Annotated in this window: 109 protein-coding genes; 50 read left to right on the forward strand and 59 right to left on the reverse strand. The window is 72.7% G+C overall.

The window, feature by feature from the left end; genetic code table 11:
• Positions 1-41 precede the first annotated feature (41 nt).
• The gene (locus V6V47_RS11855) at positions 42-1100 is read right to left on the reverse strand and encodes an aldo/keto reductase (RefSeq protein WP_334628190.1); all 1059 of its coding nucleotides are present in this window, start codon (positions 1098-1100) and stop codon (positions 42-44) included.
• A gap of 98 nt (positions 1101-1198) precedes the next feature.
• Between V6V47_RS11855 and V6V47_RS11860 the strand changes: the two genes are divergently transcribed.
• Positions 1199-1681, forward strand: a complete 483-nt coding sequence (locus V6V47_RS11860; protein ID WP_334628192.1) for a hypothetical protein — start codon at positions 1199-1201, stop codon at positions 1679-1681.
• Between the two features lie 37 nt (positions 1682-1718).
• On the opposite strand, the gene V6V47_RS11865 is transcribed toward V6V47_RS11860, so the two are convergent.
• Positions 1719-2231 carry an HIT family protein gene (locus V6V47_RS11865; protein ID WP_334628364.1) on the reverse strand — a complete coding sequence of 171 codons (513 nt, stop codon included), beginning with the start codon at positions 2229-2231 and terminating at the stop codon, positions 1719-1721.
• A gap of 177 nt (positions 2232-2408) precedes the next feature.
• On the opposite strand from V6V47_RS11865, the gene V6V47_RS11870 reads away from it, so the two are divergent.
• Positions 2409-3137 carry a D-Ala-D-Ala carboxypeptidase family metallohydrolase gene (locus V6V47_RS11870; RefSeq protein WP_334628193.1) on the forward strand — a complete coding sequence of 243 codons (729 nt, stop codon included), beginning with the start codon at positions 2409-2411 and terminating at the stop codon, positions 3135-3137.
• A 48-nt stretch (positions 3138-3185) separates the two neighbouring features.
• On the opposite strand, the gene thrS is transcribed toward V6V47_RS11870, so the two are convergent.
• A complete protein-coding gene (gene thrS / locus V6V47_RS11875; RefSeq protein WP_334628194.1) occupies positions 3186-5195 on the reverse strand; it encodes a threonine--tRNA ligase in 2010 nt (669 codons plus the stop codon).
• 153 nt (positions 5196-5348) lie between these two features.
• Between thrS and V6V47_RS11880 the strand changes: the two genes are divergently transcribed.
• A complete protein-coding gene (locus tag V6V47_RS11880; RefSeq protein WP_334628195.1) occupies positions 5349-6359 on the forward strand; it encodes a DUF1775 domain-containing protein in 1011 nt (336 codons plus the stop codon).
• A 234-nt stretch (positions 6360-6593) separates the two neighbouring features.
• Here V6V47_RS11880 and V6V47_RS11885 read toward each other — a convergent pair whose 3' ends face one another.
• Entirely contained in the window at positions 6594-7505 is a 912-nt protein-coding gene (locus tag V6V47_RS11885) for an ADP-ribosylglycohydrolase family protein (RefSeq protein WP_334628197.1), read from the reverse strand.
• A 73-nt stretch (positions 7506-7578) separates the two neighbouring features.
• Here V6V47_RS11885 and V6V47_RS11890 point away from each other — a divergent pair, with 73 nt between their 5' ends.
• Positions 7579-8268 carry a response regulator transcription factor gene (locus tag V6V47_RS11890; protein WP_007458139.1) on the forward strand — a complete coding sequence of 230 codons (690 nt, stop codon included), beginning with the start codon at positions 7579-7581 and terminating at the stop codon, positions 8266-8268.
• Positions 8269-8297: 29 nt separating this feature from the next.
• A complete protein-coding gene (locus V6V47_RS11895; protein WP_334628198.1) occupies positions 8298-9701 on the forward strand; it encodes a HAMP domain-containing sensor histidine kinase in 1404 nt (467 codons plus the stop codon).
• Positions 9702-9918: 217 nt separating this feature from the next.
• Here V6V47_RS11895 and V6V47_RS11900 read toward each other — a convergent pair whose 3' ends face one another.
• Together V6V47_RS11900 and V6V47_RS11905 are read right to left on the reverse strand one after the other, a co-directional pair.
• Complete coding sequence (locus V6V47_RS11900) at positions 9919-10941, reverse strand: adenosine deaminase (protein WP_334628199.1); 1023 nt, start codon at positions 10939-10941, stop codon at positions 9919-9921.
• A complete protein-coding gene (locus V6V47_RS11905; RefSeq protein ID WP_334628200.1) occupies positions 10938-11732 on the reverse strand; it encodes a trans-aconitate 2-methyltransferase in 795 nt (264 codons plus the stop codon). The genes V6V47_RS11900 and V6V47_RS11905 overlap by 4 nt, the downstream gene beginning before the upstream one ends.
• Before the next feature lie 83 nt (positions 11733-11815).
• Here V6V47_RS11905 and V6V47_RS11910 point away from each other — a divergent pair, with 83 nt between their 5' ends.
• On the forward strand, positions 11816-12799 hold the full coding sequence (locus V6V47_RS11910; protein WP_334628201.1) for an aldo/keto reductase: 984 nt from the start codon (positions 11816-11818) through the stop codon (positions 12797-12799).
• Positions 12800-12890: 91 nt separating this feature from the next.
• A complete protein-coding gene (locus V6V47_RS11915; RefSeq protein WP_334628202.1) occupies positions 12891-13085 on the forward strand; it encodes a hypothetical protein in 195 nt (64 codons plus the stop codon).
• Between the two features lie 120 nt (positions 13086-13205).
• On the opposite strand, the gene V6V47_RS11920 is transcribed toward V6V47_RS11915, so the two are convergent.
• From V6V47_RS11920 to V6V47_RS11950, 7 genes are all read right to left on the reverse strand, one after another.
• Positions 13206-13409 (reverse strand): cold-shock protein, encoded by a 204-nt coding sequence (locus V6V47_RS11920; protein WP_011905669.1) that lies wholly within the window; start codon positions 13407-13409, stop codon positions 13206-13208.
• 288 nt (positions 13410-13697) lie between these two features.
• On the reverse strand, positions 13698-13970 hold the full coding sequence (locus V6V47_RS11925; RefSeq protein WP_334628203.1) for a DUF4235 domain-containing protein: 273 nt from the start codon (positions 13968-13970) through the stop codon (positions 13698-13700).
• Positions 13967-14374 carry a DUF3618 domain-containing protein gene (locus V6V47_RS11930; RefSeq protein ID WP_334628204.1) on the reverse strand — a complete coding sequence of 136 codons (408 nt, stop codon included), beginning with the start codon at positions 14372-14374 and terminating at the stop codon, positions 13967-13969. Before V6V47_RS11930 ends, V6V47_RS11925 begins: the two co-directional genes overlap by 4 nt.
• Complete coding sequence (locus V6V47_RS11935; protein WP_334628205.1) at positions 14371-14805, reverse strand: phage holin family protein; 435 nt, start codon at positions 14803-14805, stop codon at positions 14371-14373. Before V6V47_RS11935 ends, V6V47_RS11930 begins: the two co-directional genes overlap by 4 nt.
• 260 nt (positions 14806-15065) lie before the next feature.
• A complete protein-coding gene (locus tag V6V47_RS11940) occupies positions 15066-16262 on the reverse strand; it encodes a mechanosensitive ion channel family protein (protein ID WP_334628206.1) in 1197 nt (398 codons plus the stop codon).
• A gap of 83 nt (positions 16263-16345) precedes the next feature.
• On the reverse strand, positions 16346-17167 hold the full coding sequence (locus tag V6V47_RS11945) for a DUF1206 domain-containing protein (protein WP_334628207.1): 822 nt from the start codon (positions 17165-17167) through the stop codon (positions 16346-16348).
• Between the two features lie 61 nt (positions 17168-17228).
• On the reverse strand, positions 17229-17594 hold the full coding sequence (locus V6V47_RS11950; RefSeq protein ID WP_334628208.1) for a hypothetical protein: 366 nt from the start codon (positions 17592-17594) through the stop codon (positions 17229-17231).
• Positions 17595-17678: 84 nt separating this feature from the next.
• On the opposite strand from V6V47_RS11950, the gene V6V47_RS11955 reads away from it, so the two are divergent.
• Positions 17679-18905, forward strand: a complete 1227-nt coding sequence (locus V6V47_RS11955) for a cysteine desulfurase-like protein (protein ID WP_334628209.1) — start codon at positions 17679-17681, stop codon at positions 18903-18905.
• On the forward strand, positions 18902-19192 hold the full coding sequence (locus V6V47_RS11960) for a GNAT family N-acetyltransferase (RefSeq protein WP_334628210.1): 291 nt from the start codon (positions 18902-18904) through the stop codon (positions 19190-19192). Before V6V47_RS11955 ends, V6V47_RS11960 begins: the two co-directional genes overlap by 4 nt.
• 11 nt (positions 19193-19203) lie before the next feature.
• Here the strand turns inward: V6V47_RS11960 and V6V47_RS11965 are convergent, their stop codons facing one another.
• Positions 19204-20691 (reverse strand): glycoside hydrolase family 3 protein, encoded by a 1488-nt coding sequence (locus V6V47_RS11965; protein ID WP_334628211.1) that lies wholly within the window; start codon positions 20689-20691, stop codon positions 19204-19206.
• A gap of 215 nt (positions 20692-20906) precedes the next feature.
• On the opposite strand from V6V47_RS11965, the gene V6V47_RS11970 reads away from it, so the two are divergent.
• The 4 genes from V6V47_RS11970 to V6V47_RS11985 all read left to right on the forward strand — a co-directional run bounded on the left by V6V47_RS11970 (position 20907) and on the right by V6V47_RS11985 (position 24351).
• Positions 20907-21032 (forward strand): hypothetical protein, encoded by a 126-nt coding sequence (locus V6V47_RS11970; RefSeq protein WP_334628212.1) that lies wholly within the window; start codon positions 20907-20909, stop codon positions 21030-21032.
• 98 nt (positions 21033-21130) lie between these two features.
• On the forward strand, positions 21131-22081 hold the full coding sequence (locus tag V6V47_RS11975) for a TIGR03557 family F420-dependent LLM class oxidoreductase (protein ID WP_334628213.1): 951 nt from the start codon (positions 21131-21133) through the stop codon (positions 22079-22081).
• Positions 22082-22148: 67 nt separating this feature from the next.
• A complete protein-coding gene (locus tag V6V47_RS11980) occupies positions 22149-23780 on the forward strand; it encodes a RecQ family ATP-dependent DNA helicase (protein ID WP_334628215.1) in 1632 nt (543 codons plus the stop codon).
• Positions 23781-23847: 67 nt separating this feature from the next.
• Positions 23848-24351 (forward strand): hypothetical protein, encoded by a 504-nt coding sequence (locus tag V6V47_RS11985; RefSeq protein ID WP_334628216.1) that lies wholly within the window; start codon positions 23848-23850, stop codon positions 24349-24351.
• Here the strand turns inward: V6V47_RS11985 and V6V47_RS11990 are convergent.
• On the reverse strand, positions 24341-25912 hold the full coding sequence (locus V6V47_RS11990) for an MFS transporter (RefSeq protein WP_334628218.1): 1572 nt from the start codon (positions 25910-25912) through the stop codon (positions 24341-24343). The genes V6V47_RS11985 and V6V47_RS11990 overlap by 11 nt on opposite strands.
• A gap of 81 nt (positions 25913-25993) precedes the next feature.
• Here V6V47_RS11990 and V6V47_RS11995 point away from each other — a divergent pair, with 81 nt between their 5' ends.
• Positions 25994-26755, forward strand: coding sequence for a TetR/AcrR family transcriptional regulator (locus V6V47_RS11995; protein WP_334628219.1), 762 nt, complete (start codon positions 25994-25996; stop codon positions 26753-26755).
• 8 nt (positions 26756-26763) lie between these two features.
• Positions 26764-27798 (forward strand): helix-turn-helix domain-containing protein, encoded by a 1035-nt coding sequence (locus V6V47_RS12000; protein ID WP_334628220.1) that lies wholly within the window; start codon positions 26764-26766, stop codon positions 27796-27798.
• Positions 27799-27966: 168 nt separating this feature from the next.
• Here V6V47_RS12000 and V6V47_RS12005 read toward each other — a convergent pair whose 3' ends face one another.
• The 8 genes from V6V47_RS12005 to V6V47_RS12040 are packed head-to-tail and all read right to left on the reverse strand — an operon-like array spanning position 27967 to position 36625.
• Complete coding sequence (locus V6V47_RS12005) at positions 27967-28950, reverse strand: DNA topoisomerase IB (protein ID WP_334628221.1); 984 nt, start codon at positions 28948-28950, stop codon at positions 27967-27969.
• Positions 28934-29887, reverse strand: a complete 954-nt coding sequence (locus V6V47_RS12010) for a glycosyltransferase family 9 protein (RefSeq protein ID WP_334628222.1) — start codon at positions 29885-29887, stop codon at positions 28934-28936. The genes V6V47_RS12005 and V6V47_RS12010 overlap by 17 nt, the downstream gene beginning before the upstream one ends.
• Positions 29884-30585, reverse strand: a complete 702-nt coding sequence (locus V6V47_RS12015) for an SDR family oxidoreductase (RefSeq protein ID WP_334628223.1) — start codon at positions 30583-30585, stop codon at positions 29884-29886. Before V6V47_RS12015 ends, V6V47_RS12010 begins: the two co-directional genes overlap by 4 nt.
• Entirely contained in the window at positions 30582-32012 is a 1431-nt protein-coding gene (locus V6V47_RS12020) for a PfkB family carbohydrate kinase (protein ID WP_334628224.1), read from the reverse strand. Before V6V47_RS12020 ends, V6V47_RS12015 begins: the two co-directional genes overlap by 4 nt.
• Positions 32009-32773, reverse strand: a complete 765-nt coding sequence (locus V6V47_RS12025) for a D-sedoheptulose-7-phosphate isomerase (protein WP_442934220.1) — start codon at positions 32771-32773, stop codon at positions 32009-32011. The genes V6V47_RS12020 and V6V47_RS12025 overlap by 4 nt, the downstream gene beginning before the upstream one ends.
• Entirely contained in the window at positions 32773-33990 is a 1218-nt protein-coding gene (locus V6V47_RS12030; protein WP_334628226.1) for a glycosyltransferase, read from the reverse strand. The genes V6V47_RS12025 and V6V47_RS12030 overlap by 1 nt, the downstream gene beginning before the upstream one ends.
• A complete protein-coding gene (locus tag V6V47_RS12035) occupies positions 33975-34949 on the reverse strand; it encodes a glycosyltransferase (protein WP_334628228.1) in 975 nt (324 codons plus the stop codon). Before V6V47_RS12035 ends, V6V47_RS12030 begins: the two co-directional genes overlap by 16 nt.
• Entirely contained in the window at positions 34946-36625 is a 1680-nt protein-coding gene (locus tag V6V47_RS12040; RefSeq protein ID WP_442934221.1) for an HAD-IIIA family hydrolase, read from the reverse strand. The genes V6V47_RS12035 and V6V47_RS12040 overlap by 4 nt, the downstream gene beginning before the upstream one ends.
• Positions 36626-36881: 256 nt before the next feature.
• Here V6V47_RS12040 and V6V47_RS12045 point away from each other — a divergent pair, with 256 nt between their 5' ends.
• Positions 36882-37649: a polyprenol monophosphomannose synthase gene (locus V6V47_RS12045; protein WP_334628229.1), complete on the forward strand. Its 768-nt coding sequence runs from the start codon at positions 36882-36884 to the stop codon at positions 37647-37649.
• 42 nt (positions 37650-37691) lie between these two features.
• Here the strand turns inward: V6V47_RS12045 and V6V47_RS12050 are convergent, their stop codons facing one another.
• Entirely contained in the window at positions 37692-39299 is a 1608-nt protein-coding gene (locus V6V47_RS12050) for a phytoene desaturase family protein (RefSeq protein WP_334628230.1), read from the reverse strand.
• A 72-nt stretch (positions 39300-39371) separates the two neighbouring features.
• Between V6V47_RS12050 and V6V47_RS12055 the strand changes: the two genes are divergently transcribed.
• Complete coding sequence (locus V6V47_RS12055) at positions 39372-40805, forward strand: aldehyde dehydrogenase family protein (RefSeq protein ID WP_334628231.1); 1434 nt, start codon at positions 39372-39374, stop codon at positions 40803-40805.
• 58 nt (positions 40806-40863) lie between these two features.
• On the opposite strand, the gene V6V47_RS12060 is transcribed toward V6V47_RS12055, so the two are convergent.
• Positions 40864-41265 carry a ChaB family protein gene (locus tag V6V47_RS12060; RefSeq protein WP_334628233.1) on the reverse strand — a complete coding sequence of 134 codons (402 nt, stop codon included), beginning with the start codon at positions 41263-41265 and terminating at the stop codon, positions 40864-40866.
• A gap of 167 nt (positions 41266-41432) precedes the next feature.
• Here V6V47_RS12060 and V6V47_RS12065 point away from each other — a divergent pair, with 167 nt between their 5' ends.
• The 4 genes from V6V47_RS12065 (at position 41433) to V6V47_RS12080 (ending at position 43792) form a co-directional block, all read left to right on the forward strand.
• Positions 41433-42413: a YihY/virulence factor BrkB family protein gene (locus tag V6V47_RS12065; protein WP_334628234.1), complete on the forward strand. Its 981-nt coding sequence runs from the start codon at positions 41433-41435 to the stop codon at positions 42411-42413.
• 101 nt (positions 42414-42514) lie between these two features.
• A complete protein-coding gene (locus V6V47_RS12070; protein WP_334628235.1) occupies positions 42515-42931 on the forward strand; it encodes a DUF2795 domain-containing protein in 417 nt (138 codons plus the stop codon).
• Between the two features lie 52 nt (positions 42932-42983).
• Positions 42984-43445, forward strand: coding sequence for an SRPBCC family protein (locus V6V47_RS12075; RefSeq protein ID WP_334628236.1), 462 nt, complete (start codon positions 42984-42986; stop codon positions 43443-43445).
• A 95-nt stretch (positions 43446-43540) separates the two neighbouring features.
• Positions 43541-43792, forward strand: coding sequence for a hypothetical protein (locus V6V47_RS12080; protein WP_334628367.1), 252 nt, complete (start codon positions 43541-43543; stop codon positions 43790-43792).
• Here V6V47_RS12080 and V6V47_RS12085 read toward each other — a convergent pair.
• Positions 43750-45018 (reverse strand): MFS transporter, encoded by a 1269-nt coding sequence (locus V6V47_RS12085; protein ID WP_334628237.1) that lies wholly within the window; start codon positions 45016-45018, stop codon positions 43750-43752. The two genes, V6V47_RS12080 and V6V47_RS12085, sit on opposite strands and share 43 nt — an antisense overlap.
• A gap of 158 nt (positions 45019-45176) precedes the next feature.
• Between V6V47_RS12085 and V6V47_RS12090 the strand changes: the two genes are divergently transcribed.
• Positions 45177-45386, forward strand: a complete 210-nt coding sequence (locus tag V6V47_RS12090; protein ID WP_334628238.1) for a hypothetical protein — start codon at positions 45177-45179, stop codon at positions 45384-45386.
• On the opposite strand, the gene V6V47_RS12095 is transcribed toward V6V47_RS12090, so the two are convergent.
• Entirely contained in the window at positions 45383-45832 is a 450-nt protein-coding gene (locus tag V6V47_RS12095; RefSeq protein WP_334628239.1) for a hypothetical protein, read from the reverse strand. The genes V6V47_RS12090 and V6V47_RS12095 overlap by 4 nt on opposite strands.
• 176 nt (positions 45833-46008) lie before the next feature.
• Between V6V47_RS12095 and V6V47_RS12100 the strand changes: the two genes are divergently transcribed.
• Positions 46009-46362 carry a DUF6401 family natural product biosynthesis protein gene (locus V6V47_RS12100; protein ID WP_334628240.1) on the forward strand — a complete coding sequence of 118 codons (354 nt, stop codon included), beginning with the start codon at positions 46009-46011 and terminating at the stop codon, positions 46360-46362.
• A 74-nt stretch (positions 46363-46436) separates the two neighbouring features.
• Here the strand turns inward: V6V47_RS12100 and V6V47_RS12105 are convergent, their stop codons facing one another.
• On the reverse strand, positions 46437-47246 hold the full coding sequence (locus V6V47_RS12105) for a mechanosensitive ion channel family protein (RefSeq protein ID WP_334628241.1): 810 nt from the start codon (positions 47244-47246) through the stop codon (positions 46437-46439).
• A gap of 198 nt (positions 47247-47444) precedes the next feature.
• On the opposite strand from V6V47_RS12105, the gene V6V47_RS12110 reads away from it, so the two are divergent.
• The 3 genes from V6V47_RS12110 to V6V47_RS12120 all read left to right on the forward strand — a co-directional run bounded on the left by V6V47_RS12110 (position 47445) and on the right by V6V47_RS12120 (position 51675).
• Complete coding sequence (locus V6V47_RS12110; RefSeq protein ID WP_334628242.1) at positions 47445-49583, forward strand: ATP-binding SpoIIE family protein phosphatase; 2139 nt, start codon at positions 47445-47447, stop codon at positions 49581-49583.
• Positions 49584-49595: 12 nt separating this feature from the next.
• Positions 49596-50273, forward strand: coding sequence for an HAD family hydrolase (locus V6V47_RS12115; protein WP_334628243.1), 678 nt, complete (start codon positions 49596-49598; stop codon positions 50271-50273).
• A gap of 106 nt (positions 50274-50379) precedes the next feature.
• Positions 50380-51675 (forward strand): cation:proton antiporter domain-containing protein, encoded by a 1296-nt coding sequence (locus V6V47_RS12120; RefSeq protein ID WP_334628244.1) that lies wholly within the window; start codon positions 50380-50382, stop codon positions 51673-51675.
• Positions 51676-51745: 70 nt separating this feature from the next.
• Here the strand turns inward: V6V47_RS12120 and V6V47_RS12125 are convergent, their stop codons facing one another.
• On the reverse strand, positions 51746-52684 hold the full coding sequence (locus tag V6V47_RS12125; RefSeq protein WP_442934225.1) for an NAD(P)/FAD-dependent oxidoreductase: 939 nt from the start codon (positions 52682-52684) through the stop codon (positions 51746-51748).
• A gap of 77 nt (positions 52685-52761) precedes the next feature.
• Between V6V47_RS12125 and V6V47_RS12130 the strand changes: the two genes are divergently transcribed.
• The gene (locus V6V47_RS12130; RefSeq protein WP_334628246.1) at positions 52762-53058 is read left to right on the forward strand and encodes a DUF3072 domain-containing protein; all 297 of its coding nucleotides are present in this window, start codon (positions 52762-52764) and stop codon (positions 53056-53058) included.
• Between the two features lie 191 nt (positions 53059-53249).
• Here the strand turns inward: V6V47_RS12130 and V6V47_RS12135 are convergent, their stop codons facing one another.
• From V6V47_RS12135 to V6V47_RS12145, 3 genes are all read right to left on the reverse strand, one after another.
• Positions 53250-53750, reverse strand: coding sequence for a metallophosphoesterase family protein (locus V6V47_RS12135; RefSeq protein WP_334628247.1), 501 nt, complete (start codon positions 53748-53750; stop codon positions 53250-53252).
• 140 nt (positions 53751-53890) lie between these two features.
• A complete protein-coding gene (locus V6V47_RS12140) occupies positions 53891-56779 on the reverse strand; it encodes a carbohydrate-binding protein (RefSeq protein WP_334628248.1) in 2889 nt (962 codons plus the stop codon).
• Between the two features lie 159 nt (positions 56780-56938).
• The gene (locus V6V47_RS12145) at positions 56939-58768 is read right to left on the reverse strand and encodes a glycoside hydrolase family 15 protein (protein ID WP_334628249.1); all 1830 of its coding nucleotides are present in this window, start codon (positions 58766-58768) and stop codon (positions 56939-56941) included.
• A 120-nt stretch (positions 58769-58888) separates the two neighbouring features.
• Here V6V47_RS12145 and V6V47_RS12150 point away from each other — a divergent pair, with 120 nt between their 5' ends.
• Positions 58889-59455, forward strand: a complete 567-nt coding sequence (locus V6V47_RS12150) for a general stress protein (protein ID WP_334628250.1) — start codon at positions 58889-58891, stop codon at positions 59453-59455.
• 45 nt (positions 59456-59500) lie between these two features.
• On the opposite strand, the gene V6V47_RS12155 is transcribed toward V6V47_RS12150, so the two are convergent.
• Together V6V47_RS12155 and V6V47_RS12160 are read right to left on the reverse strand one after the other, a co-directional pair.
• Positions 59501-60088 carry a DUF1684 domain-containing protein gene (locus tag V6V47_RS12155; RefSeq protein ID WP_334628251.1) on the reverse strand — a complete coding sequence of 196 codons (588 nt, stop codon included), beginning with the start codon at positions 60086-60088 and terminating at the stop codon, positions 59501-59503.
• Positions 60089-60106: 18 nt separating this feature from the next.
• Positions 60107-60691, reverse strand: coding sequence for a TetR/AcrR family transcriptional regulator (locus tag V6V47_RS12160; RefSeq protein WP_334628252.1), 585 nt, complete (start codon positions 60689-60691; stop codon positions 60107-60109).
• A gap of 60 nt (positions 60692-60751) precedes the next feature.
• Here V6V47_RS12160 and V6V47_RS12165 point away from each other — a divergent pair, with 60 nt between their 5' ends.
• Entirely contained in the window at positions 60752-61240 is a 489-nt protein-coding gene (locus V6V47_RS12165; protein WP_334628253.1) for an FBP domain-containing protein, read from the forward strand.
• A gap of 18 nt (positions 61241-61258) precedes the next feature.
• Here the strand turns inward: V6V47_RS12165 and V6V47_RS12170 are convergent, their stop codons facing one another.
• Positions 61259-61792, reverse strand: coding sequence for a GNAT family N-acetyltransferase (locus V6V47_RS12170; RefSeq protein WP_334628254.1), 534 nt, complete (start codon positions 61790-61792; stop codon positions 61259-61261).
• 158 nt (positions 61793-61950) lie between these two features.
• Here V6V47_RS12170 and V6V47_RS12175 point away from each other — a divergent pair, with 158 nt between their 5' ends.
• Positions 61951-62433 carry a MarR family winged helix-turn-helix transcriptional regulator gene (locus V6V47_RS12175; RefSeq protein WP_334628255.1) on the forward strand — a complete coding sequence of 161 codons (483 nt, stop codon included), beginning with the start codon at positions 61951-61953 and terminating at the stop codon, positions 62431-62433.
• Between the two features lie 9 nt (positions 62434-62442).
• Positions 62443-63429, forward strand: coding sequence for a pirin family protein (locus V6V47_RS12180; protein ID WP_334628256.1), 987 nt, complete (start codon positions 62443-62445; stop codon positions 63427-63429).
• Between the two features lie 64 nt (positions 63430-63493).
• On the opposite strand, the gene V6V47_RS12185 is transcribed toward V6V47_RS12180, so the two are convergent.
• Positions 63494-63622 (reverse strand): hypothetical protein, encoded by a 129-nt coding sequence (locus V6V47_RS12185; protein WP_255421212.1) that lies wholly within the window; start codon positions 63620-63622, stop codon positions 63494-63496.
• Between the two features lie 129 nt (positions 63623-63751).
• Here V6V47_RS12185 and V6V47_RS12190 point away from each other — a divergent pair, with 129 nt between their 5' ends.
• Positions 63752-65341, forward strand: a complete 1590-nt coding sequence (locus V6V47_RS12190) for a phospholipase D family protein (RefSeq protein ID WP_334628257.1) — start codon at positions 63752-63754, stop codon at positions 65339-65341.
• Here V6V47_RS12190 and V6V47_RS12195 read toward each other — a convergent pair.
• A complete protein-coding gene (locus V6V47_RS12195; RefSeq protein WP_334628258.1) occupies positions 65290-66042 on the reverse strand; it encodes a hypothetical protein in 753 nt (250 codons plus the stop codon). The two genes, V6V47_RS12190 and V6V47_RS12195, sit on opposite strands and share 52 nt — an antisense overlap.
• A gap of 356 nt (positions 66043-66398) precedes the next feature.
• Between V6V47_RS12195 and V6V47_RS12200 the strand changes: the two genes are divergently transcribed.
• The gene (locus V6V47_RS12200) at positions 66399-67223 is read left to right on the forward strand and encodes a SigB/SigF/SigG family RNA polymerase sigma factor (RefSeq protein ID WP_334628259.1); all 825 of its coding nucleotides are present in this window, start codon (positions 66399-66401) and stop codon (positions 67221-67223) included.
• Between the two features lie 137 nt (positions 67224-67360).
• Here V6V47_RS12200 and V6V47_RS12205 read toward each other — a convergent pair whose 3' ends face one another.
• Genes V6V47_RS12205 through V6V47_RS12215 form a run of 3 tightly spaced genes read right to left on the reverse strand, consistent with a single transcriptional unit; the run spans position 67361 to position 70152 of the window.
• Positions 67361-67951, reverse strand: coding sequence for a GNAT family N-acetyltransferase (locus V6V47_RS12205; RefSeq protein WP_334628260.1), 591 nt, complete (start codon positions 67949-67951; stop codon positions 67361-67363).
• Positions 67948-69465 carry an APC family permease gene (locus V6V47_RS12210; RefSeq protein ID WP_334628261.1) on the reverse strand — a complete coding sequence of 506 codons (1518 nt, stop codon included), beginning with the start codon at positions 69463-69465 and terminating at the stop codon, positions 67948-67950. Before V6V47_RS12210 ends, V6V47_RS12205 begins: the two co-directional genes overlap by 4 nt.
• Before the next feature lie 45 nt (positions 69466-69510).
• Positions 69511-70152, reverse strand: a complete 642-nt coding sequence (locus V6V47_RS12215; RefSeq protein WP_334628262.1) for a GOLPH3/VPS74 family protein — start codon at positions 70150-70152, stop codon at positions 69511-69513.
• A 129-nt stretch (positions 70153-70281) separates the two neighbouring features.
• On the opposite strand from V6V47_RS12215, the gene V6V47_RS12220 reads away from it, so the two are divergent.
• Genes V6V47_RS12220 through hrpB form a run of 3 tightly spaced genes read left to right on the forward strand, consistent with a single transcriptional unit; the run spans position 70282 to position 74058 of the window.
• Positions 70282-71148: a helix-turn-helix domain-containing protein gene (locus V6V47_RS12220; protein ID WP_334628263.1), complete on the forward strand. Its 867-nt coding sequence runs from the start codon at positions 70282-70284 to the stop codon at positions 71146-71148.
• A 41-nt stretch (positions 71149-71189) separates the two neighbouring features.
• Positions 71190-71390: a DUF397 domain-containing protein gene (locus V6V47_RS12225; protein WP_334628264.1), complete on the forward strand. Its 201-nt coding sequence runs from the start codon at positions 71190-71192 to the stop codon at positions 71388-71390.
• Between the two features lie 28 nt (positions 71391-71418).
• A complete protein-coding gene (gene hrpB / locus V6V47_RS12230) occupies positions 71419-74058 on the forward strand; it encodes an ATP-dependent helicase HrpB (RefSeq protein ID WP_334628265.1) in 2640 nt (879 codons plus the stop codon).
• Between the two features lie 7 nt (positions 74059-74065).
• On the opposite strand, the gene V6V47_RS12235 is transcribed toward hrpB, so the two are convergent.
• The gene (locus V6V47_RS12235) at positions 74066-74791 is read right to left on the reverse strand and encodes a PP2C family protein-serine/threonine phosphatase (protein ID WP_334628266.1); all 726 of its coding nucleotides are present in this window, start codon (positions 74789-74791) and stop codon (positions 74066-74068) included.
• Between the two features lie 274 nt (positions 74792-75065).
• Between V6V47_RS12235 and V6V47_RS12240 the strand changes: the two genes are divergently transcribed.
• Together V6V47_RS12240 and V6V47_RS12245 are read left to right on the forward strand one after the other, a co-directional pair.
• Positions 75066-77675 carry a glycoside hydrolase family 9 protein gene (locus V6V47_RS12240; protein WP_334628267.1) on the forward strand — a complete coding sequence of 870 codons (2610 nt, stop codon included), beginning with the start codon at positions 75066-75068 and terminating at the stop codon, positions 77673-77675.
• A gap of 196 nt (positions 77676-77871) precedes the next feature.
• Complete coding sequence (locus V6V47_RS12245) at positions 77872-79083, forward strand: MFS transporter (protein ID WP_334628268.1); 1212 nt, start codon at positions 77872-77874, stop codon at positions 79081-79083.
• A gap of 14 nt (positions 79084-79097) precedes the next feature.
• On the opposite strand, the gene V6V47_RS12250 is transcribed toward V6V47_RS12245, so the two are convergent.
• From V6V47_RS12250 to V6V47_RS12270, 5 genes are read right to left on the reverse strand one after another with little or no spacing between them, the layout of a single operon-like run.
• The gene (locus tag V6V47_RS12250; RefSeq protein WP_334628269.1) at positions 79098-79355 is read right to left on the reverse strand and encodes a UBP-type zinc finger domain-containing protein; all 258 of its coding nucleotides are present in this window, start codon (positions 79353-79355) and stop codon (positions 79098-79100) included.
• Positions 79352-80926 (reverse strand): Na+/H+ antiporter, encoded by a 1575-nt coding sequence (locus V6V47_RS12255; RefSeq protein ID WP_334628270.1) that lies wholly within the window; start codon positions 80924-80926, stop codon positions 79352-79354. Before V6V47_RS12255 ends, V6V47_RS12250 begins: the two co-directional genes overlap by 4 nt.
• A gap of 37 nt (positions 80927-80963) precedes the next feature.
• Positions 80964-81929: a TIGR03885 family FMN-dependent LLM class oxidoreductase gene (locus tag V6V47_RS12260; protein ID WP_334628271.1), complete on the reverse strand. Its 966-nt coding sequence runs from the start codon at positions 81927-81929 to the stop codon at positions 80964-80966.
• A gap of 51 nt (positions 81930-81980) precedes the next feature.
• On the reverse strand, positions 81981-83393 hold the full coding sequence (locus V6V47_RS12265; protein ID WP_334628272.1) for an NADP-dependent succinic semialdehyde dehydrogenase: 1413 nt from the start codon (positions 83391-83393) through the stop codon (positions 81981-81983).
• A gap of 12 nt (positions 83394-83405) precedes the next feature.
• Positions 83406-83669 (reverse strand): DUF6343 family protein, encoded by a 264-nt coding sequence (locus V6V47_RS12270; protein ID WP_334628273.1) that lies wholly within the window; start codon positions 83667-83669, stop codon positions 83406-83408.
• Positions 83670-83855: 186 nt separating this feature from the next.
• Here V6V47_RS12270 and V6V47_RS12275 point away from each other — a divergent pair, with 186 nt between their 5' ends.
• Complete coding sequence (locus V6V47_RS12275; protein ID WP_334628274.1) at positions 83856-84707, forward strand: GDSL-type esterase/lipase family protein; 852 nt, start codon at positions 83856-83858, stop codon at positions 84705-84707.
• A 25-nt stretch (positions 84708-84732) separates the two neighbouring features.
• Here the strand turns inward: V6V47_RS12275 and V6V47_RS12280 are convergent, their stop codons facing one another.
• The 3 genes from V6V47_RS12280 to V6V47_RS12290 form a co-directional block, all read right to left on the reverse strand.
• On the reverse strand, positions 84733-85488 hold the full coding sequence (locus V6V47_RS12280) for an EcsC family protein (RefSeq protein WP_442934222.1): 756 nt from the start codon (positions 85486-85488) through the stop codon (positions 84733-84735).
• 49 nt (positions 85489-85537) lie between these two features.
• Positions 85538-85684, reverse strand: a complete 147-nt coding sequence (locus V6V47_RS12285; RefSeq protein ID WP_334628275.1) for a hypothetical protein — start codon at positions 85682-85684, stop codon at positions 85538-85540.
• A gap of 106 nt (positions 85685-85790) precedes the next feature.
• Positions 85791-86669 (reverse strand): peptidase M23, encoded by an 879-nt coding sequence (locus tag V6V47_RS12290; protein ID WP_334628276.1) that lies wholly within the window; start codon positions 86667-86669, stop codon positions 85791-85793.
• A 422-nt stretch (positions 86670-87091) separates the two neighbouring features.
• On the opposite strand from V6V47_RS12290, the gene V6V47_RS12295 reads away from it, so the two are divergent.
• Genes V6V47_RS12295 through V6V47_RS12305 form a run of 3 tightly spaced genes read left to right on the forward strand, consistent with a single transcriptional unit; the run spans position 87092 to position 89193 of the window.
• Entirely contained in the window at positions 87092-88012 is a 921-nt protein-coding gene (locus tag V6V47_RS12295) for a proteasome assembly chaperone family protein (RefSeq protein WP_334628277.1), read from the forward strand.
• A 37-nt stretch (positions 88013-88049) separates the two neighbouring features.
• Complete coding sequence (locus V6V47_RS12300; RefSeq protein ID WP_334628278.1) at positions 88050-88847, forward strand: exodeoxyribonuclease III; 798 nt, start codon at positions 88050-88052, stop codon at positions 88845-88847.
• 28 nt (positions 88848-88875) lie between these two features.
• On the forward strand, positions 88876-89193 hold the full coding sequence (locus tag V6V47_RS12305) for an antibiotic biosynthesis monooxygenase family protein (protein WP_334628280.1): 318 nt from the start codon (positions 88876-88878) through the stop codon (positions 89191-89193).
• 133 nt (positions 89194-89326) lie between these two features.
• Here the strand turns inward: V6V47_RS12305 and V6V47_RS12310 are convergent, their stop codons facing one another.
• The gene (locus V6V47_RS12310) at positions 89327-90037 is read right to left on the reverse strand and encodes a class F sortase (RefSeq protein ID WP_334628281.1); all 711 of its coding nucleotides are present in this window, start codon (positions 90035-90037) and stop codon (positions 89327-89329) included.
• Between the two features lie 7 nt (positions 90038-90044).
• On the reverse strand, positions 90045-90740 hold the full coding sequence (locus V6V47_RS12315; protein WP_334628369.1) for a hypothetical protein: 696 nt from the start codon (positions 90738-90740) through the stop codon (positions 90045-90047).
• Between the two features lie 130 nt (positions 90741-90870).
• Here V6V47_RS12315 and trmB point away from each other — a divergent pair, with 130 nt between their 5' ends.
• The 6 genes from trmB (at position 90871) to V6V47_RS12345 (ending at position 96781) form a co-directional block, all read left to right on the forward strand.
• Complete coding sequence (gene trmB, locus V6V47_RS12320) at positions 90871-91569, forward strand: tRNA (guanosine(46)-N7)-methyltransferase TrmB (RefSeq protein ID WP_442934223.1); 699 nt, start codon at positions 90871-90873, stop codon at positions 91567-91569.
• A 76-nt stretch (positions 91570-91645) separates the two neighbouring features.
• Complete coding sequence (locus V6V47_RS12325; RefSeq protein WP_334628282.1) at positions 91646-94159, forward strand: DEAD/DEAH box helicase; 2514 nt, start codon at positions 91646-91648, stop codon at positions 94157-94159.
• Positions 94160-94280: 121 nt separating this feature from the next.
• The gene (locus tag V6V47_RS12330) at positions 94281-94514 is read left to right on the forward strand and encodes a hypothetical protein (RefSeq protein ID WP_334628284.1); all 234 of its coding nucleotides are present in this window, start codon (positions 94281-94283) and stop codon (positions 94512-94514) included.
• Entirely contained in the window at positions 94472-94936 is a 465-nt protein-coding gene (locus tag V6V47_RS12335; protein WP_334628285.1) for a SigE family RNA polymerase sigma factor, read from the forward strand. Before V6V47_RS12330 ends, V6V47_RS12335 begins: the two co-directional genes overlap by 43 nt.
• 105 nt (positions 94937-95041) lie before the next feature.
• Positions 95042-95686: a hypothetical protein gene (locus V6V47_RS12340; protein ID WP_334628286.1), complete on the forward strand. Its 645-nt coding sequence runs from the start codon at positions 95042-95044 to the stop codon at positions 95684-95686.
• A gap of 192 nt (positions 95687-95878) precedes the next feature.
• On the forward strand, positions 95879-96781 hold the full coding sequence (locus tag V6V47_RS12345) for a hypothetical protein (RefSeq protein WP_334628287.1): 903 nt from the start codon (positions 95879-95881) through the stop codon (positions 96779-96781).
• Between the two features lie 230 nt (positions 96782-97011).
• On the opposite strand, the gene V6V47_RS12350 is transcribed toward V6V47_RS12345, so the two are convergent.
• From V6V47_RS12350 to V6V47_RS12370, 5 genes are all read right to left on the reverse strand, one after another.
• Positions 97012-97959, reverse strand: coding sequence for an ABC transporter substrate-binding protein (locus V6V47_RS12350; protein WP_334628288.1), 948 nt, complete (start codon positions 97957-97959; stop codon positions 97012-97014).
• A complete protein-coding gene (locus tag V6V47_RS12355; RefSeq protein ID WP_334628289.1) occupies positions 97959-98879 on the reverse strand; it encodes an ABC transporter ATP-binding protein in 921 nt (306 codons plus the stop codon). Before V6V47_RS12355 ends, V6V47_RS12350 begins: the two co-directional genes overlap by 1 nt.
• Positions 98880-98898: 19 nt before the next feature.
• Positions 98899-99975 carry a FecCD family ABC transporter permease gene (locus V6V47_RS12360; RefSeq protein WP_334628371.1) on the reverse strand — a complete coding sequence of 359 codons (1077 nt, stop codon included), beginning with the start codon at positions 99973-99975 and terminating at the stop codon, positions 98899-98901.
• Between the two features lie 94 nt (positions 99976-100069).
• Entirely contained in the window at positions 100070-101116 is a 1047-nt protein-coding gene (locus tag V6V47_RS12365; RefSeq protein WP_334628290.1) for a FecCD family ABC transporter permease, read from the reverse strand.
• Between the two features lie 60 nt (positions 101117-101176).
• Positions 101177-103168, reverse strand: coding sequence for a multicopper oxidase family protein (locus tag V6V47_RS12370; RefSeq protein ID WP_334628291.1), 1992 nt, complete (start codon positions 103166-103168; stop codon positions 101177-101179).
• Positions 103169-103311: 143 nt separating this feature from the next.
• Between V6V47_RS12370 and V6V47_RS12375 the strand changes: the two genes are divergently transcribed.
• Positions 103312-103671, forward strand: a complete 360-nt coding sequence (locus tag V6V47_RS12375) for a YciI family protein (RefSeq protein ID WP_334628292.1) — start codon at positions 103312-103314, stop codon at positions 103669-103671.
• A 12-nt stretch (positions 103672-103683) separates the two neighbouring features.
• Here V6V47_RS12375 and V6V47_RS12380 read toward each other — a convergent pair whose 3' ends face one another.
• Positions 103684-104076 (reverse strand): cytidine deaminase, encoded by a 393-nt coding sequence (locus tag V6V47_RS12380; protein WP_334628293.1) that lies wholly within the window; start codon positions 104074-104076, stop codon positions 103684-103686.
• Positions 104077-104196: 120 nt separating this feature from the next.
• On the opposite strand from V6V47_RS12380, the gene hrpA reads away from it, so the two are divergent.
• Positions 104197-108264, forward strand: coding sequence for an ATP-dependent RNA helicase HrpA (hrpA, locus tag V6V47_RS12385; RefSeq protein ID WP_334628294.1), 4068 nt, complete (start codon positions 104197-104199; stop codon positions 108262-108264).
• Positions 108265-108558: 294 nt separating this feature from the next.
• On the opposite strand, the gene rfbB is transcribed toward hrpA, so the two are convergent.
• Together rfbB and V6V47_RS12395 are read right to left on the reverse strand one after the other, a co-directional pair.
• Positions 108559-109599: a dTDP-glucose 4,6-dehydratase gene (rfbB, locus tag V6V47_RS12390; protein WP_334628295.1), complete on the reverse strand. Its 1041-nt coding sequence runs from the start codon at positions 109597-109599 to the stop codon at positions 108559-108561.
• Positions 109600-109764: 165 nt separating this feature from the next.
• Complete coding sequence (locus tag V6V47_RS12395; protein WP_334628372.1) at positions 109765-110700, reverse strand: LysR family transcriptional regulator; 936 nt, start codon at positions 110698-110700, stop codon at positions 109765-109767.
• Between the last annotated feature and the right edge of the window lie 11 nt (positions 110701-110711).

Genomic DNA, 110711 nt, shown 5'->3' on the forward strand with positions numbered 1-110711 from the left:
GGGGAAGCGCGGGGGTGGGGGAAGCGCGGGGTGGGTGGGGGTTACGGGTGGGTGGTGGTGTGGGTGGGGCGGGGCCAGTGGGGGCGGTCGGCGTCGCGTAGGGCGGCCGTGCGCAGGGCGGCGAGCTGGCGTTCCACCTCGGCGAACTGGTCCGCCGGCAGCGCGCCCCGGTGCAGGGCTGCGGCGTTCTCCTCGACCTGGGCGACCGTACGGCAGCCGGGGATCGGAATGGTGCGCCCGCTGCGAGCCCAGATCCAGCCCAGCGCGCCCTGCGCCAGGGTGCGGCCGTCGGCGGTGAGCGCGGCGCGGACCGCGCCGACCCGGCGCAGCCACTCCGGTGCCGGCCGGCCGCCCCGGAACCACTCCAGCCAGCCTGGTGTCAGCCCGCGCACGTCGTCTCGGGGCAGTGTGGAGGTGGCCGAGTACTTGCCGGTGAGCAACCCCATTCCGAGCGGCCCCCGGTTGACGCTGGCCAGGTCGTACTTCTCGCAGACGGCCAGCAGCTCGGGAGCGTCGTGCAGCACCGACAGGGTGTGCTGCACGGCGGTCGCGCCCGCGGCGGCGTTGCCGAACGCGGTGGCCCGGTCGAGGCGGTCGGTGCTCCAGCCGTACGCCCGGATCAGGCCCTCGCTGAGCAGGTCCTCGCAGGTGCCGATCAGGGCCTCCGCCCGAGGCACCGCCAGGTCGGCCAGGTGCAGCTGGTAGAGGTCGATCCGGTCGGTGCCCAACCGGCGTAGCGAGTCGGTCACCGCGCGACGCAGGTACGCCGGCGACGCGTCCTCTCCGGTCGCCTGCCGGCTCGCCTCGTCGAACGTGTAGCCCCACTTGGTGGCGATCACGGCCTCGTCGCGACGACCGGCGAGCGCCCGGCCGAGCACCCGTTCACCGTGCCCGGCGCCGTACGTGTCGGCGGTGTCGAAGAGGGTGACGCCCTTCTCGAGCGCCCGGCGTACCGCCCGGACCGACTCGTCGTCGTCGACCGCGCCCCAGCCCAGCGGCTGGGTGCCCTCCGCCCAGGGGCCACCGATCGCCCAGCACCCCATGCCGAGGGCGCTGACCTCGATCCCGCTGCGCCCCAACGTCCGTGTCGTGACTGCCATCGAACGATCGTGCCACCTCCGTCGGGCCGGGGCGTAGCAGTTCCCGGGCCGGGCTCGCGGGTACCCGCCGGACGGCGCGGTACGGCATGATCGACTCCATGCGGCGACTGGGCGTGGACGTCGGCGGCGTGCTCATCGAGCCGGCCGACGACGACGCCGACACCTCGTTCTTCGGCGCGCACTACCTGCGCACGCCAATGGTGGCCGGGGCGTTCGACGCGCTCGGTGAGCTGGGGTCGGCATTCGACGAGGTGCACCTGGTCTCCAAGTGCGGCGAGGCCACCGAGCGGCGGACCCGGGAGTGGCTGGCCCACCATGACCTCGAGGGCCGCACGGGCATCCCCGTCGAGCGGCTGCACTTCTGCCGGACCCGGCCGGCCAAGGCGCCGATCGCGCGGCGGCTCGGGCTGACCCACTTCGTGGACGACAAGCTGGAGGTGCTCGGCTACCTCGCATCGGTGCCGCACCGCTACCTGTTCCGACCCCGCCCCGCGCAGGTCGCCGCGTACGCCGCGCTGCTGCCCTCCGTACACCGGGTGGAGAGCTGGCCGGAGCTGGTCGACCTGCTGCGCGTCGGCTAGCCGGCCAAGCGCGCGGGTCGCGCGGCCGGCCGGCGGGTCAGGACGGCCAGGCGCGGGCGAACAGGTCCCGGGTGTCGCTGAGCAGCTGCGGCAGGACCTTGGTGCGGCCGATGACCGGCATGAAGTTCGCGTCGCCGCCCCAGCGCGGCACCACGTGCTGGTGCAGGTGCGCGGCGATGCCGGCGCCGGCCACCCCGCCCTGGTTCATGCCCAGGTTGAAGCCGTGCGCGCTGCTCACCTTGCGGATCACCCGCATCGCGGTCTGGGTGAACGCCGCCAGCTCGGCGGTCTCCGGCCCGTCCAGGTCGGTGTAGTCGGCGACGTGCCGGTACGGGCACACCAGCAGGTGCCCCGGGTTGTACGGGTAGAGGTTGAGCACCGCGAACACGACCTCGCCGCGGGCCACCACCAGGCTCTCCTCGGGCGGCAGCCCGGGGGCCCGGCAGAACGGGCAGCCGGTCGGCTTCTCGTAGCCCTCGGCCGGGCGGTCCTCGCCGGAGATGTAGGTCATCCGGTGCGGTGTCCAGAGCCGCTCCAGGCCGTCGGCCATGCCGTCACTGTCCGTGTGCCGTTCCGCCCCTGTCACGAGCCGATCCTACGGAGCCACCCGGGCGGGCCGCGACACCCGCCGTTGGGAAAGTCGACGGCTGGAAGTTGTTGACGGATCGAGGCCCACGCTTGAAGATTCTATGCATCCAGATACTTCTATTTACCGATGGAGCTTTCGATGATCCAACGGCTCGGCAGGTTCCTCGCGGCACTCGCGCTCACGGCCGCCACCACGGTGGCCGGCGTAACCTTCACCGCCGGTGCGGCGCACGCCGACGGCTGCTACACGTGGGGCCGCAGCCTGGCCCAGGGGACGTCCGGCGAGGACGTCCGGCAACTCCAGATCCGGGTCTCCGGCTACCCGGGCTACGGCGCCCAGATCGGCCTCGACGGCGTCTTCGGCCCGGCCACGCGGTCCGCGGTGATCCGCTTCCAGCAGGCGTACGGCCTGGGCGCCGACGGCATCGCCGGGCCGCAGACCTTCAACAAGCTCTACGCGTTGCAGGACGACGACTGCACCCCGGCCAACTTCAGCTACGCCGAGCTGAACAAGTGCAACAGCACCTGGGCGGGCGGCGCGGTCTCGGCGGCCACCGCACGGGCCAACGCGCTCGTCTCGATGTGGAAACTCCAGGCCCTGCGGCACGCCCTCGGTGACGTGCCCATCTCGATCAGCAGCAGCTTCCGCAGCTACGCCTGCAACAGCGCGGTCGGCGGCGCCTCCAACAGCCGGCACCTGTACGGCGACGGGGTGGACCTGACCGGGTCCCCGTCGTTCTGCCGGCTGGCCCAGCAGGCCCGCTACCACGGCTTCGCGCAGATCCTCGGCCCCGGCTACCCGGACCACAACGACCACACCCACGTGGCGGCGGTCGGCGGCTGGTCAGCGCCCAACTGCGGCATCTGACGCCTGACTGTCCGGGCCGCTCGGCGGCCCGGACAGCGTCGCGTGCTGCTACTCGGCGGCGGCGGAGGGGCCGATGTTGGTTCGCGAGCTGACCACGTCCAGCACGTGGGTCACCGCCTCGGCGATCGGCACCCCGTTGCGCTGGGAGCCGTCGCGGTAGCGGAAGGAGACCGTGCCGGCGGCCACGTCGTCGTCGCCGGCGATCACCATGAACGGGATCTTCTGCTGCTGGGCGGTACGGATCTTCTTCTGCATTCGGTCGTCACCCGCGTCCACCTGGGCGCGGATCCCCTCGGCGCGCAGCGCCGCGACGAAGCCGTGCAGGTAGTCGGTGTGGTCCTCGCGGATCGGGATGCCGACCACCTGCACCGGGGCCAGCCAGGCCGGGAACGCCCCCGCGTAGTGCTCGGTGAGCACCCCGAAGAACCGCTCGATCGACCCGAACAGCGCTCGGTGGATCATCACCGGCTGCTGCCGGGTGCCGTCGGCGGCCTGATACTCCAGCCCGAAGCGCTCCGGCTGGTTGAAGTCGACCTGAAGGGTGGACAACTGCCACGTCCGGCCGATCGCGTCCCGCGCCTGCACCGAGATCTTCGGCCCGTAGAACGCCGCGCCACCCGGGTCGGGCACCAGGTCCAGGCCGGAGGTCTCGGCAGCGGTCCGCAGCGCCTCGGTGGCCTCGGCCCAGTCCTCGTCGGCGCCAATGAACTTGGGCGAGTCGTCCCGGGTGGACAGCTCCAGGTAGAAGTCGTCCAGCCCGTAGTCGCGCAGCAGGTCCAGCACGAAGCTGAGCAGCGTGGTCAGCTCGCCGGCCATCTGCTCGCGGGTGCAGTAGATGTGCGAGTCGTCCTGGGTCAGGCCCCGCACCCGGGTCAGGCCGTGCACCACGCCGGACTTCTCGTACCGGTAGACGGTGCCGAACTCGAACAGCCGCAGCGGCAGCTCCCGGTACGACCGCCCGCGCGCCCTGAAGATCAGGTTGTGCATCGGGCAGTTCATCGCCTTGAGGTAGTACTCCGCGCCCTCGAGCTGCATGGGCGGGAACATCGTGTCCGCGTAGTAGGGCAGGTGACCCGAGGTCTGGAACAGCTGCGCCTTGGTGATGTGCGGGGTGTTGACGAACTCGTACCCCGCCTCCTCGTGGCGACGCCGCGAGTAGTGCTCCATCTCCCGACGGATGATGCCGCCCTTGGGGTGGAAGACGGCCAGGCCGGACCCGATCTCGTCGGGGAAGCTGAAGAGGTCCAGGTCCGCGCCGAGCTTGCGGTGGTCGCGCCGGGCGGCCTCCTCCAACAGCTTGAGGTACGCCTTCAGCTCGTCGCGGGTCGGCCACGCGGTGCCGTACACCCGCTGTAGTTGGGGGTTCTTCTCCGACCCGCGCCAGTAGGCGGCGGCCGAGCGCATCAGCTTGAACGCGCCGATCAGTCGGGTGGTCGGCAGGTGCGGGCCCCGGCACAGGTCCGACCAGCAGACCTTGTCCTCCTTGGCGTCGAGGTTGTCGTAGATGGTCAGCTCGCCGCCGCCGACCTCCATCACCTCGTCGGTGTCCAGGCCCTCGCCCTTGACCTCGATCAGCTCCAGCTTGAACGGCTCGTCGGCCAGCTCCGCGCGGGCCTCGTCGAGGCTGCCGAAGCGGCGCCGACGGAACCGCTGCCCGGACTTGATGATCTCCTGCATGCGCTTCTCGAGCTTGCTGAGGTCGTCGGGCTGGAACGGCTTGTCGACGTCGAAGTCGTAGTAGAAGCCGTTCTCGATCGGCGGGCCGATGCCCAGCTTCGCCTCGGGGAAGACGTCCTGCACGGCCTGGGCGAGCACGTGCGCGGTGGAGTGACGCAGCACGTTGAGCCCGTCGGGCGAGTCCAGGCTGACCGGCTCGACGGTGGTCTCCTCGGCCGGCGTCCAGTCGAGGTCGCGCAGCTGGCCCTCCGGGTCGCGGACCACCACGATCGCCTTGGGGCCGTTCGCGGGCAGTCCGGCCGCGGCCACCGCGTCGGCCGCCGTGGTCCCGGCGGCGACGACGACGGGGTCGGCCACGGCGGGGGTACGGGGTGCGGACACGGTGACTCCTCCAAAGGTACGAAACGGCGCCGAAGCTCGGCACCTGCCGATGCTATCGGTCCAGCCAGCGTTGAACCTTTCGGCCCTCGGAGCCGAACTAGGAGGTGGGGCCGGAACCGGAGCCGGTCGCGTCGACACGGATGGGGGCACGAGATGGCGAGCACGTACGGCGGTGGCCACCCGCGGCGGATCGCGGCGGCGACCGCGCTGACCGCCGCCGGGCTGCTGCTCTGGCCCGGTCTGGCGCACGCGGGGGACGTGTCGACCACCCCGACGTCGGCCCGACAGGGCGACGCGGTACGGCTGGAGTTCACCGTGCCGGAGGAGCGGGCGGGCACGAAGACCAAGCAGATCGAGGTCCGGTTGCCGGCTGACGCGCCGGTGGCCGAGGTCTACCCGATGTCGGTCGACGGCTGGGCGCCCCGGATCAGTTCCCGCACCCTCGACCAGCCGGTGGCCGGCATCCACTCCTCCGGGGTGAGCACGGTGACCACCGCGGTGACCTGGGTCCGGGTCGGCGATGTCGGGCCGGGCCCGGCCCGGTTGGCGCTGTCCATGGGCCCACTGCCGCAGGCCGAGAAGCTCACCTTCGAGGTCCTCCAGACGTACGCCGACGGCACGGTGGTCCGCTGGGCCGACGCGACCGGTGCGCACCGGGCCCCCGTCCTCACCCTGCTGCCGGCGGTGCCGGGCGCGACCGGGCACGGCGGGCACGGCGGGCACGGCGGCCCGGCAGCCGGCGCGGCGACCGGACGTGGCGCCGGGCCCACTGCCGACGCCGGGTCGGCGGACGGTGCAGCCGACGCCGGGTCGGCGGACGGTGCAGCCGACGCCGGGTCGGCGGACGGTGCAGCCGACGCCGACGAGGGGCCGGGCAGCGCGGACGCGATGCTGGCCGCCGGGCTGCTGGCCGGGCTCGGCGGCGGCGCGGCGATCGGCTGGCTGGTCAGCCGGTGGCGCCGCCGCGACCCGGCCGAGCACGCCGCGCTGGCCGAGGTGATCGGCGACGAGGACGACGCACCCGAGCCGGCGCGCGCCGATCGGGCACCGGAGGCTCGGCCACCCACCGTGCCCGACCCGGTCGATACGGGACGCGGAACCGACGCGGAACGGACAACCGACGCGGAGCCGGCCTCGGTCGGCACCCCGGTCCGCACCGGCTGACCGACTCGGGCCAGAGGCCGACCAACAACCGCCATTCGTCCTTTGCTCTGCTTCAACCGGCGCAACAGTCACGGCCCGAATCCGTTGCGTGGGTTGAAGCAGAGCAAAGGGAGGGGAGCGCACAGGGCCAGGGCCGCCGCGCGGGGTCACAACAGGGCGAACTCGGCGGAGCGGCGCGAACGGAACAGGCCGGGTCGCATTCCTCGGTCGGTTGTCCGGCGCGCGGCGGACCGGTCAGGGCGCCCAGGTGGGCAGCGCTTCGCGGGCGGCCAGCCACGGCTCGGGCACCCCACCCGGTGTGCCGACGCCGGTGTGGGCCGCCACCACCGCGCCGACGATGGCCGCCGTGGTGTCCACATCCCCGCCGGCCTCCAGGCAGACCCGGATCGCCGCCGGATAGTCGTCCAGGTGGGTGGCGGCTACCCAGAGGGTGAAACCGACGGTGTCCTGGGCGGTCACCCGGGAGCCGTTGCCGAGCTCCGCCACCACGCGGGGCAGCGGCCGACCGAGTAGCCCGGCCGCCCGGAGCAAGCTCCGGTGCACCTCGGTGCCCGGGTCGAGCGCGGCGGCGATCCCGGCGAGCAGCCGGTCCGGAGCCGGCCGGTGCCCGTCGAGTCGGGCCCGGGTGGCCAGGGCCGCGGCGACGGCCACCGCGACCGCACCGGCGATCCCCTCGGGGTGCGCGTGGGTCACCTCCGCGGAGGCGCGGGCCTGCGCCGCGGCATGGGCGGTCGAGTCGGCGAAGTACGCGCCCAGCGGCCCCACCCGCATCGCCGCGCCGTTGCCGCAGGAGCCCTGGCCGTCGAAGGCGGAGGCGGCGGCCACGGGCCACGGCGTACCCGCACGGATCAGCCGCAGGATCAGCAGCGCGCCCGCACCGTAGCCCCGCCGGAGGGTGCAGCGCTCGGCGAACGCCAGGGCCAGCCGATCCCGGTCGACGGCACCGGACTCGGCCAACTCGGCGAGGACCGAACAGGCCATCTCGGTGTCGTCGGTCCACTCCCAGGGCGCGGGCGGCAGGGGGCCGCCCGGCGTGCGGGCCCCCGGCACGAAGTACTGCGCGCCGAGCGCGTCGCCGGTGGAGAGACCGGCGAGACTGTCCCGGGCGAGTGCCAGCCTTGCGTCGGCAAACAGGGTGAACGACATCGTCTTACCAGCTTGCCCGCTCGCCAGGTACGTCGCAACGCGATCAACTTGCCAGGCAAAGTACGGTCTGTGGGTGGCCTCCGTGCTCCTGGTCGAAGACGATCACGTCGTACGCGGCGCGATGCTGCGGTCCCTCGCCGACCGGGGGCACGCCGTGCACGCCGTGGGCACCGCTCTGGACGCCCTGCGCCGGGTCGCCGCGGAGACACCCGACCTGGTGGTACTGGACCTCGGCCTACCCGACCTGGACGGCTCGGACGCGCTGCGCATGCTGCGGGGCATCACCGACGTCCCGATCATCATCGCCACTGCCCGGGACGACGAGCAGTCGGTCGTGAAGCTGCTGCGGGCCGGCGCCGACGACTACATGGTGAAGCCGTTCACGGGCGCGCACCTGGACGCGCGGATCACCACCGTGCTGCGCCGGGCCGGGCGGGCCAGCCGGACCGTGCAGCCCGCGGTGCACACCGTCGGCGGGCTGCGGGTCGACGTCGGCGAACGCAGCGCCCAGCTCGACGGTGAGCCTCTGGCGCTGACCCGTAAGGAATTTGACCTGCTGGCGTATCTCGCCGCACGACCCGGGCGGGTAGTGTCCCGCCGGGAACTCTTGGAGGAGGTATGGCGGCAGCCATCGGTCGGCGAGGATCAGACCATCGACGTTCACCTGTACTGGCTCCGCCGAAAGATGGGCGAGTCCGCGGCGAAGCCGCGCTACCTGCGCACCGTGCGGGGGGTCGGATTCCGGCTGGTGGCACCGGACTGAGGACGGCGCTGGCCCTGCTCACGGCCGGCATGTGCAGTCTCGTCGCGCTCGCGTTCCTGATCCCGCTCGGCCTGAGCCTGCGCTCGCAGAACCGCGAGGAGGTCATCGCCGACGCCGCCCGGCGCAGCGCGCTGGTGACCGGCGCGCTGGCGGTGAGCACCGACCCGGCGGTCGTCGAGCGGGCCGTCGCGGCCAGCGGTGAGGGTGCGCCGACCCGGCCCGTCGTGTACGGGCTCGGGCTGAACGAGTCCGCCGGCCGCGCCACCAACGCCGACCTGGACCGGGCTCGCGCCGACCGGCGCTCCCTGGTCGTCGACGTCGACGGCGGCGTGGTCCGGCTCGACCCGGTGGTCCTCGGCGACCGTACCGCCGTGGTCGAGGTGTTCGTGCCGGACTCGACGCTGGACGAGGGCGGCGGCGGCCGCTGGCTGCTGCTGTTCGCGGTCGGCGCGGCGATGGCCGGCGCGGCGGTGCTGGTGGTCGATCGGGTCGCCGCTCGCGCGGTGGACTCGACCCAGGGCCTGGTCAAGGCCGCGCTCTCGATCGGTGACGGCGACCTGGGGGTCCGCGTCGAGCCGACCGGCCCGCGCGAGCTGGCCGAGGCCGGGTACGCCTTCAACCGCATGGCCGACCGTCTGGACGCGGCCCGCACCGACGAGCGGGAGTTGGTGGCCGACCTGTCGCACCGGCTGCGCACCCCGCTGACCGTGCTCCGGCTGGACGCGGAGGCGTTGGAGTCCGACGACACCAGCGTGGGTTCCTTCAGCCCGGCCGAGCTGGACCGGCTGCGCGGCATCCGGCGCATCCGGCAGGCGATCGTCACCCTGGAGGGTGAGATCGACGTGCTGATCAAGACCACCCGTAAGGCCGTGGCGCACGAGGCCGGGCCGTCGATGTGTGACGTCAGCGAGGTCGTCCGGGACCGGATGGTGTTCTGGGCGGCGTTGGCCGGCGACCAGAACCGGCCGCACCGGGTGACCGGGGCGCAGCTGCGCATTCCGGCCCCCGTGCCGCGCGCCGAGCTGGCCGCCGCGCTGGACGCGGTGATCGGCAACGTCTTCCGCTACACCCCGCAGGGCACCGCGTTCGAGGTGGCGGTCTCCCGGCGGGACGGCTACGTGGCGATCCGGGTCGACGACGCCGGCCCCGGCATCGCCAACCCGGACCGGGCGCTGCGCCGGGGCACCAGCGACCAGGGCTCGACGGGGCTCGGTCTGGACATCGCCAAGCGGGTGTCGTTGCAGGCCAACGGATCGGTGAGCATCGACCGGGCCCGGCTCGGCGGTGCCAGCGTGGTGATGCTGCTCGCCGACCCGGAGGCGACGCCCCGGCAGGTCAGCCGGTTCGGTCTCGTCGGCCGGATGGCCCGCGACGCCCGAGATCAGAAGACCAGCGGCCGCCGCTGGCCGCGCCAGCGCCCCACGGACGACTGACCGGGCCGGTTTGTGGGCCGGCGCAAGTCTTCCTTAGATCGCGATTAACGACGCCGGTGCAGCGCTCTCGGGCTGACAGGATCAGAGCACGAACCCACCAGTTCCACCGGCCAGCGCACCGCGCACCCATCGGCCGGTGGGGCCGCGCGCGCGGCGGGAGTGCCAGGTCCCCCCACACCGAAACTCCCGCCGCGCGCCCTCCTCCACCCCGACCGGATCAGCCGGCGGTGGCGAGGTGGGCGTCGATCTCGGCGGTGATCCGCTGCTTGCCGGCCGGGTCGAGGAAGGACGCGGTCACCGCGTTGCGGGCCAGCCCGGCCAACCCCTGCGCGCCGACGCCGAGCAGCTTGGCGGCCACCGCGTACTCGTCGTTGAGGGTGGTGCCGAACATCGGCGGGTCGTCGGAGTTGATGGTGACCAGCAGCCCGGCCTCGACGAGTCGGGGCAGCGGGTGCTCGTCGAGGTTGGCCACCGCCCGGGTCCGGACGTTCGACGTCGGGCAGATCTCCATCCCGATCTGGTGCTCCGCCAGGTACGCGAGCAGCTCCGGGTCCTGCGCGGCGGAGATGCCGTGCCCGATCCGCTCGGCGCCCAGCTCGCGCAGCGCGTCCCAGACCGTCTGCGGGCCGGTGGTCTCCCCGGCGTGCGGCACCGAGCGCAGCCCGGCCGCACGGGCCTGGTCGAAGTAGGGGCGGAACTGCGGTCGGGGTACGCCGATCTCGGGGCCACCCAGGCCGAAGCTGACCAGCCCGTCCGGCCGCTCCTCCAGCGCGATGCGCAGCGTCTCCTCGGCGGCCGGCAGACCAGCCTCACCGGGGATGTCGAAGCACCACCGCAGGTCGAGGCCGAAGTCGGCCGAGGCACGCTTGCGGGCGTCCTCGATGGCCTCGCAGAACGCCGGCGCGGGGATGCCCCGGCGCACGTGCGAGTACGGGGTGATGGTCAACTCCGCGTACCGGACCTGCTGGCGGGCCAACTCCCGGGCCACCTCGTGGGTGAGGATCCAGACGTCCTCCGGGTCGCGGATGAGGTCCACGACGCTCAGGTAGACCTCGATGAAGTGCGCGAAGTCGCGGAACTCGAAGTAGTCGGCGAGCGCCGCCGGGTCGGCCGGCACCGGGGTGTTGCCCTCGTGGCGAGCGGCCAGCTCGGCGACGATTCGGGGCGAGGCGGAGCCGACGTGGTGCACGTGCAGCTCCACCTTGGGCAGTCCGGCGATGAAGGTGGGCAGGTCGGTCACAGATTCTCCTCGGCACGGTCGCCGGTGCGGGCGACGACGAAGACGCGGCGGAACGGGAAGTACACCTGACCCTGCCGCACCGGGTAGGCGGCGGTGAGACGTACCCCCAGCTCGGCCCGGAAGTCGGACCAGGCGGCAGCGTCCAGGGCCGCCCGGACCGGGCGCAGCGCGGTGCCGTCCATCCAGGTCAGCACCGGGTGGTCGGCGGCGGGATCGGCCGGCAGCAGGTGCACGTAGGTAGTCTCCCAGGCGTCCACCGCGCAGCCGGCATCGGTCAGCGACGCCGCGTAGTCGGCGGGATCGTCGACCGGGTCGGCACGCAGGAGCGGGGCCAGCTCGGCCCGCCAGGCCGGGTGGCTGGCGACGTCGCGCAGCGCCTGGTGCGAGGGTGCCGCGAAGTTGCCCGGCACCTGCATGGCGAGCCACGCGCCGGCGGGCAGGTCGACGGCCCAGCGCCGCAGCAGCTCCTGGTGCCCGGGGACCCACTGGAGCGCGGCGTTGGTGACCACCACGTCCTCGTCGCCGGTTGGCCGCCAGTCACGCACGTCGGCGATGGTGAACTCGACCGGGGCGTCCAGGGCCCGCGCCCGGTCGATCATCTCCGGCGAGGAGTCGAGGCCGAGCACGCGGCTCGCCGGCCATCGCCCGGCGAGGGTGGCGGTGAGATGGCCGGGGCCGCAGCCGAGGTCGACCACCGTCCGGGGGTGCTCGGCGGGGATCCGGGCGACCAGGTCGTGGAACGGTCGGGACCGCTCGTCGCCGTAGCGCAGGTACGTCGTCGGATCCCACATCGCCGCCCCCCAAACCGTACGTCCGTCTTGTTTACCGTACGACCCGTGCGGCCGGCCGGCAAGCCGATCACTAGGCTCGAGGGATGGAGCAGCGCAGCTTTCCCCGGCTCGGCCGGACCGTCGGAGTGGTCGGCCTGGGCGCCTGGCAGCTCGGCGCCGACTGGGGCACCGTCAGCGAGGACGACGCGCTGGCCGTGCTGGCCGCCGCCGTCGACTCCGGGGTCACCTTCGTCGACACCGCCGACGTGTACGGCGACGGCCGCAGCGAGCAGCTGATCGGCCGGTTCCTGCGCTCCCGGCCCGATGCCGGACTGACCGTGGCGACCAAGATGGGCCGCCGGGTCGAGCAGCGACCCGAGGCGTACACCCTGGCGCACTTCCGCGAATGGACCGACCGCTCCCGGGCGAACCTCGGGATGGACACCCTCGACCTGGTCCAGCTGCACTGTCCGCCCACCGCCGTCTTCGCCGACGACGCGGTCTTCGACGCCCTGGACACCCTCGTCGCCGAGCAGGCCATCGCCGGGTACGGGGTCAGCGTGGAGACCTGCGACCAGGCGCTCACCGCGATCGCGCGGCCCGGGGTGGCCAGCGTCCAGATCATCCTCAACGCCGTGCGACACAAGCCGCTGGAGCGGGTGCTGCCGGCCGCCGCGACCGCCGGTGTCGGCATCATCGCCCGGGTGCCGCTGGCCAGTGGCCTGCTCTCCGGCCGGTACGACGAGCACACCGAGTTCCCGGCCGACGACCACCGCACCTACAACCGGCACGGCGAGGCGTTCGACGTCGGCGAGACGTTCTCCGGGGTCGACTTCGAGCGCGGTCTGGCCGCCGTGCGGCGGCTGGCGCCGCTGGTCGACGCCGACCGCACGATGGCGCAGTTCGCGCTGCGCTGGGTGCTGGACCAGGCCGGCGTCACCGTCGTCATCCCCGGCGCCCGCGACGCGGACCAGGCCCGGCGCAACGCGGCCGCCGCCGGTTTGCCGCCGCTCTCGGCGGGGCAGTTGGCCGGGGTACGCGATGTCTACGACGAGTTGATCCGCCCGCAGGTGCACGACCGGTGGTGACCCGCGCACCCCGGGTGCTCGCGCCGTGTCGCCCGGCCGGCGATGCTGAAGACCCGGGGCGGCACGGGGCCTGGCCCGGAGAGGGGTTGCGATGAGAGGTTGGCTTCCGCTCACCCTCGGCCTGCTGGCGGTCGTGGTCGGTGCGGTGTGGACGGTGCAGGGCCTCGGCTACGTCAGCGGGAGCGTGATGACCGACCAGCGGATCTGGGCGGTGCTCGGCCCGGTCGTGACCCTGGCCGGGCTGGTGGTGCTCTGGTTCAGCCTGCGGGCCCGCCGCCGAGGCTGACCTGGCGTCCGCAGCCGCGTCCGTACGTGCAAAGCCCCGCATCCCGGAGCGGGATACGGGGCTCCACAACGACCCCTGGCCGGATCGTCCCACTGGGCCGGCGGGGGCCGGCCCTGTTACTCAGAGGGGACGGACCTGCTCGGCCTGCGGGCCCTTCTGACCCTGAGCGATCTCGAACTCCACCCGCTGGTTCTCCTCCAGCGTGCGGTAGCCGCTGGTCTGGATGGCCGAGAAGTGGACGAACACGTCAGCACCCCCGCCGTCGACGGTGATGAAGCCGAAGCCCTTGTCAGCGTTGAACCACTTCACGGTTCCCTGCGCCATGTGAATCTCCTTCTAAAACTGGCGGCCGTGCACGCCGTGCGGCCGATTGGCCGATTTCGAGCAGCGGCGTCTGAGGCGGCCTCCACGAAGGAGACTTCTCTCAACCCACGCCATCTCCCAACGGCGTGGAACAGCAAATCACGTACGCAAAAAGTCCGCAGTACCTCTCCGACGAATTTCTCCGACATGTGACCTGACGGATGCCTCGGCTCGTCAGGTGGCGTGGGACACCATGCGAAAGGCCCCCTTCCCGTCGATGCGGGAAGGGGGCCGACGTCGATGCGCTGGTCAGTCTGGCCACTCGCCGGTCATCCGGCGGACGCCGACCGCGCCACCCCGGTCGACCGCGGCTCGGACCACCGCGAAGATGGCCCCCTGCAGCGCCGCGGCGGCCAGGATCTCGCCCCAGCCACGGTCCTCGTCGGTCGCGTTGGGCGCCTCGCCGTCACCCGCCGTGGCCTTCCAGACCTGCCGGAAGATCGAGCCGGCGACCGCACCGGCGGCGATACCCAACAGCACGCCGACCGGTCGGTACGCGACCCTGCTGATGCTCTTGCTCACCTGCGCCTCCCCCGCACGATCAACACAACCACCACCGCCGCCACCGCGGAGGCGGCCACAGCCGCCCACGGCACCGGATTGCGCCGAACCAGTTCGCCCTTTTCGTGCGCCTGCGCGCGCACGAGGCCGCCCTTCTCGTACGCCTGCGCGCGCACGAGGCCACCCTTCTCGTACGCCTGCGCCCGCGCCATCTCGGCACCGCGCGCGGCCTGCCCGCGGACTTTGGCCACGGTCTGCGCCGCCTGCTCGCGCACCCGCTCCCGCGCCTGCCCAGCGGACTCCTTCAGCCGGGCCTTGACGTCCGCCTTGGCCGCGAGGGCCTCCATCGTCTCGCCGAGTTCGACGCGGGTGCGGCGGATCTCCTCGCGCAGCGCCTCCGTGTCGCCGGTTCCGTTGCCGGTCATGGCCGCCCCCTGTCCTTCACCGCAGCGGCGACGGTGTCCATGTCTGCCTTGAGGCTGCGGACGGTGGCCGCGGGAACCGGCGGGACCGCCCGACTGACCTGCTTCTTGCCCACCAGGGCGAAGATGCCGGCCAGCAGGAAGGCGGCCACCGCCACGATCAGCGCGGCGGCCCAGGCGGGCAGCACCAGGTCGAGCAGCAGGATCGCCGTGGCGACCAGCGCGCCCAGGCCGAAGAACGCCAGCGCGCCTCCGCCGCCGAAGAGGCCGAGCCCGATGCCGGCGTGCTTGCCTTTCTGGGTCAGTTCCGCACGGGCCAGCGCCAACTCGTCCCGCACCAGTCGGGAGACCTGCTCGGTGGCTCGCTGCACCAGCTCGGCAGTGGAGGGCTCGCTCCCATTCTGGGATGTGCGGGCGTTCGCCACGTCAGCCATGCTGTCCTCCTTTCCTCATCACCGCGCTGTATGCCCGGAGCAAGCACGCACCAATCCTAAAAAGCGCACCAACCCACTACCCGGCCGTGCACGTCCCGGTCGAGCAGGAAACGTCCGGCAGGCACGTCCCCCTCTGAGCCCGGATCAAACCTCTCACCCCACCCCACCCCACACCCCCGCCACGGTTGATCATGGAGTTATCGCCGCGACACGCCGACGCGGCCGTCGCCAACCTCATGATCAACGGCGCCGGGGCGGGGTCACGGGCGGATGGGGGCCGGCTCCTCGGGGCCCACGAAGGCTTCGCTGCGGGTGTTGCCGTCGTCGCTGCCGCCGAAGACCCGGGCGTCGTCGGGGACGTCGGTGTCGGTTGGTCGGCGGGTCGGACGCCTCGGCTGCACCCACTGCCAGGGCAGGTTGCTGTCGGCGTCGCCCAGCTCGGTACGCACCCGGGGCATCGCGGTCGGGCGGTTGTCGCGGATCCAGCCGACCAGGTGCTCACGGACGAGGCAGCGCAGATCCCACAGACTGCCCGCGTCGGCGGCACTGACCAGCGCGCGCACCCGCACCGTTCCGCCGGTGGCGTCGGTCAACTGCAGGACGCAGACCCGACCGTCCCACAGCTCGGTGCTCTCGACCAGCCGACGGAGCTCCTCCCGCATGGCCTGCACCGGCACCGCCCAGTCGACGTCGAACTCGGCGGTGCCGAGCACCGCGGACTCCGTCCTGGTCCAGTTCTGGAACGGCTTGCTGGTGAAGTACGAGGTGGGCAGGATCAGCCGACGGTCGTCCCAGATCTGCACCACCACGTAGCTGAGGGTCAGCTCCTCGATCCGGCCCCACTCCCCCTCGACGACCACGACGTCGTCGAGCCGGACCGCGTCGCTGAAGGCGAGTTGGAGGCCGGCGAAGACGTTGCCGAGCAGGCTCTGGGCGGCCAGCGCGGCCACCACACCGAACACCCCGGCGGAGGTCAGCACGCCGGCGCCGATGCCCCGCACGCTCGGGAAGGTCATCAGCATCACGCCGACGGTCAGGATGACGATCACCGCGATGGTGACCCGGCGCAGCATCACCACCTGCGTACGCACCCGCCGGGCGTGCCGGTTGTCGGGCACGTCGACCCGGAACCGGGCCAGGGCGGTGTCCTCCATCACCACCAGCAGCGAGGCGACCAGCCAGGCCGTGGCGGCGATGACGCAGAGGATGAGCAGGTGCAGCAGTTGCTTGCGCCAACTCTCGCCCACCGCGTATGCGGTGCTCCACCGGGCGGCGAACTGCACCGCGAGCACCGTGGCGGCGACCTGGAACGGGCGGTGCGAGTGGTCGGTCAGCTCGGTCATCAAGAGTGACCGGCGGCCGAACCTCCGGGTGACCCGGTGAACGATTTCAACAAGGAAAAGAGCGACCGCCGCCGCGGCGAGCGAGGCGACGGCCGTCTCGAGGTAACTCTGCACAGGTTTGTTGCTTCCCTTCGACCAGACGGCGGGACTTCGGGCAAAAGCCCAATAGTGCCCGCCGCCCGTGGAATCGACCAGTCTCAGACCTTGCGGTACCGGGACTGGAGGAAGCAGAACAGGCCGAAGGCCGCGATGCCCAGGGCGACCAGGCTGAGCAGCAGCGTCCCGTACGACTGGTCGCGCAGCGTACGCAGCGCCGCGTCCAGACCACGGGCCTTCTCCGGGTCGTAGTTCACCGCCGCCACGATGACCAGCAGGCCGGCGATGCCGTACGCGACGCCCTTGGCGACGTACCCGGCGATGCCCAGTCGGCGAGCCAGCGTGTGGGTCTTGGGGCTCATCTCACCGGTCTTCAGGTGCTTCTCGAAGCGCTTCGTGATCCCGTAGATCACCAGGCCGATACCGATCGCGGCGACCACGAGGCCGGCCAGGCCGACCAGCCAGCGCCCGCCGCTGGAGGTCATCAGCTTGCCGGTCAGCGCCTCCTGCTTGTCGGCGCTGTTGGATCCGGCGTCGGAGAAGACCTTGAACGCGGTCCACGCGAAGTAGAGGTAGACGATGGTGCGGCCGGCCGAGGCGAGCCGCTCGACGACCCGTTGCTTGCCCCGCTCGGCGCGGTGTCCCGCCGCCGCCTCCAGCGCCTGCCAGATCGCCATGGCGAGCAGGCCGACCGCGGTGGCGATCACCAGGAACTTGCCCAGCGGCTGCTCGGAGAGGGTACGGAGAGCGCCGGACTGGTCGCCGTCGTCGCTCGACGTGCCGAACGCGATCTGCAGCGCCAACCAGGCGAAGAGGAGGTGCACGATGCCGTAGCCGATGAAGCCGGCCCGGGCGAGGAATTCCAGCCACCGGCTGTCCGCCGTACGGGAGGCGGTGGCTTGCGCGCTACGGGTGAGTGACATGGCGCCACAATTTCCGATTTCGGAGATCCCCAAACGTCAGCCACCGCCACCCGCGCGGAGGTCAGCTACCCGGGTTACGCGAAACGCGGATCTTGACCTGCTGGTCGGTGACGCTGTCCAGGGTGACCGCGAAACCACCGGCCTCGGTGGCCTGCTGCCCGGTGGTCAGGGTGAGCTGCTCGCCGGCGACCTCGACGGTCACCTGGTCACCCTGAGCGCCGACCAGCTTGGCCTCGACGCCGAAGATGGTGGCGTTCGCCTCGACCCCCCGCTCGAAGGTGACGGTGCAAGCGTCCAGCCCGCAGTCGGTGGAGGCGCCCTGCGAGCTGCAGCCAGCCAGCACGGCGAGGCCGAGCGCCAGGCCGGCGAACAGGCCGGCGGTGCGGCGAATAGGGACAGACGGGATGGTGGCGGGTCGTTTCGTCACCTCGCCAAGGGTACGAGACGCCCGCGAGGTCCGCCGAACAGTGCACCGGGCCTCGCGCGCACGGCACCGGCTAGGGTCCGACACATGCCGTTCGACATCGCCCGTACCCGGGCCGCCTATCCCGCCCTGAGCGAGGGCTTCGTCCACTTCGACGGGGCCGGAGGCACCCAGACCGCGGCCGGTGTGATCGACGCGGTCACCGAGGCCATGCGCGCCGCGGTCGGCAACCGCAGCACCGCCAACGTGCCGGGTCGCCGGTCGCTGGACCTGGTGACGGAGGCCCGCTCGGCGGTGGCCGACCTGCTCGGCGCCGACCCGGCCGGTGTGGTGCTGGGCCCGAGTGCCACCGCGCTGACGTACACCCTGGCCCGTACGCTCGGCGCGGGCTGGCGCCCGGGCGACGAGGTGGTGGTGTCCCGGCTCGACCACGACGCGAACGTGCGGCCGTGGGTGCAGGCCGCCGAGGCGGCCGGTGCGACGGTGCGCTGGGCCGAGTTCGACCGGAACACCGGCGAGCTGCCCGCCGGCCAGTACGCCGAACTGGTCACCGAACGGACCCGGCTGGTCGCGGTGACCGCCGGCAGCAACGCCATCGGCACCGTGCCGGACGTGCCGACGATCGCCAAGACCGCCCACGCGGTCGGCGCGCTGGTCTGCGTCGACGGGGTGCACTCGGTGCCGCACGGGCCCACCGATCTGGCCTCGCTCGGCGCGGACGTGCTGGTCACGAGCGCCTACAAGTGGTCCGGGCCGCACCTGGCGGCGATGGTCGCCGACCCGGCCCGGTGGGCGGCGCTGCGCCCGGCGAAGTTGGTGCCGTCCTCCGACGCGGTGCCGGACCGGTTCGAGTACGGCACGCCGAGCTTCCCGCTGCTGGCGGGCGTGACCGCCGCGGTCGACCACCTGGCCGGGCTCGACCCGGACGCGGCCGGGGACCGGCGGGCGCGGCTGCGGGCAGGGCTGGCCGCCGCCCAGGCGCACGAGGAGGCGCTGCTGGACCGGCTGCTCGCCGGGCTGGCCGAGCGGTCCGCGATCACCGTCTACGGCTCGCCGGCCCGGCGCTGCCCGACGGTCTCCTTCCGGGTCGCCGGGTTGTCACCGGCGGCCACGCAGGAGGCGTTGGGGGCCGCCGGGTTCTGTCTCTCCTCCGGCGACTACTACGCCTACGAGTACTTCCAGTCGATGGGGCTGCGGGACAGCGGCGGCGCGGTCCGGGCCAGCATCTACCACTACAACACTGCCGACGAGGTGGACCGGTTGCTGGCCGAACTGGACGCGCTGACCGACCGGTCGGGGAGAATGGCCCGGTGAGCACCCTGGTCGAGGACAACCCCGCGAAGCACCGCTTCGAGATCCTGGTGGACGACGCGCTGGCCGGCTTCGCCGCGTACCTGCCCCGGAGCCCGGAGGTGCTGGTCTTCACCCACACCGAGGTCAACCCGGGCTTCCAGGGCAAGGGCGTGGGCGGCACGCTGATCCGGAACACGCTGGACCAGGTGCGCGCCCGCGGCGGCCAAGTGGTGCCGCAGTGCCCGTTCATGGCCGCGTTCATCAACAAGCACCCGGAGTACGCCGACCTGGTCGCCGAGCACCCGTAACGCCGGCAGCCTCAGCGGGCGCCGGTCAACACCTCGGCGGCGGCCTGCCCGCTGGCCCGGGTGGCGCCGTGGGTGGCCAGGTGCACCGCGCCGGTGACCAGTTCGGGCACGCCCAGCTCGACCACGACCGCGTCCGGCCGGGCGGCCAGCGCCCGGTGGACCGCGGCGCGCATCCAGTCGTGTCGGTGCAGGTCGCGCACCACCAGCACCAGCGGACGGTCGCCCGCCTCGGCCCCCGGGTCGGCCGGCACCTCGGGCTCGGCGTAACGGATCGTGCTCGTGCCGGGCAGCAGCTCGCCCAGCGGCACGCCGATGCCCCACGGCGTCTCCGCGCCGATGGCGATGTTGCGGGGCGGCTCGAACTCGACCACGTACGCCGCGCGGGTCAGCGGCAGCGCCGTCGCTCCGTCGGTTCCGGCCGTGACCCGGACGGCGCGGCGGGCGGCGACCAGCCCGACGTCGGTGCCGGGCACCATGGCCGGGTTCACGGCACGGGCCGCCACGGTCCAGGCGGCGAGCTGCCCGACGCGCTTGGCCGCCTCGGCGAGGCGCTCCTCGGGCAGGTCACCGGCGACGACCGCGGCCACGATGGCGTCGCGGAGCTCCCGGGCATCCGACTCGTCGGCCCGTTCACCGCCCACGCAGATCGCGTCGGCGCCGGCGGCGAGCGCGCGGACCGCCGCCCCGGCGAAGCCGTACCGGTCGGCGACCGCGCGCATCTCCACCGCGTCGGTCACCACGACGCCGGAGAAGCCCAACTCGTCGCGGAGCAGGCCGCTCAGGATGCGCCGGCTCAGCGTGGCCGGCAGGTGCGGGTCCAGCGCGGGCACCAGCAGGTGACCGGTCATCACGGCCTGCACCCCGGCGGCCACGGCCGCCCGGAACGGGGCCAGCTCGACGGCGTCCAGCCGGGCCCGGTCGGCGGTGATCAGGGGCAGGTCGTGGTGCGAGTCGACCCGGGTGTCGCCGTGCCCGGGGAAGTGCTTGGCGCAGGCGGCGACGCCGCCGGCCTGCAGGCCGCGGACCCAGGCGGCGGTGTGCTGTGCGACCAGCGTCGGGTCGGCGCCGAACGAGCGGACGCCGATCACCGGGTTCGCCGGGTTGGAGTTGACGTCGGCGTCCGGCGCGTAGTCCAGGGTGATCCCGGCCGCGGCCAGCTCGACGCCGAGGTCCCGGGCGACCGCCGCGGTCAGCTCCGGGTCGTCGACCGCACCGAGGGCGAAGTTGCCGGGTCGGGAGCTGCCCCGGGCGGACTCGATCCGGGTGACGTCGCCGGCCTCCTCGTCGATCGCCACGATGACGTCCGGCCGCTCGGCGCGCAGGTGAGCGGTGAGCACGGCCACCTGGGCGGGGTCCACGACGTTGCGGGCGAAGAGCACCACCGACCCGAGCCCCTCGCCGAGCCAGCGGCACACCCACGGTGGCGGGGTGGTGCCGACGAAGCCGGGTTGCAGGACGGCGGCGGCCAGCGCCGGGAGGTGCCCGGTGGGCGCGGTCACGCGACCCCCTCGTGGCGGTCGCCGTCGGTCCCCGGCATCGACACGCCCGCGCCGACCCGCTGGTTGCGCTCGCTCATGCGGCCCCCGTACCCCATCTCTCGCGCGCCCTCGGCGCACCGCCACGGCAGGCGGTGCTGCCATGGTCACACCGAGCGATTCAATAGTCAATAAACCTTACAGTTGCCTCGGAGCACGCTCACCGGGAGAGTGCGGGAATGGACCCAGCACTGTTGGCCGACGCCACGAGCCCGGCCGACATCCCCGGCGTACGCCTGCTCGGCCTCGTGGTCGGCGCCCTGCTGCTGCTGGCCGCGATCCGGGCGATGTTCGGAAAACGCTGAGCCGCGAGCCGCCGAGCGAGACCCGGTGGACCGGGTGTGGCCGGCGGTGGTCGGGGTACCGCCTCCTCAGCGCGCGGTGCGCGTACGGAGGAGGAACGATGAAGATCGGTTATTTTCTGTCGACTGAGGAGTACACCCCGGCCGAGCTGCTGGCGCAGGCGCGCGGCGCAGAGCAGGCCGGCTTCGAGGCGCTGTGGATCTCCGACCACTACCACCCGTGGCTGGACGCGCAGGGGCAGAGCCCGTTCGTCTGGTCGATGATCGGTGCCCTCAGCCAGACCTGTTCGCTGCCGGTGACGACCGCGGTGACCTGCCCGACCACGCGGATCCACCCGGCCGTGATCGCGCAGGCGGCGGCGACCAGCGCGGTGCTGCACGACGGGCGGTTCGTGCTCGGCGTCGGCACCGGCGAGGCGCTCAACGAACACATCCTCGGCGACGCCTGGCCACAGACCGACGTCCGGCTCGAGATGCTCGAGGAGTCCATCGAGGTGCTGCGTGAGCTGTGGCGCGGCCACTTCGTCAACCACCACGGCAAGCACTACACCGTCGAGCACGCCCGCATCTACACGCTGCCCGACACTCCCCCGCCGATCTACATCTCCGGCTTCGGCCCGAAGTCCATCGACCTGGCCGCCCGGATCGGCGACGGCTACGTGAGCACCATGCCCGACGCCGAGATGGTCCGCCGCTTCCGGGAGAACGGTGGCGGCGACAAGCCGTGCCAGGCCGGCTTCAAGGCGGCGTACGCCGACAGCGAGGACGAGGGCATGCGGATCGCGTACGAGCGCTGGCCGAACGCCGGGGTGCCGGGTGAGCTGTCCCAGGTGCTCCCCTCGCCGCGCCACTTCGAGCAGGCCGCCGAACTGGTCAAGCCGGAGATGATGAAGGAGGCGTTCGTCTGCGGCAACAGCGCCGAGGCGCACCTGGAAATGATCGACCGGTACGCCAAGGCCGGCTTCGACGAGGTCTACGTGGCCAACACCGGCCCGAACCACCAGGGTCTGCTCGACCTGTACCAGCGCGAGGTGCTGCCTCGCCTGCGCTGAGCCAATCGAGATCAAGTCCATTGCGGACGGTTTTACCGGTCGGCGGGTCGGGTACCTCCGGCCTTCGATGAAACTGTCCACGCATTCGATGACGTTGCGCCGCGCGGCGCGAAGCCTCTTTGGCTGGAGCGCCCTGCGGCCCAACCAACTGGCCGCCATGCGCGCGGTGATGAAACGACGCGACGCCCTGGTGGTGCTGCCCACCGGCGCCGGCAAGTCGGCCATCTACCAGATCCCGGCCAGCCTGATCCCCGGCCCCACCGTGGTCATCTCCCCGCTGCTGGCCCTTCAACAGGACCAGATCGCGGCCCTCAACGAACGCCAGCGTCCGGAACTGCGGGCGGTGCGGATCAGCTCGAACGAGTCAGCCGCCCAGCAGGCCCAGGCGATCACCGAGATCCGCGAGGGCCGGGCGGAGTTCCTGTTCATCACGCCGGAGCAGCTGAGCAACCCCGACCGGATGGCCGAGGTCGCCTCACTCAAGCCCGCCCTGGTCGCGATCGACGAGGCACACTGCATCTCGGCCTGGGGGCACGACTTCCGCCCGGACTACCTGGCGCTCGGGCACCTGATCGAGGGCATCGGCCGGCCGCCGGTGGTCGCACTGACCGCCACCGCGTCCCCGCCGGTACGCGACGACATCATCGCCCGGCTGCGGCTGCGCAAGCCGGAGGTGGTGATCTCCGGACTGGACCGGGCCAACCTGTTCCTGGAGGTGGCGCACTGCCCCACCGAGGACTACCGGTGGCGGCGCCTGGTCGCGCTGCTGAGCGACGACGAGCGGCCGGGAATCATCTACGTGCCGACCCGCCGCGCCGCCGAGGAGCTGGCGGCCCGACTGACCGACGCGGGTTACCCGGCGCAGTTCTACCACGGCGGGATGCCGGCCGGCGCGCGCGCCGAGTTGCACGAGGCGTTCCTCGCCGACGAGGTGCCCATCATGGTGGCCACCTCGGCGTTCGGGATGGGCATCGACAAGCCGAACATCGCCTGGGTGGCGCACATGGCGCTGCCCGACTCGCCGGACAGCTACTTCCAGGAGATCGGCCGGGCCGGGCGCAACGGGCAGCCGGCGCGGGTGCTGCTGCTCTGGCAGGCCGAGGACGTCGGCCTGCAACGGTTCTTCAGCGGCGGCCTGCCGGACGAGACCGAGCTGCGCGACCTCGCCGCGCTGCTGCGCCGCAAGCCGGCCACCAAGACCGAGCTGCGCGAGGTCACCGGCCTCGGTCCGCGCAAGCTGGGCCAGTACCTCTCGCTGCTGGAGCAGGTTGGCGCGGCGGAGCCGCGCGCCCGACAGCGCATCGGCGCCCCCCGCTACTCCCCCGCGCCGGTGGACGCCGCCGCAGCGGCGCTGGCCGAGGCGGAGCGACAGCAGACGGTGACCCGTTCCCGGACGGACATGATGCGAGCGTTCGCCGAGACCACCGCCTGTCGGGGGCAGACCCTGCTGGCCTACTTCGGCGAGCAGATGACCAAGGTCTGCGGGCACTGCGACAACTGCCACGCCGGCACCAGCGTCGCGGATCAGGGCGCGGTCGGGCCGTTCCCGGTGCACAGCCAGGTGCGTCACCCGGAGTGGGGGCGCGGCATGGTGCTCAGCTACGAGGAGGACAAGATGACGGTTCTCTTCGACGAGGTGGGGTACAAGACGCTGTCGGTGCGCGTGGTGTCCGAACAGGGCCTGTTGACCCTGGACTAGCCTGAGCCGGGCACCGGCGTGGGGCCGACGGATCGACCAGACAGAGCAGGGTGGAAGGGGCGTTGCCGTGATCGAGCAGCCGGCGTACACCGGTTTCGGTTTCTCCGACGGGGAGTGGGGGCTGCTCGTCGGCCTGCCGCAGTCGGTGCTGACCGCGGCGAGCGCCGCCGAGTCCGACGGCACCCGCCGGACCATGGCGGAGAACGCGGCCGGGCTGGAGACCATCGCCAACGGGCGGGAGTCGGCCAGTCCGTTGGTCGCCGCCGTGGCCGGCGAGATCGTGACCCGGGTCGGCGACCCGGAGGCCGGCGAGGAGTTGCCGGTCATCGCGCCGGCCGACCCGCAGGCGATGATCGACGACGTGCTGCACCGGGCCGGCGAGGCCGCCGCGCTGCTGGCCGCGCGGGTCGACGAGGGTGCGGCCGGGGCGTACAAGCACTGGCTCGTGAAGATCGCCGAGCAGGTGGTGGGCGCCGCGTCCACCGGTGGGCTGCTCGGCATCGGCGGTGAGGCGGTCAGCGACTCGGAGCGGCGTTTCCGCGACCGGCTCGCACACGTGCTCACCGACTGACCGCGGCCACGTCCGCCGGCTCCGCCACCACGGCGGGGTCGGCGGGGCGGACGCCGCGCAGCGTGACCAGCGCGGTCACCACGCCCACCAGCATCGCCACCGCGGCGGCGAGCGCGGCGAGGTGCATCCCGTCGGTGAAAGCGAGCCGGGCGGCGTGCAGCACCGCGTCGCCCAGGTCCGCCGGCAGCCCCTGGGCCACCGCGAGCGCACCGCCCAGCGTCTCCCGGGCCGCGTCGTGGGCCTCCGCCGGCAGGCCGGCGGGCAGGCCGTCGACCACCTCACGCCGGTAGACGGCGGCACCCACGCTGCCCAGGATCGCCATCCCGAGCGCGCCGCCGAGCTCACTGCTCGATTCGGTGAGCGCCGAGGCGACACCGGCCTGCTCGGGCGGCGCCGCACCGAGGACCAGCTCGGTGACGAGCGACATCACCATCACCAGCCCGGCCGCGTAGACGCTGGCACCGACCAGCAGCAGCCACAGTGGTGACTCCGGGGTGACCCGGGTGAGCACCACGAAGCCGACCACAGCGATCCCGAAGCCCGTCCCGATGAGGTACGCCCGCTCGATCCGCTGGGCGAGCGCGGCGGCGGCCGGGGCGACTCCACCCACCGCCAGCGACGGCACCAGGCTCCAGAGTGCCGCGCGCAGCGGGCTCAGGCCGAGCACCGACTGGAGGTGCTGGGTGGTGAAGATGGCGAAGCCGACCAGGGCGAACATCGCCAGCAGGTTGACCGCGAGCGACCCGCCGAAGCCGCGGTGGCGGAACAGCGCCAGGTCGAGCATCGGGTACGCCCGGGTCCGCTGCCGGTGCAGGAACAGCGCCCCGACCAGCAGGCCGGCGACGATGGCCAGCACCCGTACCGGAGTGAAGCCGTCGCGGGCCAACTCCTTGATGCCGTAGATCACCGGCAACAGCGTGCCGAGGGACAGCACCGCGCTGAGCAGGTCGAACCGCCCCGCGATCGGGTTGCGGAACTCCGGCACCAGGGCCGGGGCGAGCAGGAGCAGCAGCACCATCGCCGGGATGTTGATCAGGAAGATCGAGCCCCACCAGAAGTGCTCCAGCAGGATGCCGCTGAGCACCGGGCCGATCGCGATCCCGCCGGTGAGCGCGGCCGTCCAGATGCCGATCGCGGTGCCGCGCTGCTTGGCGTCGAGGAACATGTTCCGCACCAGCGCGAGCGTGGAGGGCATCAGGGTGGCCCCGCCCACGCCGAGCAGGGCACGCGCGGCGATCAGCGTCGCGGCGCTCTCGGCGTACGCGGCCAGCAGGGACGCCGCACCGAACGCGGCAGCGCCGAAGAGCAGCAGCCGACGCCGGCCGATCCGGTCACCCAGGGCGCCCATGGTGATCAGCAGACCGGCCAGCACGAAGCCGTAGATGTCGAAGATCCAGAGCTGCTGGGTGCTGGTGGGGCGCAGCTCCTCGCTGATGAACGGGACGGCGAAGTAGAGCACCGACACGTCCATCGAGACCAGGAGCAGGGGCAGCATCAGCACCGCGAACCCGATCCACTCCCGCCGGCCCGCTCGTGGTGCCGGTGCGCTCGTCATTGTCATGGAACGACTCCTTCTGCGTATGGCGTACGCTCTAATGCGTAGACCATACGCAGAACTAGGATGACAAGGCAAGGAGGGAATGTGGCGACGACGGAAGACGACAGCGGCCCGGCGATCCCGCCGGCCATCGAGAGCGCCTGGGGGCTGCGCGAGCGGCCTCCCAAGGGGCCCCGGCCCGGGCTGACCGTGAGCGGCATCGTGGACGCCGCCGTGCGCGTGGCCGACGCCGACGGGCTGGCGGCCGTCTCGATGAGCCGGGTGGCCAAGGAGCTGGGTGCGGCCACGATGGGCCTGTACCGGTACGTCGGCTCCAAGGACGAGCTGCTGATGCTCATGGTGGACACCGGGTACGGCCCGTCCCCCGGCCCGCCCGCTCCGGACGACGACTGGCGCGCCGGCCTGATCCGGTGGGCCTGGGCCGAACACGAGGTGCTGCGGCAACGGTCCTGGCTGCTGCACGTGCCGATCACCGGTCCGCCGATCACCCCTCAGCAGCTCGGCTGGCTCGAGGACGGGCTGCGCTGCCTCGACGGCACCTCACTCGCCGAGGGCGAGAAGATGTCGGCGCTGCTGCTGATCACCGGGTACGTCCGCAACGAGGCCACCCTCACGTCGCAGATCGCCGAGGGCAGCCGGGCGGCCGGCGTCGCGCCCAGCGAGATGATGCCGGCGTACGGCCGGATGGTGGCCCAACTCATCGACCCGGCCCGCTTCCCCGCGCTGCACCGGGTGCTGGCCGCCGGCATCATGAACCAGGACGACGACCCGGACGACGAGTTCACCTTCGGCCTGGACCGGATCCTCGACGGCATCGAGACGCTGATCCATCGACGAACGACCTGAGGGACCGAATGCTGCAACGGGACTCCATCGACACGACCGTCCTGCCGCCGGGTGAGCGGTTCGGGATGTGGCTCGACCTGGTCGCGCGCACCTCGGCGCCACTGCGGATCACGTCCGCGCACGCCGACGACTTCGCCGCCCGGGCCGACTTCATCGACCTCGGCCCCATCCAGATCGTCGAGTACGAGTACCCGTCGCTGGACGCCACCCGGACCCGCAAGCTGATCCGCCAGTCCGACCCGGAGCTGTACATTCTCGCGCTCACCACCGGCGGCATCGGCACGTCCAGCCAGGACGGTCAACACAGCGAGATCCAGGCCGGTGAGTTCACCTTCTACGACGGGTCGCGACCGCACGACGTCTGCCACCACTCGACCGAGGCGGAACGCGACGACGCCACGTCGATCATCACGCTCATCCCGCACGCCGCGCTGCCCCTGCCACCGCAGCGGATGGCCGCCCTGTACGGCGGCCGGATGTCCGGCAGCGAGGGGATCGGGGCGCTGCTGGCACAGTTCCTGCGCCAGGTGACCGGGCATCCCGAGCAGTACCACGCCGCCGACGCCAACCGGCTCGGCGCGGTGGGACTCGACCTGGCCACCACCATGCTCGGTCGGCACCTGGTCGCCGAGGACGCGGTGCCGACCGAGGTGCGGCGGCGGGCGCTGCTCACCCAGGTGCAGTCGTACGTCCACCGCCACCTCGGCGACACGACGCTCAACCCGCAGTCCGTCGCGGACGCCCACCACATCTCACTGCGCTCTCTGCACCGCCTGTTCGAGGCCGAACAGTCCACGGTGGCGTCCTACATCCGTGACCTTCGGCTGGCCCGCTGCCAGCGCGACCTGGCCGACCCGGCGCTGCGGAGCCAGCCCGCGCAGATGATCGCCGCGCGCTGGGGGTTCCCCGACAAGGCCCACTTCAGCCGGGTGTTCCGGGCGGCGTTCGGGCTGAGCCCACAGGCGTACCGGGACGGCCAGCCGGATCCGGCGCGGATCGTCAACCGCTCGGCGTCCATGGTCAACTCGTCCCGGGCAGACTGACAACCAACGCGGCCGACCCGCCGCCCGGCATCGCCGGGCCCCGGTGGGCCGCCAACGGGGGCCGTGGCGAGGCGCCCGCCGTCGAAGGACGGCGGGCGGCCGCCCGGTGCCGATCCGACCGGGATTTCGGCCCCGTCACTCTCCCCCCAGGGTCGTCGACGGGGCCGGTCAGGCCTCCTCGAGCAGCTCCAACACCACTCGTTCGGCCACCTCGCGCGGCGCCTGCGGGTCCACCGACACCACCACCCCGTCGTGGTAGAGGTCGACCACCCTCGGGTCCACGTACGACGCGCGGGCCACCGTCGGCGTATTGCCCAGCAGCTCGGCGACCTCGCGCATCACGGCGACCACCGCCTTGCGACGGGCGGTCACCGACCGCGCCGGCCCGAGGGTGGCCAGCTCGGTCGCGGCGAGCACGGTGGCATGCCAGGTCCGGAAGTCCTTGGCGGTCATCTCCCCGCCGCTGGCGTCGCGCAGGTAGCCGTTGACCTCGTCGCTGCGCACGTCGCGCCACTCCCGCCCGTCCCAGTAACCGAACAGCCGCTCGGCCCGGCGGCGGCGGCGACGCAGGTTGAGCAGCACCTGGCACAGCTCCGGGTCCTCGATCCGGCGTACCTGCTCGATGCCGCCCTTCGCAGGGAACGCGAAGACCACGCAGCCGTTCCGGGAACGGGCGTGCTCGGGCCGCAGGGTGGACACCCCGAACGTCGGTTCCTCCCCCGCCGCGTACTGGTCGCTGCCGACCCGGAACATCCCCATGTCCAACAGCCGGGCCACCGTGGCCAGCACCCGATCCCGGCCCAGGCCCCGACGGCTCAGATCCCGATCGACCCGCTCGCGGAGCACCGGCAACCGCCGGGCCACCTCCAGCACGTGGTCGAACTTCGCCTCGTCCTGCTTCTCCCGCCACATCGGGTGGTAGACGTACTGCTTCCGTCCCGCCGCGTCGACGCCGGTCGCCTGGATGTGCCCGTTCGGGTGCGGCGAGATCCAGACCTGCTGCCACGCGGGCGGGATGACCAGCTCACGCAGCCGGGCCACCTGTGCGGGATCGCGGACCGGGACGCCGCTCGGGTCGAGGAAGTGCCAGCCCTTTCCGCGCCGACGCCGCCCGTATCCCGGCCGTCCCGGGTCGCTACGCCGCAACCGCACCGGAGACCCGCGCCACCCGTTCCACCTCCGCGACGGCATCCAGGACCTCGTCCGGGTGCAGGGCCGCCAAGGTCGGATGGCTCCCCGCCCCGTCCCACCGGGGCCAGTCGCCGGCACCGGCCCACAGCACCCGGTGCCGGGGCCGGTCCGGCGGAGGCCCCCACCGGGCCGGCGGCACCGGCCCGAACAGCACCACCGACGCGGTGCCGTACCCGGTGGCCAGGTGGGCCACGCCGGTGTCCCCGCTGACCACCAGACGGGCGTCCGCCACCAACGCGGCCAGCGCACCGAGGTCGGTCCGGCCGGCCAGCACGGCGGTCGGGGGCAGACCGGCCGCGTTCGCGACACGAGCGGCCAGCGCCCGCTCGTCGGCCGAGCCGGTGAGCAGCACGTGGTGCCCCCGCTCGGTGAGGGCTCGGGCCAGGGCGGCGAACCGCTCGGCCGGCCAGCGCTTCGCGGGGATCTTGGTGCCGGGATGCAGCACGGTCGCTCCGGTGGGCAGCCCGGCCGACGAGGGCCGGCGCAGGCCGAGGTCGGTGCGGTCGGTCGGAATGCCGTACCAGGACAGCAGCCGGCACCAGCGGTCCACCTCGTGCTCGTCGGCGGCCCACCGCGGGCCGTCGCGGAACCCGGCCTCCAGGTTGGCGAAGGCGAGCAGCCTCCCGGGCCGGGCGGCGGCGAGCAGCCGGTGCGACTGAGGGCCGCGCCCGTGCAGGTTCACCGCGACCTCCGGGGCCGGGCCGGCCCACGTCGGGTCGCCCAGCCCCGCGGTGTCCACCAGGCGGTCGACGCCGCCGACCAGGTCGACCAGCGGGGCCAGCCAGGCCGGCGCCGCGAGCGCCAACTCCCGACCGGGGTACGCGGCGCGCAGCGCCCGCAACGCGGGCACCGCGGTGACCAGGTCGCCGACGCCGAGGGCGCGCAGGACGAGGATCACGGGTACGACGTCTCCTGCTCGGCACAGACCACCATCTCGCGGACCGCGCAGCCGGCCGGCTGGCTGAGCGCGAACATGATCGCGGCGGCGGTGTCGGCGGGCTCGTTGAGGCTGGCGTCCGGCCCCGGGCGGTACTGCGGATCGCGCTCGTCGAAGAAGGCGGTGCGCATCCCACCCGGGATGAGCAGGGTGACACCGACCTGGCCCGCGAGTTCGGCGGCCAGAGCCCGGGTGAAACCCACCACGCCGAACTTCGCCGCGCAGTACGCGGTGGCGTCGCTGACCGCCTTGACTCCGAGCGTGGACGCGACCGTGACGATGCGGCCCTGCGAGGTCAGCAGGAACGGCAGCGCGGCGCGGATCACCGCGGCGGTGGCCAGCAGGTCGACGGCGATGATCCGGTCCCAGGTCTCGCCCGGCACGTCGGCGAGCCGGCCCGGCATGTCCACGCCGGCCGCGGTGACGACCGCGTCCAGGCCTCCGGCCTGCTCGGCCAGGTGCTGGGTGGCCACTTCGGCGGCTCGGGTGTCGGCCAGATCGCACTCCGTCCAGGAGACCCCGTCGACCGGCGGCTGCCGGTCCAGGACGAGGGGCCGGCCGCCGGCGGCGGCCACCGCGGCGACCACCGCCGCGCCGAGTCCACTGGAACCGCCGGTCACCAGGACGGTGGCGCCGGCGCCGAGCGTCTTGGCGGTCACCGCGTCCGCCCCCCACCGGCGGCGGAGCGGGCGATCAGGTCGGTGGTGGAACGGCCCTCCAGGTACGGCACCACCACCGGGTTGCCACCCCAGCGGCGCAGGATCTCCGCCTCGGGCAGCGTCGTCGCGGCGTCGCCGCCGCCGGTGGCGTAGTCCCCGCCCTTGACCCAGATGTCCGGTCGCAACCAGGACAGCGCGGCGTGCGGGGTCGGCTCGTCGAAGATCAGGACCGCGTCCACGCAGCTCAGCGCCGCCAGCAGCCGGCCCCGGTCACCCTCGGAGGTCACCGGCCGGTCCGGTCCCTTCAACCCGGCGACGCTCGCGTCGGAGTTGAGGCAGACGATCAGGCAGTCGCCGAGCTGCCGGGCGGCCTGCAGGGTCGCCACGTGCCCGGCGTGCAGCAGATCGAAACAGCCCCCGGTGGCCACCACCGTGCCACCGGTCGCGCGTACGTCGGCGAGCACCCCGGCGACCGCCGCGACACCCACCCGGTCGCCACCCGGGCCGAGCACACCGCTGGGTACCGGGCGCACCGGTGGCGGTAGGGCCGCCGCCACTCCCCCGCTGGCCACGTACGCGGACGCCTCGGCGACCGCCGCCTGCACCGCCTCGGAGACCAGCGCGCCCTCGGCCAGCGCGAGGCTGGCCGTGGCCGCGAACCGGTCGCCGGCCCCACAGGTGTCGCCTTCGGCACTACCCGGGGTGGGCACCACCAGCGGCGTCGACCCGGCGTGGCAGAGCAGCGCCCCGTCCCCGCCCAGCGTCACCGCGACCGCACCGGCGTGCCAGCGCCGCCGCAGCCCCTGCGCGCCCCGCGAGGCGGTGGCCAGCCGGGACGCCCCGGGCAGAGCGGGGACCAGCTCGCGGACCTCCGACTCGTTCGGGGTCGCCAGGTGCACACCGGGCACCGCGGCCGGACCGCGCGGGTGCGGATCCCACACCACCGGCGCGCGGGTGGCGGCCAACGCCGCGCGCAGCGCCGGTTGCCGGGCCACCCCCCGGCCGTAGTCGCTGACCAGCACCGCCGAGGCCGCGCCGATCACCCTGAGCACCTCCTCGGAGGGCTGACCGGGCTCACCGGGCACGCCGCCGCGATCGTGGCGCAGCAGCACCCGTCCCCGGGCCCGCAGCCGGATCTTCTCCGGCGTCGCCCCGGACAGTGCGAGCGGGTACACCTGCACTCCGGCGGCGGTGAGCAGCGCGCTCAGCCGGGCACCGCCGGCGTCGTCGGCGAGCGCGGTCACCAACACCACCTCGGCGCCCTGCGCGGCGGCGAAGACCGCCGCCAGGCCGGCGCCACCGGGCCGGTCGGTGGACACGGACTCGTCGAGCACCGGCACCGGGGAGTCCGGGCAGAGCCGGTTCACGACTCCTTCCACGTCCCGGTCCAGCAGGGTGTCCCCGACCACCACCACGGGTCCCCTCACGCTCTCCTCCTCATCCTCACGCCGTCGACCTGCTGTTCGGATTCGCCGTCGAGCACCACCTCGACGCCGGTGCGTACCGGTCCGGAGCCGACCCGACCGGCGGGCGCTGGATCGGCGGTCACGCTGTCGGCGGTCACGCTGTCGGCGGTCACGCTGTCGGCGGTCACGGCCCGGGTGGGCGCGGTCAGCGCGGCGGGCAGCGCCTGTTCGAGGTATTCGCAGAGCAAATGGCTGGTCACGAGGTGCAGTTCCTGGACGACCTGGGTGTCGGTGGAGGAGATGGCGAGGGTGTCGTGGCAGCCGTCCGCGAGAGCGTTGGGGACCGGCCCGGTGAGGGCCCAGGTGGTGAGGCCGACCTCCCGGGCGGCCCGGGCGGCGGCGATCAGGTTGGGGCTGGTGCCACTGGTGCTGAGCAGCAGCAGGACGTCGCCGGGCCGGCCGTGCGCGCGGACCTGACGGGCGTAGACGTCGTCGTAGCCGTAGTCGTTGGCGATGGCGGTGACCGCGCTGGTCTCGGCGTGCAGCGCGATGGCGGACAGCGGCTGGCGGTCGTCGTGCAGTTTGCCGACGAGTTCGGCGGTGAGGTGTTGCGCCTCGGCCGCACTGCCGCCGTTACCGGCCACCAGCAACCGCCCGCCGGCGGCCAGCCGGTGTGCCAGCTGCGCGCCCCAGCGCGCCAGCTGCGCCTCGGACCGCCGGTAGGGCACCAGCGCCGCGGCCAGGTTCGTCAGGTGGATGTCGAGCAGGCTGCCCGTCGGCATCAGGCCACCACCCGGGTCGGCCGGCGCACGGCCGCCACCTCGCCGTAGACCTCGGCCAGCCGCTCGGCGGTGGCCGCCCACGAGTACCGCGACCGGGCCCGCTCCCGCGCCGCCGCGGCGTACCCGAAGCGCCGGATCCGATCGTCGAGCAGCCGCTGGATCGCGGTGGCCAGAGCTCTCGGGTCGCGGGCCGGCACCAGGTCGCCGGTCGTCCCGTCGACCACGGTGTCGCGGATCCCACCCACGGCCGTGCCGATGACCGGCACCCCGCAGGCCATCGCCTCCAGCGGAGTCAGACCGAACGGCTCGTACCAGGGGGCCGCGACCAGCAGATCCGCCGAGCGGTACCAGCGGCCCATCTCCTCCCGGGGCACCGCGCCGACCAACCGTACGCGGTCGGCCACCCCGCACGACTCGGCCAGGGCCCGCAGCCGTCGGGCGTACGGGTCGGTCTCCAGCAGCCCCTCGGGCGGGCCACCGACGACCACGCACTCGGCGTCCGGGACCAGCGCCATCGCGCGGATCACCGTCTGGAAGCCCTTGCGCTCGACCAACCGGCCGACGGTCAGGATCCGGGCCTGGCTCGGCTCACGGTCCGCGGCCGGCCCGAGCGGGGCGAACGTGGCGAGGTTGACCCCGGAGGGCACGACGGTCATCCGGGACCGGGGCACCCCCATCCGGACCAGCTCGCCGACCTCGTCGCGGCACTGCGCGACCACCCGGTCCACCGAGCGGCCCAACTCGCGCTCGTAGGAGACCCGCCGGGCCGGGCTGGTGTCCTGCACGCCCTGGTAGCGGCGCTTCACGGTGCCCAGCGCGTGGTACGTCTGCACCACCGGCACCCCGGTCTGCCGACCGGCGGTCAGCGCGGCCAGGCCACTCATCCAGAAGTGCGCGTGGATCACCTCTGGCGTCCAGTCCCCACCGCGCCACCGCTCGACCAGCCAACGGCTGAACTCCCGCATGTGCGGCAGCAGCGTGTCCTTCGCGACCGGCTCGGCCGGACCGGCCGGCACGTGCACCACGTCGTACCCGTCCGGGCTGCGTACGGTCACCGGCAGGTCGAGCGCGTCGCGGCGGGTGTAGACGCGTACCTCGTGCCCGGCCGCGGCGAGCGCGGCGGACAGCTCCGCGACGTGGGTGTTCTGACCGCCGGCGTCCTCGCCTCCGAGGATGGCGAGCGGGCTGGCGTGCTCCGAGATCATCGCGATCCGCATACTTCCTCCTCCAGCAGCCGGTCCCAGTCAGCGAGGAAACGGTCGAGGCCGTACCGGTCACGTGCGGCGGCCTGTGCCGCCGCGCCGGCCTGGCGTGCCGCCGCCGGTTCGGCGATGAACCGGCGGGCGGCGTCGAGCAGGGTGTCCATCCGAGTGGCGAGGGCCCCCGCCGCGGGGGGTACCGCCGTCACCGCCTCGGTGGTGGCGAGCGCGACGACCGGCATGCCGATCGCCATGGCCTCGATGAGGCTGAGCCCGAGTGACGTCCACCGGCACAGGTGCAGGTACGCGCGCCGCCGGGCCAACTCGGCGTGCATTCGGTCCTGGGGTACGTCGTCGTGGCTGGTGAGCCGGTCGGCGGGCAGGCCGAGATGGTCGGCCAGCCCGGCCACCCCCATGCCGAACACGTCCAGTGGCGCGATCTCGGCGAACCGGGCCAGCAGGTCGGTGCCGGTGACCCGTCCCCGCCGGACCGGCTCGTTGATCACCACGGCCAGCCGGTCCAGTTCGCCGGTGTACGACACGGTCGGCGCGACGATGCCATGGTCGACCACGGTCGTACGGCTGGCGCCGGTGTCCCAGAAGATCTGGTTGAACCCGGTGACGTGGGCGATGAGCAGGTCGTCGCGGTCCGCCATCGGGTGGCGGGTGTTGGGCACGTCGCCCTTGGGGGTGTTGTGTTCGACGTAGATGGCCGGGATGTCCCGGCCGGGGCGGCGGCGCAGCCACTGCTCGGCGAGGTCGATCTCGTCCGGGCGTTGCAGGATGACCAGGTCGACGTCGGTGGTGGGCAGGTCGTCCGGCGCGACCTCGACGGCGCTGTCCGGCCAGGGATAGGTGCGGGCGCGGCCGAGGCCGTTGGGGCCGCGGTCGGGCGTGGTGGGGATCAGATAGCGGTGGCGGCCGTGCACGAAGGACGTCGTCCAGGAGCCGTGCACGTGCCAGAGCAGGACGTTCATCGGCCGCCACCACCGCTGGCGGCCAGCACCCGCAGCGCGTCGACCACCTCGGCCGGGTCGACGCCGCTGAGGCAGGGGTGCCCGGGGATCGGGCAGCTCACGGCCCGGGTGTCCCGGCAGGGCGCCTCGGCGTCACCCAGTCGGACGGTGGGCACCCGGTAGGGCCCCCACTGCCCGAACGGGACGGTCGGCGCGAAGAGACTCACCACCGGCACGCCGGCCGCGGCGGCCAGGTGAGCGGGCCCGGTGTTGCCGACCACGACCGCGCTGGCGCCGGCCACGATCGCGGCCAACCCGGCCAGGTCGGTCCGGCCACCGAGGTCGGTGCCACCGGCCGCCGCGACCCGGGCGGTGACCTCGCGCTCGTCGGGGCCGCCGGTGACCAGCACCCGGTGCCCGGCGGCGGACAGCGCCGCGGTGATCCGGGCCGCCAGCTCGGGTGGGCAGGCCCGGCTCGACGCCGCCGAGCCGGGGTGCAGCACCACGTACTCGCGGTCGGTGAGGTCGGCGGGGCAGGGCGGCAGGGCGTCCGGCCGGAGCCGGAGCACGGGTTCGTCGCCGGCGGGCAGACCATGCCCGGCGGCGGCGGCGAGGGAGAGGGCACGTTCGGGCTCGGGGACGCCCACGGGCACCCGGTGCCGGATGTCCAGGAGGGAGCCCGGATAGTCATCGCTGATCGCGGCGATCCGCGCGATGCCCGCCATCCGCAGCAGCAGTGCCAGTGGCAGGGCGGACTGGTGGAACGAGGTGAAGACGACCGCCTCGTCCGCGCCGACCGCCGCGAGCCGGGTGGTCAGGGTCCGCAGGGCGGCCGGGTCGACCGGGGCCGGGTTGGGGTCGATCCAGGGCAACGGATGCTCGATGATCTCGTCGACCCCGGGCAGCAGGTCGGCGGCGGCGCGTCCGCGTGGCCCGCACAGCAGCACCACCCGCTGGGCGCCGGCCGCGACGGCGCGGATCGCCGGCCCGGTGACGAGCATGTCTCCGGCCGAGTCCGAGCGCACCACCAACGCGGTGCCCACCCGGTCCCCGGACGGGCGGTGCGCGGCGTGCACGGCCTGTTGGCGGCGCAGGATCTCGTCCACCGCCGACGGCAGATCGTTGGCCACCCAGCCGGCGGCGGCGACCTCCTCCGGCCGGGTCACCGGCGTGGGCACCAGCACCCCGGCGGCGCCGGCGGCCAGCGCGGCGGCCACGTCCCGACCGATGTCGCCCACCATGACGCAGCGGGACGCGCTGGTCCCCAGCTCGCGGGCGGCGGCGTACACGAGGCCCGGTGCGGGTTTGCGGCAGGCACAGCCGTCGGCGTCGTCGTGCGGGCAGATCAACCAGGCGTCGAAGCGCCCCAGCAACTCCTCGACCCGGGCGTGCACCGCCCGCATCTGCTCCGCGCTGAAGAAGCCCCGGGCCAGACCCGACTGGTTCGTCACCACGGCCAGCCGCAGCCCGGCGGCCCGCAACCGGTCCAGCGCCGCTCGCGCCCCCGGCACCGGCCGCACCTTCTCCGGGTCACCGTTGTACGGCACGTCCTCGATCAGGGTGCCGTCCCGGTCCAGCAGTACCGCGTCGTACAGGACGGGACTCCTACCCCCGACGGGCCCGGAAGCGGCCCGGCCAGCACCGGCGTACACCCGGGCTGACCTGCGCTGATCCGGATCATCCTGGTCCTGTCGCACAGCCGGCGGGTTCCCTGCGCCCCTAGGAGTAAACGTCGGCGTCGAGGCACTGGAGGCTGCGCCACCGGCGGTGCCCCGCGTCGGCCTTACCCGCCGCCCGAGACAAGCTAACCCGCTGGCCGCGCGGAGCGCCACGGCACCGGTACGGAGCGAAGCAGACCCGTCCGCCGCGCCCGGAAGGGGAGTCTTTTTTACCCGGATGGGGCTACTGGATACCCTCTCTGGTAGCCCTGTCCGCAAACCGAGGATGTCCGACATGATCGAGCCCGTGCAGCTGCCGTCGCCATGGCGGGACGCACGCCTGACCGTCGTGGTGCCCACCTACAACGAGGCGGGCAACCTCCCGGCGCTGGTCGAGCGGCTGCTCGCACTGCCGCTGCCGGGGCTGCGCATCCTCGTTGCCGACGACAACTCACCCGACGGCACCGGGGAGGTGGCCGACAAGTTGGCCATCGAGCACCCGGACCGGATCGAGGTGGTGCACCGGGCCGGCAAGGAGGGCCTGGGCCGGGCGTACGTGGACGGAATCAGCCGCGCGCTCGACGGCGGCGCCGAGTACGTGGCACAGATGGACGCCGACCTGTCCCACCCGCCGGAGGCGCTGCCGGGGATGCTGGGCGCGCTGCTCTCCACCCAGGCGGGCGTGGTGATCGGTTCCCGGTACGTCCCGGGCGGCGAGCTGGACGAGAACTGGCCGCTGTACCGCCGGGCGCTCAGCGGCTGGGCGAACCTCTACGTGCACACCCTGCTGCGGGTCCGGATCCGGGACCTGACCGCCGGCTTCAAGATCTGGCGGGCCGACGCGCTGCGCGACATCGGTCTGGACCGCGTGCAGTCCAACGGCTACAGCTTCCAGGTGGAGATGCACTACCTGGCCACCAAGCTGGGGCACACCATCCTGGAGGTGCCGATCCGCTTCGAGGAGCGGCGCGACGGCGAGTCCAAGATGACCACCGCGACCAAGATCGAGAGCGCGCTGATGCCGTTCCGCCTGCGCAGCAAGCACCGCAACATCACCCGCTGATCCACCCATCTCGCTGGCCTCGCCCGCCGTACCGGGGCGAGGTCAGTCGGGGTAGATGGCCCGGTGCGCGGTCGCGATGGCGGCGGCGTAGGCGCGGCCGGTGAGCGCGCGGTCGCGGGCCAGCGCGGCGCGGGCCGCGTTCGCGCCGGGAGCGCCGTGCACCCCGGCGCCGGGGTGTGCCGACGAACTGGCCAGGAAGAGCCGGTCCACCGGAGTGTCCGCCCGGCCCAAACCGGGGATCGGGCGCAGGAAGAGCTGCTGGTACGCGGCGGCGGTGCCACCGCCCAGCGCGCCGCCGACCAGGCTCGGGTCGCCCTTCTCTAGGTCGGCCGGGCCGGCCACGTGCCGACCGACGATGAGCTGCCGGAAGCCCGGGGCCGCAGCCTCCAGCACGTCCTCCATCCGCTGCACGTGCCCGGCGACGTCCTCGGCCCGCCAGTTCCGGCGGAACGGCAGATGCGTGTACGACCAGAGCGACTCGGTGCCCGGTGGCGAGTGACCCGGGTCGGCCACCGACATCTGCCCCACCAGCAGGAACGGGTCGCGGGGCAGCTCGCCACGGGCCAGCTCGCCGGCGTAGTAAGTCAGGCCGTCGAGGTCCGCGCCCAGGTGCACGGTGCCCGCGGTGGCGACCGCCCGGTTCGTCCAGGGCACCGGGGCGGAGAGCGCCCAGTCCACCTTGAGCGTCGACCCGTCCCACCGGAAATGCTCCAGGTCCTCCACGAGCCGCGACGGCAGCGCCGCCGCGCCGACCAGGTCGAGGTAGAGCGCCGGCGCCGGCACGTCGGCGAGGACGGCCCGCCGGGCCCGCCACTGCGTGCCGCCCACCGTGCGTACCCCCATGGCCCGACCCCGGGCGGTGAACACCCGGTCGACGCGGGCGCCGTAGAGGATGCGGCCGCCACGCTCCGCCAGCCGGTCCACCAGCGCGTCGGTGATCCGTTGCGCGCCGCCGTCCGGCACCGGCCAGCCGACCTGCTGGCCGAGCATGGCCAGTAGCCAGCCGTACACCCCGGAGCCGGCCTCCTCCGGGGACAGGTCGGTGTGCAGGGCACAGCCGGCGAGCAGCGCCGGCCCGCCCGGCCCGTCGAAGAGTTCGTCGCCGAGCTTGCGCACCGGCACCACCAGGCGGCGGGCCAGCCGCAGCGCGCCGGCGACCCGCAGCCGGCGCAGCAGGCCCAGCCCGCCCCGCACCGGCGGAAACGGGGTGGTGATGCTCTCCAGCAGCGGTTCGGCCACCTCGAGCCAGTCGGCGTACGCGTTCAGCCAGCGCTTGCCGTCACCGGGGGCGAACTGCTCCAGCGAGGCGGCGGTCGCGTCCGGATCCCGGTTGATCACTGCTGCCCGACCGTCGGGCAGCAGATGCGCCAACACGTCCGGGGAGTGCCGCCAGGACAGCCCGTGCCGGTCCAGGTTCAGGCCACGCAGCACCGGTGAGGCGTACCCGAGGGGGTAGAACGAGCTGTAGAGGTCGCTGAGGTAGCCGGGCGCGGTCACCTCGGCGGAGCGGACCGCGCCGCCGGGCACCGCGGTCGCCTCCAGCACGACCACGTCCCAGCCGGCGTCGGCCAGCAGGTTGGCCGCGACCAGGCCGTTGTGGCCAGCGCCCACGACGACGGCGTCGGCGCTCTCCGCGCCGGTGGCAGTCATCCGGCCCGCCTACCCGGCCCGTTACCGGGCGAAACGCGTTTGTCGGGGCCGGGTTGGGGCAACCAGCGCCGCATGTACACGGTTGCGCAGCTGATCGGCGGGGTGTGGGGCGCGGGCGGTTCGGGCGGCGAGGTGGTCGTCCACGATCCGGCGGACGGCACGCCGGTCAGTTCGGCGCCGGTGGCCACGGCCGACGAGGTCGGTAAGGCGGTCGGGGCGGCGCGCGAGGCGACCGCGGAGTGGGCGGCGACCGCGCCGGCCGCGCGGGCGGCGGCGCTGCACCGGGCCGCCGACGCGGTGGCGGCGGTCACCGACGAGTTGACCGCGGCGGTCACCGCCGAGATGGGCAAACCGCTGGCGGACGCCCGCGGCGGCGTCGAGGCGGGCATCAGCACCCTGCGACAGTACGCGGAGCTGGCGCCGCTGCGCGGCGGGCGGACGCTGCACGGTGGATCGGACGCGTTGGACTTCCTGACCCCGCAGCCGCGTGGCGTGGTCGCCGCGATCACCCCGTGGAACGACCCGGTGGCGGTCGCCTGTGGGCTGCTCGGCGCTGCGCTGGTCACCGGCAACGTGGTGCTCTTCAAGCCGAGCGAACGGACCCCGGCGACGGGCTGGCTGCTGGCCCGGGCACTGGACCAGGCGCTGCCGGCCGGCGTGCTGTCGCTGCTCACCGGCGGAGCGGAGGTCGGCGCCGCACTGGCCGGCCAGGACGTGGACGTGGTGGCGCACGTCGGCTCCACCGCCGCCGGGCGGGCGATCGCCGCCGCCACGGCCCGTACGGGCGCCAAGGTGCTGCTCGAGAACGGCGGCAGTGACCCGTTGGTCGTGGACGCCGACGTCGATGCCGGCTGGGCGGCCGAGCAGGCCGCGCTCGGCGCGTTCGCCAACGCCGGGCAGATCTGTGTCGCGGTGGAACGGATCTACGTGCACCGGGAGGTGGCCGAGGACTTCGTGGCCGCGCTGGTGCGGCGGGCCGGCGCGCTGCGGGCCGGGCCGGGCCGGGACCCGGGCACCGAGTTGGGCCCGCTGGTCGACCGGCGGCACCGGGACCACGTGCACGGGCAGGTCGCCGCGGCCGTGGCGGCCGGCGCGCGGCTGCGCGTCGGCGGTGAGCTGCCGGACGGGCCGGGGGCGTTCTACCCGGCCACCGTGGTGACCGACTGCCGGCACGACATGCCGCTGGTCCGCGAGGAGACGTTCGGGCCGGTCGCCCCGGTGGTGGTGGTCGACTCCTTCGACGAGGGGCTGCGCTGCGCCGCGGACTCCCCGTACGGGCTGGCCGCCACGGTGCTGACCGGGTCGATGAGCCACGCGCAGCGGGCCTGGCGGGAGCTTCCGGTGGGCACCGTGAAGATCAACGCGGTGTTCGGCGGCGCGCCGGGAGGTGCCGCGCATCCCCGCCGCGCCAGCGGACAGGGCTTCGGGTACGGGCCGGAACTGCTCGACGAATTCGCCGCCACCAAGGCGGTGCACATCGAGGCGCCGGGCGGCGGCCACTGGTGAACGACACGGGCGGACGCGAAGATGCTGCGTCCGCCCGTACCGAAAGGGTGTTGCTCGCTCAGTCGCCGCGCGCCTTGCGGGTGGCCCGGTCGTTGGCCTTCTCGATGGCCGTGACCAGCTCCGGCTTGGTCATGCTGGACCGGCCGGGCACGTCCAGCTTGCGGGCCACCGACATGAGGTGGTCCTTGCTGGCGTTGGCGTCCACCCCACCAGCGGTGGGAGCCCGCCGTTCCGGGCCGCCGCCGGCCGCCTGGCGGTCGCTCGGGCCCTTGTGGCCCTTCGGCTCCCAGTGGTCGCCCACCTTCTCGAACTGGTGCTTCACCGCGGCGAACGCGGTGCGGTGCGACCGCTCGCCCTCGCCGTAGGTCTCCACCGCCGAGTCGTGCGTCTTCTCCCAGGTGCGCTGCGCCTTATCCGAGGAGCGTCGCAGCGTGCTGGGCAGGTCCTCGCGCCCGGGCATCTCGTCCTCCTCCGCGTCGACAGGGTCACCGTGATCCTTCCCCGCGCGTCGATCGACAAACCACCGCGTCGCCGGGGCCGGGTTTGTCGATTTTCCGGCGGGGGTACCGGCGGGCCAGGCCCGACCGGACGACCGGTCATCCGGCGGCCGGGGCACAGGGAGCGGGCATGACGACGACGGAGCCCGGTACGGCAGTCGGCGAGGCGCAACCGCCGCGCGTTCCCCGACGGATGCGGCAGCTCAGCTGGCGGACCTGGCGCGGCGTGCTGGTGCGCAGCGTGCGCAACTTCATCACCGACGACTGCTCGGACTGGGCCGCCGCGCTCACCTACTACGGGGTGCTGGCGCTCTTTCCGTCCGCCATCGTGGTGGTGGCGCTGGTCGGCCTGGTGTCCAACGGCGACCGGACCGTGGACACGGTGGTGGACCTGGCCAACCAGATGGGCGCCGGATCGGTGGTCGACGACGACGGCGTGGTCGGGGTGATCCGGGCCGTGGTGGTCGAGCAGAGCAACGCCAAGATGCTGCTGAGCTTCGGTCTGCTCGGCGCGCTCTGGTCGGCGTCGGGCTTCATCGGCGCGTTCACCCGGGCGTCCAACGCGATCTACGGGGTGACCGAGGGGCGGCCGGTCTGGAAGCTGCGTCCGTTGCAGATCGGCCTGGCCGCGGTCACCCTGGTGCTGCTCGCGGTGGTCGCCCTCGGGCTGATCGTCAGCGGTCCGGTCACCGACGCGGTCGGCGACCTGATCCACGCCGGCGGCGTAGCCCGTACGGTGTGGAGCGTGGCGAAGTGGCCGGTGCTCGCCATGGTCATGATGATCCTGCTGTCGCTGCTGTTCTGGATCGCCCCGAACGTGCGGCAACCCCGTTTCCGCTGGCTCACCCCGGGTGGCACGGTCGCCCTGCTCGCCTGGGCGGTGGCGTCCTTCGGCTTCGGCCTCTACGTGGCCAACTTCGGCTCGTACGGCGCGACGTACGGCAGCCTGGGCGCGGCCATCGCCTTCCTGGTCTGGCTGTACCTGTCCAACTCGGCGCTGATGCTCGGGGTCCAGATCAACGCCGAGGTGCAGCGCGGCCGGCGGTTGCAGGCCGGCGAGGCGGAGCCGGACGAGCCGCCGCTGCCACCGAGGAAGGCGGCCGCCTCCTGACCGCCGGTTCGACGCTGGTTGTCCGTTCCGGGGTCGAGCCGGGGGCCGGTTCGTGACCAGGTGCCGGTTTACCCGACGAGGTGCCGGGTAGCGCACAGGGTATGGAACGTGGCAGCAGCAAGCACTCACCCCGGCTCGACGAGCAGATGAGCCAGGAGGTCAGCGGCCTCGTACAGGGGCCGGGTGCCGCCGGCTCACGGGTCGACGAGTCCCGCGAGCCGGAACCGGCCGGCGAGGACCAGCCGGAGGCGACCACCGCCCCGGGTGGTGACCTGCGCACCGGCACCCCCCAGGGGATGAGTTCGTCCGACGTCGAGCAACGCAGCAAGCTCGGCCGGTTCATCAGCATGAGTGCGCTGCCCGGCGACCGCGCGGCGCTGCTCGCCAGCGCTCGGGAAAACGAGGCGCCGGACGACATCGTGACGGCCCTGGAGCGGCTGCCGGAGGGCACCCACTACCAGACGGTCTCCGAGGTGTGGGCCGCGCTGGGCCACAAGAACGAGACAACCCGCTGGTGACCGGGTCACCCCCCGATCCGGACGACCACCGGCGCACGAAGGAGGTTCCCTGATGAGTGGCGTTACCGAACACGTCGACGTGTCCGTACCCGTACGCACCGCCTATGACCAGTGGACGCAGTTCGAGGAGTTCCCCGAGTTCATGGAGGGCGTCCAGGAGGTCCGGCAGCTCTCCGAGACGATGACCCACTGGACGGTGGACATCGCCGGCGTCAAGCGCGAGTTCGATGCCGAGATCACCGAGCAGCTCCCCGACGAGCGGGTCGCCTGGCACTCCACCGGCGGCACCCAGCAGGCCGGCGTGGTGACCTTCCACCGCATCGACGAGGACACGACCCGGGTCACCCTTCAGCTCGAGTTCGAGCCGCACGGGGTGGTCGAGCAGGCCGGCGACAAGCTCGGCATCGTCGACCGGCGGGCCAAGGGCGACCTGGAGCGGTTCAAGACCTTCATCGAGCGGCGCGGTCAGGAGACCGGCGCCTGGCGAGGTGCGGTGGACCGCCCGCAGCCCTGATCTCGCGACACCGATCTCTGATGGCCGCCGGAGTTCCGGCGGCCATCGCCGTGCCCGGACCGTTTGCGACCACCGGCCTCGGGTACGGCGAAGGCATGAGCAACGACCGGGTGTGGCGCGACGAGAAACGGATTCCGCTGGAGGAGTTGGAGAAGGCCGTGGCGGGCTCCAGCATCGACGGGGAGGCCGACGACGTGACCGGCAACGACGCCGGCGAGGAGGCCGCCTTCGGGCACGGGCCGGCAGCCGCCGACCGTGAGCGGGTCAGGGGCGCCGGCCGGGAGCCGACCGACCCCGAGCGCGCCTACCGGCCGTCGACCACCGGACGGACCGGCCCGGACGTCTGACCGGAGGCGCGCCGCGCGCCCCACTCGTACAGGGCGATCAGCGCCAGTGCGAGCACGAGCAGCGCCGGGCCGAGGGCGTCGACCGAGGTGTGGCTGATCAGCACCCCCAGACCGCCCGGGACCAGCGCGGCGCCGATGCCGGACGCACCGACCTGCAGCCCGATGGCGCGATCCGCGTGGGCCGCTCCGACCCGGTCGGCGGTGCCGAGGGTGAGCAGCGGAAACACCGGCGCGGCGGCGAAGCCGACCACGACGAGACCGAGGACGGCCAGCACGCCGGGGCCGGGCACGGCGATCAGCGCCGCGCCGGCCGCCATTCCGATCAGACTGGCGCGGAGCACCTGGGCGGTGCCCAGCCGCTCCGCCACCACGCCCTGCACGACCCGGCCGACGAAGAGACTTCCCCAGTACGCGGAGACGCAGCCACCGGCCGCCGCCGCGCCCAGTCCGCGCCCCTCGGTCAGCAGGAGGAACGCCCACAGCCCGGCGCCCACCTCGATGGCCACGTAGAGCGCGAATGCGAGCGCCCCCGACCACACCGCCGGCAGCCGCAGCGTCGTCCAGATCGGGACGGCCGGCATGCGGTCGGGCGAGGTGCCGGCCGTACCCGCCGGCTCGACCGCGCTGGCGGCCCCAGCCTGCCCGACCGGGGCGGGGGCGCGTTGTCGCCAGGCCCGCACGGTGAGGGCGAACGCGGTGGCCAAGGCGAGCTGGGCGGCGGCCACGATGCCGTACCCCCACCGCCAGGACAGACCCGCGCTCAGCACCGCCGTCATGATCAGCGGGCCGATCGCCACGCCCAGACCGAAGAAGGCGTGCAGCCAGTTCATGTGCCGCGGGCCGAAGGCTCCGGCGGCGTACGCGTTGAGCCCGGAGTCGACCGCGCCGGAGCCCAGCCCGAGCAGCAGTGCGCAGCACACGAGCAGCGTCAGCCCGGGGCTCAGGGCGTAGCCGGTCAGTGCCAGGCTGGCCAGCAGCGTGCTGCCGGCGAGCAGCGCGCCCACACCGACCCGGGCCAGCGTGAACCCGGCCAGCACGCTGGAGGTCAGGTAGCCGACGGTGCCCGCCGTGAGCAGCAGCCCGACCGCCTCGGTCGGTACGCCGAAGTCGGTCCGGATCGAGGGCCAGCCGACGCCCAGCAGGCTGTCGGGCAGACCGAGGCTGACGAAGCCGAGGTAGGCCAGCAAAAGCAGCGAGGCGCGCGGCGGTGCGGGTGTGGTCGACACGGGGCACCATCCTGCCGCAGCGGCACCTTACCTCCGAAACCGGCTGATCGTTCCCCGCGACAAGAAATCTCGTCCGGACGGTCAAGAAAAGGGACAGCTCATCCAGAATCGGCCGATCGGAGGACGGCAGACGGGCCATAACGCGTAAGAATTTCGGAATGCATCAGGGCTCCGGCATCCTCTCCACGCGTCAGCGCCGTCTCGCCTGGCTGGGCTTCCTGCTCGCCGCTCTCCAGGCACCCGTCTCGGCCTGGCTCGTCACCGATCACTCCTGGCTGTTCAGCCTGTGCGTCGCGCTGATGGTCGCCACCGTGATCATCGCTGACGACGCGGCTCGGCGACGCCCCGCCAACGCGACCGGCGACTAGCTCTCGCCGTCCGGCCGGGCCTCGTGCCCGGGTCGCCCGCGGCTGCGGCGGCGCTCCTTCATCTCGGCCTCGTAGAGGTGCCGCCGCCCGCCGACCAGCTCCTCGCGGGCCTGGCGGTCCAGCTCCCGGAACAGCGCGTGGTAGCCGTCGTCGAACTCCTCGACGATCTGGAACGTCCACCGGCCGGCGATGACGTTACGGCCCAGCAGCTCGGTGTCGATCCGGTCGGCGAGCTGCGGGTGACCGGCGGCGCGGAACTGCTCCACCGCGTCGTCGAGCATCAGGTCGGCGTGCCCGATGAGCTGGTGCAGCGAGTACAGATGCCCACGGGCCCGCTCCACGCACTCCAGCGCCTCGCTGAGCTTCCCCAGCGCGGCGACCGTCGCGTCGCTCACCCCGGCCGGCCTGCGGTGCTGCTCGTCCGGTCCGTCCGCCTGCTGTCCCATCCGTGCCTCCGTGCGGTGTGCGACGCACTGCGCGCCGCCGTGTGCGGGTGGTTCAGCTCTGCCCCGTCTGTGCCGGATCAACCCCCGCGGCCAGGCCGGGGTCGCCGGGTGGCGTTGCCGACACCCGCCGAGCGGCCGAGGTCGAAACGGTCACCGGTCGGTTAGCCTCGGTCACCATGCGTGTGCCGTCCAACCGGGTCGCCCCCCGTACCGCCGTCGACTCGGCGCGGTCCAGCCTGGCCGCCCTCACCGTCTCCGTGGGTACCGTCGGGCTGGCCGCCGCCGCCCGGCGGCCCGGGCTGCTGGCCCTGGTCGACCAGCATGCGGCCGCCGTCCGCGACAGCCTGGACGGGGACCGTCGCCCGCTGACCGTCGCGACGCTCGCCGGGTACGCCGAGGGGGTCCGCGCTGCCGGCCTGGAGCACGGGTGGGCGCCGCCGAGCGGCCCGGTGGACTGGAGCGAGCCGCAGTGGCTGCTCACCCGGCTGGTCGCGGTCTGCGCGTTGGCCCGCTCGCTCGACCGGGGCTGACCCGAGGTCGCCCACGCCGGGAGGGTGCCCACGCGATACGCGCGAACACCCCCCGTGCTGCTGGTCCCGCCGCGCTACTGGCGGTTGGACGCCTGCTCGTCGACCCGAGGCATGGCCTGGGTCCGGTCGCCGCCACGGTCGGCCATCTGCCGCTCCACGTCGCCACGTCCGGCCGCGTTGGCCCGCCGGGTCTCCTGCACTGCCCGGGCTTCCTCAGCGGCCCGGTTCAACCAACCGTCCCAGCGGTTCTGCATGGGCTTCACCAGACCACCACCGACGCCGACGATCAGGATGCCGGCCACGGTGGCGAGCACCGCGATCAGCACAGGCGTGGTGACCGTCGTCGCGATGCCCACCTGGTTCAGTGCGGCGATCACGCCGAGCGCGATGATGAAGATCGCCGTGAGATCGGCCAGCACCTTGCCGTACGAGAGCCCGCCCAGCGCCCCGGTGACCAGATCCCGGACGGCGTTGGCGATCGCGGCCGCCACCACGACGATGATGATCGCCACGAAGGCGCGCGGCAGCCAGGCCACCACACCCCTGATCAGGTCACTGATCGCGTTGGGTCCCCAGACCCCGAAGGCGAACTGCAGCGTGAACAGCAACACCGCGTAGTACGCCAGTCTGGCCAGAATGTCACTGGCGTCGTACTTCGTGCGTTCCAACGCGCGTTTGATACCGCCGCGTTCGACCGCTTGGTCGAAGTGCACCCGTTCCAGTACCGTATCCACGATCTTCAGGACCGCTCTGGCGATGAGCCAGCCGACCACGAGGATCACGATGAAGGCCACTGCCTTCGGGATGAAGAGCAGCACCGACCTCCAGGTGTCAGCGACGGCGTCGCCAAAGTCTGCCTGCCGAACCGCGAGGGTATTCAGCATGATGTCCCTCCTGTCGCATGGACTGCGCCGGGCGCATACCCGGCCACCCGTGCGGCAGTCCGCGCAGCTAGCGGCAGTTTTTCCGACAAGTCGCCCGACAGTGGCTGTGACCTGCCCGAATGGTCGCAGCGGCGGAGTCATCGGCGGGCCGCGGCCTTGATCAGGTGTGTCGGCGGAACGGCCGGCTAGGCTGCGGGCATGCCAGGAACGGTCGGCCGAGGCCCCACGCCAGCAACTCCGGGCCCGGGCGCACCCACCGGACCCGACGCGGCCGCCGCCGTGCTCGCCCACGACTGGGCCGGCACTCCGCTGGGCCCGGCCGACGGGTGGGACCCGGCGATCCGGGCCGTGGTCGAGTTGATCCTCGCCTCCCCGATGCCGATGGCGCTGGCGTACGGCGACGACCTCGTCCTGCTCTACAACGACGGCTACGCCGAGCTGCTGGGCAGCAAGCACCCGGCGGCCCTCGGCCGACCCTCCGCCGAGGTGTACGCCGAGATCTGGGCGCTGCCCGGCGTCGGTGAGGTGCTGGAGCGCGCCTACCACCAGGGCGTGCCCTTCCTGGAGAAGGAGAGCACGCTCCCCCTGGTCCGCAGTCGGTCCGGCGTGGTCGAGCAGGCGGTCTTCACCCGGGGCTACTCGCCGGTGCACGACAGCGTGGGGCAGATCGTCGGGGTGCTGACGGTCGCCGCCGAGACGACCCACGTCACCCAGCAGTTGCAGAGCCTCAGCGAGGTCGCCGCCGCGCTGGCCGGCACCCTGACCCTCGACGACGTGGCCCGCGTGGCGCTGCGGTACGCGATCACCACCTTCGACGCCGACTGGGTCGCGTTCGCGGTCGACGAGGGCGGCGGCGGGTGGCGGATAGTGCGCCGGGTACGTGGCGAGCTGATCGACGAGGCCGATGAGCGGCTGCCCCCGCTCTGGCGGCGCGTCCCGGCGGACTGGTCGGCGCCGGTGGTGTCGGCGGCCCGCTCCGCCGCGCCCTCGTTCACCCGCGACGGGCAGCCGCTGCGAGAGAGCGCGGTGGACCGCCACGACCAGAAAATCCGCTCGATGGCCGCCCTGCCCCTGGGCACGTCCGTGGTCCGCGGCGGGCTGGGCGTCGGGTACGGGGTGCCGCACACCTGGTCGGCCGCCAAGCGGGCGCTGCTGGCCGCCTCGGCGGAGCTGATCGGCCAGGCGGCTGAGCGGGCACGCCGATTCGAGACCCAGCACGGCACCGCCCAACTGCTGCAACGCAGCATGCTGCCGGCACACCTGCCCGACCTGCCCCGGCTGCGGATCGCGGCCCGCTACGACCCGGGCGTGGACGGCAACGCCGCCGGCGGGGATTTCTACGACGCGTTCCTGCTGCCCACCGGCGGGCTCGGGGTCGTACTCGGCGACGTCGCCGGGCACGACGTGCAGGCCGCCGCGCGGATGGGGCAGGTCCGGGCGGCGCTGCGCGCGCTGGCGCTGGCCGACCCCGCGCCGGACGCGGTGCTGGCCGGGTTGGACCGACTGGTGACCAGCCTCGGTGCGGAGGCCGGCACCCACGAACTGTTCGTCACCGTGGTGTTCGGGGTGGTGGACGCGGAACGCCGGGAGCTGACCCTGGCCAGCGCCGGTCACCCCGCTCCACTGATCCGCCGTGGCACACCGGACGGCCGCTCACACGCCGAGTACCTGGTGATGCCGGTCGGTCCTCCGCTGGGGCTGGGCGGCCGGCCGGTCACCACCACCGTGGCGTTCCGCCCCGGCGACACCCTGCTGCTGTTCAGCGACGGGGTGGTGGAGCGCCGCCGGCAGAGCCTCACCGCCGGGTTGAACCTGCTCGGCGACGCGGTAGCCAAGGCGGGCAGCGGTGACCCTCGGGCCCTCTGCGCGGTGGCCACCGCCGCGGTGCCCGGCGGCACCGAGGACGACGTGGCCGTGCTGGCGGTCGAGCACGCGCTCAAGCCGAGCCGTTCGGCGAGCACGGAGGTGCCGGCGGAGCCGACCGCGCCCAGCCGGGTCCGGCACTGGATGACCGCCCAGCTCACCGAGTGGCAGGTGCCCGAGTCGGTGATCGGCTCGGCGGTGCTGTGCACCAGCGAGTTGACCACCAACGCGCTGCTGCACGCCGGCACCGCCGCCCGGGTGGACATCGACCTCAGCCCCGAGCGGCTGTTGGTCTCGGTCGCCGATTCGGGGACGCGGGGCACCGTGACCCGGGCACGGACCGACACGTTGAGCAGTCGCGGCCGAGGGCTCGGCCTGATCGAACAGCTCAGCGACGCCTGGGGCACCGACCCCACGGTCCGCGGCTCGACGGTCTGGTTCGAGATCCTGATTCCGACGGCCGAGCGCCGCTGAGAAAGGACGCCCATGCCTAGTGACAGCCTCGCCGGTGTTCTCTTCGATGTCGACGGCACCCTCGTCGACACCACCTATCTGCATACGGTGTGCTGGTGGGAGGCGCTGCGGGAGGCCGGCCAGCCGGTGCCGATGGCGACCGTGCACCGCTCGATCGGGATGGGCGCGGACAAGCTTCTGGAGCACCTGCTCGGCCCGGAACGGGACCGCGACGCCGACGGGAAGCTGCGCGACTCGCACGACACCCGGTACGCCGAGTACTGGGATCGACTCACACCACTCCCCGGGGCGACGAAACTGTTGCGCGCCTGCGCCGAGCGAGGACTGCGGGTGGTGCTCGCGACCTCCGCCTCCGAGCAGGAGGTCGGCGCCCTGCGCCGGGCGCTCGACGCCGACGACGTGATCGACACGGTCACCTCCTCGGCGGACGCCGAAGAGAGCAAGCCGGCCCCGGACATCCTGGTCGCGGCGCTGGCGCAGTCCGGGCTGACCGCCGAGCGGGTGGTCTTCGTGGGCGACTCGGTCTGGGACGTCGCGGCGGCAGGCAAGCTCGACATCCCGTGCATCGGGCTGACCTGCGGTGGCACCAGCCGCGGCGAGCTGGCTGGTGCCGGGGCGGTGGCGGTGTACGACGACCCGGCCGCGCTGCTGGCCACGCTCGACGACTCGCCGCTCAGCCGGCCGAGGTGAGGGTCACTCCGGTTGACCGCAGCGGGGGCGCTTAGGGAACGGGCCTCCGGGGCATGGTCTGTCACCACCTGCCCGCGCCGCGCGGGTACGGCCGAAGGGTGGTGCCGTGGAGCCGGTAGACGTGGCGTTCGCGCTGGTGGGTCTGGGCGCTCTGCTCGCGGGCATCCTGCCCCGGGTGCTGGAGCGACGTCCCCTGTCCATGCCGATCGCCTTTCTCGCCCTCGGCATGCTGGTCTTCCTGCTGCCGGTCGGGCTGCCGACACCGGACCCGCTGGCCCACCCGGACCTGACCACCCACCTGACCGAGATCGGGGTGATCGTCGCCCTGATGGGCGCCGGGCTCAAGATCGACCGACCGTTGAGCTGGACGCGGTGGTCGTCCACCTGGCGGTTGCTGGTCATCGCGATGCCGCTGTGCATCGCGGCGGTGGCGCTGCTGGGGTGGTGGTGGGCCGGGCTGGTGCCCGCCGCCGCGCTGCTGCTGGGCGCCGCGCTGGCGCCGACCGATCCGGTGCTCGCCGCCGACGTGCAGGTCGGCGAGCCGACCGATGTGGAGGACTCCGAGGACGAGGTGCGTTTCGCGCTGACCTCCGAAGCGGGCCTCAACGACGGGCTGGCGTTCCCGTTCGTCTACGCGGCCATCGCCATCGCCTCGACCAGCCTCGCCCCGCGCGACTGGCTGGCCGACTGGTTCGCCGTGGACGTCCTCTGGAAGGTGGGCGTCGGGGTCGGCGGCGGGCTGCTCATCGGTTGGCTGCTCGGCAAGCTCTTCTTCCGGGCGCCCAGCACGCTGCGGCTGGCCCGGCACGCCGAGGGCTTCCTCGCGCTGGCCGCGACCTTCCTGGCGTACGGGCTCGTGGAGGTGGCTGGCGGCTACGGCTTCCTGGCGGTGTTCGTGGCCGCCCGGGCGATCCGGGCCGCCGAGCGGACCCACGAGTTCCACTCGGTGCTGCACGATTTCGCCGAGCAGATCGAGCGGCTGCTCACCCTGGTGCTGTTGCTGCTGCTCGGTGGCGCGATCGTGGGCGGCCTGCTCGCCCCGCTGACCTGGCAGGCGGCGGCCGTCGGGCTGGCACTGGTGTTCCTGGTGCGGCCGTTGGTCGGCTGGCTGTCGCTGCGGGGCGCCCCGGGCCGGCCGGCTGAGCACTGGGTGATCTCGCTGTTCGGTATCCGCGGGGTGGGTTCGTTCTTCTACGTCGCGTACGCCACCACGCAGGTCGACTTCCCGCAGGCGGAGCTGATCTGGGCCACCGTCGGGCTGGTGGTGCTTGTCTCGGTGGTGGTGCACGGCGTCGCCGCGACCCCGGTCATGCAGCTGCTGGACCGGGAAGGCGAGCGAACGGCCGACCCGGCCGAACGGGACGCTGCCAGCGAGCCGGTAGCGACCTCCGGACGCTCCTGACCCGGCCGCAGGCACCACCACTGCATCCGTCGCCCATCGGACCCGCCCACCGGCGCGCCTGCGGCGGCGGTCAGGCGAGGCGGGCGGCCAGGGCGCGGCCCAGGTCCCGACCGGAGCGCCAGGCGGTCTGCACCCGGGACTTGCCGAACGCGTCGCCGGCCAGCCCGATCCCGTCGGCGTCGAGGTGGTGGGTGTCAGCCCCGGGTCCGCCGGTGGGCTTCGCGTACGTCCAGCGGTGCACGTGCACGTCGGCGGCCGCCTCGGGCAGCCCCAGCAGGTCCCGGACCGCCTGCTCGATCGCCCGGCCGGCTCCGCTGGGCTGGGCGAGGTGCCCGGCGGCGAACTCCGGGACGGTGTGCGCGACCAGCACCGGCGCGCCGTCGCCCCGCCGGTCGCCGTCGTCGCAGACCAGGTTGAGCACCGGGTGGTCGTTGACGAACGCGCCGCGGAAGTCCGGCCAGCGTCGGGCCGAGAAACGCAGCACCGCGGCCAGCGACGGTGACCAGCGCTGCGCCTGCACGACCCGGGTGGCGTCGGCCAGCGCCGGGTCGAGCAGCAGGGCGGCCTGCGGGCCCGGCATGGCCAGGGCGACCGCCGCGCACGGGTCGCCGTCCACGACCGGCCCGGGCTCCACGGTGAGCACCAGCCGGTCGACGGTCAGCGGCACCGCACGGGCGAGATTCTCGACCAGCGAGCGCAGCCCACGCGGCGCGGCGAACCGCATCGGTCCGGGTACGTCGTGGTTACCGTCCCGGTCGTACGCCTGGAAGGTGTCGGTCCACTCGCGGACCAGGCCGACGGCACGCCACTGGTCGACGACGGCGGCGAAGTCCGGGTCGCTGGCGGTGAAGTACGCGGCGCCGATGTCCGCCGGACGGCCCGCGAAGCGTTTGCTGGCCATCCGGCCGCCGCAGACGTGCCCCCGCTCCCGGACCTGCACCGGCAGTCCGGCGCGGACCAGCTCCACCGCGCAGGCCACCCCGGCGATACCCGCCCCGACCACCACCACGCCCGACCGGTCCACGCTCATCCGAGGATCGTAGGCGGCCGGCCGACTCCCCGGCCTCCCTGACACCACAGCGGCTGATGAGCAGCACGGCTCGGGGCCGGCATGAACTGGCGGAGATCGGGGTACTGGCACACCTGTTCGAAGACAAGGAGAAGATCATGACGGATCGCAGCAACGAGCAGGTCGACCCGCGCGGTGCGATCAAGGACCCGGACGAGTGGGTCACCGGCGACGAGCCGCCCACCGCTGCCCAGGAGTCCTACCTGCACACCCTCGCCCGGGAGGCGGACGCGGACGTGCCGGCCGATCTGACCAAGGCCGAGGCGTCCAAGCGGATCGACGAGCTCCAGGCCGAGACGGGCCGAGGGCAATAGACCACGATCGACTCGAGATCGCTGATATCGCGGTATACCGCCGCCGGTGACAGCCCGATATCAGCGATCTCGAGTCGATCATGCCGCAGCGCGGCGAGGCCAGGCCAGGCCAGGCCAGTACGAGGCCGGGCCAGCGCGGGGACGGGCCAGCGCGGGGCCGGGCCAGCGCGGGGCCAGGCCAGGCCGGGGGGTCAGCGGCGCGGCAGGCGGTGTAGCTCGACCGTGGTCAGGGCGCCCGCCCGGACCTCGGCGGTCAGGTAGGTGGCGTTCGGCTCGCGGCGGCGATCGGTGGGCGAGCCGGGGTTGAGCAGGCGTAGACCGCCGGGGGCTTCGGTGTCCCACGGGATGTGCGAATGCCCGAAGACCAGCAGGTCGACGTCGGGGAAGCGGGCGGCGCAGCGCTGTTCGCGGCCGGTCCGCGGCCCGGTCTCGTGCACCACGGCGACCCGCAGTCCGTCGAGATCGGCCCGGGCCACCTCCGGCAGCCGGGCGCGCAGCGCCGGGCCGTCGTTGTTGCCGTACACCCCGATGAGCCGGCGCGAGCGCGCGGCCATCGCGTCGAGCAGCGTCTCGTCCACCCAGTCGCCGGCGTGCAGCACCACGTCCGCCGCGTCGATCGCCGACCAGAGCGGGCCGGGCAGGTCCCGGGCCCGCTTCGGTAGGTGGGTGTCCGCCGTGAGCACCAGCCGCATCCCGGCATTGTCCCCCGAGCCTCGGCCGCCCACCCGGGGACGCGGGTGGACGGCCGAACTCCGCTCCGGTGTCCCGCTCCCGGGGCGCCGCGACATCGGGGCGCCCCGGGAGCCGGGACACGGAGTCGATCAGCCGCCGGTCACGGCAGGGTCCAGCGCTGGGCCCCGGAGCCGTTGCAGGTCCAGATCTGCAGTTGCCGGCCGTCGGTGAGATCGGAGCTGGGGATGTCCAGGCAGCGGGACGACTGTGGGTTGCGCAGGCTGCCGTCCGCTTGCGGAGCCCACTGCTGGGCGCCGGTGCCGTTGCAGTCGTAGAGCTGGACCAGGGTGCCGTCGACGAGACCGCTGGCCTTCACGTCCAGGCACTTGCCGAGCCCGCGTACGGTGCCGTCGCCGGGCAGGGTCCACTGCTGCGCACCGGTGCCGTTGCAGGTCCAGGTCTGCACCTTGGTGCCGTTGGCCGTCTGGCTGGAGGCGATGTCCGCGCACTTGCCGAGGGCCTTGATCTCCCCGGTACGCGCCCCGCCGGTGCCGACCCCCGGCCCGGTGAAGGTGTAACTGTCCACGTCCAGCAGCGCGCCGCTGCCGCCGGTGAAGACCAGGTACAGGTCGTGGGTGCCGTCGTCCGGCTTGGTCACGGTGGCACTGAGCTCGGTGTAGTTGTCCCACCCGCCGGTGTTCGGCACGGCGATGCGGGCGACCTCGGTGCCGGTCGGCGAGTCGTACCGGAAGGAGACGGTGCCTCCCGGTCCGCCGGAGGAGACCCGCGCCCTGACCCCGGTGATCCCCTTGAGGCTCACCGCGTGGTGTCGGACGTTCTCGCCGTTCTGGATGTCACCCAGTCGCTTGCCACCCTCGGCCGCGGCCTGATTGATCACCTGGGGTCCGTTGAGCTGGACGAAGTGCTCCGCCTGCCACTGCTTCGGGTAGAGGCTGATCTCCTTCTCCCCGGTCAGGACGGCCGAGCCGGCCGCGCCCTTGTCGGTGTAGCTGCCCCGCAGCACGAAGAAGAGCACCGAATCCGGGCCGGCGTGCACCGGCCCGGTGTTGAAGGTGGCGCCGCAGCCGGTCCCCTCCCCCTCCTCGTGGGCGTGCTCCTGGTGCCCGAGCGCGGCCCGGACGACCACCGCCGAGCAGGCCGGGGTGCCGTCCTGCGGGTCGCTGGCCGAGGCGCCCACGGCCAGGTTCTGCCCCCAGTCGAAGAGACCGCCGGCGGGCAGCCCGTTCAGCGTGACCGTCGGCCGGTTGTTGCCGACCACCACCGGTACCAGCGTGGTCGCGCTGCGGCCGGTGCCGTCGTTGACGGTGAGTCGGGCGTTGTAGCTGCCGTTGGCGGCGTACGTGAACGAGGGGTTCGCCGCGGTCGAGTCGGTGCTGCCGTTGTCGGTGAAGTCCCAGGCGTACGTCAGGGGGTTGCCGTCCGGGTCGGAGCTGCCGGCGCTGGAGAACGTCACCGCCAGCGGGGCCAGGCCGCTGTCCTTGTTGACGCTGGCCTTGGCCACCGGCGACCGCCCGCCCTGGACGTAGTTGATTTTGTAGAGGCCGGCGTCGACGGCACCGGAGAAGTAGCCGCTGCCGTACTCCAGCAGGTAGAGCGAGCCGTCCGGGCCGAACTGCCAGTCGATCGGGTGGACGAGGTTCATGCCGGCGAGCACCGGCTCGATGACCGTCGGCGCGCCGGTGGCCGGGTTGCCGTTGTCGAACTGGACCTCCTTGATCCAGTTGCGGCAGTACTCGGAGATCAGCCACTTGTTGTCGTAGTAGGCCGGCCACTTTACGTCCGAGACGAGGTTCGGGTCGTAGTGGTAGACCTCGACGTGGTTGGGCGAGCCGCAACCACCCGGGTTGTCCAGCGCCGGCCAGTCGTCGCTGCCGCCGTGCTGCTCCCACACCAGCGCCGGCTTCGTGGCCGGGAGCTGCTGGAGGCCGGTGTTGCGGGGCGAGTCGTTGACCGGGCCGGTCGATCCGCCGCACGGGAACCAGCCGCGCGGTGAGTTGGTGGCGAAGTTCCAGTCGTTGTAGGCCACGTTCGGGCCGCCGCAGAACGGCCAGCCGTAGTTGCCGGGCCCGGTGGCCCGGTTGAACTCGTCGTACGCCGCCGGGCCGCGGTTGGCGAGGTCCGCGCCGGCGTCCGGGCCGACCTCTCCCCAGTAGAGGGTGTTACCCGCCTTGCGGTCCACCCAGATCCGGTACGGGTTGCGCACGCCCATCACGTAGACCTCGGGTCGCGTCTTCGCGGTGCCGTTGGCGAAGAGGTTGCCGGACGGGATGGTGTAGCTGCCGTCGTTCTCCGGATGGATGCGGTTGATCTTCCCGCGCAGGTCGTTGGTGTTGCCCGAGGTGCGCTGCGCGTCGTACTGCGGGTTGCGGGTGGTCCGCTCGTCGATCGGTGCCATCCCGGCGGAGTCGCCGCCGGAGTTGGTGTTGTCGCCGACGGCGAAGTAGAGGTTGCCGGCGGTGTCCCAGCTCATCGAGCCGGCCGAGTGGCAGCACAGGTCGCGCTCGGTGGGCCATTCGATGAGCGGATCCTCGCTGGCCGGGTCGAGCAGCAGCGTGGTCGGGTTGAAGGTGAACCGGCTGATCCGGTTGACCAGTGGGGTGACCTTCGGCGAGTAGAAGAGGTAGACCCAGCGGTTGCTGGCGAAGCTCGGGTGCAGGGTGATGCCGATCAGGCCGTCCTCGAAACGGGCGTCCAGGGCCACGGTCAACGCGACGGTGGTCGACTGGGTCGCCGGGTTGTAGAGCCGGACCTGACCGCCGCCGTTGGTGGTGCCACGATTGATGTAGAAGACCTTGCCATCGGGGGCGACGGCCAACTCGATCGGCTCTCCCATGGAGAGTCCACCGTCGAGGGCGATCTTCTCGAATCCGTTGGTGGCGGGCGGCGCGAGGGCCACCGCGGCCTGCGCGGCGGCGACCGGCCGTTCGGTGCTGGGGCGGGCGGTGGCCGACGACGCGAAACCGACGGCGGCCAGGACGGTGAGCACAGTGGTGGCGACGACGAGACGTCGGCGCGGAGTGCGTGACACGAGACCTCCTGCTGTCCGGACGATCCCGGTGCCGCTCCCGCCGACTGGAGGAGCACCGCAATGTGTCCCGGACATTAACGTCTTTCACTTCCGAGCGACAGAACTTCGGTTCGTCGAATCGAAAGTTGTCACGACTGATGCGAAAGAGCCCGCAGGGCGTCAGGAGCGCGTGGGGGTGAAGTGCGGTGGTGGCATGCCGCGCTCACGCAGGGCCTTGTCCGCGTCGACGTCGGTGAGCTCACCGGCGGCGTTGATCAAGCCGATGTGCGAGAACGCCTGGGGAAAGTTGCCCAACTGCTCCCCGGTCAGGGGGTCGATCTGCTCGGCGAAGAGGCCGAGGTCGTTGACCCGGCCGGCCAGACGTTCGAACAACTCGTGCGCCCGGTCCCGCTCGCCACCCATCGCGAGGCAGCCCACGAGCCAGAACGAGCAGATGAGGAAGCCGGCCGGGTCGCCGTCCCACCGCCGCAGCAGGCCGTCGTGGGAGAGCCCCTGCTCCACCGCGCGGATCGTCGCCCGCATCCGGGGATCGTCCGCCCGCAGAAACCCCACCAGCGGCAGGACCAGCACCGAGGCGTCCAGGTCGTCGCCATCCAAACTCCCGGTGTACGCCTGGAGCCGGTCGTTCCACCCCCGCTCGAGTACCAGGGCGCGTACCTCGTCGCGGGCGGCCGCCCACCGAGCGACGTCCTGCGGCCCGCCGAGCCGTTCGCCGAAGCGAACCGCCCGGTCGAGCGCGACCCAGCACTGCACCTTCGACGAGACGTGGTGGTGCTGGATTCCGCGCTCCTCCCACATCCCCGCGTCCGGTTTCCGCCAGTCCAACACGGCCTGGTCGGCGAGCACCCGGAGCAGGTGGCGTACCTCCGGGTCCATCGGCTCCAACGCGTCGCGCATCAACCAGGCGGCATCGAGCGCCTCGCCGAAGATGTCGATCTGCCGCTGCTGCCACGCGTCGTTGCCGATCATCACCGGCTGGCTGTTGCGGTATCCGGCGAGCTGGTCCAGACGGTGCTCGGTGAGGTCCCGCTCGCCCTCCACCCCGTACATGATCGGCACCCGCTCGTCGCCGATCCGGCCCATGGCCCGACCCAGCCAGGCGAACTGCCGCTGCACCTCGTCGTAGCAGGCGGACCGCCACAGCGCCCGCAGCGTGAGACTGAAGTCGCGTACCCAGACATAGCGGTAGTCGTAGTTCCGGTCCCCGCCCAGCTTCTCGGGCAGCGAGGTGGTCGCCGAGGCCACCACCGCGCCGCTGGGGCGGTAGGTCATGCCCTGCACCACCAGGGCACTCCGCCGTACCTGGTCGTGGTACTGCCCGTAGTACTCGTGCAGGGCGGTCCAGGACCGCCATCCCGCAGCCGTGTCGGCGATCGTCTGGTCGGCGTCCGGCACCTCCGGCGGCGGCGCGTCGTAGGTCGGGGCGTACCCGAGGGTGAAGTTGTGCACCGAGCCGGCGCGGGCCGTGAACGTCGCGTTGGCCTCGCCGTCGCCGGATCTCAGCCGCACGTTGCTGCGCAGGGTGAGGCGGGTGGCCCCGGCGGCGGCCTCCAGCGTGCCGTTGCGCTCGACCAGGAACGCGGTGGTCCGCCCGTACTCGAAGCGGGGCCGGTAGTGCATCAGCATCGGGACCTCGCCGGACAGGCTCTGGACGCTGCGGACCAGCACCTGCGGCGAGCGCATCCCGATGTTGTGGGCGCGCGCGCCGGGCTCGAACGCAAGCGCGTCGGTCAGCGCCACCTCACCGTGCTCGGTGCGGAAGATCGTCTGCAGCACGAGGGTGTCGTCGAGGTAGCGCCGCCGCACGCTGAATTCGCCCTCCGGTCGGATCGACCAGTGCCCGGCGTCGTCACCGAGCAGCCGTCCGAACACCGACGGTGCGTCGAACCGGCCGGGGCACCACCAGTTCACCGAACCGAAACGGTCCACCAGCGCCGAAGTGCTGCCGTCGGCGAGGAACCCGTGGTCGCTGATCTGTCCGCTCTCCACCCGGCTGCCTACCCGGGCCGTCCGGGCGCATTCCTGCGGGCGGACGGGCATCCGGGGCGGTGCCCGGCGTTACCGGACGGCCTGCGCGGGAACCCGGTCGGCTGACGAGGGAGGATGCTCATGACCTCAGCTTCGGGGCCGACCGCCGCCTGGCGGCCCGGCGCGCAGGACGATCTGCTTCCGTCCGGGCCGGCCGGCCGCCCATCGGCGCCGACCGGTGACGGGCACGGGCCGGAGACCGGCCCACCCACCGTGACGATCGGCTCATACCCGGACTATCCGTCGGCGCAGCGCGTGGTCGACTACCTGGCCGACAACCGCTTCCCGGTGGAGCACAGCGCGATCGTCGGCACCAACCTCGCGCTGGTGGAGACGGTGCTCGGACGGATGACGACCGGCCGCGCCGCCCTGCTCGGCGCTGGCACCGGAGCCTGGTTCGGGCTCTTCATCGGCCTGCTGTTCGGCATCTTCACGGTCGGCAACTGGCTGGCGGTGATCGTGGTCGGGCTGATCGTCGGCGCGATCTGGGGCGCCGTGTTCGGCGCGGTCGCGCACGCCATGACCGGCGGGCAACGGGACTTCACGTCGGCCAGCTCACTACGCGCCGGCCAGTACGCGGTGATCGTCGACGAGCAGCTCGCCGACCAGGCCCGGCAGTTGCTGGGCCGGATGCAGGTCTCCGGTTGAGCACCTGACATCCGGCCGTCCCCGGCAGCAGGCGGGGGCGGCCGGTCAGTCGTGGTACGACAGCTCGCCGGCCCGCAACGGCACGTCGACCCGGTTCTCCGGGGGCGCCAGCGGGCAGGCCCAGCGATCGTCGTACGCGCACGAGGCGTTGTAGAGGTAGTTGGCGTCCAGCCGGACCCGGTCGCCGGGCAGCAGCTCGACGCCCCGACCGAAGGTGCCCTTCACCGTGTCGGTGAGGTACCGGCCACCGCCGTAGCTCTCGGTCCCGCAGGTGGCGTCACGCAGCGGCAGGAACAGCCCACCGCCGTACGCCTCGATCCACCAGAGGGTCAGTGGCCCCCACGGTGTGTCGGCCACCGCGGCCCGTCGGTACGTGATCACCCCGTCCGGGCCCCCGGTGTCCACCTGCAGCTCGCCGCTGGCCGGCCGCAGCGGGGCCTCCACCACGGCCGCCGGGTCGGGTGGGAAGTAGCGCAGCCCGGGAAAGCCGGGGCGGTCCGCTGGCGGGATGGGGCTCTGCGGATGGGTGGCGAAGAGCCGGTCGCGGCCGGCGCGGAACCCGGCCAGGTCGACGTCGGACAGATACAGCCGGGCGACCCGCTCCCGCCAGTCGGCCAACTCAAGATCTTCCACGTTGTCGAGCCTATGCGGTCACGGCGTGTCATCCGACGGTCTCGGCCAGTTGCGGAGTACGGCGTCGAGAGCGTCCAGCGCCCGGGACCACGAGGCGTCCGCGGTACGCGGGTGATGGCGGAAGCCGCCGGTCCTCTCCAGGCTCACGAACCCGTGGAAGGTGCTGTGCATCATGCGTACCGCGTCGGTCTGGTCGGGCTCGTCCAGTCGGTAGCCGCGCAGGATCGCTCGCGTCATCTCGGCGTGCCGGGGGCCCGCGCTCGTGGCGGCCGTCTCCGGATCGAGGTCGATCTGCATGGCGGCGTACCGACCCGGGTGCCGCCTCGCGTAGTCCCGGTAGGCGTCGGCGAAGGCCACCAGCGCGTCCTTGCCCGATCGGCCGGCGAGCGCGGCGGCGACCCGGTCGGCCAGCTCCGCCAACGCCAGCAGCGCGATCCTGACCCGCAGCTCCTGCGCGTTCTTGAGGTGGAAGTACAGGCTCGCGTCCTTGACCCCGAAATGGCGCGCGAGCGCCGCGACGGTCACGTGCTCCACACCCACCTGGTCGGCCAGTTCCGCCGCGGCCAGGGTCAGACGGTCGACGGTCACCCCTGCACGTGCCATGCGCCACACCCCGAATCTAGCCCGCTTAACCGTTTGCCTAGGAGAGCTAGGCTACTCCCTATGATCCCCGCGACCGAGTCCGCCATCCGCTCGTCCTTCGTCAACTGCACCAAGGGTGAGGCGAAGCGCCTGGCCGTACCCCATGATCTTGAGACGCGGCCCTGGGACGACCTCGACTTTCTCGGCTGGCAGGACCCGGCCGCGACGCAGCGGGCCTACCTGGTCGCCGAGTCTGACGCCGGGCTGGTCGGGGTGGCGCTGCGGGTCGCGCCGCAGCAGACCGGGCGCGTCCGGCGCAGCATGTGCTCGCTCTGCCTCACCACGCACACCGGCGACGGCGTCTCGTTGATGACGGCGCGCAAGGCCGGGCCGGAGGGCCGCCAGGGCAACTCGGTCGGCATCTACCTCTGCACCGACCTGGCCTGCTCGCTGTACCTACGGGGAAAGAAGACCGCCGGCTGGCGCATCCAGGAGACCCTGACCCTGCCGGAGAAGATCGAACGCACGCGGACCACCATGGCGGCGTTCCTGGCGAAGGTCGCCGAGTAGACGCCGGCGAGCGCCCGGCTAGCGGTCGGTGGCGAGGCGGGCGTGCAGGTGCTCGTCGTGGCGGCGGCCGTCACCGTATTGGTACGACTCGCGCAGCGTCCCCTCGGCGGGATAGCCGGCCCGGTCGGCGACACGGCAGGAGGCCGGGTTGTCCACCGCGTGACACAGCTCCACCCGGTGCAGCCCGAGGTCGGTGAACGCCCACCCGGTGAGGCGGACGACGGCTCGTACCGCCACCCCGCGCCCCCGCGCCGCCGGCATCGTCCAGTATCCGATGGAGGCGTCGCCGTGGTGGATGCTGTGCAGCGACACCGACCCCAGTAGCTGGCCGTCGGTCGCGGCGGTCACCGCCATCGAGACGTGGCCGCCGCCGGACCAGTCGGCTCGGCGGCGCACCCAGAGCAGGGCGGACTGGTCGTCGATCGGGCCACCGCCCTGCGGGTTCCACTGCGCGATGGCCGGATCGCGCAGCGCGTCACGCACCGCCGGCGCGTCCGCCTCCCGCCAGGGACGCAGCAACAGGTCACCGGCGGCAAGGTCGACGTGTTCCACGAGGCCGGAGTCTGGCACATCGTGGCCCGGCTCCGCCGCCCGATTACCGTCGGTTCTCTTCAAAACTGCACGACCAGCTGTCGCCGACTGCCCGAACGTGATCAGGGCGACGTCCTGCACCACTAGTTGAAATTTGAAAGAGTGCTAGTGTTCCGGATGTGACCGAGAATCTGGACAGCGCCCGATCGGCCGCCTGGCGTGCCTACATCGAGGCCAGCCAGCGGCTCTACACCCAGCTCGAAGAGGATCTGCGGGCCGACAGCGACCTCAGCTTCGCCGACTACCACGTGCTGGTCCTGCTCTCCGAGACGCCGGGGCAACGGCAGCGGATGGGCGAGTTGGCCGGTCGACTGGTCTTCTCGCCCAGCCGGCTGACCTACCAGATCTCCTCGATGCAACGCCGCGGCCTGGTCACCCGGGAGCCCTGCCCGGACGACCGGCGGGGCAGCGAGGCGGTGCTCACCGCCGCCGGGCTGCTCGCCCTGTCCGAAGCCGCACCCCACCATCTGGCGTCGGTGCGTACCCACCTGATGGATGACCTCGACGACGCCGAGGTCGCCTGCCTCACCCGGGTCTTCGACCGGCTCGGTGACCGCCTCCGGGCGGCCCGGGCCAGCTCGACCACCCACGCCACGAATTAGGAGCATCCGATGCCCGCGATCACCGTCGACAACGTTCTCGTCCTCCCCCGGCTGCCCCGGCTCGACGAATCCACCAGGATCCGGCCGGTCCGCACGGTGACCACCGCGCCGAGCGGTTTCGAGGGCGAGGGCTTCCCGGTCCGCCGAGCCTTCGCCGGGGTGTCGACGACGGACCTGGACCCGTTCATCCACCTCGACCAGATGGGCGAGGTGGACTACGCGCCGGGCGAGCCGAAGGGCACCCCGTGGCACCCGCACCGCGGCTTCGAGACCGTCACGTACATCATCGACGGCGTCTTCGACCACCAGGACTCGCAGGGCGGCGGCGGCACCATCACCGACGGCGACACCCAGTGGATGACCGCCGGCAGCGGGCTGCTGCACATCGAGGCCCCGCCGGAGCACCTGGTGGTGAGCGGCGGGCTCTTCCACGGCACCCAGCTCTGGGTCAACCTGCCCCGCGTCGCCAAGATGAACCCGCCCCGCTACCAGGACATCCGGGGCCGGGAGTCGGCGCTGCTCACCACGCCGGACGGTGGCGCGCTGATCCGGGTCATCGCCGGTGAGGTGGCCGGGCACCGTGGCCCGGGCTCCACCTTCACCCCGATCACCATCACGCACGTGACCGTCCAGCCCGGCGCGCAGGTCGACCTGCCCTGGCAGCCCGAGTTCAACGCCCTGGTGTACGTGCTGGGCGGGCGCGGCACGGTCGGCGCCGAGCGTCGGCCGGTGCGTACCGGTCAGCTCGCGGTGCACGGCGCGGGCGACGCGCTGCGCTTCAGCGCGGATGCCGAGCAGGACAGCAACACCCCGGCGCTGGACCTCTACATCATGGGCGGCCAGCCGATCCGGGAGCCGGTGGCGCAGTACGGCCCGTTCGTGATGAACACCCGGGACGAGCTACTCAAGGCATTCGAGGACTTCCAGGCCGGCCGGCTTGGCGTCGTCCCCACCGAGCGGCTGCCGCACACCGGCGGTCAGGGCCAGCGGCCCTGACCAACGGTCAACGCCTGATTTCGGCGCCGGTGTCCCGATTGGTTTCGGGACACCGGCGCCGATTTCAGGAGACCGCGAATATCCCGGCGACGCCGAGAATCACCATCACCAACACCGCGACCAGCGCTCCCCGTTCGCTCTCCACCGCCGGCTCGCGGTATTCGGTCACGGGGTTCGTTGTCTCGCGGGGCATGGTGTGGCCTCCTTGGCTGTCGGGTCGTTCGAACGGCGTAGGCCAGGTCACCGGTCTGCCGGGCTGGCGTGCGGACCCACGGCGGGGGTCCTACCGTGAGGACGTTGTCGACCTCAGGAGGGCTGGACCATGCCGTTGCAGGACTGGTTCCTCACCGCGCAGGAACGTGCCAACCCGGTCTCCGAGTTGCCCGTTTGGACCACCGGAAACCTCGCCGAGCCGTTGATTCACGGTGCTTCGTACTTCGACCGACTGGTCGACGAGGTGGAGTCCCTGACCGCCGGAGACCACCTCTTCTTCACCGACTGGCGAGGCGACCCGGACCAGCGGATGCGCCCGGACGGGCCGACCGTGGCTCAGCTCTTCGCCCAGGCCGCCCAGCGCGGAGTGGTGGTCAAGGGGCTGATCTGGCGCTCACACCTCGACGTGCTCGCGTACAGCGAGGCGGAGAACCGCGACCTCAGCGAGACGATCTCCGCCGCCGGCGGCGAGGTGCTGCTCGACCAGCGGGTGCGGCGCGGCGGCTCGCACCACCAGAAGTTGGTGGTGCTGCGACACCCGGGCGCACCGGAGCGCGACATCGCGTTCGCTGGCGGGATCGACCTGTGCCACAGCCGGCGCGACGACGCCGCGCACCACGGCGACCCGCAGCCGGTGCAGATGTCCCCCCGGTACGGCCCTCGTCCGCCCTGGCACGACGTGCAGCTCGCGCTCCGCGGCCCGGTGGTCGGCGCGCTGGACACCGTGTTCCGGGAGCGCTGGACCGACCCGATGCCGCTGGACTCGGAGAACCCGATGGCGCACCTGCGGGACCGGCTGCACGGCGCCGACCTGCGCCCCGACCCCCTGCCCGAGCAACCGGCCGACCCGCCGCCCTGCGGCCCGCACCAGATCCAGGTGCTGCGCACCTACCCCGCCGTCCGGCCGCGCTACTCGTTCGCACCGGACGGCGAGCGGACGGTGGCTCGGGGCTACACCAAAGCGGTACGCCGGGCGCGCCGGCTCATCTACCTGGAGGACCAGTACCTCTGGTCGACCGAGGTGGCGGACCTGTTCGCCCACGCGCTGCGGGACAATCCGGATCTGCACCTGATCGCCGTGGTGCCGCGGCACCCGGACGTGGACGGCAGGCTCGCGCTCCCACCGAACATGGTCGGCCGCGAGCAGGCGCTGTCGTTGTGCGAGCGGGCCGCACCTGACCGGGTGCACGTGTTCGACGTGGAGAACCACGCCGGTGACCCGGTCTACGTGCACGCGAAGGTCTGCGTGGTCGACGACGTCTGGGCCAGCGTGGGCAGCGACAACTTCAACCGCCGATCCTGGACACACGACAGCGAGTTGTCCTGCGCGGTGCTCGACGACACCCGCGACGAGCGGGAGCCGACCGACCCCGCCGGGCAGGGCGACGGTGCTCGGACCTTCGCGCGGGATCTGCGCCTGCGGCTCTGGCGCGAGCACCTGGACCGCGACCCGGCCGGCGCGGACGACGCCGACCTGCTCGACCCGGCGGACGCCGTCGCGGCCGTCACGGCCGCCGCCGATGCGCTGCAACAGTGGTACGACGACGGTCAAGTCGGGGATCGCCCGCCCGGCCGGCTGCGCCCACATCGCCCGGAGCGGCTGCCGTGGTACACCCGCACCTGGGCGTTGCCCATGTACCGCCTGGTCTACGACCCGGACGGCAGGCCGCTGCGGGCCAGACTGGCCGGCACCTGGTGAGCCGAGCGATCCGGCGGCGGACCGCCTCCACCCGGGTGCTCGGTCAGCCCCCCGGGATAGGCGAACGAGGAGCGCGGCGAGTAGTAGCCGAAGCCGATCATCAGCGGGTTGGCCGGGCGTAGCGCGTACATCGGGTGGCCGGGCTCCAGGAACTCGACCGACTCGATCTCGAACGGGTCGACCGGCTCCGCCACGAACGGGTAGACCGAGCTGAGCAGTTGGTTCTGGCGGCGGGTGAAGTAGCGGTGGTGCCCGCTGTTGATCAAGTGGCCGGTCTCGCCCACCCGGCAGCGGGCCCGGATCAGGAGCGCGCCGTCGGTCTCGGTCTCGGAGAGCAGCTCGCCGTCGCGCACCTCGATCCGGGTGCGCCCGGGAAGCACCGGTGCGCCCCGGGCTGCGGCGTAGTCCCGGACCCGTCGGCTGGAGGCCATGTAGTGGGTCCACCAGCCGCCCGGGCTGAGGCCACCGGGGGCGTCCAGGCCGGCGAGTGAGACGCCGAGGTAGGTCAGCGAGTAGGCGCCGAAGCCGGAGGTCTGCGCCTCGTCGTCGACGACGTACTGGTTGAGGAACACCTGCCGGTCCGGCCGAGGACGCAGGCCGGGCGGAACCAGGGCGGCGACCGCGTCCGGATCCGCCGGTAGCCAGCTGAAGTAGAGCGTACGGCTGTTCACGACGAGCTGGGGAGCAGCTGGATCGAGCACGGTGCCTCCGAAGCGGTGAGTACACGCGACGCTACGGCGAGTCCCACCGACGGGACAACGACGGATAGTAGACAGTGCCGTCCTGTTGTCGGATTCCCTGTTGACCGCTTGGTCGACGGCACTCGACCGACCGGTTGGCGAGGTGTGGCCCGGAAACCGGGTGCGGATCCGCACAACTTCCCAAACTTCTGCCCGGTATGCGGCTTTCACGACCGAACACACCTTAAGTACATCAGCCTTTCGGCTAGATATTCGGGAGCCGATCAGGTTAAGGTGGCTCCCGAACGGCCGGTAGGCAGTTAAACCGAAACGTCACAACTTTTTTGTCCGCGGACGAGGTGCAGGGAGGACCACCCATGACCGCGCCAACGATCACCGAGCAGCCGGCGACCACAGCCGCGAAGCCCACGAAGCTGGACCCACGGGCGCTCACCGACAGCGCCGCCGACGTCCTCAACGCGATGGCCGCGCTGCCCGCCAACCACCCGTCGCGCCCCGCGCTGCGGGACCGGGCGATCGAGGCCTGGCTGCCGCTCGCCAACCACCTGGCCCACCGCTACAGCGGGCGGGGTGAGCCGACCGACGACCTGGCGCAGACCGCCGCCGTCGGCCTGATCAAGGCCATCGACAAGTTCGACCCGTCGCGCGGCGTCGACTTCGCCGGCTACGCCATCCCCACCATCATCGGCGAGCTCAAGCGGCACTTCCGCGACCGCACCTGGGACATCCGGGTGCCCCGCCGCCTCCAGGAGCTGCGGCTCGCCATCTCCGACGCCAACAGCTCGCTGCTGCAGACCCTCGGGCGCTCCCCGACGGTCGCCGACATCGCCGCCCACCTCAAGCTCACCGAGGAAGAGGTCCTGGAGGGCCTGGAGGGTGCCCGCGCGTACAACGCGGTGTCGCTGTCCACGCCGACGGGCGACGGCGAGCGCGCCACCGAGCTGGGCGACATGCTCGGCGGCGAGGACGGCGAGTTCGAGCTGGCCGAGCTGCGGGTCGCCCTCGGCCCGGCGCTGGCCACGCTCGACGAGCGCGAGCAGAAGATCCTCACGCTGCGGTTCTACGGCAACCTGACCCAGTCGCAGATCGCCGACCAGATCGGTGTCTCGCAGATGCACGTCTCCCGGCTGCTGACCCGCGCGCTGACCAAGCTGCGCGGTCAGCTCGACGGCACGTACTAGGTGGTTCATGGTCGAGGGCCGGGTCGGCGGACCCGGCCCTCGACCACGTTCGGGTGCCGTCACGCGGGCGTGACAGCGTTGTCGTGGCGCACGGCCGGGTCGTCATACCCCTCGGGGCAGCGGCCCGGCCGGCGCCGTCAGCGGCCGATCGGCTCGCGCCACATGGGCCAGAACGGCGTGCCATCCGGCACCCGGAACGGCTCGCCAGCCCGGTAGCCGTGCCGCGCGTACAGGTCCCGGCCGCGGGCACTGCTCGCCTCCAGGTACGCCGGCATGCCGTTGTCGTCCAGCCAGGCGTGGTGGTGCTCCATGAGCGCGCTGCCCAGCCCCTGGCTCTGGCGCTCCGGCTGGACCGCCAGGAAGGCCAGGTGGTGGTGGTCGGCGTGCGGATGGTTCGCCTCGAACAGCTCGTCGAGATGCTGGAACCGGTCGGTCCACTCGCCGCAGGCGGCGGCGAGCCGCGAGTCGTAGTCCGGCGGCGGTGGCGGCGGCTCGCCGACCGACGGGAGCCAGACCGCGACGCCGGCGCGGTCCGCGGTGGCGTGGACGAGGCCGTGCCGCATCGCGTGGTCGACCAGGATCTCGAAGTCCCCGGCCAGCACGGCCTCGCGCTTGCTCGCGTCGGGCACCAGCCAGAAGGTCACCTCCAGGGCGGTGAACGCCTCGGCGATCCGACCGGCGACGAGCTCGGTGTCCGCCGGCCCGAGCCGGTCGATGGCGACGCTCATCGGGACACCTCCGCGGTGGCCGGCTCCGACGCCGCCGTCGGCACGGTGGCCGTGGCGCTCGCCGCACCGAGGCCGATCCGCGCGTACGTGTCCGGCCGGCTGCCGCGCAGCACCAGCGCCCAGCCGATGCCCAGCACGGCCGCCACGGGGTAGATCGCGGGCAGCGCCCATCGCAGGGTGGAGTCCGGTGCGACGCCGAGCAGGTCGGCGAAGTTCGACACGGCCAGCCAGATGATCACGAACAGCGCGATGGTGGCCAGGCCGGGTGCGATGGCCCGCCGCCAGAGGTTCTCGCCGCTGTCGGTCCGGGCGAAGTAGGCGATCACCGCCACGGAGGTGGTGGCGATCAGCAGCAGTACGCCGAACCCGCCGGTGGTGCCGCCCCAGAAGAACAGCTTGACCACCGGGTCCCAGCCGTTGGCCGCGTACAGCAGGATGACCAGCAGGCCGAAGGCGCTCTGCGCCAGCGAGGCGGCCCGCGGCGCGCCGGTCCGCGGGGAGGTCTGCCCGAACACCGCCGGCAGCACCCGTTCCCGGCCGAGCGCGAACGTGTAGCGGGCCGTGGTGTTGTGGAAGGAGATCATCGCGGCCAGCACGGAGGTCAGGAAGAGCACCTGGCCGATGGTGACCGCCGTGTCGCCGAGCTGCGCCCCGGCCAGGTTGAAGATCAGCCCGACGCTCTGCGCGCCGGCCTCGGCGACGATCTTGTCCGGACCGACGGCGACCGTCATGGTCCAGGACGAGAGCGCGTACAGCCCGGCGATGATCGCCACCGACAGGTAGGTGGCCAGCGGCACGGTGCGCTTCGGGTCCTTGCTCTCCTCGCTGAAGACCACTGCGGACTCGAAGCCGACGAACCCGAGGATGGCCAGCACCAGGACCGCGCCCACCCCCGGTACGAGGAGGTTGTCCGGCGAGAACGCGGCGAAGCTGACCTCGCCGCCGGCCGGGTTGCCGAGCTGGCCCAGGTCGAAGACGACGATCACCACGATCTCGGCGACCAGGAGCGCCGCCAGGACCAGGCCGTTGATGTCCACCCGGAGCATGCCGAGCACACCGACCATTGCCCACGCCACCAGCGCGACGATCGACCAGTGCGGGTGCCCTCCGAAGATCCGGTCGAGCACCGGCTCGGCGGCGACGCCGATCGTGCCGTAGAGCCCGACCTGCAGCGCGTTGTACGCGATCAGCGCCACCCAGGCGGCGCCGACGCCGGCCGGTCGGCCCAGACCACGTGAGATGTAGGCGTAGAAGGCGCCGGCGTTCTCGACTCGCCGGGACATGGCCACGTAGCCCACCGAGAACAGGGCGAGCACCGCGGCGACCACCAGGAAAGCCAGCGGGATGCCGGTCACCCCGATGACGCCGTAGCCGGTGGTGACCACACCGGCCACCACGGTCAGCGGCGCGGCGGCGGACAGCACGAAGAAGATCACCGAGGGGATGCCGAGGCGGCCCCGGGCCAGTGCTTCGGAGACGTTGCTCGGTCGGTCGACTGTCGATGTCGGGGGCATGCGACTACTCCGATTGTCGAGGGGGTGTGGGGGTTACCAGGGGAATCAGGGGACCCCGCGCAGCACGGCGGCGCCGACGGCGGCCTCGGTGTGCCCGACGAGCTCCCTCAGCGGCGCGGGCAGCGCGGGGATGAGCACGTTCAGTCGGTGATGGGCGCGGGGGCCGGCGCTCCAGAGCACCTCCCTGCTGAGCCCGGCGGCCACGACCAGGCCGAGCAGCAGGGCGTTCGGTACGTTCGGCGGGTCCGGCCGGTCCAGCAGGGCCCGCAACCGGGTGGCCGGCCAGGCCGACGCGTTCAGGTCGATCGGCAGGTAGCTGACCGAGGTGCGCAGCAGCCGGCGGCTCTCCTGGCGGCGCAGCACGCCGGCTCGGGCCAGCCGCTCCCCCACCGACGTCGTGGCGGTCTGTCCCAGGAAGCTCAGCCAGGTGCGGACCGCCCGGTGCTGAGGCTCGCCGATCAACTGGTCGAGCACGGTGTGCGCCAGGGCGTCGCCCGGTGGGCGTCGGTCGATGACGGCGACCTGGCCGGCCGTGACGGTGACGTGTCCATAGAGGATCAGTTCGCCGAGCAGCCCGCTGGCCAGCCCGATGCCGGTCGCGACCGGGTGCAGTTTCGCCTTGCCACGGCTGTCGTTGTGAGCGATCAGGAAGAACTCGTCGGCGATGAGCAAACGGTCCTCCCGCAACGGATGTGTCCACAGTGATCGCGACGGGGAAAAGGATGCACCGACCGCTACTGCAACGCAACTCCCAGATTTGAAAGTTGCACTGCGTGCAGGCGCGACCTGCGCAATTCGCCGTGACAGACTCGGACGGTGACCGCCAGCCCCTCCGTCCGGCCCACCGCGAGCCCCACCGTTCGCCGTCGGCGCATCGCCCGCGAGCTCCGACAGCTCCGTGAGCGCGCCGGCATGACCCTCGATGTGGCCGCCCGCCAACTCGACATGTCCAAGAGCAACCTCTCCCGGATCGAGAACGCTCAGATCGGCATCAAGCCCCGCGACGTCCGGGCGGCACTCGCGCTCTACCAGGTGACGGGTGCGGACGCCGAGGCCCTCATCGAGATCGCCCGGGGCGCACAGCAGCGCGGCTGGTGGCAGAAGTACAGCGACGTGCTGCCCGAGTGGTTCGAGTTCTACGTCGGCCTGGAGGCCGAGGCCGCGGCGCTGCGCACGTACGAGGCCGAGTCGGTGCCCGGGCTGCTGCAGACGGAGGCGTACGCCAAGGCGATCTACCGGCGCACCGCGGGCGAGGATGGCCTGGAGCGCAAGGTGGCCGCCCGACTGCACCGGCAGGACGTGCTGCACCGGGAGAGCCCGGTCGAGCTGTCGGTGGTGCTCAACGAGGCGGTGCTGCTGCGCCCGGTGGGCGGCGCCACCGTGATGGCCGACCAACTGGCCCACATGAGTCGGGTCGCGCAACTACCTAACGTGACAATCCAGGTACTTCCGTTCGCGGTCGGCGAGCACCCCGCGATGAGCACCCCGTACGTGGTCCTCAGCTTCGCCGACTCGGCCGACGCGTCCGTGGTTTACCTGGATAACCTCACGATGGGGATGGCGTTGGAGGATGCTGACCAGGTGCTCGGGTATAGCCTGCTGCACGAGGAGTTGTGCCGGATGGCGCTCAATCCGACGGCGTCGTTGACCCGCCTAGAGCAGGCTTCTCGTAACTTTGCGTGACCGCGTCTGCGGCACGCCGACGCAGACGAGAGGTACCACCGATGACGGGGCTCGACCTCACCCGGGCGGACTGGCGCACCAGCACGCGCAGCAGCGGCAACGGCAACTGCGTGGAGGTCGCGACAGCCGACGGTCGGGTCGCCGTCCGGGACAGCAAGGACCGTTCCGGGCCGGTGCTCGCCTTCGGGTCCTCGGCCTGGCGCGCCTTCCTGCACGGCGTCGACGAGGTCCGCCGCCCCTGACCCCGGCGGCCCGGTGCGAGACTGGGCCGTGCTCTCCGACGTAACCCTGGACCTGCCGGTGCGCCCGGTGCTGCCGGCGCTGGTCGCGGCGCTCGACGCGGCCGGCGCCGGGGTCCTGGTGGCCCCGCCGGGCACCGGCAAGACCACCCTCGCGCCGCTGGCCGTCGCCGACCAGGTGACCGGCCGGGTGGTGATCGCCCAACCCCGCCGGGTGGCCGCGCGCGCCGCCGCCCGGCGGATGGCCGAACTGCTCGGCGAGCGGGTGGGCGACCGCGTCGGTTACGCGGTCCGTGGTGAGCGCCGCGTCGGCCCGGCGACCCGGGTGGAGGTGGTCACCACCGGTCTGCTGGTACGCCGGCTGCACCACGACCCGGAGCTGCCCGGCACGGGCGCGGTACTGCTCGACGAGTGCCACGAGCGGCAACTCGACGCCGACCTGGCGCTGGCCTTCACCGTGGAGGCGCGGGCCACCCTCCGGCCGGACCTGTGGCTGCTCGCGATGTCCGCCACCCCGGACACCGACCGGTTCGCCGCGCTGCTCGGCGGCTCCACCCCGGCCCCGGTCGTACGAGCCGAGTCGGCGCTGCACCCGGTGCAGCGAATCTGGGCGCCGCCCGCACGCCCGATCGCCCCGCCGGGGGCCGGGCCGGTGGACCGGGCCCTGCTCGACCATGTGGCGGCCACCGTGCGGCGGGCGCTACGCGAACACGACGGAGACGTGCTGGTCTTCCTGCCCGGGGCCGGGGAGATCGCAGCGGTCACCAACCGGCTGGCCGACCTGCGCGACACCGTCGCGCTGCTGCCGCTGCACGGCCGCCAGCGCAGCGCCGAGCAGGACGCGGCGCTGCGACCTCGACCGGCCCGGCCCCGCCCGTCCCACGCCGGGCCGGGGCCGGAGACGGTCGCCGAGCGCCGGAGGGTGGTGCTGGCCACCGCGCTGGCCGAGACCAGCCTGACCGTGCCCGGCGTACGGGTGGTGGTGGACGCCGGCCTGTCCCGGGTGCCCCGCGTCGACCTGGCGCGCGGGCTCGGCGCGCTGGTCACGGTGCCCGTCTCGCGGGCCGCCGCCACCCAGCGGGCCGGCCGCGCCGGCCGGGAGGCCCCCGGGTACGTCTACCGCTGCTGGTCTGCGGCGACCCACGAGCGGTTGCCCGCCCGGCCGGAGCCGGAGATCGCCACCGCCGACCTGACCGGCTTCGCGCTGGAGTTGGCCGCCTGGGGTCAGCCGGACGGCGTCGGCCTGGCGTTGCCCGACGCGCCACCGGCGGCGGCGATGGCGGTGGCGCGGGACACCCTGGAAACCCTGGGCGCGGTCGACGCGAACGGGCGGATCACCGGACGAGGGCGGGCGATCGCCTCCGCCGGAGCACACCCTCGACTGGCCCGCGCGCTGCTCGACGGTGCCGGCCGGGTCGGGGCCGACCGGGCGGCCGAGGTGGTGGCCCTGCTCGCCGAGGAGAGCGCGGCCGGCCCGGGCGATGACCTCGTCGCCGGCTGGCGTCGGCTGCGCGCCGGGGTCGATCCGGGTGCGACCGCCCGCTGGCGTACCGAGGTGCGTCGACTGCGCGCCGCCCTACCCGCCGAGCCGACCGGCCGCAAGGCCAACGGACCGGTCGCTTCCACGACTAGCAGCGCCGTCGATTCCGCCGAGCGGAGGGCCAGCGGACGCACCGGGTCCGGTGGGCTCACCGACGATCTGGCTGCCGGGCTGCTCGTCGGGTTGGCGTACCCGGAACGGCTGGCCCGGGTCCGGCGGCCGGGCGGGTCTGCGTACCTGATGACCGGCGGGACCGCCGCGGAGCTGACGGCCGGGTCGGGCCTGACCGGGTCCGACTGGCTGGCGGTGGCCGTCGCGGACCGCAAACCTGGGGCGCCGTCGGCGCGGATCCGGCGGGCCACGCCCCTGGACGAGGCGACGGCCCGGGAGGCGGCGGGCCCACTGCTGTCCACGCGACGGGAGGTCGGCTGGTCCGATGGGGACGTGGTGGCCCGGGAGGTGACCCGGCTGGGCGCGATCGAGCTGCTGGAGCGCCGACTGGACCGCCCGGACCGGGCCGAGGTGGCCGAGGCGCTGCTGACCGGCCTGCGCCAGGACGGGCTGGGGCTGCTGTCCTGGTCGCCGGCGGCACAGGCGCTGCGCGAGCGGCTGGCGTTCTGCCGGCAGCACCTTGGCGACGAGTGGCCGGACGTCGGTGACGAGGCACTGCTCGCCGCCGCGCCGACCTGGCTGGGGCCGGAGTTGGCTGCCGCCCGACGCCGCGCCGACCTGACCCGGGTGGACGTGGTCGGCGCGCTCCGCCGGCTGCTGCCGTGGGCGCAGGCCGCCCGGCTGGACGAGCTGGCACCGGAGCGGATCGCCGTGCCCAGTGGGTCGAAGATCCGGGTGGACTACGCGGACCCGGCCGCGCCGGTGCTGGCGGTGAAGCTGCAGGAGACGTTCGGCTGGCCCGCGGCCCCGCGCATCGCCGCAGGTCGGGTGCCGGTGCTGCTGCACCTGCTCTCCCCCGCCGGGCGCCCGGTGGCGGTCACCGCCGACCTGGCGTCGTTCTGGCGCACCGGCTACCCGCAGGTGCGCTCCGAGCTGCGCGGCCGCTATCCCCGGCACCCGTGGCCGGAGGACCCGGCCACGGCGACGCCCACCCGGCACGCCACGCCGCGGCGGCGCTGAGCGTGGGTCACTCCTCCACGACGTCGGCGATCGCCACGGTGATGTTGTCCGGGCCACCAGCGTGCAACGCCAGGTCGATCAGCTTGCCGGCACAGGCGGCCCGGTCCGGGTAGGCGGCGAGCACCTCGGCGAGGGTGTCCGGCCGGACCACGTTCGAGAGGCCGTCGCTGCACAACAGCCACCGGTCGCCGGCCCGGGGCACCATCGTCGAGTACGCCGGGGAGACGTCGTCGCCCTGCAACGCCTGGGTGACCACCGCGCGGCGGGGGTGGCTGCTGGCCTGGTCGGCGGTGATCACGCCCTGGTCCACCAACATCTGGACGAAGGTGTCGTCCCGGGTGACCTGCTTGAGCACGCCCTCGCGGAAGAGGTAGGCCCGGGAGTCACCGATGTGGGCGAGGGCCAGGCAGCTGCCGGTACGGGCGAAGAGCAGGGCGGTCAACGTCGTGCCCATGCCCTGGCGCTCCGGGTCCTCGGTAACCGCCTGCCGGATCCGCTTGGTGGCCAGCTCGATGGCGCCTTGGAGCGCGGCCACCAGGGCGTCCTCCGGGGTCTCCACGTCCAGCGGACCGACCGCGTCGATGGTGAGCGCGCTCGCCAGGTCGCCGGCCGCCATCCCGCCCATGCCGTCGGCGACGGCGACGAGCCAGGTCCCGGCGTGCAGCGCGTCCTGATTTCCGCTGCGGATCAGCCCACGGTCGCTCGTCCCGACGGAACGCAGCTTCAGGGTCATGGGAGGCAGCCTGCCAGGCGAAGGGCGCGGTTGTCTCTAGGAGATCAGGACGACGGCGTGTGGCGCGGCCAATCTCACGTGTCGACCCGGCGCGTCACGACGCCGCGAGGGGATGTGGTGTCGCACCCGCCGCGCACGTCGGACGCCAAAAGCCATCCAGTCGGATCGATTGACACCGCACCCCGCCGCTGGAAACATCGAGTCGACATCTGGGAGCGCTCCCAGATCTTGCACCGCCACCACGCCCCGCATCCCGTCCCGGAAGGACTCCCCCGTGACGCCACCCCGACACCGCCTCCTGCTGGCCGCGGCGACCACCCTGGTCCTCACCGGCGCGGGCACCGGCGCGGCCCATGCCGCACCGCCACCGGACGCTCCCGAGCAGATCGAGAACGGCGACTTCACCGCCGGCGTGACACCCTGGTTCTCCTACGGCACCGGCGCGCTCGCGGTGACCGACGGCCGCCTCTGCACCACCGTCTCCGGCGGACTGGCCAACCCGTGGGACGCCGGCATCGGCCAGGACGGCGTCCCCCTGATCGCCGGCGCCGAATACACCCTCGGCTTCGCCGTCTCCGCCACCCCCGGCACCGCCGTGAAGGCCGTGTTGCAGCTCGGCACCGCCCCCTACACCACGTACGCCGCCGTGGACGCGAACGCCACCGGCACCGCCCAGCGGGTCGAGCAGACCTTCACCGTCCCGGACGGCAACCCCAGCGCCCAACTGATCTTTCAGGTGGGTGGGGCCGCGGCGGCGCAGACCGTCTGCCTGGACGACGTCTCACTGCGTGGCGGCGAGCCGCCCACGCCGTACGAGCCGGACACCGGCCCCCGGGTGCGGGTCAACCAGGTCGGCTACCTCCCCGGCGGCCCCAAGAACGCCACCGTGGTCACCACGGCCACCGAGCCGCTGCCCTGGCAACTGCGCGCGTCCACCGGGGCGCTCCTGGCCGGTGGCACCACCACCGCGCGCGGGCCGGACCCCGCATCCGGGCAGACCGTGCAGACGGCCGACTTCTCCAGCTATCGCACGCCGGGCAGCGGACTGACGCTGACCGTCGACGGCGAGACCAGCCACCCGTTCGACATCTCGGGCACCCTCTACGACCGGCTGCGCGCCGACTCGCTCCAGTTCTTCTACGCCCAGCGCAGCGGCATCGCCATCGACGGCGACCTGATCGGCGACGAGTACGCCCGGCCCGCCGGTCACCTCGGTGTGGCACCCAACCAGGGCGACACCAGCGTGCCCTGCCAGCCGGGGGTCTGCGACTACACGCTCGACGTGCACGGCGGCTGGTACGACGCCGGCGACCACGGCAAGTACGTGGTCAACGGGGGCATCGCCACCTACCAGCTGCTGAGCACCTTCGAGCGGACCAGGACGGCGCCCACGGCGGCCGGCGGCGTCGGGCTGGCCGACGGCACGTTGCGGGTGCCCGAGCGCGGCAACGGCGTGCCGGACATCCTCGACGAGGCCCGCTGGGAGCTGGAGTTCCTGCTGCGCATGCAGGTGCCCGCCGGCCAGCCTCTCGCCGGGATGGCGCACCACAAGATCCACGATCGGAGCTGGACCGGGCTGCCGCTCGCCCCACACGAGGACCCACAGCCGCGTGAGCTGCACCCGCCGTCCACCGCGGCCACCCTCAACCTCGCCGCCACCGCCGCTCAGTGCGCCCGGCTCTACGCCCCCTACGACGCGGCGTTCGCGGCCCGCTGCGCCACCGCCGCGACGACCGCCTACGCCGCGGCCACGACACACCCGACGGTGTACGCCAGCCCCAGCGACGGCACCGGGGGCGGCGCGTACGACGACGGGAACGTCACCGACGAGTTCTACTGGGCGGCCGTCGAGCTGTACCTGAGCACCGGGGCGCAGACCTACCTGGCCGACCTGAGCGCCTCGCCGCACCACACCGGGGACGTGTTCGCGCCGCGCGGCTTCGGGTGGCAGAGCACCGCTGCGCTCGGCCGGCTCGACCTGGCCACCGTGCCGAACGGGCTACCCGCCACCGAGCTGACCCGGGTCCGCGCCTCGGTCACCGCCGCCGCCGACGCGTACCTCGCCGAGCTGCGCCGACAGGCGTACGGGCTACCGATGCCCGGCGACGCGGACAGCTACTTCTGGGGCGCCAACAGCAGCATCATCAACAACGCCGTGGTGCTGGCCACCGCCTTCGACCTGACCCGGGACGCGACCTACCGGGACGGCGCCGTGCAGGCCATGGACTATCTGCTCGGCCGCAACGCGCTGAACATCTCGTACGTCACGGGGTGGGGCGAGCACGCGGCGGAGAACCAGCACAGCCGGATCTTCGGCAACCAACTCGACCCGAGCCTGCCGCACCCGCCGGCCGGCTCCCTCGCGGGCGGGGCGAACGCCGCCCTCCAGGATCCGTTCGCGGCGCAACTGCTCGCCGGCTGCGCCCCGATGTTCTGCTACGTCGACGACATCAACTCGTACGCCACCAACGAGGTGGCCATCAACTGGAACTCGGCGCTGGCCTGGATCGCCTCGTTCCTGGCCGACCAGGGTGACGCCGGCGCGGTGCCGGCTCCCACGTGCTCGGCGCGCTACACCAACTACGGCGCCTGGCAGGGCGGTAGCGGGTTCACCGCCCAGGTGACCGTCCAGAACACCGGCGCCACGCCCGTCAACGGCTGGAGCGTGCGACTCGCCTTCACCGGCGACCAGCGGGTCCGTGAGGCGTGGCTGGCAAAGGTCACCCAGTCCGGCGCGACCATGACCGCGCGCAACGAGCCCTACAACGCACGAATCAACCCGGGCGGCACGGCGACGTTCGGCTTCAACGCCACCACAAACGGCGGCGCCAATCCCAACCCGGGCCTGATCACCCTGAACGGCGCCCCCTGCACGCTGACCTGACGACCGGCCGGCCTGCTTCGGGGCGCGTGCGTGGGCGCTCCCGGGTCGGACATTCACCGGTGCGCGGTATACCTCTGAGTCATATCTATGCCTCAGAGGTATACCGCGCATCCGGACAAGCACGGCCGGGCCGGTGTGATCGGCGCCGCAGCCAACGGGGCGACGGCGACCCGGACGGCGGCCCTAGGGTCGAGCCGTGCGCATCGAGGCGGCGGGGCTCACCGGCCGGCTGCGTACCCTCGCGCTCGCGACGCTCGCCAACACGGTCGGTACCGGGTTGTGGGTGGCTGGATCGGCGCTCTACCTCACCCGCGCTGTCGGGCTGAGCCCCGCTCAGGTCGGGCTCGGGCTCACCCTCGCCGGCCTGGTCGGGCTCACCGCCAGCGTGCCGCTCGGCGCGCTCGCCGATCGGCGGGACCCGCGAGCCCTACGGGCGGTCCTCCAACTGATGCAGGCCGGTGTCGCCGCCGCGTACCTGCTGGTGGACTCGTTCCCGGTCTTCCTCCTGGTGGCCACACTGGACGCGCTGCTGATCGCCGGCAACCTGGCGGTCCGCGCCGCGCTGGTGGCCGCCGTCGCGGGACCCGAGGGACGGGTGCACGCCTTCGCGACCCTGCGCGCGGTCGCGAACCTCGGCATAGCGGTCGGCGCGGGGCTGGCCGGGTTCGCGCTGGTGGCGGACACCGGTTGGGCGTACCGACTGCTGGTGCTCGGCAACGTCACCACCTATCTGCTCTCCGCGGCGCTGATCATGCGACTACCGGCGTATCCGCCCGTTCGGCGTCCCGGCCCGCAGAGGCCAGGTCGGGCGCTGCGCGACGGGCCTTTCCTGGCGGTCGGCGCGGCATCGGCGACGCTCTCCCTGCACTCGGTGGTGCTCGCCCTGGTAGTGCCCCTGTGGCTGGCGGCCCGGACCGACGTCCCGCTGGTGACCGTGTCGGCGGTGCTGCTGGTCAACACGGTGCTCACCGTGGCCCTCGCGGTACGGCTGAGCCGGGGCGCCCGCCACGCCGGGCCCGCCGCGACGACGATGCGGCGGGCCGGGTTGCTCCTCGCCGTCGCGATGCTGCTGTACCCGGCCACCGCCGGGCTGCCGACACCGCTGGCGATCGGTCTCCTGCTGGCCGCCACCGTGGTCTACACCGTGGGCGACCTCCTGCACGGCAGCGCCTCGGCCGCGTTGGCCTACGACCTCGCCGCACCACACGCCCTCGGCGCGTACCAGGGGGTGGACGGCCTGCTCGCCGGACTGGCCCGGGCGGCCGGCCCGGCGCTACTGACCTGGGCGGTGCTCGACGGCGGAACGGTCGGCTGGGTGGCGCTGGCCGGGGTGCTCGCGCTCACCGGCCTCGCCGTTCCGGCGTTGACGCGACGCGCCCTGGCCCGTCGCCCGTCGACGGACCGGTGAGACCAGCAGGGCGGTCAGCCGATCTCCTCGTCGACGAAGCACCACCGCCAGGCCTCGCCGGGCTCCACCGAGCGCATCACCGGATGCCCGGTGGACTCGAAGTGCTTCGTGGCGTGCTGGTTCGGCGACGAGTCGCAGCAGCCGACGTGCCCGCAGCTCAGGCACCCCCGCAGGTGCACCCAGTCGGCCTCGCCGAGGGCGACGCAGTCCGGGCACCCCTCGGTGGTGCGTGGCTCCACGGCGGTGGCCTCGGCCAGGTGCTGACAGCTCACTGCTCCCCCTCCTGCCGCAGCAACGACTCTTCCAGGTCCAGGTCACGATAGGCCCGCACCAACACCTCCTCGGGGATCCGACCGGAGTCCCGGGCAGCCCGGAACACGTCCCGCTCGGCGTCGATCATCTCTTGTCGGAGCCGACCGTACGCCTGCGACGGGGTCTCCCGCTCGGTGCCGCCGAGCCGTTCCCAGGCCAGGTTGGTGCGGTTCTCCAGCAGCCGGCGCAGCCGGTCCACCACCGCCGCCGGAGCGCTCTCGGCCAACTCGTCGAGGCGGTCCCGGGCAGCTTTGCTGGCCTGTTGCTGCACCCCGGCCGCGGAGAGCGCGTCCTGGACCGGGTCGTCCTGCGGCAGCTTGAGCCGCCGGGCGACCAGCGGCAGGGTGGCGCCCTGCCCGACCAGGGTGACCACGATCACCGCGAAGGCCAGCCAGATGAACAGGGCCCGGGGGTACGCCGCGTCGTCGGCCAGCGTCAGCGGCAGGGCCAGTGCGGCGGCCAGGGTCACCACACCGCGCATCCCGGCCCAGCCGATGACGATCGGGAACTTCGGCGAGGGACGCTCGTCCCGACGCCGGATCCGGGGCACCAGGCGGGCCAGGTAGGTGGCCGGAAAGAGCCAGACGAACCGGGTGAGCAGGACGGTGGCGAGCACGGCGAGGGTGATGGCGGTGAGCGACCCGATCGGCTCGTCGAGGTCCTGTAGCACCTCGGGCAGTTGGAGCCCGACCAGCAGGAAGACCAACCCCTCCAGCAGGAAGCGGGCAAGTCGCCAGAACGCGCCGACCTGCAACCGCGAGGCGGCCGACAGCAACTGGGGCAGCTTGTGGCCGAGCGCCAGCCCGGTCACCACCACCGCGACCACGCCGGAGGCGTGCACCTCCTCGGCGACGAACACCACCGCGAACGGGATGATCAACGACAGGGCGTTGTCCAGCAGGGGGTCGCTGATCCGCCGGTGCAGGAAACCGAAGACCAACGCCCCGACCGCTCCGATCAGGATGCCGCCGCCGGTGGCCCGCAGCACCTCGATGGCGACCTCGCCGGTGCCGACCGCCGAGCCGACGGTCGCCAGCGTCGCGACCCGCAGCAGCACCAGTGCGGTGGCGTCGTTGACCAGGCTCTCCCCCTCCAGGATGGTGACCACCCGGCGGGGCAGGCCGACCCGTCGGGCGACCGCGGTGGCGGCCACCGCGTCCGGCGGCGCGACCACCGCGCCGAGGGCCAGGCAGATGGCGAACGGCACCTGCGGCAGCAGCAGGTGCAGCACGACGCCGACCGCGAACGCGGTGAACAGCACCAGACCGACGGCGAGCAGCAGGATCGGCCGGATGTTGTGCTTGAACGCCGGAACCGAGGTCTCCAGCGCGGCCACGTAGAGCAGGGGCGGCAGGATGCCGACGAGCACCAACTCCGGGTCGAGCCGGACGTGGGGAAAGCCCGGTACGAAGGACAGCGCCAGGCCGAGGACGACCAGCAGGATCGGCGCGAGCAGCCCGAGCCGGCGGGCCAATGCCGCGCCCAGGGTGGCGATCGCCAGGAAGACGACGACCGGAAACAGGCTTTCCATGGGGTACGAGCCTAGGGGTCGGCGGACCGGGTCCCGATCAACCGACCCGGCGGAGCTTCGGCAGCACCTCCGCGCCGAACGCGTCGATGAAGCCGCGCTGCTCCTGCCCGACGTGGTGCAGGGCGATCTGGTCGAAGCCGAGTTCCACGTACTCCTCCAGCCAGCCGACGTGCCGGCCCAGGTCGGCCGAGATGTTGACCACCTCGGCGAGACGCTCCGGCGAGACGCCCGCCGAGACCACGTCGAAGTGCTCGACGGTGTCCAGGTCCCAGCAGACCGGCGGAGCGAAGACGTTGCTGCGCCACTGGTCGTACGCGACGGCCTCGGCTTCGGCCTGCTCCGGCGCCCAACTGACGTGCACCTGCAGGTGCAGGGGCCCGCGCCCGCCCGCGTCCCGGTACGCGTCGATCATCTCGCGCAGGTGCGCCGTCGGGGCGTTCACGGTGATGAGCCCGTCCGCCCACTCGGCGCACCAGCGGGCGGTGGCCACGCTGACGGCCGCGCCGACCAGCGCGGGCGGCTGCTCGGGGCGGGTCCACAGGCGGGCCCGGTCCACCCGGACCAGGCCGTCGTGGCTGACCTCCTCGCCGGCCAGCAGTGCCCGGATCACGTCCACACACTCGCGCAGCCGGGCGGAGCGGACGTCCTTGCGCGGCCACCGGTCGCCGGTGACGTGCTCGTTGCTGGCCTCTCCGGTGCCGAGCGCGGCCCAGAAACGACCGGGGTACATCGCGCCGAGCGTGCCGATCGCCTGCGCGATGATCGCCGGGTGGTAGCGCTGGCCGGGGGCGTTGACCACGCCGTACGACAGGTTGGTGGCCTGCAGAGCGGAGCCCAGCCAGGACCAGGCGAAGCCGGACTCACCCTGCCGGGCGCTCCACGGTGAGAAGTGGTCGGAGCACATGGCGGCGTCGAAGCCGGCCCGCTCGGCGTGCACCACCGCCTCCAGCAGGGCGCGGGGGTGGATCTGCTCGTGGGAGGCGTGAAAGCCGAACACCGTCATGGGAACGTCTCCTACCCACGACGGTGTTCGCCTGAACCGCCGGCTACCCGGCTACTCGGCGTGCGCGCCGGCGCCGGCCGACGGGGTGCCCTCGCCCACCCACACCGTCTTCGTGTTGCAGAACTCCCGCATGCCCAGCGCCGACAACTCCCGGCCGTAGCCGGAGTTCTTCACACCGCCGAACGGCAGCTCCGGATAGGACGTGGTCATGCCGTTGATGAAGACGTTGCCGGCGTCCAGGTCGGTGGCGAAGCGCTCCTGCTCGGCCGGGTCCCGCGTCCAGGCGTTGGAGCCGAGCCCGAACGCGGTCCCATTGGCCACCGCGATCGCCTCCTCGTACGAGGAGACCCGGTACAGGCCGGCGACCGGCCCGAAGACCTCCTCGGTCCACATCCGCATCTGCGGGGTGAGGTCGGTGACCACGGTCGGCGGATAGAACCAGCCGTCGCCGGCCGGCGGTTCGCCGCCGCAGAGAATCGTGGCGCCGTTGTCCACCGCGTCGCGGACCTGTGCGTGCACCTCGTCGCGACCGCCCTCGCTCGCCAGTGGCCCCACGTCGGTGTCCGCGTCCATCGGGTCGCCGACCCGCAGCGCGGCCATGTTGCCGGCGAACTTCTCGGCGAACGCGTCGAACACGTCGGTGTGCACGATGAACCGTTTGGCGGCGATGCAGGACTGGCCGTTGTTCTGACAGCGTGCGGTGGTGGCCACCTCGGCGGCCAGGTCCAGGTCGGCCGAGGGCATCACCACGAACGGGTCGCTGCCACCCAGCTCCAGCACGGTCTTCTTCAGCTCCCGGCCGGCGATCTGGCCGATGGAGCGGCCGGCGCGCTCGCTGCCGGTGAGCGTCGCGGCCCGTACCCGGGGGTCGCTGAGGATGCGGTCGACGGCGTCCGAGCCGACCAGCAGGGTGGTGAACGCGCCCTCCGGGAAGCCGGCCCGGCGGAACACGTCCTCCAGCAGCAGCGCGGTCTGCGGCACGTTCGAGGCGTGCTTGAGAAGGCCGGTGTTGCCGGCCATCAGCGCCGGGGCGGCGAAGCGCATGACCTGCCAGAGCGGGAAGTTCCACGGCATCACCGCGAGCACCGCGCCGATCGGCTGGTAGCGGATGAACGCGCGGGTCGCCTTGACCGCGCTGGCGTCGGCCGGCTCGTCGGCGAGGAACGACGGCGCCCGATCGGCGTAGAACCGGCAGGCCGCGGCGCACTTGGTCACCTCGGCCTTCGCCGCGACGTACGTCTTGCCCATCTCCGTGGTCATGATCCGGGCGATCTCGTCCCGCTCGGCCTCCAGCAGGTCGGCGGCCGCGGTCAGCCACCCGGCGCGCTGGTCGACGCTGGTCTCCCGCAACTGCTGGTAGGCGAGGTGGGCGCGTTCGATGGCGGCGTCGAGCTGTTCGGCGGACATCGCCTCGTACGTCTTGAGCACCTGTCCGGTGGCGGGATTGGTGGTGGCGATGGACATCTCGTTCTCCTGTCACTCGAACAGCGAGTGTCGTACGCCCGGCTCCTCACGGCGGCGGGCGGCACGGCGCCGCTGGATCACGACCAGATCGACCACGGCGACCACGGCGAAGATCGCGCAGAGTACGCCGAGCCAGGCGAGGCCGGCCCAGAACGCCAGCACCGCGAAGAGCACCATGATCACCAACCCGAAACCGGCGAGGGTGAGCCGAAGGTTGAGCGCGCTGTTAGCGTGGCCGACCGTGCCACGGGCGCGCCGGGGCTGCGATCTCGTCATGTCCCTCGACCTACCCCCGATCCACGCTCTTAACCGGCGACCGGGCGGCCCGTGCTCGGCTTATACCAGCTTGCCGGCACTGCCCGCAGCACTCTGCCGCATAGCCGACAGCGACTGCCCGACAGAGCGCGCCCTACGCATAGAGTTACCGCGCTGTCGCTCTGTGCTGATGAGACGAGGAATGTCATGCCTCGACGCTGGGTTGCCGCCCTGGCCTGTCTCGCGGCGCTGGTCGCACTGGCCTGCGAGGGAGGCACCGGCGCGACACCGCGCCCGTCCGGCGGTGGCGCTCCGCCCGCGGGGCCGGGCGGCATCGCGGCGCTCGGCGACTCGATCAGCACCGGGTTCGCCTCCTGCCTGGTGCTCACCTCCTGCGAGCGCAACTCCTGGTCGACCGGGGACGGCCTGCGGGTGGACAGCCACTACCGGCGACTGCTCGAGCAGAACGCGGGGATCCGGGGGCGGAGGTACAACCATGCCCGGCCGGGGGCCCGGGCCGACGCGCTGGAGGGCCAGGCCCAGGCGGCGGTCCGTGACCGCGTCGACTACGTCACCGTGCTGATCGGCGCCAACGACATCTGCCGGGGCGGGGCGGACGCCATGACGCCGGTCAACGAGTATCGGGCCGACATCGACCGGGGCCTGCGGGTGCTGCGGACCGGCCGGCCGAAGGCCCGGGTGCTGGTGGTCAGCATTCCCGACCTGTACCGGCTCTGGGAGGTCGGGCACGGCGACGCGCGCGCGGCCCGCGCCTGGCGGCGGGGCATCTGCCCGGCCCTGCTGGCCAACGCGACCTCGACGGCCCCCGCCGACCGGGCCCGCCGGGCCGCGGTCCGGGACCGCATCGACGCGTACAACGCGCAGCTGGTGGCGGCCTGTCGGGCGTACGGCTCACGCTGCCGACACGACGGCGGCGCCGTGCACAAGATCCGATTCACGCTCGACCTGGTCAACCCGCTGGACTGGTTCCACCCGAACGCCAGCGGGCAGGCCCGGCTCGCCGAGGTGACCTGGCGCCCCTCCGGCCTGGCCACCTGACCGCCCGTCGACGGCGACCCGCCGGTCAGGGCTGGCGGGGCTCCGGCACGCCACCGCCGCGCGGGCGGTAGAGCGCCCGGGAACGCTCCGCGAGGTCCTTGGTGGCCGACGAGTTGGCCCAGGTGCCGAGCACGATCGCCGCGCCGGGCACGATCTTGGCGACCAGCCGCTTGGCGGCCCGGACGCCGGCCATCTGGGCCAGCCGGACGCCGAGTTGCAGCATGACCCGGCCGAGCGGACGCTGACCGCCCAGACCGAACAGCGCGTCGGCGCGCTCCCGGCCGGCGGCCACCCCGAGCGCCAGCCGAGCGCTCTCGGCGACCTTGTGCACCCGCTGGAGCACCAGCAGATCGGTGGCCCGGTCGCTGTGCAGCGGGTCGGCGTCGTACGCGGCGGCGACGTGCAGCACCATCCGCGCCTGGGTCCAGGCCAGCACGCCGACGTCGAGCACGGCGCCGGGCAGCCCCGCCGCGCCGGAGACCGCCCCGGAGAGGCGGGCCCGGTTGACGAACTTACGGACCGCCTGGTCGGCCAGGGCGTCGGCCGAGACACCGGGCTGGTCGGCCCGGGACCGGCCGGCCCACTGCGCGGCCTCCGGCCCGAGTCGGCGTACCGCCTCCAGGGCGAGGTGCTCCGGGGCGTACTGCGGGTCGTCGCGCATGCGGTCCCAGAGCCGGGCCGGCGGGGCCTCGGGGGCTTCCGCTGGCCCGGCCGGCACGCTCGCGGACGGTGGGGGGATGGGCACAGCGGGCTGGCCGCCGATGGGCGGGGTGTCGGTCACCGGGTCTCCCCAGGGGTCGGTACGGCGATCGGAACGGCCGGTGGGACGGTCAGCGGCGGCGGCTGGACAGCCGGGCCGCCAATCCTTTGAGCTTCTGCTGTGTCGCGGGCTTGGCCAGCTCGCGCCGGCCCCGGTCGACCATCTGCTGGCCCTTGGGCGATCTCAGGAACGTGCTGATCCGCTGCATCAGTGACATGTCGTCCTCCTGTCGGCGATCCCTCTGTCATGTGTACCCCGAGCCCGCAATGGATGTACCCGGGACGCGACAGGCTCAACCCTGATCGTCCACAGTGGTCGGCAGATTATCTCCCGGCCGACACGATGGCGTCGACGACCCGGGTGGCTCGCCGCTCGTGCTGCTGGTAGTACTCCGGGTAGGCGGAGACCTGCACCGCCTGGGCCGCGTCGGTCAGCCGCATCTCCTCCCAGCCGGGCACCTGCTCCAGCGCGGTGAGGAACTGTCGGGTGGCGAACTCGGGGTCCATCAGCCGGCCCACCGGGCCCCAACCACTGCTGGAACGCTGCTGGAACAGCCCGACCGAGTCGTGGTCCCAGCCGACGCCCTGGTGCGGGTAGTCCTCCGACTCGGGCAGCACGGCGCTCGCGACGTTGTAGAGGTTGCTCTCCTGCATGGCGGTGGCCACCGCGATCACCAGACCACGGCGGGGCACGCCCATCTCGCGGCCGGCGCGGACGATCGCCTCGGCGTTCTTCATCTGGTCCCGGTCCAGCCCGGCCACCGGCGCCGGATCGGTCGGTCGGGGCGTGGCCCTACGGGCCGTGGTCCTACGGGTCGGGGTGGTGTCCGGTTCGACGGGGGCCGCGACGGCGGTAGGCGGCGTGGCGGCGGTCGCGGTCGGCGCGGCGGAGCGGTCGTGGTTCCGGGTGGCGGCAGCCTCCTGCTCGGCGCGCTGCGCCAAGCCCGAACTGCTGACAAGCGGGTCGACCCGATTCGCCGCGCCGGCACCCTCGTCGCAGACCTGCGCGAGGGCGGCCAGGCCGAGGCAGCAGACCACACCGGTGGCCACCGCCATCCGGGCCCGTCGTCGGCCGGTGAGGTCCCGGATGTACGTCCGGAGCCGGCTCGCGGCAGTTGTCCGTTCGGCTGAGGTGCCATCCTCCATATCGGCAGTGGGGCTGCTCGGGGCGTACGGGTCGTCGAGAGTGCCGTCGTCACGCATCAACCGAGGCTAGGCAGGGGGAAACCCTGATTACGCACGGTGATCACGTGGCGCTCACCACAGATCGGGGGTGTCCCGGTGGACGACCAGGCCCCCTCGACCCGCCCGAGGAACAGACCTCGCGTACCGGATGAAGCCGGCCCGGCACCCAGGCCGGCACGGCCGACGACACGGACGGACATCGGACACCGAGCGCCTACATGATCGACAAACTCGGCCTTTAGGCTGAACCACCCCTCCCCCGACGGGCACAAGGGGCACACCCTGCGGCGCAAATGGGGTGAATAGTCCGGTCGTGCCCACCCGCCGGGCAACGGATCGCCCGGCGCAGGAATGCGCCAGGATGGCGGGTACGTTGCCCGAACCGGGTGCCGTCCACTGCGTCGGCATCCCGTAAGCACATTCCAGGGAGGTCCGCACCGGTGCTCGACCCACACGAGCTCTACGAGCTCACCGACGATCTGCCCGACCTCGGGCAGCCGGTCCTGATCCAGGCCCTCACCGGGTTCGTGGACGCCGGCAACGCCAGCCGGCTGGCCCGCGAGCAGCTCCTCACCTCGCTGGAGAGCCGGTCGATCGCCACCTTCGACGTGGACCAGCTCTTCGACTACCGCTCGCGACGACCGGTGATGACCTTCGTCGAGGACCACTGGGAGAGCTTCGACGCGCCGCAGTTGGAGCTGCACCTGCTGCACGACGACGACGAGACCCCGTTCCTGCTGCTCACCGGCCCCGAGCCGGACCTGCAGTGGGAGCGGTTCACGGCGGCCGTCGCCGGGCTCGCCGCCCGGCTGGACGTCCGGCTCACCGTGGGGCTCAACTCGATCCCGATGGCGGTGCCGCACACCCGGCCGACCGGGGTGACCGCGCACGCCACCCGGCCCGAGCTGATCGCCGGCTACGAGCCCTGGCTGCAACGGGTCCAGGTGCCCAGCAGCGTGGGTCACCTGCTCGAGTTCCGCCTGGGCGAGCAGGGCCGCGACGCGCTCGGCTTCGCCGCGCACGTGCCGCACTACGTGGCGCAGACCGAGTACCCGGCCGCCGCCGAGGTGCTGCTCACCTCGGTGTCCCGCAGCACGGGGCTGCTGCTGCCCGGTGACGGCCTACGCTCGGCCGCCGAGGTGGTCCGGGTGGAGATCGACCGGCAGGTCGCCCAGACCGAGGACGCCGCCGCCCTGGTCCAGGCTCTCGAGGAGCAGTACGACGCGTTCGCGCGGGGTCGCGGCGAGAAGAGCCTGCTCGCGCCGGAGGTGGGCCCGCTGCCCACCGCCGACGAGCTCGGCGCGGAGCTGGAGCGGTTCCTGGCCGAGCAGACCCGTCCCGGCGACACCCCGGGCAGCTGACCCGACGTCCCGGGGCCGGATACGGCAGGCTGGGGGCATGCGCCTGGCGACGTGGAACGTGAACTCGGTGAAGGCCCGGCTGCCCCGGCTGCTCGAGTGGCTGGCCGACACCGGGCCGGACGTGGTCTGCCTTCAGGAGACGAAGTGCCCGGACGGTGCCTTCCCGGTGGCCGAGGTGGGCGAGCTGGGCTACACCGTGGCCAGTCACAGCGACGGCCGGTGGAACGGGGTGGCCATCCTGTCCCGGGTCGGCCTGGCCGACGTCCGTGCCGGGTTCGTCGGTGAGCCTGGCTTCCCCGAGCCGGAGGCCCGGGCCATCTCGGCGACCTGCGGCGGGGTGCGGGTCTGGTCGGTGTACGTGCCCAACGGCCGCACGCCGGAGGACCCGCACTACGCGTACAAGCTGGCCTGGTTCGCGGCGCTGCGGGACGCGTTGGACGCGGAGCTGGCCGGCGGGTTGCCCCTGGCGGTCTGCGGTGACTTCAACGTCGCGCCCACCGACGCCGACGTCTGGGACCCGGCGGTCTTCACCCACTCCACGCACGTCACCCCGCCCGAACGGGCGGCTCTCGCGGCGCTGCGCGACCTGGGGCTCAGCGACGTCGTGCCGACGCCGATGAAGGGCCCGCACCCGTTCACCTACTGGGACTACCGCGCCGGGATGTTCCACCAGAACAAGGGCATGCGGATCGACCTCGTGTACGCCTCGGCGCCGTTCGCCCGGGCGGTCCGCGCCGCGTACGTGGACCGGGAGGCCCGCAAGGGCAAGGGCCCCTCCGATCACGCCCCGATCGTGGTCGACGCCGAGCTGGTTCCGGTCGTCGAGGCGTTCTGACCCCGCCGGCCCTGGCTAGGGTGGGCAGATGGCAGTTGTGAAGATCAACGCGATCGAGGTCCCGCCCGGTGCCGGCGCGGAGTTGGAGAAGCGGTTCGCCGCCCGAGCCGGCACGGTGGAAAATTCCCCCGGCTTTCTCGGCTTCGAGTTGCTCCGGCCGGTGGCCGGCGAGACCCGTTATTTCGTGTACACGCGCTGGGAGACCGAAGAGGCCTACCAGGCCTGGGCCGCCGGCCCGTCCCGCACCGCCCACGCCGCCGCCCCCGGCGACCAGCAACGCCCCCCGGTCTCCTCCGGCGCCAGCCTCCTGGAGTTCGAAGTAGCCCTGGAAGTCCCCCAGCCGTAGCCACACCTCGTGGGCCGGTCAGTCGCGGACGGAGCATCGCGCCATGATCGACTCCACATCAGCGAAACCGTGTCGATCACGACCGAGCCGCAGCACGCAGCCATCAGGGGCCGACGGCCGTGGGCGAGGCGGGTCAGGCGGGGCGGGAGGACTGGAGGGTCGCGAAGGCGATGACGTTGTCCTTGTAGCCGGTGCCGCCGCCGACGAACTCGCCGCCGCACGTGATCAGGCGCAGGCCGGCAGGGCCCTCGTGGCCGTAGATCCGCTCGCCGGGCAGGCTGTCCTTCGGGAAGTGCTCGACGGTGTCGACCTTGAACACCACCACGGACCTGTCCGCCCGCGCCACCTCGATCAGGTCACCGGGCTGCAGCTTGCCCAGGTTGTAGAAGACCGACGGCCCGCTCTTCGTGTCCACGTGCCCGACGATCACCGCCGGGCCGGGCTCCCCGGGCGTCGGCCCGCCGTCGTACCAGCCGGTCTCGTTGTGCCGCTCCAGCGGCGGTACGGCGATCGAGCCGTCCCGGGCCTGCCCGACCGGGGCCACCGGCGCGGCGACCTTGATCGCCGGTACCGAGAGACGCACCGGGCGGCTGGCCGACAACCCGCGCGACTCACCGCGGGCCGGCCGGTCACCGCCCGCCGGCGCCAGGTCGAACGGCCCGGCCGAGCGGCCCAGCCCTGCCCCGGTGGCGAAGACACCAGCCAGCACCAGAACCACGGCCAGCGGCAACGACCAGGGGCGCCGGCCGGGTGGGCGGCTACGCCGGGGCGTGACGGCGGTCGGCGGGCGGTGCGCCACCGGCGGACGGGTGGCGGGCGGCTGCGTCGGGCGGAAGATCTCCATGGCGGGCTCAGCGACGGGCGGTACGCGGCCGACGCAGGGCCATCACGGCGAGAATCAGGCCGGTGAGCGTCAGCGCCGCGCCGCCGGGCAGCAGCAGCTTGTTGGCCACCCCGCCGGCGCTCCCGCCGAAGCCGGTGGCAGGGCCCTTGCTGGGGTTGGGTTCGATCTTCTTGACCACCTGGAGCATCGTCGAGGCGGTCTCACCGTCGCGGCACTCCAACTTGACCCGGTAGTTGCCGGGGCGGGTGCGCTCGCGCACCATCGGCGCGGCGGTGAGCACGCCGCCCTGCGGCTGGACGCCGACCCCGCCGAAGGCATCGGAGACCACGGTCGCGCCGACGGAGTTGTCGCGGCAACTGGCCCGGATGCCGACCAGGTAGCCGGGCCGCACCGTGCTGGGGCTCACCTCGACGAAGACGTCGACCACCGGACCGGGCCGCGATGACGGCTCGGGTTGCGGCGCGGGCGCGCCCTCCGGCGGACCGGGCTGCGGCGCGGCGAGCACGAGGGCGCCCGGCCAAGGCGCAAATGTGGCTGACCCAGGCCCAGACGGCTCAGAGGCGGCGAGCACGGCCGCGGCATGCGCCGGCACAGCAGGCGCCGCGGTCGGGGGCGCGGCGTGGACGGGCGTGGCAGCCAGCAGAGGGCCGGCGAGCACGGTCACCACCGACAGGGTCACGCCACCGCGGGTCACTGTCACGATGCCCCCTCTCGAGGCCGTGCGGCCGTGCCGGGCAGCGGACCGCACCACCTGCCGTACCAAATGAATCCTCTCACTCCCGGGCGCACATCACATCCGATTCGCCGACGGGGTCGCGTACTCTCGGGTCGCTGTGACCGCCACCGACCATGACGCCGCCGTCCCGCCCGCGAGCCGGACGATCCGCACCTTCCACCCCCGCCGGGGTCGGATGAGCGGCCGGCAGACCGACGCCCTCGATCGACTCTGGCCCACCTACGGGCTCGATGTGCCGGACGGGCCTGTCGACCTGGCCGAGCTGTTCGGTCGTCGGGCGCCCGTGGTGCTGGAGATCGGCTCGGGCATGGGCGACAGCACCGCCACGATGGCCGCCGCTGACCCGGATCGAGATTATCTGGCGGTCGAGGTGCACACTCCGGGAATCGCGAACCTGCTCGACCTGGTGGATCGCGGCGGGCTGCGCAACGTACGGGTGGCACTCGGCGACGCGTTGGACCTGGTGCGTGGCCTGCCCGAGGGCGTCCTGGACGCCGTACACATCTTCTTTCCGGACCCGTGGCCGAAGGCCCGCCACCACAAGCGGCGGATCATCCAGCCGGCGCACGTGGCGCTGCTGCGGTCCCGGCTGGCCCCGGGCGGCACGCTGCACTGCGCGACCGACTGGGCCGAGTACGCGGAGGCGATGCGGCAGACCCTCGACGCGGACCCGGAGCTGGTCGACGCGTACGGCGGGTTCGCGCCGCGTCCGGCGCACCGCCCGGTGACGAAGTTCGAGCGGCGGGCGATCACGGCCGGGCGGCCGGTCGCCGACCTGATCTACCGCCGAGGGTGACCGGGCGGCCCGGACGGGGGTCCGGCGGGCGGCGGGTTGGCGCTCAGGGGCATGATCCAGGCACCATGGACAGGCTATGACGCTCACCGCCGCGCTGCCGACAAGCGCCGACCCCGACACCCTCTTCGACGCGTTCGCCGGTTGGGCGAAGGAGCGCGGCCTCGACCTCTATCCCCATCAGGAGGAGGCGGTCATCGAGATCGTCTCCGGCGCCAACCTGATCATGAACACGCCCACCGGCTCGGGCAAGAGCCTGGTGGCGGTCGCCGCGCACTTCGCGGCCCTCGCCGACAGCCGGACCACGTTCTACACCGCGCCGATCAAGGCGCTGGTGTCGGAGAAGTTCTTCGCCCTCTGCGAGGTCTTCGGCGCCGAGAACGTCGGCATGCTGACCGGCGACGCCAGCGTCAACGCCGACGCCCCGATCATCTGCTGCACGGCGGAGATCCTGGCCAACCTGGCGCTGCGCGAGGGCGCCAAGGCCGACGTCGGCCAAGTGATCATGGACGAGTTCCACTTCTACGCCGAGCCCGACCGGGGCTGGGCGTGGCAGGTCCCGATCATCGAGCTGCCGCAGGCCCAGTTCATCCTGATGTCCGCCACCCTGGGGGACACCACCCGGTTCGTCGACGACCTGACCCGGCGCACCGGGCGGCCGACCGCCGTCGTGCGCTCGGCCGAGCGGCCGGTCCCGCTCATCTTCTCGTACGCGATGACGCCGCTGCACGAGACCCTGGAAGAGCTGCTGGAGACCAAGCAGGCCCCGGTGTACGTCGTGCACTTCACCCAGGCCGCCGCGCTGGAACGCGCCCAGGCGCTGATGAGCGTCAACGTCTGCAGCCGCGCCGAGAAGGACATGATCGCCGAGGCCATCGGTGGGTTCCGGTTCACCTCCGGCTTCGGCAAGACGCTGTCCCGGCTGGTCCGGCACGGCATCGGCGTCCACCACGCTGGCATGCTGCCCAAGTACCGCCGGCTGGTGGAGACCCTCGCGCAGGCTGGCCTGCTCAAGGTCATCTGTGGCACCGACACCCTCGGCGTCGGCATCAACGTGCCAATCCGCACCGTGCTCTTCACCGGCCTGTCCAAGTACGACGGGGTGCGTACCCGGCTGCTCAAGAACCGCGAGTTCCACCAGATCGCCGGGCGAGCCGGCCGAGCCGGCTACGACACCATCGGCCGGGTCGTGGTGCAGGCCCCGGAGCACGTCATCGACAACGAGAAGGCCCTCGCGAAGGCCGGCGACGACCCGAAGAAGCGCCGCAAGGTGGTCCGCAAGAAGCCACCGGAGGGCTCGATCGGCTGGGGTCAGCCGACCTTCGACCGGCTGGTCGACGCCGAGCCGGAGCCGTTGACCTCCAGCTTCCAGGTCAGCCACTCGATGCTGCTCAACGTGATCGGCCGGCCCGGGGACGCGTTCACCGCGATGCGGCACCTGCTCACCGACAACCACGAGGAGCCCGCCGCCCAGCGCCGGCACATCCGCCGGGCGATCGCCATCTACCGGGCGCTACGGGCCGGCGGCGTGGTCGAGGAGCTGCCCGAGCCGGACGAGACCGGCCGACGGATCCGACTCACCGTCGACCTCCAGCTCGACTTCGCGCTCAACCAGCCGCTCTCGCCCCTCGCCCTGGCCACCATCGAGCTGCTCGACGCCGAGTCCCCCTCGTACGCCCTGGACGTGCTCTCGGTGGTCGAGTCGATCCTCGACGACCCTCGGCAGATCCTCTCCGCGCAGCAGTTCAAGGCCCGCGGCGAGGCGGTCGCCGCCATGAAGGCCGAGGGCATCGAGTACGAGGCGCGCCTCGAACTGCTCGACGAGGTGACCCACCCGAAGCCCCTCGCAGAGCTGCTGGAGGCCGCGTACGAGATGTACCGGCAGGGCCACCCCTGGGTCGCCGACCACCAGCTCTCCCCCAAGGCCATCGTCCGGGACATGTACGAGCGGGCGATGACCTTCACCGAGTACGTGCAGTTCTACGGGCTGACCCGCTCGGAGGGCCTCGTCCTGCGTTACCTGGCCGACGCGTACAAGACGCTGCGGCAGACCGTGCCCGAGGACGCCAAGACCGAGGAGCTCATCGACCTCATCGAGTGGCTGGGCGAGTTGGTCCGCCAGGTCGACTCCAGCCTCATCGACGAGTGGGAGCGGCTGCGCAACCCGTCCGACGTCGCCGAGGTGGCCCAGGCGCACGCCGCCCTGACCGACCGACCGCCAGCGGTGACCCGCAACGCGCGGGCGTTCCGGGTGCTGGTGCGCAACGCGCTGTTCCGTCGGGTCGAGCTGGCCGCGCTGCGCCGCTGGGACCTGCTCGCCGAGTTGGACGCGGGCGACGGCTGGGACTACGACGCGTGGGCCGACGCCCTGCGGCCGTACTTCGAGGCGTACGACTCGATCGGGATCGGTCCGGACGCCCGCGGCCCAGCGCTGCTCATGATCGAGCAGGGCCGGGAGCGGTGGACCGTCCGGCAGATCCTGGACGACCCGGACGGCGACCACGACTGGGGCATCAGCGCCGAGGTCGACCTGGCCGCCTCGGACGACGTCGGCGCCGCGGTCATCCGGATCACCGACGTCGGGCAGCTCTGACGTTCCGCTCTCTGGGGGCCGTCCGGTGCGTCCGGGCGGCCCCTTCTTCCGTTGATGTCACCGATCCGGGGTCCCAACCAGTCATCACTGGTGGGAGTCCGCCGGATCGAGGGAGTGCATCATGGACCAGAATCTGCACCTGCTGTTCGACCGCGCCCTGGCGGATGAGCCCGTACCGCCGCCGGGTGACCTGGCCGCCCGGGCCATGGCCACGGGCGCCGGCCTGCGTCGCCGTCGACACGGTCTGCTGGCCGCAGGCGCGGCGGGCGTGGCCACCATCTTGGCGTTGGGGGTGGTGAAGGTACCGAGTTCGTGGCGGCGACGGCGCCGAGGTTGCGGCGCACCGCGTACCTGATGTGCCGCGACTGGCACCTCGCCCAGGACCTGACGCAGATCACGTTCGCGAAGCTGTACGCCACGTGGGGCAGACTCCAGCGCACCACGAATCTTGAGGCGTACAGCCGGCGGGTCCTGATGAACGCCGTCTTCGATCAGAAGAAGCGGCGCAGCGACTCCGAGCTCGTGCTCGCCGAGCTGCCCGAGGCGCCGCACCGGCAGCCCGACGACACGGCGGAGCTGCACGTCACCCTGCTGCGGGCCCTGGCTACCCTGCCCATCCGCGACCAGGCCATCGTGGTGCTGCGTCATTGGGAGGACCAGAGTGTCGAAGCAGTGGCCGGCATCCTCGACGTGTCCGTGTCGGTGGTGAAGACCCAGAATGCCCGCTCCCTGGCCCGGCTGAGGGCGTTGCTGGGCGAGGACTTCGTGCGGATCTGACAGCTTCCGCAAGCCCGACGGGTTGTCACCTTTGTCCCTGGGCGATGTCAGGGTTGTCGATTAGAATGTATGTACTAATAGAGATCCTGACCTGGGAGGACGCCCGTGACCGCGCCCACCTCCACGCCCCTCACCCCCTACGCCACACTGCTCGGTTTCACCCGCTACGTCGACCGCAACGGCCCCACCAAAGCGACCTTCGTGGGCGGGCTCCGTAAGCAGCGGGCCAGCCGCTCCGGCTTCAACCCGCACGGCCAGTTCGTCAAGGCGCTCAAGGCCGACATCGCCTTCCACACCGGCGGCACCCACCTGACCGGCGTCATCGACGTGGTCAAGCCCCGCTGGCGCCCGCTCTACCAGGCGCTGGTGCCCGGTGCCACCACCTGGCTGCACTCCCTCGGCGAGCCGGCCGCCATCGACCTGGCCCAGACCCGCGACGCCCTGGCCATGCTGGGCGACCTACCCGTCAAGATCAACCCCCACTTCGGGGTACGGCACTCCGACGGCCGGGTCGAGGCGATCCGGCTGCACTTCGACGAGGCCCCGCCGAGCGAAGAGGCCACGCTCGCCACCCTGCACCTGATGGCCCGCCACATGGACGCGGTGCTCCCGCACGCCGAGCCGGTCCTGGTCGACGTCCGGCGCGGCCAGGCCCACCACATGCCCACCGACGCCAAGCCCGAGCAGATCGAACGCTGGCTGGCCGGCGAAGCAGCCGCCTTCCGCGCCATCTGGTCCACCGCCGCCTAACCGACTCGCCCCACCCGCACGGCGCCTGACCCGCAAGATCACGCTCGATTCAGGATGTAGTGGCCTCCGGAAGATGGGAGGCCACTACATCCTTGTTCGAGCGAGACGCTGGTCCGCGCACGTCGTCCGGCCAGGTTGAGGGTTATCCACAGGGGCAGAAATGGCCGGGCACGATCGGTCAGCCTGGAGTGCATGCCGAAAGCTCCCCGCCGGCCGCCACAATTGCGCGGTCGGATCTTCCGTGGCTCGATCGCCGTCTCGCGCGGCCTGCTGACCCGCAATGACCTACGCAGTTCCGCATGGCAGCCGCTCTTTCATGACATCTACGCCGATGCCCGCGTGAAGGTCACCCACCGGACCAGGTGCGCCGCCGTCGGGCGTTGGCTCATCCCACCCGGCGCGGCCATCGCCGGGCGTGCCGCGGCGGCATTGTATGGCTGCGCAACGCCGGCCCCGGGCGACCCCGTCGACGTGCTGGTGCCCAAGGCCAGCCGCATCGGGCCGACCGCCGGCCTACGGGTCCACCACGGCGACATCGAGCCGGGCGACGTCGTGGCTCGTGCGGGGGTCACGGTGACCAGCCCGGCGCGAACATCGTGGGACCTCGCCCGCTGGCTCGACGTGGTGGAGGCGGTGGTCGTCATCGACGCTCTGCTGGCGCACCGGCTCACCGACGTGTCGGCACTCCGGGAATACGCGCAGAGCCGGGCCGGCCGACGGGGTTGGCGATCCCTGCTACGCGCGGCCGACCTGGCCGATCCGGGCGCCGAATCCCCTCCGGAGTCCCGCACCCGGGTGCGGCTGGTGCTCGCCGGCCTGCCCCGGCCGCAGACACAGTGGGTGGTCGTCGACCGGGGCCGGTTCGTGGCCCGACTGGACCTGGCCTGGCCGGAGTTCAAGGTCGCGGTGGAGTACGACGGGCTCTGGCACGACGATCCGCTGCAGTTCCACCGGGACCGCCGGCGGCTCAACCGGTTGCTCGGCGGCGAGTGGATCGTCCTGCACGTGACCGGCAAGCGCCTACGCGAGGACTTCGACGGTTTTCTCGCCGAGGTCCGGGCCGCCCTGCGCACCCGCTCACACGGGGCGCGCTGATCGCGCTCAGAGCTGATCGCGCCCGTACCTGATCGCGCCCGTACCGGATCGCGCCCGTACCGGATCGCGCTCGAACATGATCGCGCTCGAACATGATCGCGCTCGAACATGATCGCGCTCGAACATGGATGTAGTGGCCTCCCAGACACGGGAGACCACTACATCCTGGATCGAGCACGAACACACCGCGCGGGGGCGCGCGGCGCGCAGGCCGTGCGCGGCGCGGGGTTCTATGCGGCGGGGAGGTTCTTTTGGAGGTCGTCGAGGATCTTGTTGGCGGCGGTGACGCCGATGCCGGTCATCCAGACCTCGTCGGAGACCGGGTACGCCTTGCCGGCCTTGACCGCGCTGAGGCCCTTCCAGAGGGTGCTGCCGGAGGCCTTGGCCTGCTCGGCGACGCCCTTGTCGCCGTACGCGGTCACGAAGATGACGTCACCGTCGACCTCGCTGATCCGCTCGGGGCTGACCTGGTCGAAGCGCTTGTCCTCCTTGGCCGCGAGCATCTGTCGCTCGGTACGACCCAGGCCGGTGTCACCGATCACGATGCCGGAGAAGGATTCGGGGCCGTAGACCCGGATGGCGGTGGGCATGAACCGGACGATCGACACCTTGCGGGTGGCGGCGTTGCCGAGCGACGCGCCGAACTCCTTGGCCCGCTTCTCGTACGTGCCGAGCAGATCCTTGGCCTGCTGCTCGCGGCCGAGCGCCTTACCGTCGAGGAGGAAGTTCTCCTTCCAGGTGATGCCGACCTTGTCGGTGAACACGGTCGGCGCGATGGCGGCCAGCTCGTCGTAGAACTTCTCCTGGCGGAACTTGCTGCCGAGGATGAGGTCCGGCTTGAGCGCGTTGATCGCCTCCAGGTCGGGCTCACCGAGCACCCCGACCTCCTTGATGCTGGCGAGCTTGTCCTCGCCGAAGTAGGTCGGCCAGCTCTTGGCCTCGCCTGCGGTGGCGGCGCCAACGGGCGTGATGCCCAGCGACAGCGCGGTGTCGATCTTGTCGGTGTCGAGGACGACGACGCGCTTGGGCTCCGCCGGGACCTTGGTGGTGCCCATGGCGTGGGTGATCTCCCGGGTCTCCCCGGTGGTGGAGCCGGCGACCGGGTCGCTCTCACCGCAGGCGGTGAGGCCGACGCCAAGGGCGACGGCCACGGTGAGGGCGGCGACGAGACGACGCATCAGAGTCCTTTCGAGGGGTACGAGTCGGCGAGCGGGGTGGCCGCGCCGCCGGTGGAGGGTCGGGCGTCCGGAACGGACTGGACCGACGGTTCGGGACCGGCCACGCCGGCGGACGGGACAGCGGCGGCGGACGGGACAGTGGGGCCGCCGGTGTACGCGGGCACCACCAGCGGCGCACCGGTCACCGGGCAGGGCACGACCACGCAGGCCAGCCCGAAGACATCGCGGACCAGGTCCACGGTGAGGATCTCCCGGGGCGGCCCGGCGGCCACCACCGCGCCGTCGCGCATCGCGACCAGGTGGTCGGCGTAGCGGGCGGCCTGGTTCAGGTCGTGCAGCACGGCGACCACGGTGCGGCCGCGCTCGACGCGCAGCCGGTGCAGCAGGTCCAGCACCTCGACCTGGTGGGCCAGGTCGAGGAAGGTCGTCGGCTCGTCCAGCAGCAGGGCGTCGGTGTCCTGGGCCAGGGTCATGGCGATCCACACCCGCTGCCGCTGGCCGCCGGAGAGGCTGTCCACCGGCCGGTCGGCCAGGCCGGTCACGTCGGCCAGGGCCATGGCCTCGTCCACCGCCGCGCCGTCCTCGGGCGACCACTGCCGCCACCACCGCTGGTACGGCTGCCGACCTCGCCCGACCAGGTCGGCCACGGTGACGCCTTCGGGCACCAGTGGGCTCTGCGGCAGCACGCCGAGCCGGCGGGCCACCTCCCGGGTCGGCAGGTCGCGGATGGCGGTGCCGTCCAGCAGCACCGTGCCGCGTCGCGGAGTGAGCAGTCGGGCCATGGTCCGCAGCAGGGTCGACTTGCCGCAGGCGTTCGGCCCGACGATCACGGTGAACGCGTCGGTGGGCAGGTCCAGGTCGAGCCCGTCGAGCACGGTCCGCTCGTCGTAGCCGGCGACCAGGTCGCGGGTGGAGAGCATCACACGACTCCTTGAGGCGTCACGACGACCGCCGCCGGCCACGCAGCAGCAGGAAGATCAGGTACGGGCCACCGATCGCGGCGGTCAACACACCGGCCGGCAGTTGGGTGGGTGCGAGCAGCCGCCGGCCGGCCAGGTCTGCCAGCACCAGCAGCAGTGCGCCGAGCAGCGCCGAGCAGATCAGCGGCGGCCGTTCGGCCCGGACCAGTCGCCGGGCCACCTGGGGTGCGACCAGCGCCACGAAGTCGACGGCGCCGACCTGCGCGGTGACCATCGCGGCGACGAGTACGCCGGCGCTGGCGAGGCCGATCCGGCGGGCCACCGGGCGCAGCCCGACGCCGCGCGCCGTGTCGTCGTCCAGCGCGGTGCTGTTCAGTGCCCAACCGGCCCAGCCCAGCACCGGCAGCAGCACCAGAAGGGTGCCGCCGATCCAGGCCGCCTCGGTCCAGCCCTTGCCGGCCAGGGTGCCGATCAGCCAGAGCTGCGCCCGCTGACCGTCGACCGGGTCGGCGCTGAGCATGACGACCTCGGTCAGGGCCCGGAAGGCGAAGGCGACCGCCACCCCGGCGAGCACGAACCGCTGCGCGGCGAGTCCGTGCTTGGCACCGAGGGCGAACAGCAGCACCGCGGCGACCAGCCCGCCCACCAGCGCGCCGGGTGCCACCAGCACGGCGGCCGCCCCGCTGGTCAACGCCACGGTCGCGGCGAGGCCGGCGCCCTGGGTGATGCCGATGACGTCCGGGCTCGCGAGGGGGTTGCGCGCCACGCTCTGGATCAGCGTGCCGGCCACGCCGAAGGCCGCACCCGCCACCGCGGCCAGCACGATCCGGGGCAGCCGAAGATCAAAGACAACGAGGTCGTACGGGGTGCCGGCGCCGGAGAGCGCGCGCAGCACGTCGGCCGGGGCGACGTACGGGGTGCCCAGCGACAGGCTGAGCACCACCGCCAGCAGGAGCAGCACGGTCAGCGCGACGGCCACCAGCACCGCGCGGCGGCGGATCTGCACGCTCACCGGGCCGACCCGCAGCAGTGACCGACCGGGCAGCCGAGCCGCATCGGCACCGGACGGCATGACGGCATCGGATGGGCGGGACATGGTGCTCACGCGGTCACCACCTCGCAGCGGACCAGCACGGCGCGCGACGGCGCGAGGGTGGCGGCCGGGACGTCGAACGGGCGGGCAGCGGTGCTCACGCGGTCACCACCTTGGCGCGGCGGACCAGCACGGCCAGCAGCGGCGCGCCGATCAGGGCGGTGACGATCCCGGCCGGTATCTCGCCGGGCGGGGCGACGAGTCGACCGACGACGTCGGCGCCGAGCAGCAGCGCCGGCCCGAGCAGGGCGGAGACGGCCAGGGTCCAGCGGTGGTCCGCGCCGACCAGGGCACGGGCCAGGTGCGGCACGGCCAGCCCGACGAAGGCGATCGGCCCGGCCGCCGCGACCGCCGCTCCGGTCAGCAGCACCGCCGCGAGGCCACCGCCGAGGCGGACCAGGCCGATCCGGTGGCCAAGGCCCCGGGCCACGTCGTCGCCGAGGGCCAGCGCGTCCAGGCCCCGGGCCACCAGGGCGGCCAGCAGCAGGCCGGCGAGGACGAAGGGCAGCACCTGCAGGGCGACCGACAGGTCGCGGCCGGCCAGCGCGCCGACCACCCAGAACCGGTACTCCTCGAAGGTGCGGGTGTCGATGCTGAGCAGCGCGTACACCCCGGAGGCGAGGCTGGCGTCGAGCGCCGCGCCGACCAGCGCGAGGGTGACCGGGCTGGCACCCTCGCGGGCGCGGGTGGCGATGGCGAAGACCAGCAGCCCGGCGAGCAGCGCCCCGGCGATGCCGAACCAGACGTATCCGGCGAGCGTGCTGACGCCGAAGACGGAGATCGCCAGCACCACGCCGAACGATGCGCCGGCGCTGATCCCGAGGATGCGCGGCTCCGCGAGGGGGTTGCGGGTGAGCGCCTGGAACAGCACACCGGCCACGGCGAGCGCGAGCCCGACGGCGAGGCCGAGCGCGGTACGCGGCATCCGCAGCTCGCGGACGATGGTGCTGGCCTCGCCGCCGTCCGGCGCCACGAGGGCATGCCAGACCTGGTCGACACCCAGCTCCCGGCTGCCGAGCGCGAAGCTGGCCAGCACGGCGAGCAGCAGTGCCAGCGCGGCGGCGACGGTGACGGCCACCCGGCGGCCGGTACGGGTGCCGGACCGGTTGCGGGCCGGGGTCGGCCGGGCGGCGAGGGCGGTCACGAGTCTCCTGCACGTTCAAGCTTAGGATCGCCTTACCTTAGCCGACCTGCGGGAAGTGGCCTAACCGGCGTCCGTCGATCCCGTCCCGAGACGGCCCGGCACGGGCCGAGAGCCGCCGTCCCCGGCCGCCGTACCACCGCGCGGCAGCACGTGCAGGGGCCGCATCATCTCGTTGTCCTCGTGCTCCAACAGGTGGCAGTGCCAGGCGAAGCGGCCCGGCAGGTCGAAGTGCGCCTTGATCCGGGTCACCTCACCCGGGTACGCGAGCACCGTGTCGAACGCGCCCCGGTCCGCCGGGCCGGGACGCGACCTGCCCGAACGGCCCCGGCCGAGCAGCTCGAACTGAACCTGGTGCAGGTGGATCGGGTGCACGTGCCCGGTGAAGTTGTGCAGCTCCCATTCCTCGGTGGCACCGAGGGTCGGCCGCTCGGTGGCCGGGTCGCTCCAGCGCAACGGCAGGCCCCGGCCGCGCTCGTCGAGAATGCCGAGCAGCATGGCTGTCGGCCCCGACGTCAACCTGCGGGACGTCCGATCGTTGAGGGACAGCTGTCGTACCCGCTCGGCCGGCCCGAGCCGACGACGCGACGGCAACCGCAGTTGCTCCGGCGGCACGCTCCGGTCCACGCCGGTCGCCTCGGTGACCACGAAGCGCAACACCTGCCCGGTGGTCCGCGGGTCGGCTGGCGCGAAGTCCACCCCGGGCCCGCCGCCGCCGTACGTCCCGTCCGGCCCCTCGTTGACGAGGTAGAGCTCGGTACCCGCCGGTACGTCGGTGAAGTCGACGATGGCGTCGACCCGCTGGGCGGGGCCGAGCGGCACGCGTTCGTGCGGCACCGGCTCGGGCAGGAAGCCGCCGTCGCTGCCGATCTGCCAGACCGGCAGCACCGGGCGGGCCGGCCGCGCGGTGGCGTGCGCGACCACGCTGAGCAGCAGGAACCGACTGTTGCACCCGTTGAGCAGCCGGAATCGGTAGCGTCGGCGCTGCACCGTCAGGGTGGGCCAGGTGCGGCCGTTCACCACCATGGTGGCGCCGGCGAACCCCGATCTCCAGATCGGCGGCACACCGCTGCGCGACGCCTGGTGGCCGTCGGCGCGGTGTCCGCCCGGGTACGCGAGGTCGCCGTCGGCGGTGAAGCTCCGATCCTGGATCATCAGCGGTATGTCGTGGTACCGGGCGTCCGGCGGGTCGTCTCTGGCCGGCGCCGGGCCGGGCAGCACCCCCTCCGGCAGGTCGTCGTCCCCGCCGCCGAGCAGGTAGAACCCGGCCGGTCCGGCGTAGACGTTCTCCCGGGTGAGCCCGAGCGTGTGGTCGTGGTACCAGAGGGTGCAGGGCCGCTGGTCGTTGGCGTACTCGAAGGTGGCCGAACCCGGCGCCCAGCGCAGACCGGAACGCTCCGCGAAGCGGGACCGGAATTCGCCGTACACCCCGCCGCTCACGGCGAAGTCGGGCGGTACGTCACGGGCCACCGGCAGGTACCACGCCTCGGAGTGGCCGTCGCTCTCCTGCGTGCTGTGCCCGCCGTGCAGGTGCACGACCTGGGGCACCGGCCCGCGGTACCCCTGGGGGTTGCCGTCCCAACGGCCGTGCCGGTCCCGGTGGGCCGTCCCGCCGGGCGGGTTGGCCCAGTGCAGGGTCGGGTCCACCGGCAGCAGGTGCGGCAGGTAGTCACCGCGGCCGTCGACGAGCTGGTTGAGCCAGGTCACTCGGACCGGGCGGTCCACCCGCGCCATGATGCTGGGCGCCGGATAGCCGAAGCTGCCGGCGTGGGCGGTGGAGCCGTAACCCCACACGGTGGTGCGGGGCCACGGCGGGGGCAAAATCTGCTGGCGGAACTGTCGCACCGCGATCACGTACGTGTCCCGCTCCGGACCGCTCGCCACCGCCGGCATGGCCGGTGGGATCCGCAGCGGCGTGACGTACTTCGGAATCCCGCTGGCATCCAGCGGTGCCGCCGCGGCGAGCGCCCGGCCGGACGCCGCCCAGCCCGCCGGGACCAGGACCGTGGCGCCACCGGCGGCACCCGCGGCGAGCAGCCGTCGTCTGGTGACCATGCCTCGTACCTCCCGTTCGCTCCCGGTCCCCACGATAGGGGAACAAGTTTCGCAATAGCCATCAAGAAGGACGGAACCCAGAATCGCCTCCGAAAGGGGGACAGCCGGACGCACGGCCCTCAATCGGGCCATAGGGTGTGGGCATGCGATTCGACCAGCACACGGTCGTCCTCCTGATCCGACCGTCGGATCCGCCGGAGCTGCCGCAGGACGCGATCGACCGGCTGCAGGACGCGCACCTGGCCCACCAGGCGGGGCTCGTCGAACAGGGACTGGTGCTCGCGGCCGGGCCGTTCCTGCACCCCGACGACGACACGCTGCGGGGCTTCGTCGTGCTCTCCATCGCCCCGGACGAGGCCCGCGCGCTCTACGCCGACGACCCGGCCGTACGGGCCGGCCGGCTGGCCGCGCGGGTGACGAGCTGGCTGGTGCCGGAGGGCAACGTCCGGTTCGAGAGCGTGCCGATGCCCCGGTCGATGCTCGAGGCGGCGGCCGGCGACTGAGCGCCGCGCCGGTCAGCCGGCCGTGGCGCTCCCGGCCTCCGAGGGCAGCTCCGCGAGCGGGACCACCCGCAGGGCGTCCACCGGGCCGACGATCACCCGCAGCGCCGGGAAGTAGTCCCGCAGCAGCTCCTGGCATCGGCCGCACGGCGGGACGACCTCGCGCCCCCGGTCGGCGACCGTGACAATCGTCTCCAGCGCGGTCACGCCCTGCGTCGCGGCGGTGCCGACGAGGACCGGTTCGGCGCAGGACCCGCCGCTGCCGTGGTGGACGTTCACGCCGGTGAAGACCCGACCGTCGGCGGTCCGGGCGGCCGCCGCGACCGTGTGGCGCTGGCTGCGGCAGCGCAGCTTGGCGACCGCCGTGGCGGCCTGCACCAGTGCCCGGTCGGTGTCCCGCAGCTCCATCCCGGCTCCCCCGCTCGACGTCGGCCGCCAACTCTAGACGGCCGGACGTCCGCCGGTAGATCGACTACGCCGGTAACCCAGGGGCGGTCCGGCGGCGGGCTGCCTATCCTTGCGTACGACATGCAGAATCCAGCCGCCTCCGCCGCGACCGAACCCGTCCGCGAGCTGCACCGCCGCCTCACCCCCCTGATGTTCCGCGACCAGCGCCGGCTCCAGCGGCGGCTGGACGGTGCCCGCAAGCTGCGCGACCCGCAGCGCCGGGACGCGGCACTCGCCGAGATCACCGCCGACGTGGGCCGGGCCGAGCAGCGGCTCGCAGCCCGCCAGGCGGCGGTGCCCGTGATCACGTACCCGGCGGGGCTGCCGGTCAGCGAGCGCAAGGACGACATCGCCGCCGCCATCCGGGACCACCAGGTGGTGATCGTGGCCGGCGAGACCGGCTCCGGCAAGACCACCCAGCTACCCAAGATCTGCCTGGAGCTGGGGCGCGGGGTGCACGGGCTGATCGGGCACACCCAGCCCCGGCGGCTGGCCGCCCGCACGGTGGCCGACCGGATCGCCGACGAGCTGGGCACCGAGCTGGGCGACGTGGTCGGCTACAAGGTCCGCTTCACCGACCAGGTCAGCGAGCGCAGCCTGGTCAAGTTGATGACCGACGGCATCCTGCTGGCCGAGTTGCAGACCGACCGGATGCTGCGCCAGTACGACACGTTGATCATCGACGAGGCCCACGAGCGCAGCCTCAACATCGACTTCATCCTCGGGTACCTGCGCGAGCTGCTGCCCCGTCGGCCCGACCTCAAGGTGATCATCACCTCGGCGACCATCGAGACCGACCGCTTCGCCCGGCACTTCGCCGGGCCGCCGACGGCCGACGAGCCGGAGGGCGTGCCCGCGCCGGTGGTCGAGGTCTCGGGGCGGACCTATCCGGTGGAGGTGCGCTACCGGCCGCTGGTCGAGGTCGCCGAGGGCGAGGAGGACGGCGACGCCGACGAGGAGACCGTCCGCGATCAGATCCAGGCGATCTCCGACGCCGTCGAGGAGCTGGCCGCCGAGGGCCCCGGCGACATCCTGGTCTTCCTCAGCGGCGAGCGGGAGATCCGGGACACCGCCGACGCACTCGGCAAGCTGGTGCAGAAGAAACGCTCGCTGCTCGGCACCGAGATCCTGCCGCTGTACGCCCGGCTCTCCGCGGCCGAGCAGCACCGGGTCTTCGCCGCGCACACCGCGCGTCGCGTGGTGCTCGCCACGAACGTCGCGGAGACCTCGCTGACCGTGCCCGGCATCAAGTACGTGGTGGACCCGGGCTCGGCCCGGATCTCCCGCTACTCCAGCCGGCTGAAGGTGCAACGGCTGCCGATCGAACCGGTCTCCCAGGCGTCGGCCAACCAGCGCAAGGGCCGCTGCGGTCGCACCTCGGACGGCATCTGCATCCGCCTCTACGACGAACAGGACTTCCTGTCCCGGCCGGAGTTCACCGACCCGGAGATCCTGCGCACCAACCTGGCATCGGTCATCCTCCAGATGACCGCGATCGGGCTCGGCGACCTCGCGGCGTTCCCGTTCATCGACCCGCCGGACAAGCGCAACATCGCCGACGGCGCCAACCTGCTGCACGAGTTGGGGGCGCTGGACCCGACCGAGCCCGACCCGTCGAAGCGCCTCACCGCGCTGGGCCGGCGGCTGGCCCAGTTGCCGGTCGACCCCCGGTTGGCCCGGATGGTGGTCGAGGGCGAGCGCAACGGGTGCGCCACCGAGGTGGTGGTGATCGCCGCCGCGCTCTCCATTCAGGACCCGCGGGAACGCCCCGCCGAGAAGCAGGCCCAGGCCGACCAGGCGCACGCCCGGTTCACCGACCGGGAATCCGACTTCGTCGCGCTGCTCAACCTCTGGCGGTACCTGCGCGAGCAGCAGCGGGAGCTCTCCTCCAGCGCGTTCCGCCGGATGTGCAAGGCGGAGTACCTGAACTACCTGCGTGTCCGCGAATGGCAGGACATCGTGGGCCAGTTGCGCCAGGTGCTGCGTACCCCGGCCGAGGGCGACCGGCGCGGCGGGCGACCGGCGCGGGACACGGCGGCCGGCGCGGACGCCGGCCAGGGTGACGGCCGCCGCACCGCCGACCTGCCGGAGGAGATCGACACCCCGAAGGTGCACCAGTCCCTGCTACCCGGCCTGCTGTCGCACATCGGTTTGAAGGACACCCAGAAGCACGAGTACCTGGGCGCGCGAGGAGCGAAGTTCGCCCTGTTCCCGGGCTCGGCCCTGTTCAAGAAGCCACCGCGGTGGGTGATGGCCGCCGAGCTGGTGGAGACCTCCCGGCTCTGGGGCCGGATCGCCGGCCGGGTCGAGCCGGAATGGGTCGAGCCGCTCGCGCAGCACCTGGTCAAGCGCAGCTACAGCGAGCCGCACTGGGAGAAGAAGCAGGCCGCGGTGATGGCCTACGAGAAGGTCACCCTGTACGGCGTCCCGCTGGTCACCTCCCGCAAGGTCAATTTCGGTCGGATCGACCCGGTGCTGAGCCGGGAGCTGTTCATCCGGCACGCCCTCGTCGAGGGCGACTGGCAGACCCACCACCAGTTCTGGGCGGACAACAAGCGGCTGCTGGCCGAGATCGAGGAGTTGGAGAGTCGGGCCCGACGCCGGGACATCCTGGTCGACGACGAGACCATCTTCGGCTTCTACGATCAGCGGATCCCGGCCGACGTGTCCTCCGGCCGACACTTCGACAGCTGGTGGAAGACGGCTCGCCGGGACAAGCCCGACCTGCTCACCTTCACCCGTGAACTGCTGGTCAACGACGGCCGGCCGGGGGTCGACGAGGACGACTACCCGGACGAGTGGCAGGCGCACGGGGTGAGTCTGCCGCTGACCTACCGGTTCGAGCCGGGTACGCCGACCGACGGCGTCACCGTGGACATCCCGTTGCCGCTGCTCAACCAGGTGCCGGCGGAGAGCTTCGACTGGCAGGTGCCGGGGCTGCGCGAGGAGACGGTGATCGCGCTGATCCGCTCGCTGCCCAAGGCGCTGCGCCGCAACTTCGTCCCGGTGCCGGACTTCGCCCGGGCCGCCCTGGCCGCGATCACCCCTGGCGAGGAAGGGCTGCTGGACGCGCTCACCCGGCAACTGCGCCGGATGACCGGGGTCACCGTGCCGCGCGACGCCTGGGAACCGGGCAAGCTCCCGGCGCACCTGCGGGTCACCTTCCGGGTGCTCGACGACGAGGACAAGCCGGTCGCCGAGGGCAAGGACCTGCCGGCCCTGCAACGCCAGCTCCGCCAGGAGGTACGCCAGGTCGTGGCGGCCGCCGCGCCGGAGGTGGCCCGCACCGGGCTGCGCGAGTGGAGCATCGGCACCCTGCCGCGGACCCTCGAGCAGGTCCGTGCCGGCTACGCGGTGACCGCGTACCCGGCGCTGGTCGACGAGGGCGCCACCGTCGGGGTGAAGGTGTTCGACTCCCCCGGCGAGGCGGAGGCGGCGCACTGGGCCGGCACCCGCCGACTGCTGCGGCTCACCGTGCCCTCCCCGGCGCGGTTCCTGCAGGGCCGGCTGAGCAACGAGGCGAAGCTCGCGTTGAGCCGCAACCCGCACGGCGGCGTGCAGGGGCTGATCGAGGACGCGGCGGGCGCGGCGATCGACCGGCTGATCGGCGAGGCCGGCGGGCCGGCCTGGGACGCCGACGGGTTCGCGGCGGTGCGGGAGAAGGTCCGTGCCGACCTGGTCGACACGGTGGTCGAGGTGATGGACCGGGTCCGCAAGGTGCTCGCCGCCGCGTACGTCGTCGAGCAGCGGCTCGGCGCCACCCGCAACCTGGCCGTGGTGGCCGCGCTGGCCGACATCCGCAAGCAGCTCGCCGGCCTGGTGCACGCCGGTTTCATCACCGAGACCGGGTACGCACGACTGCCCGACCTGCTGCGCTACCTCACCGCGATCGAGCGTCGGCTGGACCGGCTCGGGGGCAATCCGCAGCGGGACCGCCAGCAGCAGGACCGGGTCGCGGCCGTGCAGAAGGAGTACGACGACCTGCTGGCCGCACTGCCTCCGGCACGTCGACAGGAGACCGCGGTCCGGCAGATCCGCTGGATGATCGAGGAGCTGCGGGTGAATGTCTTCGCCCAGGCGCTGGGCACCCCGTACCCCGTCTCCGAGCAGCGGATCTACCGGGCGATGGACGACGCCGAGGGCCGCTGACCCGACTCCACTCGGGTCGGCGGCCGGCACCCCGCCGCGCCGATCTAGCCCCGCCGCGCCCGTCTAGCCCCGCCGCGCCCGTCTAGCCCGCCGCGCCCGTCTAGCCCGCCGCGCCCGTCTAGCCCTGCCGCGCCCGTCTAGCCCGCCGCGCCCGTCTAGCCCGCCGCGCCCGTCTAGCCCGCCGCGCCGATCTAGGGCAGATGGCTGCTACCTGATCTTCAGTGACGACGATCTGCCCTAGATCGGCGCGCGGCCGGCGGGTCGGGGCGCCGGCGCGGGCCGGCGCTGGACGGGTCAGTGTGCCTGGACGGAGAGGCCTCGGGAGGCCGGGACATTGCGGACCGAGCTGGTGAGCGCGGTGCTGCGGGACTCCGCGGCGGTGGGCGACCACCAGGCCCGGTTCTCCCGGTACCAGCGGAAGACCTCGGTCAGCCCGTCCTCGAACCGGATCTGCGGCTCGAAGCCGAGCTCCTCGGTGATCTTGCGGAAGTCGAGTGAGTAGCGCTGATCCTGCACCTTCCGGTCCGGTACGTGTCGGACCCGCTCCCAGCCGGCGCCGGCCAGCCGCAGGATCCGCTCGGTGAGCGCGCGGTTGGTCAGCTCGACGTCGCCGCCGATGTTGTAGACCTCGCCGGCGCGGCCCTTGGCCAGCACCAGCGCGATGGCCCGGCAGTGGTCGTCCACGTGCAGCCACTCACGGACCGCGCTGCCGTCGCCGTGCAGGGTGATGTCCTGGCCGGTGAGCAGACTCGTGACGAAGCGCGGGATGACCTTCTCGACGTGCTGGTACGGCCCGTAGTTGTTGGCGCAGCGGGTGATCGACACGTCCACGTCGTAGGTGCGCCAGTAGGAGCGGACCACGCAGTCGCTGGCCGCCTTCGAGGCCGCGTACGGCGAGTTGGGTTCCAGGACGCAGCGCTCGTCCCAGGAACCCTCACTGATCGAGCCGTACACCTCGTCGGTGGAGACGTGCACCACCCGGCTGACGCCGCTGCGGGCGCAGGCTGCCAACAGGTGGTGCGAGCCCATCACGTTGGTCTCGAAGAACGGCGCCGGGTCGTCGATCGAGCGGTCGACGTGCGACTCGGCGGCGAAGTGCACCACCGCATCGTGCCCGGGCACCACCTCGGCGAGCAGTTGCCGGTCGCAGATGTCGCCGCGGACGAAGGTCAACCGGGGGTGGGCCGCCGGCAGGTTGGCCCGGTCACTGGCGTAGGTCAGCTTGTCGATCACTGTGACGTCGCAGTGCTCGAACCCCACATAGCAGCCGCCGAGCAGACTCCGCGCGAAGTGCGACCCGATGAAGCCGGCGCCGCCAGTAACGAGGATCCTCATGTGTGGCCTCCCTGCCGGCGAGACGCGTCACCGGCGCCCTCTGCTGAGATGAATGAGGCTTTTGCCCCCGTGCAAGAACCCACCTTAGGTGACGGACATGCATACCGACGGTTATATTGCGCGCTTAATGACGAATTAACCCACCAGGTCGAAAACCGGACCCGATCAGCGGGGATCCACACCTGGGGGGAGGTCGTCGGAGTCGATTGCGGACTGTACGTAGTCGAGCAGGATCCGCCGCAGCTCACGACCCGCGTGGGTCGGTACGACGTCGCGCCGCCGGGCCACCGCGATGGTCCGGCGGACGCCGGGCGGCGCGAGCGGGGTGATCCGTACCCCCGGCCGGCGGGCCAGCACGATGCCGGGCACCAGCGCGATGCCCAGCCCGGCCTCGACGAAGCTGAGCACCGCGTCCATCTCGCCACCGTCCACTGCGAAAGTCGGCTCGAAGCCCGCCTCGCGGCAGGCCTGGATCGTCGCGTCGCGCAGGTCGTAGCCCTCCCGGAACATCACCATGGGCTGGTTGCGCAGGTCGGTGATGCGCAGCTCACCGGTGGGCGACGCCGTCGGCACCTCCCCCACCGAGGCCACCACCAGGCTCTCCCGCAGGATCGGGTCGACGCGCAGCCCGGGGTCGGCGCCCTGGGCCGGCATGATGATCAGCGCCAGGTCGAGGTCACCCCGGAGCAGGTTGCGCACGAGATCCTGGGACCCGCCCTCCTCGACCTGGAGGTCGACGGTGGGGTGCGCGTCGCGGAACCGGCGCAACACCGGCGGGGCGAGCGACGTGGCCAGGCTGGGAGTGGCGCCGAGTCGGACACGGCCGCGGCGCAGCCCGACCAACTCCTGGACCTCGCGGGTCGCGGTCTCCACGTCGGCGAGGATCCGGGTGGCCAACGGCAGCAGCACCTCGCCGGCCGCCGTGAGGGCGATGTTGCCCCTTATCCGTTCGAAGAGCGGGGCACCGAGGTCGGTCTCCAGGGCGTGAATTTGCTTACTCAGCGAGGGCTGGGTTATGCCAACGATGTCGGCGGCTTGGGTGAAATGTCGTACTTCGGCCACCGCTACGAAGTACCTGAGCTGATGGAGCTGCATCCAAATAGCCTACGGCT

Origin of the sequence: Micromonospora sp. CPCC 205539 (assembly GCF_036906815.1) — a bacterium.
Classification (GTDB): domain Bacteria; phylum Actinomycetota; class Actinomycetes; order Mycobacteriales; family Micromonosporaceae; genus Micromonospora.

What these genes read in the sequence shown, in the direction of transcription:
- V6V47_RS11855 (WP_334628190.1), bottom strand. Translation starts at nt 1,100, where the DNA reads ATGGCAGTCACGACACGGACGTTGGGGCGCAGCGGGATCGAGGTCAGC.
- V6V47_RS11860 (WP_334628192.1), top strand. Translation starts at nt 1,199, where the DNA reads ATGCGGCGACTGGGCGTGGACGTCGGCGGCGTGCTCATCGAGCCGGCC.
- V6V47_RS11865 (WP_334628364.1), bottom strand. Translation starts at nt 2,231, where the DNA reads ATGGCCGACGGCCTGGAGCGGCTCTGGACACCGCACCGGATGACCTAC.
- V6V47_RS11870 (WP_334628193.1), top strand. Translation starts at nt 2,409, where the DNA reads ATGATCCAACGGCTCGGCAGGTTCCTCGCGGCACTCGCGCTCACGGCC.
- V6V47_RS11880 (WP_334628195.1), top strand. Translation starts at nt 5,349, where the DNA reads ATGGCGAGCACGTACGGCGGTGGCCACCCGCGGCGGATCGCGGCGGCG.
- V6V47_RS11885 (WP_334628197.1), bottom strand. Translation starts at nt 7,505, where the DNA reads ATGTCGTTCACCCTGTTTGCCGACGCAAGGCTGGCACTCGCCCGGGAC.
- V6V47_RS11895 (WP_334628198.1), top strand. Translation starts at nt 8,298, where the DNA reads ATGTGCAGTCTCGTCGCGCTCGCGTTCCTGATCCCGCTCGGCCTGAGC.
- V6V47_RS11905 (WP_334628200.1), bottom strand. Translation starts at nt 11,732, where the DNA reads ATGTGGGATCCGACGACGTACCTGCGCTACGGCGACGAGCGGTCCCGA.
- V6V47_RS11910 (WP_334628201.1), top strand. Translation starts at nt 11,816, where the DNA reads ATGGAGCAGCGCAGCTTTCCCCGGCTCGGCCGGACCGTCGGAGTGGTC.
- V6V47_RS11915 (WP_334628202.1), top strand. Translation starts at nt 12,891, where the DNA reads ATGAGAGGTTGGCTTCCGCTCACCCTCGGCCTGCTGGCGGTCGTGGTC.
- V6V47_RS11920 (WP_011905669.1), bottom strand. Translation starts at nt 13,409, where the DNA reads ATGGCGCAGGGAACCGTGAAGTGGTTCAACGCTGACAAGGGCTTCGGC.
- V6V47_RS11930 (WP_334628204.1), bottom strand. Translation starts at nt 14,374, where the DNA reads ATGACCGGCAACGGAACCGGCGACACGGAGGCGCTGCGCGAGGAGATC.
- V6V47_RS11935 (WP_334628205.1), bottom strand. Translation starts at nt 14,805, where the DNA reads ATGGCTGACGTGGCGAACGCCCGCACATCCCAGAATGGGAGCGAGCCC.
- V6V47_RS11945 (WP_334628207.1), bottom strand. Translation starts at nt 17,167, where the DNA reads ATGTCACTCACCCGTAGCGCGCAAGCCACCGCCTCCCGTACGGCGGAC.
- V6V47_RS11955 (WP_334628209.1), top strand. Translation starts at nt 17,679, where the DNA reads ATGCCGTTCGACATCGCCCGTACCCGGGCCGCCTATCCCGCCCTGAGC.
- V6V47_RS11970 (WP_334628212.1), top strand. Translation starts at nt 20,907, where the DNA reads ATGGACCCAGCACTGTTGGCCGACGCCACGAGCCCGGCCGACATCCCC.
- V6V47_RS11975 (WP_334628213.1), top strand. Translation starts at nt 21,131, where the DNA reads ATGAAGATCGGTTATTTTCTGTCGACTGAGGAGTACACCCCGGCCGAG.
- V6V47_RS11980 (WP_334628215.1), top strand. Translation starts at nt 22,149, where the DNA reads ATGAAACTGTCCACGCATTCGATGACGTTGCGCCGCGCGGCGCGAAGC.
- V6V47_RS11990 (WP_334628218.1), bottom strand. Translation starts at nt 25,912, where the DNA reads ATGACAATGACGAGCGCACCGGCACCACGAGCGGGCCGGCGGGAGTGG.
- V6V47_RS12000 (WP_334628220.1), top strand. Translation starts at nt 26,764, where the DNA reads ATGCTGCAACGGGACTCCATCGACACGACCGTCCTGCCGCCGGGTGAG.
- V6V47_RS12025 (WP_442934220.1), bottom strand. Translation starts at nt 32,773, where the DNA reads ATGCCGACGGGCAGCCTGCTCGACATCCACCTGACGAACCTGGCCGCG.
- V6V47_RS12030 (WP_334628226.1), bottom strand. Translation starts at nt 33,990, where the DNA reads ATGCGGATCGCGATGATCTCGGAGCACGCCAGCCCGCTCGCCATCCTC.
- V6V47_RS12035 (WP_334628228.1), bottom strand. Translation starts at nt 34,949, where the DNA reads ATGAACGTCCTGCTCTGGCACGTGCACGGCTCCTGGACGACGTCCTTC.
- V6V47_RS12045 (WP_334628229.1), top strand. Translation starts at nt 36,882, where the DNA reads ATGATCGAGCCCGTGCAGCTGCCGTCGCCATGGCGGGACGCACGCCTG.
- V6V47_RS12050 (WP_334628230.1), bottom strand. Translation starts at nt 39,299, where the DNA reads ATGACTGCCACCGGCGCGGAGAGCGCCGACGCCGTCGTCGTGGGCGCT.
- V6V47_RS12055 (WP_334628231.1), top strand. Translation starts at nt 39,372, where the DNA reads ATGTACACGGTTGCGCAGCTGATCGGCGGGGTGTGGGGCGCGGGCGGT.
- V6V47_RS12060 (WP_334628233.1), bottom strand. Translation starts at nt 41,265, where the DNA reads ATGCCCGGGCGCGAGGACCTGCCCAGCACGCTGCGACGCTCCTCGGAT.
- V6V47_RS12065 (WP_334628234.1), top strand. Translation starts at nt 41,433, where the DNA reads ATGACGACGACGGAGCCCGGTACGGCAGTCGGCGAGGCGCAACCGCCG.
- V6V47_RS12070 (WP_334628235.1), top strand. Translation starts at nt 42,515, where the DNA reads ATGGAACGTGGCAGCAGCAAGCACTCACCCCGGCTCGACGAGCAGATG.
- V6V47_RS12075 (WP_334628236.1), top strand. Translation starts at nt 42,984, where the DNA reads ATGAGTGGCGTTACCGAACACGTCGACGTGTCCGTACCCGTACGCACC.
- V6V47_RS12080 (WP_334628367.1), top strand. Translation starts at nt 43,541, where the DNA reads ATGAGCAACGACCGGGTGTGGCGCGACGAGAAACGGATTCCGCTGGAG.
- V6V47_RS12090 (WP_334628238.1), top strand. Translation starts at nt 45,177, where the DNA reads ATGCATCAGGGCTCCGGCATCCTCTCCACGCGTCAGCGCCGTCTCGCC.
- V6V47_RS12095 (WP_334628239.1), bottom strand. Translation starts at nt 45,832, where the DNA reads ATGGGACAGCAGGCGGACGGACCGGACGAGCAGCACCGCAGGCCGGCC.
- V6V47_RS12100 (WP_334628240.1), top strand. Translation starts at nt 46,009, where the DNA reads ATGCGTGTGCCGTCCAACCGGGTCGCCCCCCGTACCGCCGTCGACTCG.
- V6V47_RS12105 (WP_334628241.1), bottom strand. Translation starts at nt 47,246, where the DNA reads ATGCTGAATACCCTCGCGGTTCGGCAGGCAGACTTTGGCGACGCCGTC.
- V6V47_RS12110 (WP_334628242.1), top strand. Translation starts at nt 47,445, where the DNA reads ATGCCAGGAACGGTCGGCCGAGGCCCCACGCCAGCAACTCCGGGCCCG.
- V6V47_RS12115 (WP_334628243.1), top strand. Translation starts at nt 49,596, where the DNA reads ATGCCTAGTGACAGCCTCGCCGGTGTTCTCTTCGATGTCGACGGCACC.
- V6V47_RS12130 (WP_334628246.1), top strand. Translation starts at nt 52,762, where the DNA reads ATGAGCAGCACGGCTCGGGGCCGGCATGAACTGGCGGAGATCGGGGTA.
- V6V47_RS12135 (WP_334628247.1), bottom strand. Translation starts at nt 53,750, where the DNA reads ATGCGGCTGGTGCTCACGGCGGACACCCACCTACCGAAGCGGGCCCGG.
- V6V47_RS12150 (WP_334628250.1), top strand. Translation starts at nt 58,889, where the DNA reads ATGACCTCAGCTTCGGGGCCGACCGCCGCCTGGCGGCCCGGCGCGCAG.
- V6V47_RS12160 (WP_334628252.1), bottom strand. Translation starts at nt 60,691, where the DNA reads ATGGCACGTGCAGGGGTGACCGTCGACCGTCTGACCCTGGCCGCGGCG.
- V6V47_RS12165 (WP_334628253.1), top strand. Translation starts at nt 60,752, where the DNA reads ATGATCCCCGCGACCGAGTCCGCCATCCGCTCGTCCTTCGTCAACTGC.
- V6V47_RS12180 (WP_334628256.1), top strand. Translation starts at nt 62,443, where the DNA reads ATGCCCGCGATCACCGTCGACAACGTTCTCGTCCTCCCCCGGCTGCCC.
- V6V47_RS12185 (WP_255421212.1), bottom strand. Translation starts at nt 63,622, where the DNA reads ATGCCCCGCGAGACAACGAACCCCGTGACCGAATACCGCGAGCCGGCG.
- V6V47_RS12190 (WP_334628257.1), top strand. Translation starts at nt 63,752, where the DNA reads ATGCCGTTGCAGGACTGGTTCCTCACCGCGCAGGAACGTGCCAACCCG.
- V6V47_RS12200 (WP_334628259.1), top strand. Translation starts at nt 66,399, where the DNA reads ATGACCGCGCCAACGATCACCGAGCAGCCGGCGACCACAGCCGCGAAG.
- V6V47_RS12205 (WP_334628260.1), bottom strand. Translation starts at nt 67,951, where the DNA reads ATGAGCGTCGCCATCGACCGGCTCGGGCCGGCGGACACCGAGCTCGTC.
- V6V47_RS12210 (WP_334628261.1), bottom strand. Translation starts at nt 69,465, where the DNA reads ATGCCCCCGACATCGACAGTCGACCGACCGAGCAACGTCTCCGAAGCA.
- V6V47_RS12225 (WP_334628264.1), top strand. Translation starts at nt 71,190, where the DNA reads ATGACGGGGCTCGACCTCACCCGGGCGGACTGGCGCACCAGCACGCGC.
- V6V47_RS12235 (WP_334628266.1), bottom strand. Translation starts at nt 74,791, where the DNA reads ATGACCCTGAAGCTGCGTTCCGTCGGGACGAGCGACCGTGGGCTGATC.
- V6V47_RS12255 (WP_334628270.1), bottom strand. Translation starts at nt 80,926, where the DNA reads ATGGAAAGCCTGTTTCCGGTCGTCGTCTTCCTGGCGATCGCCACCCTG.
- V6V47_RS12260 (WP_334628271.1), bottom strand. Translation starts at nt 81,929, where the DNA reads ATGACGGTGTTCGGCTTTCACGCCTCCCACGAGCAGATCCACCCCCGC.
- V6V47_RS12265 (WP_334628272.1), bottom strand. Translation starts at nt 83,393, where the DNA reads ATGTCCATCGCCACCACCAATCCCGCCACCGGACAGGTGCTCAAGACG.
- V6V47_RS12270 (WP_334628273.1), bottom strand. Translation starts at nt 83,669, where the DNA reads ATGACGAGATCGCAGCCCCGGCGCGCCCGTGGCACGGTCGGCCACGCT.
- V6V47_RS12275 (WP_334628274.1), top strand. Translation starts at nt 83,856, where the DNA reads ATGCCTCGACGCTGGGTTGCCGCCCTGGCCTGTCTCGCGGCGCTGGTC.
- V6V47_RS12285 (WP_334628275.1), bottom strand. Translation starts at nt 85,684, where the DNA reads ATGTCACTGATGCAGCGGATCAGCACGTTCCTGAGATCGCCCAAGGGC.
- V6V47_RS12290 (WP_334628276.1), bottom strand. Translation starts at nt 86,669, where the DNA reads ATGCGTGACGACGGCACTCTCGACGACCCGTACGCCCCGAGCAGCCCC.
- V6V47_RS12300 (WP_334628278.1), top strand. Translation starts at nt 88,050, where the DNA reads ATGCGCCTGGCGACGTGGAACGTGAACTCGGTGAAGGCCCGGCTGCCC.
- V6V47_RS12305 (WP_334628280.1), top strand. Translation starts at nt 88,876, where the DNA reads ATGGCAGTTGTGAAGATCAACGCGATCGAGGTCCCGCCCGGTGCCGGC.
- V6V47_RS12310 (WP_334628281.1), bottom strand. Translation starts at nt 90,037, where the DNA reads ATGGAGATCTTCCGCCCGACGCAGCCGCCCGCCACCCGTCCGCCGGTG.
- V6V47_RS12325 (WP_334628282.1), top strand. Translation starts at nt 91,646, where the DNA reads ATGACGCTCACCGCCGCGCTGCCGACAAGCGCCGACCCCGACACCCTC.
- V6V47_RS12330 (WP_334628284.1), top strand. Translation starts at nt 94,281, where the DNA reads ATGGACCAGAATCTGCACCTGCTGTTCGACCGCGCCCTGGCGGATGAG.
- V6V47_RS12345 (WP_334628287.1), top strand. Translation starts at nt 95,879, where the DNA reads ATGCCGAAAGCTCCCCGCCGGCCGCCACAATTGCGCGGTCGGATCTTC.
- V6V47_RS12350 (WP_334628288.1), bottom strand. Translation starts at nt 97,959, where the DNA reads ATGCGTCGTCTCGTCGCCGCCCTCACCGTGGCCGTCGCCCTTGGCGTC.
- V6V47_RS12355 (WP_334628289.1), bottom strand. Translation starts at nt 98,879, where the DNA reads ATGCTCTCCACCCGCGACCTGGTCGCCGGCTACGACGAGCGGACCGTG.
- V6V47_RS12360 (WP_334628371.1), bottom strand. Translation starts at nt 99,975, where the DNA reads ATGTCCCGCCCATCCGATGCCGTCATGCCGTCCGGTGCCGATGCGGCT.
- V6V47_RS12370 (WP_334628291.1), bottom strand. Translation starts at nt 103,168, where the DNA reads ATGGTCACCAGACGACGGCTGCTCGCCGCGGGTGCCGCCGGTGGCGCC.
- V6V47_RS12375 (WP_334628292.1), top strand. Translation starts at nt 103,312, where the DNA reads ATGCGATTCGACCAGCACACGGTCGTCCTCCTGATCCGACCGTCGGAT.
- V6V47_RS12380 (WP_334628293.1), bottom strand. Translation starts at nt 104,076, where the DNA reads ATGGAGCTGCGGGACACCGACCGGGCACTGGTGCAGGCCGCCACGGCG.
- hrpA (WP_334628294.1), top strand. Translation starts at nt 104,197, where the DNA reads ATGCAGAATCCAGCCGCCTCCGCCGCGACCGAACCCGTCCGCGAGCTG.
- rfbB (WP_334628295.1), bottom strand. Translation starts at nt 109,599, where the DNA reads ATGAGGATCCTCGTTACTGGCGGCGCCGGCTTCATCGGGTCGCACTTC.